A 112,580-nucleotide genomic window follows, 5' to 3' on the forward strand; every position below is an offset into this window, starting at 1 on the left:
GCGCCGATGGTACTGCACTCGGGAGGGTGTGGGAGAGTAGGTCGCCGCCGGACAATCTTTGTGTGAGGGCCGCCCTTCGGGGCGGCCCTTTCTGTTTTTGCGGGGGTGTGGGGTCGGCCGGTGGGTGTTGCGGGGCGGGGGTTCCGGTTTCTGGAGGGCCGTCCTGCGGGGCGGCCCTTTTCCGTGCCCGAGTGGCGTCCGGATCGGGATCTCTACCCGAAAGGGTCCCGCCCCGGAGGACGGGACCCGGGGACCGATCGTGTCAGGGAGTGATGAACAGCGCGTCCCCGATGGTCCGTTCCCGGCCGTCGGAGGGCCGATTGACGACCTTGTGGCCGACGACCATCGCGGTCGAGCCACCGCCGTCGAAGTTGATGGCCTGCTTGGCGCCCAGCCAGCGCATGATCTGCGCGGCCTCCACCATCGAGGCGCCGACGGAGACGCCCGGGTTGCGGCCGTCGACCGTGACCAGGATGAGCCCGCCCGCCTTGTTGACGCCGACGATCGTGCGCGGGTGGCGCCGGAGCATCATGTTGACCGAGGCGTGCCCGTCGGCCGCCGCGCTGATCCGGACCCGGCCGTTCCTGAGCAGGCCGACCCCGCCGCCCATCACGTACGTCTGGGGGGTGAGCCGTACGGCCCTTCCCGTCCGCAGGTCGATGACCTTGGTGACGAGCTTCATGGTCCAGGTCTCCCAGGCGTGCTCGTGCAGCCAGTCGGCCATGACGCCGGTGCCGTGGAGCACGTAGTGCCCGCGGGGGACGACGCCGCCGGCGGCGCGGGCCTTCACGATCCTGCCCTGGGCGTCGACGACGATCTCGGAGCCGCCGTCCGCGGCGGTCTTGGCGCCGAACTCCTCGGTGTAGAGGACGAGCTCGTCCGCGGCGGCGGCTCTGTTGACCCCCTTGACCTCGACCTTCGTCCCGTCGGAGGAGACCGCGGTGACCGCCGACCGCAGTTCGGTGATCCAGGCCTTTCTGCCGGTGATGACGAGCCCGCTCCGGCCCGGCGTCCCCTCGCTGAGGAGCTTCCCGCCCACCACCGAGACGCCCACGGGGTCGCCCTGGAGCGCCTTGGCGGTGTGGATGTTGAAGAACCCGCCGTTGACGCCCGCGATGGCCTTGTTGAGCTTGGACATCGAGGAGGTGGTCTCACGCTTGGCCACGCTGGTGCCGACACTGGTCCGGTAGGAACCCTTGAAGGCCTTCGGGTCGACCATCACCACCCGCATGTCCCACGGGCCGGTGGTCTGGTCGCCGTCGTCGCCGAGGAAATCGGTCTTGGCGCGGATCCCGGCGGCCTTGAGCTCCTTGACGACCTTGTCCGCCTTGGCCCGCTGCTTGAACGTCCACAGCCCGATCCGCACCATGTACCGCTCGACGGGGGGAGCGTCCGCGGCGGCGGGCTGCACGATCCGCAGGACGCTCGGGGTGAAACCGGCCGCCTCGGCCTCGGCGGCCTTCGCCTGGGCGGTGGTCAGCGGGCCGTTGTCGTGCCCGTTGGGCATCAGCAGGGAGACGGTCCAGCCCTGGGTGGGCGTGCCGTGCGTCACGCTGAAAAGATCGACCCCGGGGGCCACCGCGCGCTGGTTCTTGATCGGCGCCCCCGGCTCGCCGAGCGGGAACGCCGAGGAGGGGAAGGAGGCCCCCGCCTGATCGGCTTCCGCTGGAATCGCCGTGGCAGTGACCGCCACGGCCGCGAGCCCGACGATGAGACGTCGTGACATGTATATCTCTCCCCGTTGGTGACCTGACTTCGGTGCACCATGCTGCCGAGATCTACCTGTCAATGACGGTGAAATGCGGGAAAGAGCCGGAGAAAGTGATGTTTCCGGTATGAGATCACACGTATCCACGCCCTCAACGGCCGATACGGGGCGGATATCGGGGTCTCAGGAGCGCGGGACGTCCCTGCGGAAGGACTCCAGCGCCAGCAGCGCGACGTGGAGGGAGAGGCAGGTCTCGACGTCGTCCAGATCTGCGTCGAGGATGCGCTCCAGGCGCCGGAGCCGGTCGTAGAAGGCAGGACGGGACAGGTGGGCCTTCTGCGCCGCGACCGCCTTGTTGCGTCCGGAGTCCAGGTAGACGCGGAGGATCCGGGCCAGGTCGCCGCCGCGCTGGGCGTCGTGGGCCAGCAGGGGGCCGAGCTCGCGCTCGGCGAAGGTCTGCAGCCGGGCGTCGTCGCGCAGCAGGTGGAGCAGGCCGCGCAGGTGCAGGTCGGGCAGGCGGTAGAAGGCCCGCCCGTCGGGCTGCCGGACGGCGACGTCGGCGACCTGTTCGGCCTCGAGGAAGCTGCGCCGTACGTCGCGGACGGTTTCGACGACCGAGCCGGCGGCGAGCACGAAGGGGGCGGTGAAGGCGGCGCGCAGGCGGTCGGAGAGCGTGTTCAGCGTGGGCTCGGCCAGGGCGCGCGGGGGCAGGGGGAGCAGGACGCCGACGCGGTTCTGGTCCAGGGCGCCGACCAGGGCGGGGAAGCGGGCGGCGCGGCAGGCCGCGGCGGCGGCGTCGGCGAGTTCGACGAGCCTGGCGAGTTGCTCCGGGCCGTCCGGGGGGTTCTCGGGTGCTTCGGCGAGGCGGAGCACCACGCTGATCAGCTTGCGGCCGGTGAGCGGTACGCCGACCGCGCGGGCGCGGGCCGCGGCCTCGTCGGGATCGGCGTAGGCGTGGCTGAGGATGCCGGAGATGATCGTGCCGTGGGCCTGCCGTTCCAGGGACTCCTGGTGCCGCTCCAGCAGGCGGCCCAGGGCCAGCGTGGTCGCGGCGCGCTCGGCGAGCACGATGTCGCGGGGGCTCGGTTCGGCCTCGCAGAGCAGCATCAGCCTGCCCCAGTCCTGGCCCCGGGCGCCGACCATGGTGACCAGCCAGCCGGAGGCGGTGTCGTAGGAGGTGCGCTGATCGGAGGTGACGGCGCGGGAGCGGCTCTCCCAGCTGGACAGCAGCGTGCGGGTGTCCTGCCCGGCGGACTCGCAGGCGAGCACCTGGTGGGCGAGGTTCTCGAGCAGCACCGGCCGGCCGGAGAGGCGGGAGACCTGGGCGAGGATCTCCGCGGGGGAAGCGCCCTCGACGGAGAGGGCGGTGAAGACCTCGTGGAGCTGCTCCGAGGCGCGCAGCTCCTCCAACTGCCGGTCGATGATCCGGGCGTGCACCGCCTCGGTGATCTGCACGAACGGGGTCTCGCGGGCCAGTGTGACCAGCGGCAGGCCGTGCTCCTCGGCGGCGGTCACCACCGACCTGGGGAGTTCCCCGATGAACTTGCGGCCCAGCTCCACGATCAGCCCGGCCGCGCCGACGGCCGCCAGGCCGGTGATGTAACCGGTGAGCTTGTCCGGGTCGTCGGGCAGGGCGATGCCGGTGGTGAGCACCAGTTCGCCGCCGTGCAGCAGGTGGGCGATGTCGGTGACCTCGCCGACGTGGACCCAGCGCACCCGCGTGTCCAGCCGGTCGGCGCCCGCGACGACCCGGGGGTTCCCCCGGCGGACGGTGTCCAGGGCGAGCACATCGGCGATGGTGGGCAGCACGAACCGAGAATAACCGATCAATGTGTAAATATGCCTGCTTGACGTTTTACGTTATGTCCGCGACTCTCTGTCGCTCCCGGTGCGGGGGCCGGCGTCCCGTGCCAGGCGAGCCCTCAGCCCGTCGAGCAGGCAGGTGAGGCCGAAGTCGAAGCTGACCGCGCGGGTGACGGCCGCGTCGTGGTCGCGGTATCTCTCATGGCGGCTGATGAGGTCGGGGTGGTCGCGGGCCGCCCGGCGCACGGTCTCGTGCATGGCGGCCAGGAGTTCTTCGCCGTCGAGCCCGGAGCGGTCGGTCATGTCCTGCCAGGCGATCTCGGGCGCGGTCGCGCCGAGGACGTAGGAGAGCAGGGCGGCGCCCGCGTAGTCCACCTCCAGGCCGGTGAAGCCGGCCCGTTCGAAGGTGGTCGCCATGAGGGCCGCCCGGCGTATCGCGTTGGGGCCGAGCGCCGGTCTGGTGCTGATGAGGGAGACCGCCCAGGGGTGTTTGAAGAGCGCGTCGCGCAGGCCGTACGCGAAGACCGTGACGGCGTCCTCCCATCCCACGACCTCCGGGTCGGGCAGCGGGACCTCGCCGTAGACCTCGTCCATGACGAGTTCGAGCAACTCCTCCTTGTGGGCCACGTGCCAGTAGATGCTGGTGGCCCCCGCGCCGAGCTTCGCGCCCAGGCGGCGCATGCTCAGCGCGTCCACCCCCTCGGCGTCGAGCAGTTCCATCGCGGCGCGGACGATCTGCCCGCGGCTGAGCGTCGGGCTCCTGGAGGTCCTGGGCTCGCGGGTCCAGACCGAGTCGATGGGCTGCTGCACCCTTCCAGCATAAATGCACTCGCACACCGTGCGATTTCTGTCGTACAGTGTGCGAGTGAAATCGCACACTGTACGAGAAGAGCGGGATCCGCGGCGCTGGTGGATCCTCGGGGTCCTGTGCCTGAGCCTGCTGGTCCTGGTGGTGGACAACACCGTCCTGAACCTGGCGATCCCGTCCCTGATGACCGACCTCGGCGCGGGACCGGCGGACATCCAGTGGATCCTGGACGCCTACATCCTGGTCTTCGCCGGTCTGCTGCTCACCGCGGGCAGCCTCTCCGACCGGTACGGCCGCAGACGCTTCCTGATCATCGGCCTGATCCTGTTCGGCGGGGCCTCACTGGTCGCCGTGGTGGTCACCGAGCCCTGGCAGCTCATCGCGGCCCGCGCGCTGATGGGCGTCGGCGGCTCCATCCTGATGCCGAGCACGCTGTCGATCCTGATCACCGTCTTCGACGAGGACGAGCGCCGCAAGGCCATCGCGGCGTGGAGCGCGGTGGCGATGGTCGGGGTGATCGCCGGTCCCACGTTGGGCGGTTTCCTGCTGGAGCACTACTGGTGGGGGTCGATCTTCCTGCTCAACGTGCCCGTCGCGGTCGTGGCCGCCGTGGCGGCGGTCCTGCTGATGCCCGAGTCGCGCGGCCCGGCGCGGCGGCTCGACCCGGTCGGGGTGGTCCTGTCCACCACGGGCATGAGCGCGCTGGTCTTCATGGTCATCTCCCTGCCGTCCGAGGGGCTGACCGGGGGCCCGGTGCCGGCCGCCGCGGCGCTGGCCGTGCTCGCGCTCGGCGCCTTCGTGCTCTGGGAGCGCCGCTCCGACCACCCCATGCTGCCGCTGGAGCTCTTCCGCGACCGCAACTTCAGCGGGGCGTCGTTCTCGATCGTGCTGATGTCGTTCGGCACGGGCGCGCTGCTGCTGATGCTCACCCAGTACCTGCAGTTCGTGCTGGACTACGACCCGATGAAGGCGGGCCTCGCGCTGCTGCCGTACGCGGTGGCCGCGGCGCTGTTCAACGCGGTCGGCGCCGGACTGGGGCAGAAGGTCAGCAACCGGGCGCTCATCGCGGCAGGGCTGGGCGTCATGGGCCTCGGCTTCGGCGTGCTCGCCTTCCTGACCGCCGACAGCGGGTACGGCACGCTGATCACCGGCCTCATGGTCATGGGGGTCGGCGGCGGCCTCGCGGGACCGGCGGCCTACGCGACCCTGATGGGCGCGGTGCCGCCCGCCCACGCGGGGGTCGGCTCGGCGCTGAACGACACCGTCCAGCAGGTCGGCATGGCGCTGAGCGTCGCCGTGCTCGGCAGCGTGCTCGCCGGGGTCTACACCTCGTCGATGCCCGCCGGGGCGCCGGCCGCCGCGCGCGAGTCCATCGCGGGCGCCGACCTGCTGGGGGACCCGGCCCTGATGGGGAGCGCGCGGGAGGCGTTCGTCTCGGCCATGTCCTTCGGCTCCTGGGTCGGCATCGGCTTCTGCGCCGCGGCGGCGGCCCTGGCCCTGGCGGTGGTCCGTCCCGCGCCGAGGGCGGCGGCCCGGGCCGAGGCGGAGGGAGAGGAGCAAGGGGTGGGGGCGGGGTTTACACCCTGACGGGTCGAAGCCGGTTTCCCCGACATTCTGCCGGTAGGAGCGGTGGCCGCGGGCAGGGATACTCGATGCATGTCGGACCTTCTCGCGCGTCACCGGGCGGTCATGCCCAACTGGCTGGCCCTCTACTACAACGAGCCCATCGAGATCGTCGGCGGCAAGGGCAACCGGGTCGTCGACGCGTCGGGGAAGACCTACCTGGACTTCTTCGCCGGCATCCTGACCAACATGATCGGTTACGACGTGCCCGAGGTGCGCGAGGCCGTCGAGCGGCAGCTGGCCACCGGCGTGGTGCACACCTCCACCGTCTACCTGCTCCGCGGGCAGGTCGAGCTGGCGGAGAAGATCGCCCGGCTCTCCGGCATCGAGGACGCGAAGGTCTTCTTCACCAACTCCGGCACCGAGGCGAACGAGACGGCGCTGCTGCTGGCCACCTACGCGCGCAGGTCCGACCAGGTGCTCGCCATGCGGCAGAGCTACCACGGCCGCAGCTTCGGCGCGATCGGCGTGACGGGCAACCGGGCGTGGAAGAACAACTCGCTCTCGCCGCTGAACGTGCACTTCCTGCACGGCGCGGACCGGCACCTCGCCCAGTTCCGCGGCATGTCGGACGCCGACTACATCGCCGCCTGCGTCGAGGACCTGCGCCACGTGCTCGCCACCGCCGCCGGCGGCGACGTCGCCGCGCTGATCGCCGAGCCGATCCAGGGCGTGGGCGGGTTCACCATGGCGCCGGACGGGCTGTTCGCGGCCTACAAGGAGGTCCTGGACGCCGAGGGGATCCTGTTCATCTCCGATGAGGTGCAGACCGGCTGGGGCCGTACCGGCTCGGCGTTCTTCGGCATCCAGGACCACGGGGTCACACCGGACATGATGACCTTCGCCAAGGGCCTCGGCAACGGCTTCGCGGTCGGCGGCGTCGTGGCCCGCGGCGAGCTGATGGACGCCCTGCACGCGACCGGCCTGGCCACCTTCGGCGGCAACCCGATCTCCATGGCGGCGGCCAACGCGACCCTCGACTACGTGCTCGACCACGACCTGCAGGCGAACGCGGCCCGGACCGGCACGTTGATCATCGACGGCCTGCGCGAGGCCGCGCCCCGCCTGCCGATCGTCGGGGACGTGCGCGGCAAGGGCCTGATGTTCGCCGTCGAGCTGGTCGACCCGGCCACCGGCGCGCCCGCCCCGGCGCTCGCGGCCCGGTTCATGGAGGAGACCAGGAAGGCGGGCCTGCTCGCGGGCAAGGGCGGCCTGTACGGCAACGTGCTGCGCATGGCCCCGCCGCTCACCCTGACGGCGGAGGAGGCCGCCGAGGGCCTCGGGATCGTCGTCGCCGCGCTCGAGGCCGTCGGCGCGGAGGTCGCCGCGCCGTAGGCGCGCGGGCAGGACGCCGCACGCCGGTACGCGGGAGCGCCGTACCGGGCAGGCGTGCGGAAGGCATCGCGCCGCAGGGCGCGGGAGGAGGCGCGCCGCAGGGCGCGCAGGGAGCACGGGATCGTGAAGAACGTCACTCACTGGATCAACGGAACCGCCGTCGCGGGCGCCGGCCGTACGGCGGAGATCTTCGACCCGGCCAGGGGCGAGGTCGCCGGGCGGGTACGGCTCGCCTCGGCCGCCGAGGTCGACGCGGCCGTGGCCGCGGCCGCGGCCGCCTACCCCGGCTGGCGGGACACCTCGCTGGTGAAGCGGTCGCAGGTGCTGTTCCGCTTCCGCGAGCTGGTCCGCGCGCACGCGGACGAGCTCGCCGCGCTGATCAGCGCCGAGCACGGCAAGGTCCACTCCGACGCGCTGGGCGAGGTCGCCCGGGGGCTGGAGGTCGTGGAATTCGCCTGCGGCGTCCCGCACCTGCTCAAGGGCGGCTTCTCCGAGGGCGTCTCCACGCGGGTCGACTCCTACTCGATCCGCCAGCCGCTGGGCGTGGTCGCCGGGATCACCCCGTTCAACTTCCCGGCCATGGTCCCGATGTGGATGTTCCCCGTCGCGATCGCCTGCGGCAACACGTTCGTGCTCAAGCCGTCGGAGCGCGACCCGTCGGCCTCGCTGCTGCTGGCCCGGCTCTGGGCGGAGGCGGGACTGCCGGACGGGGTCTTCAACGTGGTCCAGGGGGACAAGGAGGCGGTGGACCGGCTGCTGGAGCACCCGGACGTCAAGGCCGTCTCGTTCGTCGGCTCGACCCCGGTCGCCCGCCACGTCTACGAGACCGGCACCGCCGCCGGCAAGCGGGTCCAGGCGCTCGGCGGGGCCAAGAACCACATGCTGGTCCTGCCCGACGCCGACCTCGACCTCGTCGCGGACTCCGCGGTCTCGGCGGGTTTCGGCTCGGCGGGCGAGCGCTGCATGGCGATCTCCGTCGTGCTGGCGGTGGACCCGGTCGGCGACGAGCTCGTGGAGAAGATCGTCTCCCGGGTGGAGAAGCTGACCGTCGGCCCCGGAGACGACCCCCGCTCCGAGATGGGTCCGCTGGTCACCGCCGCCCACCGCGACAAGGTGGTCTCCTACCTGGAGGTGGGCGTCGCCGAGGGCGCGGAGCTGGTGGTGGACGGCAGGCTGACGCCGGTCCTGGGCGGCGGCGCCGCGGCGGAGACCGCCGGCTTCTGGCTCGGGCCCACCGTGCTCGACCGCGTCCCGCCCGGATCCCGGGTGCACACCGAGGAGATCTTCGGCCCGGTCCTGGCGGTGGTGCGGGTCTCCTCCTACGAGGAGGGCCTCGCGCTGATCAACGGCGGCGAGTACGGCAACGGCACCGCGATCTTCACCAACGACGGCGGCGCCGCCCGGCGCTTCCAGAACGAGGTGGAGGTCGGCATGGTCGGCATCAACGTGCCGATCCCGGTGCCGATGGCGTTCTACAGCTTCGGCGGCTGGAAGGCCTCGCTCTTCGGGGACACGCACGTGCACGGCACCGAGGGCGTGCACTTCTACACCCGGGGCAAGGTCGTCACCTCGCGCTGGCTCGACCCGAGCCACGGCGGGGTCAACCTCGGCTTCCCGACCAGCGCGTAGTCCCCGGCGGTCCTCCCGGCCCGCCGACGGGGCCCCGGCCGGCCCCCGTCCCCCGTCCCCCGTCCCCGTCCCCCGTCCCCGTCTCCGTGGCCGTTTCCCCGCTCCTCGCCCCCGGGCGCGGAACGGGTGCCGGACCGTACGGCCGCCGGGCCCCGCGAGGGGCTCCGCGGCCGGTAGGCTCCGAGCAGGTCGGCAGCGGCGTTCGAGGGGGCATCGTGGGTAGGGACCGGCTCCGCCGTACGAGGCTGGCGGGGATGGCGGGCGCGGGTCTCCTGACGCTCGCGGCCTGCGCCGGCACGGGGTCGCCGGCCGTCCGGCTCGCGGCCGGTCCGGCGGCGACGCCCGCGGCCCCCGCGACGCCCGGCGTGACGGCCACCGCGACGCCCGCCGGCTCGCCCGCCGCGAGCCCCTCGTCCTCGTCCTCGTCCTCGTCCTCGGCGTCGATCGGCGAGTCGGAGGGGACCCTGCGCGTGCTGGCGCTGCAGGGCCGCGTCGAGTACGGCGGGACGAGCACGAAGGTCGACTGGGTCACCCCGTACGAGAAGCGGACCGGGTGCCGGGTCGTGGCGCTGGACAGGGTGCGGACGGGCGAGGAGATGGCCGCCAGGTTCGAGGACGGCTCCTACGACGTCGTCTCGCCCCCGCCGGAGCTGGCCGGGGCGCTGATGGCCGCCGGAAGCGTCGCGCCGGTGGACACCTCGCTGATCGAGGCGTACGACGACATCCCCGGGTGGCTGCGCGAGCTGCCCGCCCTGCGGTGGAAGGACGAGGTCTACGGCGTCCCCTACCTGTGGGGGGTCAACCGGGTCGTCCACGGCGGGTCCCGCGACGGTGCCCGTGACGGCGGCTACGACGGTCCCGGAGACCTCTACACCGCCAGTCCCGTGGCGATCAGGGACGACCCGCTGAGCATCGCCGACGCCGCGCTGGCGCTCGCCGGAGCCGGTCGGGACCTGGACGTCTCCGACCCGTTCCAGCTCACCCCCGCCCAGCTCGACGCGGCGGCCGGGCTGCTCGCCGAGAAGGACGGGCCGGACCGGGTCTACTGGAAGGACCCGGTCGAGGTGGTCCGGGCGGTCGCGGGCGGCTCCGTGCGCCTGGCCCAGGCCTGGCCGTACCACGCCGACCTCTTCGAGCGCGCGGGCAGGCCGCTGGAGACGTTCGGCAAGGCGCCGGCGACCGGCTGGGCCGACTCCTGGATGGTCTCCTCCGCCGCCGCGAGCCCGAACTGCGCCTACAAGTGGCTCGACTGGATGAGCTCGGCCGAGGCGCAGCGGTGGGCCGCCGCCTGGACCGGGCTGGCCCCGGCCAACCCCGAGGCCTGCACGGGCCGCGCCCGCCGCGTCTGCGACGTCCACGACGCCCGGGGCGGGAAGCGGCCGGAAGGGGTTTTCTTTGCCGTCCGCCCATCGCGCGATTGCGGCGGCGTGGGCGGGGAATGCACTGACTACGCCGATTGGGCGGGCCGTTGGAAGGCCCTCGTGAAGTAGACGGGGACCTCCCGGCCGGCGATTGACGAGCCGCGGGCGCTGTCCGGTCCCCCCGCCGGGCGCGCCTGCTTCAGGGGCGCTCCCGCGTGCTTCCCCCGGCACCGGGGCGCCCCGCTCCCTGCCCGGACGACACCCGCGCCGGAGCGCTCCGGACCGGGTGCCCGCCGCAGAGCGCCCGGACCGGCTGCCCCGACCGGCCGCCCGGACCGGCCGCCCGGACCGGGTGCCCGGACCGGGTGCCCGGACCGGGTGCCCGGATCACGACGGTTTTCGCGGTGATCACCATTTTCAACCGTGGATTCGGGGGGAAAACTCTGCCCCCGCTATCGACTGGTCGACCAGTCAGTGGATAGAGTCCCGCCATGAGAATCCTTCTTGTGGGGGCCGGCGGCGTCGGCTCCGCCGTCGTCCCGATCGCCGCGCGCCGAGATTTCTTCGAACACATCGTGGTGGCGGACTCTAAACAGAGCCGGGCCGCCGAGGTCGTGGCCAAGATCGGAGACCCGCGTTTCAGCGCCGTCGCGCTGGACGCCTCCGACCAGGGAGCGGTCGAGGCCGCTCTCGCCGAGCACCGCTGCGACGTGCTCTTCAACGCGGTGGACCCGCGCTTCACCATGCCGCTGTTCCGGGCCGCGCTGAACACCGGGGCGCGCTACCTGGACATGGCGATGTCGCTGTCGCGCCCCCATCCGCTCCGGCCGTACGAACTGCCGGGCGTGAAGCTGGGCGACGAGCAGTTCGCCCTCGACGGCGAGTGGCGGGCCAGGGGCTCCCTGGCGCTGGTGGGCATGGGGGTGGAGCCGGGCCTGGCCGACGTCTTCGCCCGCTACGCCGCCGACCACCTGTTCTCGAGCATCGACGAGATCGGCGTCCGCGACGGGTCCAACCTGGTGGTGGACGGCTACGACTTCGCGCCGACCTTCTCCATCTGGACGACCATCGAGGAGTGCCTCAACCCGCCGGTGGTCTGGGAGGACGGGGCCTGGCGCACCACCGAGCCGTTCAGCGAGCCGGAGGTGTTCGACTTCCCCGAGGGCATCGGCCCCGTGGAGTGCGTGAACGTCGAGCACGAGGAGGTCCTGCTCGTGCCGCGCTGGATCGACGCCCGGCGGGTGACGTTCAAGTACGGCCTCGGCGAGGAGTTCATCAGCGTGCTGAAGACCCTGCGCAAGCTCGGCCTGGACAGCGCGGACAAGATCAAGGTCGGCGGGGTCGAGGCCTCGCCGCGCGACGTGGTCGCGGCCAGGCTGCCCGACCCGGCCACCCTCGGCGACCGGATGCGCGGCAAGACCTGCGCCGGCACCTGGGTGAAGGGCGTCGGCAAGGACGGCGGGCCGCGCGAGGTCTACCTGTACCACGTGGTCGACAACGAGTGGTCCATGAGCGAGTACGGCTGCCAGGCCGTGGTCTGGCAGACGGCCGTGCACCCCGTGGTCGCGCTGGAGCTGCTGGCCACCGGCGTCTGGTCGGGCACGGGTGTGCTCGGTCCGGAGGCGTTCGACGCGGTGCCGTTCCTGGAGCTGCTCAACGCCTACGGCTCGCCGTGGGGGATGCGCGACGAGGCGAAGGTCGAGCCGATCCGCGAGCCCGCGGCGAGCCGCGAGGTGCTGCTCTCCGCCTGACCGCCCGAACGCGATCGCCCGACGGGGCGGCCTCCGGACCTCCGGAGGCCGCCCCTCGTCGTCTCCGCGGAAGCGGCTCGCGCCGGTGCCGTTCACCAGGGCCGTTCCGGCGGCGATCGTCGGTGGCCCCGCTTTATGTCACTAAATCAAGACATATGTTACGAAAAACGAACATACGTGTCGTCAATTGTTATGGCACTTGCTCTGGCTCGCCGCTCGGGCGCAGGTATGGTTTCGCTTATCCCGGACTAAATCCCTTAACCCGGTACAAACCGTGCGTTAACGGCTATTTCGGCGTGCTCGGCTATCGAGCCGCCCGACGCCCCGCGCACTCCCGCACGTTCCCCGAGGGGAGGATGATGGGCGCCTACCTGTTCAAACGGCTGGTCAGCAATGTGCTGCTGGTGGCGATCGCCGCGAGCATGGCCTACTTCCTCGCCGCGACGAGACCTGAACCCGCGCTACAAGTACGAGGGCCGTCAGCCGCCGGTGGCCGAGGCCGTCATCGACGCGACGCTGGAGCAGTACAACCTCAACGACAAGACGCCGGTCTTCCAGCGCTACGTCACCTGGGTCGCCGGAGTCGCCACGGGCGACCTGGGCAGGACCTGGGACGGCAAGCCGGTCAACGAGGAACTGGGCCGCCGGGTCGGGGTGAGCCTGCGGCTGCTGCTCGTCGGCACGATCCTCGGGGCCGCGGTCGGGGTGAGCGTCGGCGCCTACGCCGCGGTCAAGCAGTACAGGATCAGCGACCGGGTGATCGGGGTGGGCGCGTTCGTCGTCATGGCGATCCCCGTCTTCGTGCTCGCCACGCTCCTCACCGTCGCCGCGGCCGGGCTCAACGACGTCCTGGGCTTCACCCTCCTGGAGTACACCGGTGAGTACAACCCGGCGCTGAGCGGCTGGGACCAGCTCACCAACCGGCTCAACCACCTGATCCTGCCGACGATCTCCCTCACCCTCGGCCAGATCGCCTACTACAGCCGGATCCAGCGGAACATGATGCTCGACGTACTGGGCCAGGACTTCATCCGCACCGCCCGCGCCAAGGGGCTCAGCCGCAGGAACGCGCTGTTCAAGCACGCGCTGCGGACCTCGCTGGTCCCCGTCGCGACCTACTTCGCCTTCTCCTTCGGCACGATGCTGACCGGCGCGACCTTCACCGAGAAGATCTTCGGCTGGCACGGCATGGGTGCCTGGCTGGTCGACTCGATCCAGAGCCACGACGTCAACTCGGTCGCCGCGGTGAGCCTGTTCGCCGCCGTCTGCGTCCTGGTCGCCGGCTTCCTGTCGGACCTGATCGTGTCGGCCATCGACCCCCGGGTGCGGGTGAGCTAGAGATGCGCTCCAAGATCGTTCTTGCCCGCATGCTGCGGAACCGGCAGTCCCGCTACGGCCTGCTGGCTCTGGTCCTGCTCCTGCTGCTGGCCTACGTCGGCCCCCTCCTCGGCCCGCACGACTGGACCGACAAGGACTTCCTGGCCTTCATGGAGCCGCCCTCGTTCGACGAGGACGGCCACTGGTGGGGCACCACCCAGATCGGCCAGGACGTCTACGCGGTCACACTGCGCGGCATGCAGAAGTCGATCGTCATCGGCTTCCTCGTCGCGCTCTTCTCCACCGGCCTGGCCGCCCTGGTCGGCGCCACCGCCGGCTACGTCGGCGGCTGGGCGGACAAGGCCCTGATGTGGGTGACGGACCTGCTGCTCGTGCTGCCGAGCTTCCTGATCATCGCGATCGTCTCGCCCCGGCTCAAGGGCGGGTCCTGGCTCTGGTTCGTGGTCCTGCTCGCGCTCTTCTCCTGGATGATCACCTCCCGGATGGTGCGGAGCATGACGCTCTCCCTGCGGGAGCGCGAGTTCGTGGCGGCCGCGCGGTACATGGGCATCCCCGCCTGGAAGATCATCCTGCGGCACATCCTGCCGAACATCTCCTCACTTCTGATCATCGACGCCACGCTCAACGTCAGTGCGGCGATCATCGGCGAGGCGGCGCTGTCGTTCTTCGGCTTCGGCATCCAGCCGCCCGACGTCTCGCTCGGCACGCTCATCGCGGACGGCAGCGCCAAGGCCATCGGCTACCCGTGGCTCTTCGCCTTCCCGGCGGGCCTGCTCGTGCTGCTCGTCCTCAGCGTCAACCTCGTCGGCGACGGCCTGCGCGACGCCCTCGACCCGGGGAGCAACCAGTGAACGAGCCGACCACCGGGCGCGGCGCGCCCGTCCTCGAGGTCAGCGACCTCAACGTCACCTTCCGCGGCGGCATCAAGGCCGTGCGCGGCGTGAGCTACCGGCTCGACCGGGGCGAGATCCTCGGCATCGTCGGCGAGTCCGGTTCCGGCAAGTCGGTGACCTCGCTCGCCGTGATGGGCCTGCTCCCGGAGGGCGCCGAGGTCAGCGGCTCGGTGCGGCTGCACGGCCGGGAACTGATCGGTGCACCGGAGGAGGAGCTGACCCGGCTCCGCGGCAAGAGCATCGGCATGATCTTCCAGGACCCGCTCTCCGCCTTCACCCCGGTCTACACGATCGGCGACCAGATCGCCGAGGCCGTGCGCGTGCACCAGAAGGTGAGCGGGGACGTCGCCGCCAAACGGGCCGTGGAACTGCTCGACCTGGTCGGCATCCCGCACCCGCACGCGCGGGCCAAGGCGTTCCCGCACGAGTTCTCCGGGGGCATGCGCCAGCGCGCGATGATCGCCATGGCCATCGCCAACGACCCCGACGTGCTGATCTGCGACGAGCCGACCACCGCGCTCGACGTGACGATCCAGGCGCAGGTGCTGGAGGTCCTCAAGACCGCGCAGCGGGAGACCGGCGCCGCGATCGTCATGATCACCCACGATCTCGGCGTGGTCGCCGGGCTGGCCGACCGGGTGCTGGTGATGTACGCCGGAAAGCCGGTCGAGCTGGGCGCCGTGGACGATATCTACTACCGCCCGCGCATGCCGTACACGATGGGCCTGCTCGCCTCGATCCCGCGGATGGACCGCCCGACCGAGCGGCTGATCCCGATCGAGGGCAACCCGCCGTCGCCCGCGGCCCTCCCGCCGGGGTGCCCGTTCGCGCCGCGCTGCCCGCTCAAGGTCGACGCGTGCGACGACGCCGAGCCGGAACTGGAGCGGATCGGCACCGGCGGCCGCATGGCGGCGTGCATCCGCGCGCACGAGATCGACCTCAAGAACCTGGACGGCGCGGACGTCTACCCGGTGCCGGAGCCGCCGGCCGAGGCGGAGGAGTCCGGGCCGCGCGAGGCGCGGGAGACCGTGCTCCGGGTCGGCGACCTGATCCGGCACTACCCGCTGATGAAGGGCGCGGTGTTCAAGCGCCGGGTCGGCACCGTGTACGCGGTGGACGGGATCAGCTTCGACGTCCGCGAGGGCGAGACGCTGGCCCTGGTCGGCGAGTCCGGCTGCGGCAAGACGACCACGCTCCAGCAGATCATGCAGCTGTCGGCCCCGCAGGGCGGCACGGTCGTGGTGCTCGGCAAGGACAGCGCGAAGCTCGCCAGGGCCGAGCGCAGGGGACTGCGCCAGGACCTGCAGATCGTCTTCCAGGACCCGATGGCCGCGCTCGACCCGCGCATGCCGGTCGGCGACATCCTCGCCGAGCCGCTGCGCGCGCACGGCCGCAAGGACGTCCGGGCCGTCAAGAGCAGGGTGGCCGAGCTGCTCACCCTGGTGGGCCTGGCGCCCGAGCACGCCGAGCGCTACCCGCAGCACTTCTCCGGCGGCCAGCGCCAGCGCATCGGCATCGCCCGCGCCCTGGCGCTGGAGCCGAAGCTGGTCGTGCTGGACGAGCCGGTCTCGGCGCTGGACGTCTCCATCCAGGCGGGCGTGATCAACCTGCTGGAGGACCTGAAGGTCCGCCTGGGCCTGTCCTACCTGTTCGTCGCGCACGACCTGTCGGTGGTCCGGCACATCGCCGACCGCGTCGCGGTCATGTACCTCGGGAGGATCGCCGAGATCGGCGAGGTCGACGAGGTGTACGGCGCGCCGGCGCACCCCTACACGCGGGCGCTGCTCTCGGCGATCCCGCTGCCCGACCCCGAGAAGGAGCGCACGCGCACGCGCATCCTGCTCGAGGGCGACCTGCCCAGCCCGGCGGACCCGCCGTCGGGGTGCAGGTTCCGCACCCGCTGCCCGAAGCGCGCCCTGCTGGGCGAGCCGGAGGCGCGCAGATGCGCGGAGGAGGAGCCCTCCGTCGTACGGCTCGCGTCCGGCGCCGACCACGGCGCCGCCTGCCACTACCCCGAAGGCGTCGAGGCCGTCCCGGCCCCGCGTCCGTAGAGATTCCCTGGAGGAACACGTGAAGGTCGCCCACAAGGCCGCCGCCGGGGCCGCGCTCCTGGCCCTGGCCCTCACCGCCTGCGGCGGCGGTGCCGCGGACAAGCCCAAGGCCGGTTCGACCGAGGCCGCCAAGGAGGCCCAGCAGGCCGCCGCCCAGCTGCCGGGCATCTCCATCAACCCGGTCGCCTACGAGCAGGTCGCCGAGGGCGGCACCGTGACCCTGGCCACCAGCTCGTGGCAGGCGAACTGGAACTACAACCAGGTCAACGGCACCCACGACAACACCGACCAGGTGATGGAGGCGCTCATGCCGAACGCCTTCCTCTCCGACGACAAGGCCGACGTCGTCAACCACCCGGACTACGTCACCGAGTGGAAGATGGAGCTGCAGGGCGAGACCCAGGTCGTCACCTACAAGATCCACGAGAAGGCGACCTGGTCGGACGGGACGCCGATCACCTACAAGGACTTCCAGGCGCAGTGGAAGGCCCTGAACGGCGAGGACAAGAAGTACCAGGTCTCCTCGACCGACGGCTACGACCGGGTCGAGTCGGTGGAGAAGGGCGCCACCGACAAGGACGTCGTGGTGACCTTCGCCAAGCAGTACCCGGACTGGAAGGGCATGTTCGCGCCGCTCTACCCGGCCTCCACCAACGGCGACCCCGAGGTCTTCAACAAGGGCTGGGTCGGCAAGATCCCCGTCACCGCCGGCCCGTTCAAGGTCGAGTCCATCAACGAGACCACCAAGGCCGTGACCCTGGTCCGCGACGACAAGTGGTGGGGCCGCAAGGCCAAGCTCGACAAGGTGATCTTCCGCGCCATGGAGACCGGTGCGACGATCAACGCCTTCGTCAACGGCGAGCTCGACGCGGTCGAGATCGCCGCGGGCGACGCCGCCGGCCTCAAGCGGGTCAAGGAGGTGGCGAACTCCGACGTCCGCAAGGCCGCGGCCCCGAACTGGCGCCACATCACCGTCAACGGCTCCAGCGAGCTGCTGAAGGACAAGTCGGTCCGCCAGGCCGTCGCGATGGGCATCAACCGCGAGACGATCGCCGCGTCCGACCTCAAGGACATGGACTGGCCGATCCAGACGCTCGGCAACCACCTGTACATGAACACCCACAAGGGCTACGTGGACAACTCCGGCGAGGTCGGCAAGTACAACCCGGAAAAGGCCAAGCAGCTGCTGGAGGCCGCCGGCTGGAAGCAGGAGGGCGAGTACCGCAAGAAGGACGGCAAGGAGTTCGCCGTCCGCTTCACCGTCCCGGCCTCGCTGCCCGTGGCCAAGCAGGAGGGTGAGCTCACCCAGGCGATGCTGAAGGAGATCGGCGTCAAGGTCACCGTGGAGGCGGTCCCGGACGACAAGTTCTTCGACGACTACATCATCCCCGGCAACTTCGACCTGGTGCCGTTCTCCTGGCTGGGCACGCCCTTCCCGAACACCTCCCTGCCGCAGATCTACAAGACGCCGACGGGGCCGGACAACTACGGCAGCAACTTCCCGCGCACCGGCACCCCCGAGCTCGACGCCCTGATCGACCAGGCGGCCGGTGAGATGGACCCGCAGAAGGCCATCGAGCTGGGCAACCAGGCCGACAAGCTGATCTGGGACCTGGTCCACACCATCCCGCTGTACCAGCGCCCGGACATCTACGGAGCCAAGAAGAACCTGGCCAACTACGGCTCCTTCGGTTTCGCCGACCCGAAGGACTGGACGGCGGTCGGCTTCACCAAGTAGGCCCTGCACACCACCGTGCCCTTCCCCGCTCCGGCGGGGGAGGGCGCCGCCTTCTCCGGGTTCCTCCCGGGCCCGTCAGGAGAAGGCCACGCTGCGGGACAGGGGGTAGACGTTGCCCGCCCGCTGCGGGAGCAGTGCCTCCGCGCAGTCCGGGCAGGCGAACAGCACCGCTTCGCTGGGGAGGCGGCCGATCCGGACCCTGGGGCGGGGCCACCGCTTGTGGCAGGCCACGCAGGCGTCCCCCTCGCACTGGGCGGGGGTCAGGCCCTCGGGGTCGAACATAATGAGCCGTGCCGTCGCGGTCGGCCTCCAGTGCATCGCGCTTCCCGTCCTGATCACGCAGTCTCCCGTCGGAACCGTTATAACCCCGCCACCCTCAGTGATCGCTTTGCTGAGTCCCAAGCTGCGGTTAAATCGCCTCCCGGGAGGGGGTTGAGCGACGACAAAAAGGGGCACACGGCATCAAGCCGGGTGCCCCTTCTGGATCGTGATAAACGGTCAGACCTCGCAGACCGCCTTCTCCAGGATCTCCAGCGCCTCCTGGAGCAGGTGCTCGGGCATGACCAGCGGAGGCAGGAAACGCAGCACGTTGCCGTAGGTGCCCGCGGTCAGCACGAGCAGGCCCTCGGCGTGGCAGCGCCTGGCGATCTCGGCCGCGGCGGTGGGGTGCGGCTCCAGAGTGCCCGGGACGACCAGCTCGATGGCGGTCATGGCGCCCCGGCCGCGCACGTCGCCGACGATCGGGGCCCGCTCGGCGAGGGCCCGCAGACGGGGCAGCATGACCTCGCCGATCCGGCGGGCCCTGCCGACCAGGTCCTCGGCCTCGATGGTCTCCAGCACCCCGAGCGCCGCCTCGCAGGCCAGCGGGTTGCCGCCGTAGGTGCCGCCCAGGCCGCCGACGTGCACCCTGTCGAGGAGCTCGGCCCGCCCGGTGACGGCGGCCAGCGGCAGGCCGCCCGCGATTCCCTTGGCGGTGACGATGATGTCGGGGACGATGCCCTCGTCCTCGCAGGCGAACAGGTGGCCGGTGCGGGCGAAGCCGGTCTGCACCTCGTCGGCGATGAAGACGATGCCGTTCGCCCGGCAGTACTCGGCGATCCGCGGCAGGAAGCCCCTGGCCGGCTCGATGAAGCCGCCCTCGCCGGCGATCGGCTCGATCACGACCGCCGCCACGTTCCCGGCGCCGACCTGCTTGTCGATCTGGTCGATGGCCTGCGCCGCCGCCTCCTGCGCGCAGTTCTCCGCACCCGTGGGCCAGCGGAACGGGTAGGCCAGCGGCACCCGGTAGACCTCGGGGGCGAACGGTCCGAAACGGTGCTTGTACGGCATGTTCTTGGCCGTCAGGGACATCGTCAGCAGGGTCCGGCCGTGGTAGCCGTGGTCGAAGACCACGACCGCCGGGCGGCCGGTGGCGTGCCGGGCGACCTTGACCGCGTTCTCCACGGCCTCGGCGCCGCTGTTGAGCAGGAAGGTGCGCTTGGCGTGGTCACCGGGGGTGATCTCGTTGAGCTTCTCGGCGACCTGCACGTACGACTCGTACGGGGTGACCATGAAGCAGGTGTGCGTGAAGTCCGCGGCCTGCCGCTGCACCCGCTCGACCACGCGCGGCGCGGAGTTGCCGACGCTCGTCACCGCGATGCCCGAGCCGAAGTCGATCAGGGAGTTGCCGTCGGCGTCGACGACGACACCGCCGCCCGCGTGGGTCACGAAGACCGGCAGCGTCGTGCCGATGCCCGGCGGGACGGCCGACTGCTTGCGCGCGAACAGCTCGCGGGACCTCGGACCGGGGATCTCGGTGACGACGCGGCGCTCCTGGGGGAGGGACGGGCCGCCCTGGGTGACGGTGCTCATGCTGTGACGGTATGCGGGCCGGGCCGACGTGCCGATGATGCACTATGGCAAAATCACCGGGACCGATATGGCCGTGACGTACAAAAAGGGAAGGTCACCGTGGCTCCGACGCTCCGCACCGTCGTGCACCGGGCGCCGCTCGGCCTCTCCGTGCTCACCGGCCGCGACGCGCTCGACCGGCCGGTGCGCTGGGTCGCGGTCAGCGAGCTGGAGGACCCCACCCCGTTCCTGGAGGGCGGCGAGCTCGTGCTGACCACCGGCATGCGGCTGGACGCCGCGGGCGCCGGGCCGTACGTCGGGCGCCTGGTCGCCCGCGGGGTCAGCGGGCTGGGGTTCGGCGTCGGCCTGGGGCACGGGGAGATCCCCGCCGAGCTGCTGGCCGCCGCGGACCGGGCGGGGCTGCCGCTGCTGGAGGTGCCGCGCGAGACCCCGTTCGTCGCGATCGGCAAGGCGGTCAGCGACCTGCTCGCCGCCGAGCAGTACGAGGAGATCACCCGGGCCTTCGCCGCGCAGGGCCGCCTGACCCGCGCGGCGCTGCGGCCCGAGGGGGCGCGGGCCGTGGTCGACCGCCTCGCCCGCGAGCTGGGCGGCTGGGCGGTCCTGCTCGACGAGGCGGGAGCCGTACGGCACGCGGCGGGGCGGGGCGCGGCCGCCGTCGGCGGGATCCTGCCCGAGCTCGGCCGCCTGCGCGGGCGCGCGCGGGAGGGCGGGAGCCCCGCCAGCCTGGCCTTCTCCACCCCCGGGGAGCACGTCGTCGTCCAGCCGGTCGGCGCGCGCCGCACCGGGGGGTTCTTCGCGGTCGGCCTCGGCAAGCCGTTCACACCGGTCGAGCACACCGTGGTCAACGCGGCGGGTTCCCTGCTCACCCTCGCGCTGGAGCACGGCCGCGAGCACCTGGCCGCCGAACGCCGGGTCCGCGCCGCGGCGCTCCGGCTGCTGCTGGCCGGCCAGGTGGAGGCCGGCCGGGAGACGCTGGAGCGGCTGGGCGACCGGTTCCCCGACGGGCCGCTGGTGGTGCTGGCCGCCGGAGGCGACCGCGAGGCGGCGCTGGAGGCGGCGGGGGAGGAGATCGCGGTGGCCGACGGCGACCGGGTGCTGGTCCTCGTCCCCGCGGCCGGGGCGGAGGAGGCGGCCGCCGCCCTCGCCGCCCGGGCCGGCGCCTGCCCGCTCGGGGTCGGCGCGCCGGTGGGCCCGGAGGAGCTGCGGACCGGGATCGAGCAGGCCGACCGGGCGCTCGCCTCGGCCCGGGGACCGGCCGGTCCGGTCGTGCGCTTCGCCGACCTGGCGGGCCGGGGGCTGCTGGCGCTGCTGGACGCCGGTGCGGCCGCGGCGTTCTCCTCGGCGCTGCTCGCCCCGCTGCGGGAGTACGGCTCCCGCGCCGACCTGGTGGAGTCGCTCCGCGCCTACCTGGCGTGCAACGGGCACTGGGACGCGGCGGCCCAGCGGCTGGGGGTGCACCGGCACACCCTGCGCTACCGCATGCGCCGGGTCGCCGAGCTGCTCGGCCGCGACCTGGACGACCCGGCGGTCCGCGCCGAGCTGTGGGTGGCGCTGAGCGTCTAGCGGGGGCCGGCGGGCGGCGCCGGGTGTCCGGGCGGTGGGTGTCCGGGCGGTGGGTGTCCGGGCGGTGGGTGTCCGGTGTCTCGGCGTCCGGGTGTCTCGGCGTCCGGTGGCTAGAAGGCGCGCGGCAGGTCCGGCCGTCCGGTGCCGGTCACGAGGTAGCGGTAGATGATGGCCCGGGTGGCGGCGTCGAAGGCGGAGCCGTCGCGCAGGTGCCCGGCACGTTCCAAACTGATCGCCCCCTGGGCCGCGGACCAGAGCACGTCGGCGATCCTGCGGGGCTGGGTGGGGACGAGCTGGCCCGCCGAGATGCAGTCGGCGATCACCCGGTCGAAGATGTTGAGCGCCGCCCGGGCCAGGGTCCTGGCCCGCTCGCTGGGCGTGAAACCGGGGATGGCCCGCTCGAACATCAGGCTGTAGTAACCCGGCTCGGCCAGCGCGGCCTCCCGGTAGGCGGTGCCCAGCGCGGTGAGGCGCTCCAGGGAGTCGGGGTGGGCGGGCACGGCCTCCAGACGGCGCCGGAAGCGCTCGAAGCCCTCCAGGTAGAGCGCCTCGGCCAGTCCCTCCTTGCTGCCGAACATGGTGTAGATGACGGTGGTGGAGCAGCCGGCCTCGGTGGCGATGCGCCGCATCGACAGGCTCTCCGGGCCGATGGTGAGCAGCAGGTGGTTCGCCACGTCGAGGAGCTTGGCGCGGAGCTCGTCCTGTCCGGCGCGGTCACCGGAGAGGTAGGCGCCCTGGAGCCCGAGCGGGACCGAGGAGGTCAATGGGGCCACGCCTTTCCGCTCGGGGGGACTCGCATCGAATGACTTAGCCACGGGGAAGATCGTTCAAACCGCTGGCCGGACAGAAATATCGCCAATAAACCTGTTTTAAGGATGGAATCAAGATGGGTCGTTTTATCCGGATCGGCGCGTCCGCCGAGAGGCCTTGTGCGGAGTGGAGGGGCGCCGGACCCGGCGGGGTGGCATAGCGTCGGAGGCATGGACGTGCGCCCCTTCTGGCTCGCCGGCCGCCCCGCCACCGGGGACGCCGAGCTCACCGTGACCAACTCGCATGACGGCCGCGTCGTCGGCGTCTGCTCCGTGCCGACCCCGGACCAGGTCGAGGAGGCCGTCGCCGCGGCGGAGGCCGTGCGCAAGGAGGCCGCGGCCCTGCCCGTCCACGTGCGGGCCGAGGCCCTGGCCCACGTCTCGCGCCGCCTGGCCGAGCGCGCCGACGAGATCGCCCGCCTGATCACCGAGGAGAACGGCAAGCCGGTCTTCTGGGCCCGGGGCGAGGTCGGTCGCGCGGTCTCCACCTTCCGCTTCGCCGCCGAGGAGACCCGCCGCTCCGGCGGCGAGGCGATGCGCCTGGACACCGAGCCCGCCGCGGCCGGTCGCCTCGCCTACGTCTCCCGCGTCCCGCGCGGGCCGATCCTGGCGATCACGCCGTTCAACTTCCCGCTCAACCTGGTCGCCCACAAGGTCGCTCCGGCCATCGCCGTCGGCGCCCCGGTCGTCGTCAAGCCCGCCCCCGCGACGCCGCTCTCGGCGCTGCTGCTCGGTGAGATCCTCGCCGAGACGGACCTGCCCGCGGGCATGTTCTCCGTGCTCCCGGTGCCCAACGAGCGCGCCGCCGCGCTGGTCGAGGACCCGCGCCTGCCGGTGGTCTCGTTCACCGGCTCCGGCCCGGTCGGCTACGCGATCATGGAAAGCGTGCCGCGCAAGCACGTCACCCTGGAGCTCGGCGGGAACGCCGCCGCGGTCGTCCTGGCCGACGCCGACCTCGACTGGGCCGCCTCCCGGGTGGCGCTGTTCTCCAACTACCAGGCCGGGCAGAGCTGCATCGCGGTCCAGCGGGTGATCGTCGAGGAGTCCGTGCGGGACGACTTCCTGGCCCGGCTGGTCCCGGCCGTCGAGGCGCTGGTGACGGGGGACCCGGCCGACGAGAAGACCCAGGTCGGGCCGCTGGTCTCCGCCGAGGCCGCCGAGCGGGTCGAGCAGTGGGTCGCCGAGGCCGTCGCCGGCGGGGCCCGCGTGCTGACCGGGGGCACCCGCGACGGCGCCACCGTCGCGCCGACCGTCCTGGCCGACGCGCCCGCCGGGGCGAGGGTCTCCTGCGAGGAGGTCTTCGGCCCGGTGATGGTCGTGCAGAGCGTCTCCGGGCCGGACGAGGCCTTCGCCGCGGTCAACGACTCGAAGTACGGCCTGCAGGCCGGCGTGTTCACCCGGAGCCTCGACCTGGCCTTCCGGGCGAACCGGGAGCTGGAGGTCGGCGGCGTGGTCATCGGGGACGTGCCGTCCTACCGCGCCGACCAGATGCCCTACGGGGGCGTCAAGGAGTCCGGGACCGGCCGCGAGGGCGTCCGCTCGGCGATGGCCGACTACACCTACGAGAAGGTCATGGTCCTGACCGGGCTGAGCCTGTAGGCCCCCCGGGATCTTCCGGTGGGCGTACGGCCCCGCGCTCCGGAGCGCGGGGCCGCACGGGGGCGCGGCGGAGGAGCGGGTCAGGACCGCTGGGCCGTGAGGTAGAGCTCCTTGGCGGTGTCGCCGAAGTAGGGGCCGTACATCGTGCCGTGGTCGTCGCTGTACTTGAAGCTGCTCACCGAGGTGATGGTGCCGCGGCCGGTCGCGGGGTCGAAGTCGTTGAACCACGGACCGCCGCTGGACCCGGCCGTCATGTTGCAGCGCAGGCCCTGGTCGCGGGTCTGGCCGTACGGGTCCTCGCGGACCGGTCCGGCGCAGTAGATCATGTGCTCGCCGTCGTAGGGCGGGTCGACGGGGAAGCCGAAGCCGTAGGCGTGGCGGCCGCGGGCCGTGCCGAAGGCGATCTCCTGAGCGCCCACCACGTCGGCGAGGTGCCTGCCGTTCCTGGTGTTGAGCGCGACCATGGCCAGGTCGTGGCTGTCGTCCGCGCTGCGCGACCAGGGGCCCGCGACGAACATGCGGCGGGCGGTGAAGCGCCCGTGCGGCTGGCTGCCCTGGTCGTAGCCGGGCACGAAGGTCCAGTTCTCCGCCCACGCGCCGGCCCCGTCCTTGACGCAGTGCCCGGCGGTGACGACGAGGTCGCGGTTCCCGCTCCGGACCGAGCTCGCCGAGCAGACGAAGTCGACCCCGTTGAGGGTGAGGAACACGCGTCCGGTGGTGCTGCGCACCGCGCCGCCCGCGGTCCAGCGGGCCCCGCTGGTCACGGCGGTGGCGGGGGCGGCGGCCCGGCGGCGGGCGGGGGCTCCGGCGGGGGCGGCCCGGTGGCGCGCGGCGGCCGGTGCTGCGGTCGGGGCCGCGGCCGGCCCGGCCCGGCCTGGTAGCGCGCGGCCCGGCCCCGCGGCGCCGGCCGGCCGCTGCGGCGCTGAGCCGGTCGGGTCCGCGGCGCCTGCGGGGCCCGGTGCGCCGGCGGGCCGCCTGGTGAGCGCCGTGACCGGGCCCAGGGCGCCGGTGAGCGTGTCGAGGAGGCCGAGCGGGACGGCCTCCGCCATCCGGCGGGGGGTCCAGTAGCCGAGCACGCGCCGCTGCTCCGCCGCGCTGCGGGCGGCCGCGTGCTCGACGATGTCGGGGCCGCCCGTGCCCCCTCCGGTCCGGAGGGCCCTGCCGGGGGCGTGCGCGGGGGGCAGGAGGAGGGCCGCGGCCACCACGCCGACGCCGGCGAGGCCGCGTCCGTGCTCGGTGGTGGTCGCGCCGATGAGGGGGGCGCCCGTCAGCCCGATGACGAGGGGGGCGGCCGCAAGCAGGGCGAGGCTCGGGGTCATGGCCCCGAGTTTGCACTACCCCAGGTTTCCGCGTGGCTACTTTGCGTGAAGCTGCGGAGCGTCGGTGCCCTGGGCGGCCCGGTAGACGGCCTGGGCCTCCATGCCGAAGTAGGGGCCGAACATCCAGCCGCTCGCGAAGCCGTACTTGAAGCTGTTCACCGAGTTCAGGGTGCCCAGCCCGGTGGCCTCGTCGAAGTCGAGGAACCACGGTCCGCCGCTCGACCCGCCCGTCATGTCGCAGTTCAGCCCGAGGTCGCGGGACATCAGGAAGTCGTCGAACGCCCGGCCGCTGCAGTAGACCAGCTCCGAGCCGTCGTAGGGGGCGGCGGCGGGGTAGCCGAAGGCGTGCATCTGCCGCCTGCGGGCCTGGTTGAAGGCGACGCCCTGGCCGCCGACCACGTCGGTCAGGTGCCGTCCGTTCAGCGGGGCCACCACGGCGGCGGCCACGTCGTGGTCGATGTCCTCGGCGTCGTTCCACTGCGGGGTGGTGTAGAGCGTGGTGGCCACCCAGGTGCCGTGCGGCCGCTCGCCGCCGTCGTAGCCCGGCACGAAGACCCAGTTGGTGTGGAACGCGCCGCCCATCTTCACGCAGTGCCCGGCGGTGATCACCGTGCTCCTGTTCTCGCTGGTCACCGCGTTGCCGGAGCAGGAGGCGTTCCGTCCCTGGTAGGTGAAGAAGACCCGCCCGGCGGTCCCGGTGACGGCTCCGCCGCGGGTCCAGGGGGAGCCGTCGACGGCGCGGGCCGCCCGGGCCGGGGCGGTCGCCCTGCTCCTGCCGGCGGCCGCGCCCCCGTCGCCGGCCGTGCTCCCGCCGTCCGCGGCGTCCCGCCCGCCCGGGGCGGTCGGGGGAACGGTGACCGGGGCGGCCGCGGACTGCGCGGCGGCCGCGGAGCCGGTGAGCCGGACGCCCTTCTTCCGGGGGGCGAGGGCGTCGAGCGGCCGGGCCGCCTCCATCTTCGCCTCGGTCCAGTAGCGCCGCACGACGCGCTGTTCGGTCCCCGTGTCGGCGGCCTCCTTCTCCACGGGGGCGGGGGTCGCGGGCGCCGCGGCGGGGCCTCCGGCGGCGTGGGCGGCGACCGGGGGGAGCAGGGCGCCTCCGGTGACGAGGGCGAGAAGGGGGACGAGGCGTGCCGTGCGGCGCATGTGTACCTCCCGAGACCTGGATGCTGACTCGGGAAGCTAGTGCGCCGGATATCCGCATTTCTCAAGCTTTACAACTATTGATATGGCGGAATTCGGACGTAAATCACGATTCTCATCGTGTGTTTCTCCGGTCACGGATTCCGGCCGGTCCGCCGCACGCCGGACGTCCGTGAGAATGGGACGGTGCAGACAGACATCACCCGCTCCGTCGTCCTGCTCGGCTCGACCGGCTCCGTCGGGACCCAGTCCCTCGACGTCATCGCCCGCAACCCCGGCAGGTTCCGGGTGGCGGCGCTCGCCGCCGGAGGCGGCCGGATCGACCTGCTGGCCCGCCAGGCGGCCGAGTTCCGGCCCGAGGCGGTGGCCGTGGCCGACCCGGCGGCCCTGCCCGCGCTGAAGGAGGCCCTGGCCGCCCGCGGGGTGACCGCCACGGTCCTGGCCGGACCCGAGGGGGTCGCCGAGGCGGCCGCCTGGCCGTGCGACACCGTGCTCAACGGCATCACCGGCGCGCTCGGGCTGACCTCGACGCTGGCCGCGCTGGAGGCGGGCCGGACGCTCGCGCTGGCCAACAAGGAGTCGCTGATCGTCGGCGGGCCGCTGGTCAAGCGCCTGGCCAAGCCCGGGCAGCTGCTCCCGGTCGACTCCGAGCACGCCGCGCTCGCCCAGTGCCTGTGGGCGGCCGGCCCCACCGGCCCCGACGCCTCCGCCGTACGGAAGCTGATCGTCACCGCCAGCGGCGGGCCGTTCCGCGGCCGGTCCCGCGCGGAGCTCGGCGGGGTGACGCCGGAGCAGGCCCTGGCCCACCCGACCTGGTCGATGGGGCCGGTCATCACCGTGAACTCGGCCACACTCGTCAACAAGGGCCTGGAGGTCATCGAGGCCCACCTGCTCTTCGACGTCGGCTTCGACCGGATCGACGTCGTGGTCCACCCGCAGTCGGTCGTGCACTCCATGGTGGAGTTCGTCGACGGGTCGGTCATCGCCCAGGCCAGCCCGCCGGACATGCGGCTGCCCATCGCGCTCGCCCTCGGCTGGCCCGAGCGGGTCGCCGGAGCGGCCCCCGCCGTCGACTGGACCCGGGCCCACACCTGGACCTTCGAGCCGCTGGACGACGAGGCCTTCCCCGCGGTCGCGCTCGCCCGCCACGTCGGCTCCGCGGGCGGCACGGCCCCGGCCGTCTACAACGCGGCCAACGAGGTCTGCGTGGAGGCGTTCCTGGGCGGGCGGCTGCCGTTCACCGGCATCCTGGACACCGTGGCCGCGGTCGTCGCCGAGCATGCCCCGGGCGAGGCCGGTTCGGTCGAGGAGGTGCTCGCCGCCGACGGATGGGCGCGGATCCGGGCGCGGGAGCTCACCGCCACTGCCTAGACTGGAGCGGCCGTCGACTTTTCAAAAAGGCTGGGAAAATGACTTCTGTGGCTCTCGGTATCCCCTCGGTGAGGACCAAGCCGATCGCCGAGCGACGCCGTTCCCGTCAGATCATGGTCGGTTCCGTGCCGGTGGGAGGTGACGCGCCGGTCTCGGTGCAGTCGATGACCACCACGGTCACCGCCGACGTCAACGCCACCCTGCAGCAGATCGCCGCGCTGACCGCGTCGGGCTGCCAGATCGTCCGGGTCGCCGTGCCGTCCCAGGACGACGCCGAGGCGCTGCCGATCATCGCGAAGAAGTCGCAGATCCCGGTGATCGCCGACATCCACTTCCAGCCGAAGTACGTCTTCGCCGCGATCGAGGCGGGCTGCGCGGCGGTCCGGGTCAACCCGGGCAACATCAAGAAGTTCGACGACAAGGTCGGCGAGATCGCGCGCGCCGCCGCCGACCACGGGGTGCCGATCCGGATCGGCGTCAACGCCGGCTCGCTCGACCCGCGCCTGCTGCAGAAGTACGGCAAGGCGACCCCCGAGGCGCTGGTGGAGTCGGCGCTGTGGGAGTGCTCGCTCTTCGAGGAGCACGGCTTCCGGGACATCAAGATCTCGGTCAAGCACAACGACCCGGTCGTGATGATCCAGGCCTACCGGCTGCTCGCGGCCAGGTGCGACTACCCGCTCCACCTCGGCGTCACCGAGGCGGGCCCGGCGTTCCAGGGCACGATCAAGTCGGCCGTGGCGTTCGGCGCCCTGCTGGCGGAGGGCATCGGCGACACCATCCGGGTCTCGCTGTCGGCCCCGCCGGTGGAGGAGATCAAGGTCGGCATCGGGATCCTGGAGTCGCTGAACCTGCGCGAGCGCGGCCTGGAGATCGTCTCCTGCCCGTCCTGCGGCCGGGCCCAGGTCGACGTCTACACCCTGGCCGAGCAGGTCCAGGCCGGGCTGGAGGGGCTGAAGGTCCCGCTGCGCGTGGCGGTCATGGGCTGTGTCGTCAACGGCCCCGGCGAGGCCCGCGAGGCGGACCTGGGCGTGGCCTCCGGCAACGGCAAGGGCCAGATCTTCGTCAAGGGCGAGGTCATCAAGACCGTCCCCGAGTCGCAGATCGTGGAGACCCTGATCGAGGAGGCCCTGCGGCTGGCCGAGGAGATGGGCGTCGAGGTCGACCTCGACGACGACGCCCCCGGCCCCGAGGTCGTCGTGCGCTGACCCGGCGGGGTCCTGCGGGCCCGGCCGGGACGCCCTGGTCCTTCGGGGCGTCTCCGGCCCGCGTCGTGCCCGGGCCCGTCCGGGACCCCCGGTCCTTCGGTGGATCTCCGGCCCGCGTCGTGGCCGAGTCCGGCCGGACGGCCGCGGGCCGCAATCAATTGACTACGCGATGGTAAGCATCCGGCCTGGTGGCCGGTGGTGCGGCGACCCTCCGGGGGACGATCTCCCTGCCGATCGAGGAGAGGGAGTCCCAGTGAAGAGGGTCGTCGGGGTTGTCGCGGGCGTCGGGATGCTCGTCGTCGCCGTCGGGGTGCCGCCTCGGGCGATGGCGCACGTCAGGCAGGATCTCGTGTGGGGGGCCTGCGACGGGGCGGGTGCGGGACGCGGGAGCGCCCCGGCCGCCCCGGCGGTGGAGTGCGCCACGCTCAGGGTGCCGCTCGACTACCGGCAGCCGTACCGGACGATCGGCATCGCGCTGAACCGGATCAAGGGGAGGACCCCGCGGAGCGGGAACCACCTGGGCGTCCTGCTGGTCAACCCCGGAGGGCCGGGCGCCTCCGGCCGGGACCTGGCCAAGTACGTCGCGGCGGCGCTCCCCGGCGGGCTGGCGGACCGGTTCGACGTGATCGGCTTCGACCCGCGCGGGGTGGGGGAGAGCACGCCCGCGCTGCGGTGCGTGGACCCGGACAAGTACTACGCGCCGCCGCGCCCGGACCACGTCCCGAAGACCGCGCAGGAGGAGTCCGTGCTGGTCGGCCGGGCCCGTGAGTACGCCGAGGCGTGCGAGACGCGGTGGAGCTGGTTCCTGCCCCACCTGACCACGGAGAACTCCGCCCGGGACATGGACATGATCAGGGCGGCGCTGGGCGAGCCCCGGATCAGCTACCTGGGCTACTCCTACGGGACCTACCTCGGCGCGGTCTACGCGACGCTCTTCCCCCGGCGGGTCAAGCGGCTGGTCCTGGACAGCGTGGTCGACCCCCGCGGGATCTGGTACGCCTCCAACCTCAAGCAGAACGCCTACTTCGACCGGCGGCACCGCGACTTCCTGGCGTGGACGGCCCGCAACAACCGCGTCTACCGGCTGGGCGCGACGGCCAAGGCCGTCTCCTTCGCCTGGTACGCCACCCGGGAGCGGTTGCGCACCCGCCCGGCGGGCGGCGTGGTCGGCCCCAGCGAGTTCGACGACGTCTACACCGTCGGCGGTTACTCCGACGCGCTCTGGCCGGAGCTCGCCCGGGCCTTCTCCGCGTACGTCAGGCGGGGCGACACCGCGCCCCTGCTGGCCGCCTACCGCAGGCACGCCAAGAACGACGCCGCCACCGAGAACGGCTACGCCGTCTACCTCGCGACGGAGTGCGCGGACGCGCGCTGGCCCCGCGACTGGAACAGGTGGCGGGCCGACACGGCCGCGATCCACGCCAGGGCGCCCTTCCTCGCCTGGCAGAACGCCTGGTACAACGCGCCGTGCGCGTTCTGGCCCGGGCGGGGCGGAGTCCCGGTGAAGATCCGGCAGGACCGGGCCCTGCCGGGCGCGCTGCTGATCCAGTCCCGGCGCGACGCCGCCACGCCCTACCCGGGCGCGCTGGAGATGCGCCGGATCCTCACCCGCTCCCGGCTGGTGGTCGAGGGCGGCGGCGACCACGGCGTCGCGCTCTTCGAGGGCAACCGCTGCGTGGACGGGCACCTGGCCGCCTACCTGCGGGACGGGACGCTGCCCGGACGCGCCGGACGGACCAGGGCGGGGGTCGACGCGCGCTGCGCCGCCGGTCCCGGACCTCAGCCCGCGACCCGGGCCGAACGCATACCGATGACAGCGGATCTGGGCAGGTAAACACCGATCTGCGAGCCGGTCCTGTCAAACCGGGAGGTCTCGCGTAGGCTGGGCCCGTGATGCTGCGCACAACGGCGTCGCGCGTGCTCGACGACAACGATCGCGACGAGGTCCTGGCGCTTCTCGACACCGACCCCGTCGCCAATGTGTTCGTCGCCTCCAGGGTCCGGTCCGTCGGGCTCAATCCGGCCCGGCTCGGCGGGCAGATGTGGGGGTTCGGGTCGCGCGGCGGCCTGACCTCGCTCTGCTACGCCGGAGCCAACCTCGTCCCGGTGAACGCCGGTCCCGAGGCCGTGCACGCCTTCGCCGACCGGGCCCGGCGGCAGGGGCGCCGCTGCTCCTCCATCGTCGGCCCGGCCGACGCGGTCGAGCCGCTCTGGGAGCGGCTGGAGCCCTACTGGGGCCCCGCCCGCGCGGTCCGCTGGGCCCAGCCGCTGATGGCCACCGCCACGCCCGCCCCGATCCCGCCCGACCCGCTGGTGCGGCGCGTGCGGCCGGAGGAGTTCGAGACCCTGTTCCCCGCCTGCGTGGCGATGTTCACCGAGGAGGTGGGCATCTCGCCCGAGGCGGGCGACGGCGGCGCGCTCTACAGGTCGCGGGTGGCGGAGCTGATCCGGATCGGCCGCTCCTACGCCAGGATCGACGACGGCACCGTCGTCTTCAAGGCCGAGATCGGCGCGGTCACCCCCCAGGCCTGCCAGATCCAGGGGGTCTGGGTCGATCCCGCCTGGCGCGGCCGGGGGCACGCGGCGACCGGCATGGCCGCGGTGGTCGAGCAGGCCCTCGCCTGCTTCGCCCCGGTGGTCTCGCTGTACGTCAACGACTACAACGCCCCCGCCCGGTCCGCCTACCGGAAGGCGGGCTTCACGGAGGTCGGCACCTTCATGTCGGTGCTGTTCTGAGGCCTGTCCTTCGAATCATGAGAGGCCAGTCCAAGGTCGCGACCAGCAGGATCCGGCAGCGGTGGACGACCGCGCGCTCGGCGTATCGAGAGGCCAGCACGCGGTACCGCTGATGGTCGCCCACGACGACGGGCGCCCATGATCAGTCCGAACCGGTGAGATCGTAGGCGACGTCGGCCATTCCACCCACCCGCACTGATTCTGTCCGACGGTGAAGACGGCACCGCCATCTTCGGCCAGGTGCGGGTCACGGGTCCGGCGCAGGAGATATCCGCAGACCAGATGCCAGTGTTCGCGATAGAGCTGCTCGATACGGCTGTCGATGGCGTCCTCCGCGAACGGGATATCGTCTTCACACCATCACAGACGAAGCCATCCGCCCCATGGGCCACACCCGAATCCGTGCCGCCCGCACGGCGCGGCACCTCGAGATCCGGCCCATGGCCGGTGTCACCTGGATCTCGGCTGGACCCGAAGACCGTCCCGCACCCGCTTCCGCGTGGTCACCAGCGGTCGTGCGAGTCCGTCCGGCTCATCGGTCACCGACCGGGTTGGAATTCGACGAGGTGGACATGGACGGCGAACTGCTCACCCCTCTGGAAGGCCGGTCGGATGCAGGCTGATTCCGCGGAGCTGCGTGCCCGCGTCGATGACTCCCCGATGTCCCGTATGCAGTGGTCCGCGATCGTCGTGTGCGTGCTGCTCAACGTCCTGGACGGTTTCGACATCCTGGTCATGTCCTACACCTCCGCCGCGGTGTCGGACGAGTGGTCACTGTCGAGCTCACAGCTCGGCCTGCTGCTCAGCGTGGGCCTGGTCGGGATGGCACTGGGCTCGCTGCTGCTGGCCCCGATGGCCGACTGCATCGGGCGGCGGACGCTGATCCTGGCCTGCCTCGTGGTCGCCTCCGCCGGGATGCTGGGGGCGGCGCTGAGCCAGGACGCCGTCCAGCTCGGCCTGCTGCGGATGCTCACCGGCATCGGGGTGGGCGGCATCCTGGCGAGCAGCAACGTCATCGCCGCCGAGTACGCCAACGGCCGCTGGCGGGGACTGGCCGTCAGCCTGAACGTGGCCGGCTACGCCGTCGGAGCCACCGCGGGCGGGGTCATCACGATGGCGCTGCAGAGCTCGTCCGGTTGGCGAGCGGTATTCGTTTTCGGCGGCGTCGGCACGGCCCTGCTCATCGGTGCGGTGCTGTACCGGCTTCCCGAGTCCCTGGACTTCCTGCTCACCAAGCGTTCACCGGGCGCCCTGGAGCGTCTCAACGGGCTGCTCGTCGCGATGAAGCAGCCGGCGCTGGAGTCCATGCCCGACCGCCCGGACACGCCCGCCGAGCCGGCACCCCGGATCCGGCGGATCCTCACTCCACGGCTACGCCGCAACACGCTGCTGACCTGGGCGGGTTTCTTCACCGCCATGTCCGCGTTCTACTTCGTCACGAGCTGGACGCCGAAACTGCTGGTGGAGGCCGGCCTGTCGGCCGCTCAAGGCATCGCCTGGGGAGTGCTGCTCAACCTCGGCGGCGTCTTCGGCACCCTGGTGCTGGGCCTGCTGGCGACCCGCTTCGCACTCCAGCACCTGCTGGTGGGTTACACGCTCACCACGGCCGCGTTGCTCGCCCTGTTCGTCCCTGCCGTCTCGGTGTACGGGCTGCTGCTCGCGCTGGGCGCGCTGATCGGCCTGTTCGTCAACGGCTCTGTGGCCGGTCTGTACACCCTCGCCCTGTCCGTCTACCCGTCCGCGGTACGCGCGACCGGTGTGGGCTGGGGCGTCGGCATGGGCCGCATCGGGTCGCTCGTCTCCCCGCTGGTGGCCGGCGGGCTGCTCGACTCCGGCTGGGACCCGGGACGGCTCTATCTGGCGGCGGCGGTCGTGGTCACGGCTGGCGGGCTGGCCGTGCACGCCGTCCGCCTCCCGTCCTGCGTGCCGCGATGACTGCGTTCACCCTGAGCGTCGCCGTACGGATGCGCGGGAGCACCTCGCCGCTCCTGTCAGTGCAGCGGGACGTACGGCTTCCACAGGACAGCGAACGCGGCCACGGCCGCGAGGGCCGTGAGCTGCATGATCAAGATGCTGTTGTGCCGACGCCGCCGGGCGATGACCGCAGTGATGATCAGAATCGCGGCCATGACCGCGAAGGAGCTGTAGGCGACGGTAGAGCGGAAGATCATCTCCGCCTCCCGCTGCCCGGGAGCGGGGTCCCCTCCGGAGCAGAGCACGCTGGCGCCGTCGCACAGCACACCGCGGTCGCGTGCCCGGCCGATGGCGAACCCCGCGGCCAGCAGCAGAATCAAATCCATGATCAGTACGGCGATGGCGGCGACAGTGCGGCCAGGCAGGTCGTCACTTCTCATGACGGCAGAGCCTAAAGGGCGACACGGAACCGTCGTGCCCATCTGTCCGACCACGGTCAAGGGAAGATCGCTCTGCTCGCGACCCCGTGGACGGCACCACCGGTGGCCGTGGTGTCTGCGCACTCTGCGGCCGTGTTCGCCGTACTCGCCGGTCCTCCGTCGATATGCGCCATCGGCCGCTCTACCTGGTGGGATATCAGAATCATTATGGCTTGAAATTCATATCGGTATTCGACATGCCGCCGCGGCCCGTGGTCTCCTGGTCGTCCTCATGAAGATCGGAATTGAGAGCAGAGGGCTGAAATGAGGCATGTTCGTCACGGTCGATTCCGGGTCAGGCTGGGAGCCTCGGTGCTGGCGGTCTCCGCGGTGTTCGCCGCCGTCGCAGGCCTGGGCGGATCCGCGGGGGCCGACACGCGTCCCGCGTCCGCCGCGCATCCCCTCCCCGGCGTGCTCGATGTCAGCAGGCAGTTACGCGAGCTTGAGATCTCCTATCGGGGACGCATCGGGGCCTTCGCGATCGACACGGGTACCGGCAAGACCATCTCCTATCGGGGCGGTGAGCGCTTCCCCAGCCGCTCCACCTTCAAGGCCATCCTGTGCGGTGCCATCCTGGCCAAAGCCCGCACGGCCGACCCCGGCCTGCTGAACCGCACGCTGCACTGGACGGCTCAGGAGGTGGTCCGAGACTCTCCGATCACCGAACGGCCGGAGAACATCGAGAACGGCATGACCGCCGAACGCCTGTGCCACGCCGCGATCACGGTCAGCGACAACACTGCGGGGAACGTGCTGCTCAAGCAGATCGGCGGTCCTGCGGGACTGACCCGCTACTACCGCTCGCTCGGAGATCCGGCCGGGCGGCTCGACCGCTGGGAGCCGCAGCTCAATGAATGGAAGCCGGGAGAGAAGCGCGACACCGTCAAGCCCGCGTCCATGGCCCGCAGCCTGCAGAAGCTCACTGTGAGCGGCGCCCTGCACCCCCAGGACCGGCAGCGGCTGAACGGCTGGCTGCGGGCCAGCACCACTGGCACCGAGCGCATCCGCAAGGGCCTCCCGCCGAACTGGGTCGTGGGCGACAAGACCGGAGGCGCCGCCGGAGCCTACGCCCCGGGCAGCGACATCGCCGTCGCCTGGCCGCCGTCGGGCGCGCCGCTGATCATCGCCGTCTACACCAACCGCGACGACCCCGCGGCGGCCATGGACAACAGCGTGATCGCCAGAACGGCGACCCTGCTGGCCCGCGGGCTGGGCCGCGCGTGAGCCCGGACGGTGACCTCGCCGAAGTCGACCTCGGCTCTGGCTTTGACGTGCTCGAAGAGCCGCCCTCGGATGCCGTCGGAGCTCCGCCGGCGCAGCCGCTCGTACAGCGTCTTCCAGGGTCCGTAGCGGTCGGAGGCGCCCCGCCGCTCTGCTCAGGCCGCGCGGACCAGGCGGGACATCAGATGCTCCAGCTCGGCCTCGGGGTCGGCGGTGAGGCCCGCGTGGACCGGGCCGGCCTGCACGATGGTGCTGCGCGGCGCGGTCAGCCAGCGGAACCGGCTGCCGAGCGACTCCGCGGCCAGCGGGCCCGCGTCCTCGGTGCAGGAGAGTCGGTAGGCGTCGAGCGCGTGCCGTACCGCCTCGACGTCGGTGCGGGCGTCCAGGGCGCGCAGCCGCGGCTCGTCCAGCTCCACGCGGGCGCACAGGTAGCCGCGCGGCTGGCAGTACAGCAGCACGCCCGCGTTGATCAGCTCGCCGCGCTCGACGCGCGGGACGACCCGGATGACGGCGTACTCGTAGACGTCTCTCACCAGACACCGCCCAGGATGCCCCGGCCTTCAGGCCGGGGAGGAATGAGCGTCCCGTCAGGGATGGCCCGGCGGAGCCGGGACAGCCTGCTGCACGATGTGCAGCACCTGCGCGTGCAGGGATCGGTGTTCATGTTTCGCCAACTCCTTGAGCTGCGCGTGAAGGTCGTCGGGAAGCCGCAACGTGATCTGTTTCATGTCGCCAGAATACCCACCATGCACCATCTCTCCGATGGTAAATTGATGGCATGCCCCGGTACCGGCTCTCCCCGACACCCGCCCAGGAGGCGGCCCTGGCGGAGCACTGCGCGCACGCGAGGTTCGTGTGGAACCTCGCCGTCGAACAACACGCGCACTGGAAGCCGGGCCGCAAAAACGCACCGGGATTCGCCGAGCAGTGCCGCCAGCTCACCGAAGCCCGAGCGGAGTCCGCGTGGCTGCGCGCCGGGTCGATCGTCGTCCAGCAGCAGGCCCTCAAGGACTTCGCCCAGGCCATGGCGAACGTCTTCGGCGGCACCCACCGCCGCCCGACCTGGCGAAGGCGCGGCCGAAGCGAGGGCTTCCGCATCGTCGCGCTCAAGCCCGACCAGGTGCGCCGCCTGTCGCGCCACGTCGGCGAGGTCAAGGTCCCGAAAGTCGGCTGGGTGCGGTTCCGCTGGTCGCGGGCCGTGCCCGACGGGGTGAAGTCCTACCGCATCACCCGCGACGGCGCCGGGCGCTGGCACGTCGCGTTCACCGCCGTCCCGCAGCCCATTCCCGCGCCGGGCACCGGTGAGGCCGTCGGCGTGGACCGGGGTGTCGCCGTGGCGGCGGCGCTGTCCACCGGGGAGCTGCTGACCGCTCCCGGCCTGCGGGATGGCGAGAAGACCCGGCTGCTGCGGCTTCAGCGCAAACTCGCCCGCGCCCGCCGCGGCTCCCACCGGCGCGCGAAGACGAAGGCCGCCATCGCCCGGCTGAAAGCCCGCGAAACCGACCGGCGCAAAGACTGGGTGGAGAAGACCTCCACCGACCTGGCCCGCCGGTTCGACGTCATCGCCGTCGAAGACCTGAAGATCCGCAACCTGACCCGGTCGGCACGCGGCACCATCGACGCCCCCGGCGTCGGTGTCCGGCAGAAGGCCGGGCTGAACCGGTCCATCCTCGCCAGCGGGTGGGGACGGCTGGTGACCCGTCTGGAGCACAAGGCCCCCGGACGCATCGTCAAGGTCGATCCGCGGTACACGTCGCAGACCTGCAACGCCTGCGGGCATCGCGCAGCCGAATCGAGAGAGAGCCAATCTCGGTTCCGCTGCGTCGCCTGCGGGCACCGGGCCGACGCCGACGTGAACGCGGCCTGCAACATCCGGGACACCGCCGTGGGGCGCACGGTGGCTGCGCGGGGAGGCTCCGGATCGCCGGGGCCCGCGAACCGCGAACCTCAACTTGAACTCCTCTCCGTGTAGGGATCAGGTTGGAATCCCCCTCCTTCAGGAGGGGGAGGACGTCAACGGGTGCCCTTCCAGAACGTGCCGATCGAGCCGGTCTTCTGCTCCCGCCGGTCCGGCGGCGGTCCGGCGGCGGGCTCGGGCAGCCACGCCCTCGGGCCGTGCGCGCGGGCCAGCAGGTGCTCGGCGTAGGCCCGCCGTACGGCCTGCGCGTCGTCGAAACCGGGCTCGTCCTCCAGCCACTCGCCGGGCACCTCGCCCGTCACGGCGTCGAGCAGGTCCGGGGTGATCCGCTCGCTCAACTCGGCGTCGGCGGCGGCCATCTCGGTGGCGAAGGGGGCCAGGACGTGGTCGCCGGCGTCGAAGCCGCGCTGGGGGTCGGCGGTGCGCCAGTTGTGGTGGAACCACAGGGCCGCGCCGTGGTCGATCAGCCAGACGTCGCCGTGCCACAGCAGCAGGTTGGGGTTGCGCCAGCTGCGGTCGACGTTGTGGACCAGCGCGTCGAACCAGAGCAGCCGGGAGGCGAGGGCGGGGTCGGGCGGCCAGGCGAGCGGCTCGAAGCCGAGCGCGCCGGGCAGGAAGTCGACGGCGAGGTTGCGTCCGGCGCTGGCCTTGAGCAGGTCCTGGATCTCCTCGTCGGGCTCGCGGGCGCCGAGCTGCGGGTCCACGTCGATCACCTTCAGCTCGGGGGTGCGGAAGCCGAGCCGCCTGGCCAGCTCGGCGCAGAGGACCTCCGCGACGAGCACCCGGCGGCCCTGCCCGGCGCCCCGGAACTTCACCGCGTAGGTGCCGAGGTCGTCGGCCTCCATCACCCCGGGCAGCGACCCGCCCTCCCGCAGGGGCGTGACGTAGCGGGTCGCCGCGATCTCTTCCAGCACCCGGCCAGGTTATCGGCTCGCGCCGGGGCGCTCCGCCCGCCGGGCCGGGGGCCGGCGACCCGGGGGTCACCCCGCGACGGCGCGACCGGCCTCGCGCTCCAGGTTGTCGAGGAGCCGTTCCAGCACCGCGTCGTGCTGCCACCGGATGAGCACCGGCCACAGGAGCCGGAACAGGCCCGTGGTCCGGCCGGTGATCTCGTGCCGGACGAGGGTGCCGCCCTCGGCGGGGTGGAGGGTGAAGCCGTGCCCGCCGGTCATCTCCCGGGTGTCGAACCACAGGCGGCGGCGGGGCTCGACGGCGCCGACGCGGTAGCGCATCGGGCCGTGCTCGACGGGGGCGCCGGGGCGGGCGCCCTCGGGCAGGCGGAAGGGGCCCTTCTCCTGCGGCCAGAGCCGGTCGCCCTCGCCGCCGAGCCCCATGAGCAGCTCCCAGACGTGTTCGGGCGAGGCGGGGATGAGGCGTTCGTGCATGTTGTACACCATGGGACTCCTCCATACGGTTGCGTACGGTCTGACTGTACGCCCCCGTATGGAAGACTGTGCGGGTGGGTCGGCTGAATGCGGGGGACTGGGCCAGGGCGGCGCTGGAGGCGCTGGCCGAGGGTGGCCTGGCGGCGGTGGCGGTGGAGCCGGTGGCCGTACGGCTCGGCACCACGAAGGGCAGTTTCTACTGGCACTTCGCCAACCGCCGGGCGCTGGTCGAGGCGGCGCTGGCCCTCTGGGAGACCGGCACCGAGGAGATCATCGAAGGGCTGCTGGAGGTCCCCGACCCGGTGCTGCGCATGCGCACGCTGCTGGAGTTCGCCTTCGGCGACCCGGTGGACTCGAAGATCGCCTTCCAGCTCGTCAGCGCGGCCGACGACCCGCTCGCCGCCGAGACGGCCCGGCGGGTGAGCGCGCGGCGGCTGGAGTTCATGGGGGCCACGCTGGAGGAGGCCGGGCAGCCGCCGGACCTCGCCCGGGGGCGCGCCGTCGCCGGCTACAGCGTCTACCTCGGGATGGCCGCACTGCACCGGGTCGGCGCGGTGGACGAGCCGATCGGCGCCTTCATGGACCTGGCCCTGTCGGAGATGGGCCTGGCCTGAGCATCACATGAGTGTCACGGTCATGGGCACAGGGGATTGGCTTGCGCCGACTGCGGGGGATGCCTTCTCCTGAGTGGAGGAGTGGCGGCGAGGGGAGGCCCGTGTGCCGTATGCGCAGCCGCTCAGACCGGGGGATCCCGAAAGGCTGGGCACGTACGAGATCGTCGGCCGTCTGGGCGAGGGCGGACAGGGATCGGTGTACCTCGGGATGCGTCCCGACACCGCTCCCGAGCCGTACGCGGTCAAGCTGCTGCACGGCCGGATCACCGACGAGCGGGAGGCGTTCCTGCGCGAGGTGGGCCTGGCCAAGCAGGTGGCCCGGTTCTGCACCGCGCAGGTGATCGACGCGGGGCTGGCCGACGACCGCCCCTACATCGTCAGCGAGTTCGTCGACGGGCCGTCCCTGCACCGGGAGGTCGCCGTCGGCGGGCCGAGGAGGGACGGCGCGCTGGAGCGGCTGGCGATCGGCACGGCCACCGCGCTCACCGCGATCCACCGGGCGGGGATCGTCCACCGGGATCTCAAACCGCAGAACGTGCTGCTCGGTCCCGACGGGCCCCGGGTCATCGACTTCGGGCTGGCCCGGGCGCTGGACGCGGCGGCCACCCAGAGCGGGCGCGGCGCGGGCACCCCCGCCTACATGGCGCCGGAGCAGGTGGAGGGGGCCGAGATCGACCCGGCCGCCGACGTCTTCTCCTGGGGCGCGACCATGTGCTTCGCGGCCAACGCCCAGGCGCCGTTCGGGCAGGACTCGATCGCGGCCGTGCTGCACCGCATCCTCACCGCCCCGCCGGAGCTGGGCGCCCTCGACGGGTGGCTCGCCGCGCTGGTCGCCGCCTGCCTGGACAAGGACCCCCGCAACCGGCCCACGAGCCGCGAGCTCCTGCTCACGCTGCTCGGCGACGGTGACGGCGCCGATCCCGGTGACGGCGCCGGGCCCGCCGCCGGTGCCGGTGACGGTGGGGACGGTCTCGCCGCCGGTGCCGGTGACGGCGGGGGCGGCCTCGCCGCCGGCCTGGGCGGCGAGGCCGACGCCGCCCGTCCCGGCGGAGGCGGGGACGACGGGGAAGGGGGGTGGCGGACGGGAGCGCTCCCCGTGGACGGGGTCCCCGTCCGTTCCGTCCCCGCCGGGCCCGTCTCCATCCGCTCGGTCTCGGCCCGCCCGTTCCCCGCGAGCCCGTTCCCGGCGAGTGCGATCCCGGCGAGTGCGATCCCCGCTCCCTGGCGGGAGACCGGGGCCGTGCGGAGCCTCGCGGAGGAGGAACCCGCCGGGACGCGGACGCACCCCGGCAGGGCGGCCACCAGGGCGTCGGTGGCGGTCTCCGGATCGCTTCTGGTCAGCGCCGCCGTACTGGTGGGGGTGCTGGTCCCGGCCCTGAGCGGGAACGGGGGACCCGCCGGGGGAGGGTGGGCGCCGGTGCCGCCGGCGGAGTCCGGGGCGTCGGTCCTCGCCGAGCGGGCGGAGGCCGGCACGGAGTCCGGTCCGGCGGTCCCCCGCCGTGAGCACGGCACCGTGCCGGCCAGGAACGTCCCCGGCCCGGGGGGACCGGCCACGGTCCCGGCCGGAGCGGTCGCGGTGCCGGCGGTGGCGGGCCTGGAGCGTTCCGAGGCGCGCCGTGTCCTCGAACGCGCCGGGCTGGCCGCGGGGAGCGTCGTCCAGGTCGACTCCGCGGAACCGATCGGCCGGGTGCTCGGGAGCCTGCCGGAGGCGCGGACCCCGGTGGCCAGGGGCACCAGGGTCAGGCTGAGGGTCTCGGCGGGCGTGCCCGTCCCCGAGCTGGCGGGACTGCGCAGGAAGGCGGCCGGGGAGGTGCTCCGGGCGGCGGGGCTGGGTGTCGGGGCGGTGACGGCCCTCTGCTCGGACCGGCCCTCCGGGCAGGTGGTCGCGACCAGCCCGGGGGCGGGCGAGCGCGCCTCCTCGGGCGACACGGTCGCGATCACGGTGTCACGGCGCGGGGCGGAGGTGCCCTCGGTGGTCGGCTCGGCCGAGGCGGACGCGCGCAGCGCGCTCACCGGGGCGGGCTTCGCCGTACGGACGCGGGCGCGGCTGGTGGACGGGGCGCGGGCCGGGACGGTCCTGGCGCAGAGCGCGGGTCCGGGCGGGTGCGTCCGGCCGGGCGCCACGGTGGTGATCACCGTCGGGGTCGGGGCGCAGAGCGGGCCCGGTCCGGGGGAGGAGCCGACCGCCGCGCCGGACCCCGGGGAGCCGGCCGAGCCGACGAGCACGGCGGGTTCGGCGATCCCGGGATCCGCCGAGACCCCGTGAGCGGGGGGCGTTCCTGACTCGATGTGGTCATCGTCTCATTTATCCGTCACGGAGGGCATAGCGGGAGGTTCACCCCTAGGCTTTTGGTAAGCACTCCCGTACATACCGGTGCCGGGCGGTGTCCCGCGTGTACGACTGAGATCTCAATAGGGCGGTCCCGATGTCTGGGTTGCTGGGGCGACTGGGTGGATGGTGCGCACGGCGCGGCGCGGTCGTGCTGACACTCTGGATCCTGCTGGCGGCGGCGCTGACCGCGGGGTCGCTGCTGTTCCCCGGACCGGTCAACAACAACGTCGCGATCCCCGGCACGGACGCGCAGCGCGCCCACGACCTGATGCGCGACGGCTTCGGCCCCGGCTACGACCGGGGCGGCACCGTCCAGATCGTGCTCTACTCCGCCGACGGCCCGCTGGTCGACGACCGGCGCAAGCGCGCCGTGCAACGCGCCGTGGACGAGATCCGGCGGGTCCCGCACGTGACCGAGGTGCTGACGCCCTACCGGATCGGCGGCCTGGCCCCCAGCCTGCAGATCGGCCTGATCACGGTCCGCCTGGAGGGCCACGACGTCTCCCGGCTGGCCGAGACCACCAGGGCGCTGTCCGCCGCGGCCGAGCCCGTCCGGCGGCTCGGCATCGAGGCGGTGCCCGCCGACTCGGGGACGCCGGCCGACAAGGAGATCAAGACCGGCGCCAGCGAGGTCATCGGTGTCGCCTGCGCGCTGCTCGTCCTGCTGTTCGCCTTCGGCACGCTGGTCGCCGCGATGATCCCGATCTTCACCGCCCTGGTCAGCATCGCGACCGGCCTGGGCGTGATCAGCCTGCTCGGCCACCTCGTGGACGTGCCCAAGCAGGCCTCGATCATGGCGACGATGATCGGGCTCGGCGTCGGCATCGACTATGCGCTCTTCCTGCTGAGCAGGCACCGCAAGCTGCTGGACGACGGGCTGGCGGTGCACGACGCGGTCCGCCGGACGGCCGCGGGTTCGGGCGGCGCCGTGGTCTTCGCCGGCGGCACGGTGATCATCGCGCTCAGCGCGCTGCTGCTCGGCGGGTTCCCGATGCTGCAGACACTCGGCTGGATCACCGGCATCTCGGTCGTCTGCGCGGTGCTCACCTCGATCACCCTGGTCCCGGCCCTGCTGGGCCTGCTCGGTCACCGGGTCGACGCGCTGCGCCTGCCGCTGGCGGGCCGCCGCCGGTCCGCGGACGGCTCCTCGGGCTGGACGGGGCTGGGCAGGTGGGTCTCCCGGCGGCCCTGGCGTGTGCTCGCGCTCAGCGTCGCGGTGCTGGCCGCGCTCACCGCGCCGGCCCTCGCGCTCAAGCTGGGCCCGCTCGACGAGGGCTACGGCGACCGGGGCACCGACGCCCGCCGCTCCTACGAGCTCATGCAGGCCGGGTTCGGGCCGGGCGCCAACGGGCCGCTGGTCGTGGTCGCCGAACTGCGGGAGCCGGTCGCCGACCGGGAGCCCGCGCCCGCCGTACTCCGGACGCTGAAGGAGCGGGTCGGCGCGGTCGAGGGCGTGGCGCACGCGGGCGAGCCGGTGCTCAACTCCGCGGGGACCGCCGTGATGCTCCAGGCCGTCCCCGAGTTCGCGCCCAGCGACCCCCGGGCCCTGGACGTCGTCGAGGCGGTGCGCGGGCTCAGCATCGAGGGGGCGAGCGTGCACGTGGGCGGCGAGGTGGCGGGGATGGCCGACGCCGGCGCCAGGATCGCCGACCGCACCCCGATGGTCGTCGGCGTCGTGGTGCTGCTCAGCGCGCTGCTGCTGCTCCTGGCGTTCCGCTCCCCGGTGGTGGCGCTCAAGGCCGCGCTGATGAACCTGGTCTCGCTCGGCGCCGCCTTCGGCGCGCTCTCCCTGGTCTTCTCCCTCGGGCTAGGCAGCCGGCTGGTCGGCCTGGACCCGCCGGTCAGCGTGGACATGTCCTACCTGACCACGCTGTTCTTCTCGGTGCCGATCGACAGCTACATCCCGCTGATGCTGTTCGCGGTGCTGTTCGGCCTGTCGATGGACTACGAGGTGTTCCTGCTGACCGCCGTGCGGCAGGCCTACCTGAGGCACGGCGACAACCGCAGGGCCGTGGCGGAGGGACTGGGCTCGACCGGCCGGGTGATCACCTCCGCGGCGCTGATCATGGTCTCCGTGTTCGTCGCCTTCATCGCCTACCCGGACCCCATGGTCAAGATCTTCGGTGTCGGCCTGGCGGTGGCGGTGGCGGTGGACGCCACGATCATCCGGGGCTTCCTGGTCCCGGCGACCATGGTCCTGCTCGGCCGCTACAACTGGTGGTGCCCGGCCTGGCTGGACCGGATCCTGCCCGACCTCTCCATCGAGGGCCACGACGAGGAGGAGGCGGGCGAGGACCGGGAGCGGGACCTCGTCGGAGCCGCCCGCACCTGAGCGGTGCCGCGCCGGAGAGGGCGGGCGGGCGGGAGGGGAGCGCCCCGCCCGCCCGTCCCGGCGGGCCGGTCAGACCGGTACGGCCTCCCTGCGGCGGCGGCCCCGGTACCCGCCGGAGGGCGGGGCGTCGGGGAGGTCCGGTCCGGTGGGGGCGAGCAGGTCGCCGCGTTCGACCGGGAGGGCGGCCGGGATGGTCGTGCTGACGGCCGACTCGGTCCGGCGGTGGCGGCGGCCCCGCAGCGGCGCGTCCTGGACGAAGGTCGAGGACTCCGCTCTGCGGTGGCGGCGGCCTCGCAGCGGCGCGTCCTGGACGAAGGTCGAGGACTCCACCACCGGGCGTTCCCGGAGGCGGCGCCTGCCCTGGTAGGGGAGGCGGGGCCGCTCGGCGGAGACCGCCTCCTCGATGCGGGCCGCGGGAGTCGTGACCGAGGGGAACTCGGAGGTCGGGACCGGTGCGAGCCCGGCTGCCACGGTGGTCCCGGGCACGGAGGGGAGCACGGGGACCCCGCCGGTGGCGGGCGTCTCCCGGGTGGCGGAGAACTCCTGCGCGGCGAAGGACCCCCGGGTGAGCGGGGCGCCCGCGGTGAGCCTGCGGCGGCCGGGCGCGCGGCGGCGGCCTCCGGTGCGGTGGGAGCCGGCGGCGCGGCGGGACGGGCGCTCGGAGCCTCCGGTGGAGAAGGCCAGGCGCAGCCCCGACTGCTTGATCCTGGTGTGGGCGATGATCGCGGCGGCGGCGAGCAGGACCGGGGCCAGCACGGTCGGGCTCGACAGGTCGGGGACGGCGGGGGTCAGGCCGCCGGCGGCGGCGGCCGGAGCCGTGGCGATCGCCTGGGTGTCGGCGGCGGCGGGCTTGGCGTGCTTGCCCGGGGCGGTACGGCCGGCGGCGGCCGGAGCGGGGGCGGAGGCCGTGGCCGGGGCCGTGGCGGCGGCCTCGGCGGTCGTGCCGGAGGAGGCGGTCTCCTTCGGGGCCGCGGCCTTCGCGGGCGCCTTCTCCGTGCCGGTCTTCGGGGTGGTCTTCCGGGCGGCCTGCGCCTTCTGGGCGGGCTCGGCCGCGGCCTGGACGGGCTTCTCGGGTGCGGCGTCCTCGTTCCCGAAGGGGAGGGGGACCGGGGCGGGGATGACGGAGAACAGGCTGGTCTGGGGCTCCAGGAAGACGGAGTTGCCCCCTGACACGTCGGCGGAGGTGTTGACCGCCTGCTTCTCGGCGGCCTCCTTGTCCAGCCGGGCCTTGATCTTCTCCGGGTAGCCGTATCCGACGACCTTGCCGGTGTCGCGCTCCTTGCGCTTGGCGACGCCGCCGTCGATGTTGCCCTCGATGGTGTGGATGGTCCCGCCGTCCACCCGGGTGACGATCCCGACGTGGTCGATATGACTGATCTTGTTCGTGCCCGTCCAGTCGAAGAAGACGATGGCGCCGGGCTTGGGGGTGGTCCCCCAGGCGTCCTGCTCCTTGAACCACTGGGCGTGGTACACGGTGTAGGCGAACTGGCCGATCCAGTCCTCGTAACCGAGCTTCTTGGCCGCCCACGACAGGTACATGTCGCACCAGGGGGCGTTGGCGAAGTCCTCGTCGATGTCGACGGTGCTGCCGTACCAGTCGCCGAACTTGGTGTAGCCGCTGCTCTTCTCGGCGTAGCCGAGCTGGCTCTCGAGCAGCTCGATGAACTTTTCGATCTCAGGTGTCATATGGAAGTGGGGGACCCTCCGCAAGCCATGGGGGCATGGTCGCGCCGCCCCGCGACCGGGCTTACGGGAGGTCAGGTCGGACGATGGCGCGTTCACGCGCGCACCTCAGGGGAGAGGAGCGGGGTGCGTGTGGCGGCACCATTGGTCAGTGGTCTTCCGTGACGAGGGAGGCTACCCGCAGATAAGGACAGGTCAAGACCACCCCAAGCGGACATCAAGCCCTCGGGGGCACTCTAGGGGGCGGAAAGCCCGACGTCAGCGGGCTTTTGGGGATTTCTTCCAGTAAACCGGTCCAACAAAAAAATCTACGGAACCCGGGCGCGGCGAAGCCCGGGTCAACGATTCCGAATGAGATTCTGTAGAACGTGTTCTAATATGCTGCCATGACGATCGACGTCACCCCCACGGAGGACGCCGAGGCCCGCCTCGCCGCCCTGGTCGAACTCAGCCGCCGGGCCCGCGCCCTGGCCGACGCGGTCGTGCTGACGGACGTCCCGGAAAGTGAGGTCACCGCCGTCGCCGCCGAACTGGCCGCCCTCACCGAGCGGCTCGGCGCGCTGCGGCGCGAGTCCCCCCGGTCGTTCGAACTCGGTCCCGGAGGCGTCCCCAGGAACGTGGGCAACGCGGTCACCGGCTCTGCCAACCCGCACGCCCTCCCGCTGGTCGTCCGGGTCACCCCGGAGCGCACGGTCCGCGCCGAGCTGAGCTTCCGGCCGGTCCACGAGGGCCCGCCCGCCTCGGTGCACGGCGGCGTCAGCGCGATGATCCTCGACCACCTGCTGGGCGAGGCCGTGGCGGTCGCCGGTTTCCCCGGCGTGACCGGGACCCTGACCCTGCGCTACCGCAGGCCGGTGCCGTACGGCGAGCCGCTGGTCGCCACCGCGGAGCACACGAGGTCGGAAGGGCGCAAGACCTGGGCCGAGGGCCGCATCGCCCTTCCGGACGGCACCGCGCTGGCCGAGGCGAGCGGGCTGTTCGTCACGCCCGCCGGATGGCTCGGCCGGGGGGCGGCTCAGTAGCCGGCGCCGGTGAGCATGCCCCCGTCCACCGTGAACTCGCTGCCCGTGCAGTAGCTCGCCCGGTCGGAGGCCAGGAAGGCCACCACGTGCGAGACCTCGACCGGCCGGGCGAACCGCTTGATCACCATGGACCTGAAGAACGCCTCGCCGTCCACCTCGGCGGCGACCTCCGGGGTCCGGACCATGGGGGTGTCGATCGACCCGGGGTGGACGGAGTTGACCCGGATCCCGAAGCGGGCCAGCTCGCGGGCGGCGGCCTTGGTGACACCGCGCACGCCGAACTTCGAGGCGGCGTAGGCGGACATGCCCTCGGCGCCGATGAAGCCCTCGACCGAGGAGATGTTCACGATCGAGCCGCCGCCGGCGGCCTTCATCGGCTCGATCACGGACTTGACGCCCAGCCAGGTGCCCTTGAGGTTCACGTCGATGACCTGCTCGTACTCCTGGAGCGTCATGTCGGCGATCCGGCGGAACCTGAGGATCCCGGCGTTGTTGACCAGGACGTCGAGCCTGCCGTACGCCTCGACGGCGGCGCCGACCGCCCGCTCCCAGTCGGCCGGGTCCCTCACGTCCTGGGGGACGAAGAGCGCTCCGGTCTCCTCGGCGAGCGCCTTGCCCTCGTCGGCGAGCACGTCTCCGAAGACGACCCGCGCGCCCTCGTCGAGGAAGAGCCGCACGTGCGCCTCCCCCATGCCCCGCGCGCCACCCGTGACCAGGGCGACCTTGCCGTCCAGCAGACCCATTCCACGCTCCTTCTCGGGCTCGTGCCGCCTCGGGTGCCGGGCCGTGCGGCCGTCCCGCCGGGACGGCGGGCGTCCGATGGCGGGGCGCGTCACCGGTCACCAACCTAGCGCGCGCTTGGTTAACTCACAAGACACGTCCGCGGAGCGCGGGCCGGGGCCGGGCCCCGGCCCACCGGTCACCGCCTCAGGGTGCGCCGGGTGCGCCCGGCGGATCCTCCGCCGCGCCCTCGGGCGCCTCCTCCCGTGCGTCCTCCGAGACGTCCTCGGGCATGTCCCCGGGCGGCCCGGAACCCGGTCCGGCGGCCTCCGGGCACGGCGCACCGGTGACCGCCACCGTACGGCTCCGCGCGCCGCCGGGGGCCTGGGGCCGGGTCTCGGCCGTGACCCGCCACAGGACGGTCCGGCCGCAGGGCGGAGCGGTGAAGGCGTGCGGGACGACGGGGAGGTAGGCGGTGGAGCCGCTGAGCATGAGAGCGCGCACCGGGGCCTCCGCCGGCCGGTCCTCGGCGGGGCCCTCGGAGAACCGGACCGTCAGCACGACGCCTGCCGTGGTCGACGCGTGGACGCTGATCGTCGCCCCGTCCGGGTCGATCCCGGTGACGGCCAGCTCGCTGACCGCGTGCGGCGGCGCGGGCGGGGTCTGCGCGCCGCTCGGACCCGGCGCCGGGTCGCCGGGGGAGGCGGGGCCGGGCTCCGGGCTCCGGGACGGGCCGGGGGCGTCGCTCCGGGACGGGGACGGGCCGGGGGCGTCGCTCCAGGGCGGGACCGGGGGCCGGGAGGTCGCCGGAGCCGAGCGTGACGGCGCCGCGGAGGGGAGGCGCGTGGGCCGGGGGAGACCGGAGGCGGAGGGGCCCGCGGGGGCGGAGCCGGGCGCGGAGGCGCGCCGGGAGGGCGTGCTCCGGCCGCCGGCGGCGTCCCGCGACGGGGCCGGGGCGTCCGAGGCTCCGGAGCGTGCGGGGCCGCCGGTCCGTGCGGGGCCGCCGGTGCGCGCGGCGGGCTCCCGGCCGGTCACGGGCGTCTCCGGAGGCGGGGTGAAGACCTTGTCCGAGGCGAGCGGACCGGCCGGGTGGCCCGCGGCGACGAGGGCGGCGGTGACCGCGAAGGCCGCCACGCCCGCTCCCGCCAGGAACCTGGCGCGCAGCCGCGGACGCCGCGGCCCGCCCGCCCGGCCGGCCACGTCCCGGTCGGCCGGGACGCCGTTCCCCGGCACGGCCCCCGTTCCGGTGCCCGGCGCCGTCCGGGCCAGCGGGAAGGCCAGCGCGAGCAGGGTCGCCAGCTCGGCCAGACGCCGCCGTCCGCGCCGCTCCCATTCCGGGCCGTAGGCCGACAGCGCGGCCACCTCCAGCTCCGCGGCGAACGCCCGGGCCGTCGGCGGCCGGTTCCTGGGGTCACCGGCCATGCCGTGCGCGACCAGTTCCCGCACCGGAGCAGGCACCTCCTCCAACGGCGCCGGCGCGGCCGGGGGATCCGCCCGGTACGGCCGGCGCCCGGTGAGGCACTCGAAGAACACGCAGGCGGTCGCGTAGAGATCGGCCGCCGCGCCCGCCGGCTCTCCGGCCCGCCGTTCGGGCGCGGTGTAGCCCGGGACGCCGGCCGTACCGGGAGCGGCCACGCCGAAGTCCGTGAGCCTGGCGGTCCCGTCGGCCTGGACCAGCACGTTCTCCGGCCGGAGGTCGCGGTGCGGGACACCCGCCGAGTGGGCCCGGGCCAGGCCCAGCAGGGCGCCCTTGAACACGGCCAGCGCCGCCTCGGGGCTCATCGCGCCGTGGTCGCGGAGGATCCCGCGCAGCGGGACGCCGTCGACCAGCTCCATGACGACGGCCGCTTCGAGCACGTCCTCGTAGTACTCGTAGAGCCTGACGATGTTCGGGTCGTCGAGCTCGACCAGGACGCGCGCCTCCTCGCGGAAGCGCGCCGTGAACCGGCCGTCGTCCCGCAGCGCGGCGTTCAGATACTTGATGGCCACGTAGGCGCCCGTGCCGGTGTAGGTGGCCAGCACCACCCGCCCGCCGCTCCCGGTGCCGAGCTCTCGAACCTCGCGGTATCCCGGAACCATGCAGTCCCCCTCCGAGCGCCGTCACCTGTTCGACGGTCTCACCCGGGGGGCCGGTTGTCACGGTTCGCGAGCTTTGACGCAGGGCGACGTCCACATCACTCCGTGCGAGCACACTCGGCCGGTCCGCTCGTGGACGACCCCGGCCGCTGCGGCGGCCCTCCCGTGGCGTAGCATCGCGGCCGACTGCCGGTGAGGGCGCGCGCGTCCTCCGACGGACTCGGGGGAGAGGGCCGTGAGCGGATCGGGCGGGCCGGACGGCCGGGAAGGACCGGCCGGGCGCCCCTACGTGCTGCTCAGCTGCGCGATGTCCGTCGACGGCCACATCGACGACGGCGCCCCCGGGCGGCTGCTGCTCTCCGGGGACGAGGACTTCGACCGGGTCGACGAGGTCCGGGCCGGCTGCGACGCGATCATGGTCGGGGCGGGCACCGTGCGCCGGGACGATCCCCGGCTGCTGGTCCGCTCGCCGGTCCGGCGGCGGGAGCGGGAGGCGCGCGGCCTGCCGGCCTGCCCCGCCAAGGTGACGCTGACCGCGACGGGGGACCTCGACCCGGCGGGCCGGTTCTTCACCGCCGGGGACGCGGAGAAGATCGTGTACGCGGCGTCGGGGGCGGTGGACGGGCTCGCCTCCCGGCTCGGCGCGGCCGCCACCGTGGTCGACGCGGGCGATCCCGTGGATCTCCGCCGGGTCCTGCGCGACCTGGCCGGGCGCGGGGTCCGGCGGCTCATGGTGGAGGGAGGGGGTTCGGTGCACACCCGGTTCCTCCTGGAGGACCTCGCCGACGAGATCCAGCTCGCCGTCGCGCCGTTCTTCGTCGGCGACCCCGCCGCGCCGCGGTTCGTCGGCGGCGGACGCTTCCCGCAGGGCCCCCTGCGGCGGATGGACCTCGCGGAGGTCCGCGCGCTCGGCGACGTCGTCCTGCTGAGATATCTGATCCACCGGGAGTCTCCGGAGCGGGGGGACCGGTGAACGACCGCGACCGGCTCCGGCTGGCCTGCGAGCTGGCCCGGCTCTGCCCGCCCTCGCCGTCCGCCTTCTCCGTCGGCGCCGTCGTGGTCGCCGCCGACGGCACCGAGCTCGCGCGCGGCCACTCCCGGGAGGGCGGCGACCCGCACGTGCACGCCGAGGAGGCCGCGCTCGCCAAGATCCCGGTCGGTGACCCCCGGCTGCCCGGCGCCACGGTCTACAGCAGCCTGGAGCCGTGCAGCGTGCGCCGCTCCCGCCCCCGGACCTGCACCCGGCTGATCATCGACAGCGGGATCCGGCGGGTCGTGCTGGCCTGGCGGGAGCCCGTGCTCCTGGCCGACTGCCACGGCGTCGAGGAGCTCACGGCGGCGGGCGTCACCGTGGTGGAACTGCCCGAGCTGGCCGATCTCGCCCGTGAGCCCAACGCCCACCTGTGACGGAGGTCCGCCCGCCTGTGACGGAAGTCCGCCCCCCGGTGACGGAAGTCGCCGAGGAGGCGTGCACCGGCCTGCCCGAGGAGGTCTCCGCCCGGCGCGTCCGATGGCCGTCGTGGTCATTCACCGAACCGGCGTGGACGGTGCCGCCGGTGGTGCCGCGTCGGTGTCGTAGGCGCGCCGTGCCCGCTCCACGTCGTCGAGGTGAGCCGCGGCCCACTCCGCGAGATGGGCGAAGAGCGGGGCGAGGCTGCGGCCGAGGTCGCTGATCTCGTACTCGACCCGGGGCGGGACCTCGGGGTGGTAGGTGCGCACGACGAGCCCGTCGCGTTCGAGTTGCCGGAGCCGCTGGGTCAGGACCTTCGGCGTAATGGTGGTGATCCGTCGCTGCAGCTCGACGAAGCGCTGCCGTCCCTGGTGGTTCAGCGTCCACAGGATCGGGGTGGTCCACCGGCTGAAGACGATGTCCACGACCGGGGCGACGGGGCAGGCCTGCTCGGGATCAGCCGACGCCGAAGGCGCCCAAGTTGCTCGCTCGTCGTGCATGTGGACCCCTTGAGCATAGTCACTTTCCTGTAGGTACCTACTATATCGACGATGCTAGCTTCTCGGAGTCGCCGCCGAAGGGGTCGGACCGGCGGCGGCCGCCCCCGCGAAGGCGTGGGCGGCGTCGGAGAAGGAGGAACCTTTCATGATCGTGGTAACAGGGGCCACCGGCAACGTCGGCCGGGTGCTCGTGGAGGCGCTGTCCGCGGCCGGCGAGCGGGTGACCGCGGTGTCCCGGGGAACGTCGCCGGTCTCCCTGCCGGAAGGGGTGCGGTACCGGCAGGCCGACCTGGCCGAGCCGGAGACCCTGCGGCCGGTGGTGGACGGAGCCCGCGCGCTGTTCCTGCTGGTCGCGGGCGCCGGTGCGCATCTGGACCCGGGCGCGATCCTCGACGTCGCGAAAGCCGGCGGAGTCGGACGCGTGGTCCTGCTCTCCTCGCAGGCCGCCGGGACGCGCCCGCGGTCCGTCTCGCACGCACCGCTGCGCGGCATCGAGGACGCCGTCCGGCGATCCGGCACGGCGTGGACGATCCTGCGACCGGGGGGTTTCGCGTCCAACGCCTATGCGTGGGCGGAGTCGGTGCGGACCCAGGGGACGGTGGCCGCGCCGTTCGGCGACGTCGGCCTGCCGGTCGTCGATCCGGCCGACATCGGCGAGGTCGCGGCCGCCGTCCTGAGAGAGGACCGGCACGCCGGCCGGATCTACGGGCTGACGGGGCCGGCCCCGACCACGCCCCGGCAGCGGGCCGGGATCATCGGCGAGGCGCTGGGCCGGCCGGTCCGGTTCGTCGACCAGACGCGTGCGGAGGCCCGCGCGCAGATGGTGCGGTTCATGCCGGAGCCGGTGGCCGACGGGACCCTGGACATCCTCGGCGACCCCACCCCGGAAGAACGGCGGATCAGCCCGCACACGGAGCAGATCCTGGGCCGCCCGCCGCGCGGTTTCGACGAGTGGGCCCGGCGCCACGCCCACGCCTTCCGGTGAGGACGCGCCTCGCCTGGCCGGTCGCCTTCCGGCGAGGCGGGGCGCGCGTCGGCTACGCGGTCGTCTCCACCGGCGGGGCCTCCCGGGTCTCCGGCCGCTCGGAGGCCGGTGCGGGCATGCCGCGCACGCCGTACAGGCGAACGCGGCGGTCAACATCGTGAGGGCAGGGCTTGCCCTTCGTGAGGCTGCGCAAGCGGCTTAGCGAGAAGCCGCTCCCTTCAGGGAGCGGAGGAGTCACGGCCTGCTCCAGGAACTCCACGCCGTTCATCCCGGGCATCCGGTAGTCGCCAGGACCACCGCGACGTCGTCGCCGCGCAACCGCATCTCGCGGACGCTCCCGATGCCCTGCGCGGCGCTGTCGGCCCTGACGATCCGGTAGGCGTGGCCGTACCGGCGGCGCAGGTCGCGGGCCACGGAGCGCGAGACCCCCGGGTCGTCGTCGACCGTCACGATGACCGGCTTGTTCGTTCCCGCCCTCTCCCGGATGACCAGACGACTGCCTCAGAGCTGTCATGTCCGGGTTGAAGCGATCACTCGGCTCTCCCCGCCGTCTCGGAGACACCGGTCATGAAGAAGGCCCGCTCGGCCGGGCTCGCTCCGATCCCGTGGGCGTGGGCGGAACGCGGAGGCCGCGGACACCCCCGGCAGGGTGTCCGCGGCCTCCGTCCCCCGGATCGCCCGCGGGATCAGACCTGGCCGGCCTTCTCCAGCGCGGAGCAGCAGGTGTCCACGATCAGGCGGGTCACCACGTACGGGTCGACGTTCGCGTTGGGACGGCGGTCCTCGATGTAGCCCTTCTTCTCGACCTCGACCTGCCACGGGATGCGGACCGAGGCGCCGCGGTCGGAGACGCCGTAGCTGTACTTGTTCCACGGGGCGGTCTCGTGGTGGCCGGTGAGGCGGTCCTCGATGCCGTGGCCGTAGTTCCTGACGTGCTCGAGGGGCTTGTCGCCCTCGCCCAGCGCCTCGCAGGCGGTGATGATCGGGTCGAAGCCCTCGCGCATCGCCTTGGTGGAGAAGTTGGTGTGCGCGCCGGCGCCGTTCCAGTCGCCCTTCACCGGCTTGGCGTCGAGCGTGGCGGCGATGTCGAACTCCTCCGCGGTGCGGTAGAGCAGCCAGCGGGCGACCCACATGTGGTCGGAGACCTCCACCGGACCCGCCGGGCCCACCTGGAACTCCCACTGGCCGGGCATGACCTCGGCGTTGATGCCGGAGATCGCCAGACCGGCCTCCAGGCAGCGGTCGAGGTGCTTCTCGACGACCTCGCGGCCGAAGACCTCGTCGGCGCCGACGCCGCAGTAGTAGCCGCCCTGCGGGGCCGGGAAGCCGCCCAGCGGGAAGCCGAGCGGGCGGCCCTCCTTGAAGAAGGTGTACTCCTGCTCGATGCCGAACCAGGACTCCTGGTCGGCGAACCTCTCGGCGACCTCGGTGAGGGGCGCGCGGGTGTTGCTGGAGTGCGGGGTCATGTCGGGGTTGAGCACCTCGCACAGGACCAGCACGTTGTCGCCGCCGCGGATCGGGTCCGGGCAGGTGAAGACCGGCTTGAGCACGCGGTCGGAGGAGTGGCCGTCGGCCTGGTTGGTGCTGGACCCGTCGAAGCCCCAGATCGGGAGCTCTGCGCCGTCCGCGAGGACTCGCGTCTTCGAGCGGAGCTTGGCGGTCGGCTCGGTGCCGTCGATCCAGATGTATTCAGCCTTGAAGGTCATCGGCGGAGTCCTTGGGGAGGGAGTGGTCTGCTGCCCCTGAAGAGTCGCAAGTCGCGATTTCGCATCTGTTGCCCATATGTGAACGTGGTGTTACTTGGAGCCGTTCGGGCAGGCAGGGGCGCCGGAAAATCCTCACCAGCCGGTTCTGCCCCGGTGAGCTGGGATTATCCGGTGCCGCTGGCGGCCCGCCGGCTTCCGTGCTGGAGTGGATCCGTGGCACGCAACCTGATCCTCTCCGGCGGCCCCTTCCACGACTTCCCCGCGACCTCCGCCGCGCTGGCCGAGACCCTCGCCGAGGTCGGAGTGGAGTCGGACGTCACCGACGACATCACCGGCGGCCTGGCCGACGCCCCCGAGTACGACCTGATCACCGTCAACGCCCTGCGCTGCCGGATGACCCCCGGCCACCTGGCCCCGCACCGCGACCGGTGGGGGCTCGAGCTGCCCCCGCAGGCGCGTACGGCGCTGCTGGACCACCTGGAGCGCGGCGGCGGTCTGCTCTGCATGCACGCGGCGTCCATCTGCTTCGACGACTGGCAGGGCTGGCCCCGCGTGCTGGGCGGCCACTGGGAGTGGCCGAAGTCGCACCACCCGCCGCTGGGCTGGACCACGGTCCGCGTCCACGGCGACCACCCGATCGTCGAGGGCCTGCGGGACTTCGACCTGGTCGACGAGGTCTACAGCGACCTGACGATCCTGCCGGACGTCACCCCGCTCGCCTCCTCGATGGGCCAGCCCCTGCTCTGGGCCCGCCCGGTACGGCGCGGCCGCCTCGTCTACGACGCGCTGGGCCACGACACCCGCTCCTACGACAACCCGGTCCACCGCACCCTGCTCCGCCGGGCCGCCCAGTGGCTGCTCAAGCACCCCATGAGTCAGTGACCCGGGGAGGGCGGTCCCGGAAGCGGGGCCGGCCGGGCGGCCGCGGCCGGACCGGTGGAGTCCGGGGCGGTGGAGTCCGGGCCGGTGGACTCTGGGGCGGCGGTCGGCGGACCGGCGGCCCTCAGACCGGCGGGGCCCCGAAGATCCGGGCCGAGGCGGACTCCTGGGCCAGGCGGCGCATGACGTCGAGGACGCGGCCGTGCACGACGGTGCCGACGACCAGCGCCTCGACCGCCTCCTCCCGGGTGCGGTCGAGGGGGATGGTGCGGATCTCGTGCTCGGCGACGAGCCGCATGGCCGTCTCGGCGTAGGGGCGCAGGGCGTCGCCGGTGGCGGGCAGGCCGAGCCGGTCGAGGGTGAGGACGGCCTGGGCGAGCTCGTCGCGGGCGGGGGCGGCGGCGTCGACCTGCCAGCCGAGGTCGGTGATGAGGCCGTCGGCCTCGGCCCGGGCGCGCCGCCACTCCTCGTCGTCCGGATGGGCCTCGACCGGCGGGGAGATGGCGTAGTGGGCGGTGCCGAGCACGCGGTGCATGCCCATGCTCTCGTCCTCCACCGCGGCGACCACCTTGCGGATGGCCGCGATCGACAGGTGGCCGACCTCCAGCAGCGCGCGGATCAGGCGGAGCCGCCGCACGTGCCGCTCGCCGTACTCGGCGCGGGTGGCGGAGGTCTGCTCCCCGGGGGGCAGCAGGCCCTCGCGCAGGTAGTACTTGATCGTCGGGATGGGGACGCCCGAGGCGGTGCTGAGCTGCGAGATCCTCATTTGTGGATAGTACAGCTAGCCAATCGGTGCGGCGCTCTCCCCGCCGCTCCGGGCCGCGTCCCGCAGGGCCGGGCGGACGTCGATGACCTCCATCCCCGCGGCCAGCGCGGCGGCCACCCCCTCGTCGGTGTCCTCGTAGGCGACGCAGGCGTGCGGGAGCACCTCCAGCCGCCGGGCTGCGAGCAGGTAGACGTCGGGGGCGGGTTTGCCCTCGCGGACGTCGTCGCGGGTGACGACCGAGTCGAAGAACGGGAGCAGGCCGGTGGCGCGCAGGGTCTCCCGGACCCGCCCGCGCGACCCGCCGGAGGCCACCGCCATGGGCACCCGGCCCCGGTGGGCCTCGGCGACCGCGACCACCTGAGGGTGCGGCGCGACGGTGTCCACCAGCCACCGGTAGGCGTCGGCCGCGGCGGCGGACACCACCCGGTGGTCCAGTTCGGCGCCGGTCTCGGCCTCCAGTTCGGCCAGGAGGCGATCGGCGGACAGACCGGTCCGGGCGTGGTACCAGGCCGGGTCGAGCTCGACCTGCCAGGTCTCCAGGGCCGCCCGCCACGCGGTCTCGTTGGCGGCGGCGGTGTCCACGAGGGTCCCGTCGCAGTCGAAGATCAGGGCGGCGTACGGCCGCGCCGGCTGGAGTCGTTGGTCGAGCATGGCCGCCTAACGCACGTGACGTCTGGATCAGGGCAACCCTATCGGCGAACGCGGGCGGCGGCCCGGTTTCGTCCGCAGACGACCCTCGCGGGTCCCCTGTGCGACCGTCGCGGCCCGGTGCGCCGGTCCCCGGACTCCGCGTCGCGCATCGGCGGGGCGCGGGGAGGCGGGGCGACCGCCGGGGCGACGGTCGGCGGAGGGGACGTGTGACATCTCCTATAAGGTAAGCCTTCCCTAAATGTGGGAGGTTCCATGCGCTGGACGGGGCTCGCCGTCTCCTCCGCGGTGCTCGCCGCGGTGGTCGCGCTCAGCATCGCGGTCGGCGCGCAGGCGATCCCGCCCGGGGAGGTCTGGCAGCAGCTCTGGCACCCCGACGGCGGGGAGACCGCCGCGGTCGTCCACGACCTGCGCATCCCGCGGACGCTGCTGGGCGTCCTCGTCGGCGCCGCGCTGGGCCTGTCGGGGGCGCTCATGCAGGCGCTCACCCGCAACCCGCTGGCCGACCCCGGCATGCTCGGGGTCAACGCCGGGGCCTCGCTGGCCGTCGTCTGCGCCGTCCTCTTCTTCGGCATCACGGACCTGCGGATCTGGGTGTGGTTCTCCCTCCTCGGTGCGGCGCTGGTCACCGTCGCCGTCTACGCGCTCGGCGCGACCGGGCGCGGCGCCGCGAACCCGGCCCGCCTGGTGCTCGCCGGCGCGGCCGTCAGCGCCTCCCTGCTCGCCGCCATCAACGCGGCGCTCACCCTGGACGCCGGCGTGTTCAACCAGTGGCGGTTCTGGGACGTCGGGGCGCTCGCCGGGCGCGACGCGGAGGTCGTCCGGCAGGTCGCGCCGTTCGTCGCGGTCGGCGTGGTCCTCGCCCTCGCGCTCGGCCGCGGCCTCAACGCCGTGGCGCTGGGCGAGCAGACGGGACAGGGCCTCGGGGTGAACCCGGGACGCGTGCGGCTGGCCGGGGCCGCGGCGATCATGCTGCTCTGCGGGGCGGCGACCGCCGCGGCCGGGCCCATCGGCTTCATCGGGCTGATGGCCCCGCACGCCGTGCGCGTCCTCACCGGCCCCGACCACCGCTGGATCCTGGCGCACTCGGCGCTGCTCGCCCCGGCCCTGCTGCTCACCGCCGACGTCGTGGGCCGGGTCGTCGTACGGCCGGGCGAGCTGCAGAGCGGCATCGTCACCGCCTTCATCGGGGCCCCGGTCTTCATCTACCTGCTCCGCCGTCGGAGGATCGCCAGCCCGTGAGCGCCTACCGCATCTTCCACACCCCGTCGCGCCGCGTCTCGTTCCGGGTCCACCTGCGGGCGGCCGCGGTGCTCCTGGGTCTGCTGGGGGCCGCCGCCGCGGTCGGGCTGCTCGCCCTGGGGACCGGGTCGGCGATCTCGGTCGGGGACGTCCTCAGGACCCTGGCAGGCCGGGGCGACGCCATGAGCGAGATGGTGGTCTACGAACTGCGCGCCCCGCGCGTGCTGCTCGCCCTGCTGGTCGGCGCGGCGCTCGGCGTCGGCGGCGCCGTCGTGCAGAGCCTGTCCCGCAACCCGCTCGGCAGCCCGGACATCATCGGGGTGAACGCGGGCGCGGCCGTGGGGGCGGTCCTGATGCTCCTGGTCGTCGGCACCGTGACCCCGCTGGCCGTCACCGCGGGCGCGCTGGCCTGCGGCCTGGGCGCGGGGGTGCTGGTGTACGCCCTGTCCTTCAAACGGGGGGTGCAGGGCACCCGGCTGGTGCTCGTCGGCATCGGGGTGACCGCCATGCTCCACTCGGTCATCGCCTACCTGCTGACCCGGGCCGACCTGTACGAGTCGCAGGGGGCGAAGGTATGGCTCGTCGGGAGCCTGGCGGGGAGCGGCTGGGCGCAGGTGTGGCCGATGGCGGCGGTGCTGTCGGTGCTGCTCCCGGCGGCGCTGGCGCTGAGCCGCTCGCTGAGCACGATGGAGATGGGCGACGAGACCGCCTCGGCGCTCGGCCTGCCGGTGGAGCGGCTCCGCCTGGCCCTGCTGCTCGTCGCCGTGCTGCTGTCCGGGGTGGCGGTCTCCGTGGCCGGTCCCATCGTCTTCGTGGCGCTCGCCGCGCCGCAGCTCTCCCGGCGGCTGACCGGGGCCCCCGGCGCGGGGGTCGCCACCGCGGCGGCGACCGGCGCCCTGCTGCTGGCCGCCGCCGACCTGGCGGCCCAGCGGCTGCCGACGGCCGGCCAGCTGCCGGTGGGCGTCCTGACGGGCGGGCTCGGCGGCCTCTACCTGGCCTGGCTGCTCCACCGGGAGTGGCGCGCGGGCCGGTCCTGAGCGCACAGGGCTTCCGGTCCTGAGCGCACAGGGCTTCCGGTCCTGAGCGCACAGGGCTTCCGGTCCTGAGCGCACAGGGCTTCCGGTCCGAGCGCACAGGGGCCTCCGGGCGGGTTCGCCTCCTGAGGGTCGTACGGCCTCCCGGACCGCGCCCCGCGGACCCGCGCGTACGCGGCCTTCCCGCGCGCATGGGAAGGCCGCGTACGCGGGGTCTTCCCGCGTGCGCGGGATCAGGAGAAGACCGCGATCAGGCCGTCGGCGAGAGAACCGCGCCAGCAGGCGTGGTCGTGGCCGCCCTCGTACTCCCGGTAGGTCAGCTCGCAGCCCCCGGCGCACAGCGCGTCGCGCAACCGCCGGGTCGGGTCGAGCAGAGCCCACTCGTAGGTGCCCACCTCGACGTAGGCGCGGGCCGGGACCCGGCCCGCGGCGGCCAGTTCGGCGGTCAGCCACTCGCCGCCGGCTCCGCCCCGGTCGCCGAGGCCGCCGGGGTCGGGACCGGGGGACTCGTTGGGCCACCAGAACGACCCGGACTGCGCTATCGCGGCCCCGAACCGGTCCGGGCGGCGGTGGGCGGCGTACAGGGCGGTCAGCCCGCCCAGGCTCTGCCCCGCGACGACGGTCCGGACCGGCGGGTGGTCCCCGGAGGGCAGCCCGTCGGCGAGGAAGGCGACGAAGGCGTCGTCGCAGGTCAGGTCACGGATCCTGGCCGGTGGAGGACCCGCCTCCACCAGCAGCGCGGTGAGCGGCGGCACGGCCCCGGCCTCGGTCAGGTTGCCGAGGAGGACCGGCAGGTCGTCGAGCCAGCACTCGCCGTCCAGCAGGACGAGGGTGCCCTCCGGACGCCGGTCCGGCCGCAGCCGCCACACGGTGCGGCCGCCGATCGTACGGCGCTCCGGGCGGGCCGTACGGTGTCCCGGGTCGCTTCGGTGAGGCCCCGGCGTGAGCCACCGCTGGGGCGGCGCGTCCGGCAGTTCGGCGACCGAGTGCCCGTTCAGGGTCCGCGGGTTGAGCGGGTCGGCGACCGCCTGGGTCAACCCCAGGCACCAGCGCTCGATCGCCGCGCGCGGGGCGGGGGATCCGGCCGCGAGCATGGCGTCCCGGCGCCGCGCCGCCTCCCCGCCGAGCGGTCGGCCGGCTGTGCCGGGGGCGCGCGGCGCCAGCCGGTAGGAGCCGCGCCAGCCCGACCTGATCCGGTAGGTGCGGTGCCAGACGTCGGTGCCGTCGAGCCGCTCCATCAGACTCGCGCCGAGCAGGCCCGGATCGGTGAGCTTGTTGGCCATGACCAGCACGTCCTCCGCCGCACCGCGCCACAGGAACGTCACGGCGCGGTGACCGGGGTCACCGGGGATCTCCTCGACCAGGGGCGTCCCCCGTGCGGCCGCCTCCGCCCAGAACGCGTCCGGCGCCCCGGCCCGTCCCGCCCGCAGGTCCGCGGCCAGCGCGGCGACGCGCCGTCCGGTGAGGACCTCGGGCGGACTGGGGCAGGGGAGCTGGGGCGGGACGTTCCTCATCAGCCGGCGAACTGCTGCTCGATGCGGTCGACGACGTTGGACGCGCTGTAGTAGTCGATGCGGAACGAGTCCAGGCCGAGGTCGTGGACGCGCTTGTCGCCGACGGCGGGCAGGTCCTTCCAGAGCGGCTTGGCCGTCGTCTTGGCGATCTCGTCCGCGGTGTGGCTGACGAAGAACAGCGAGCTGTCCCCGAACCCCTTGACGATGTTCTCCTGCGAGACGGTCAGGATGTCCAGGCGCTGGCCGCCCTCGCGGTTGTCCGCGGCGGCCAGCGAGGAGTCGACGGTGTGCAGCCGGAAGCCGAGGGAGGACAGCAGCGCGCCCTGGGCGGAGGCCTCGGTGAAGACGGGGATGTCGGTGTTGTTGTCGCGCAGCAGCACGATGTCCTGCTCGGGAAGCTTGATCTTGCCCTTCACCTCGGCCACCCGCTGGTCGTAGGCGGAGATGACCTTCTGCGCGTTCGCCTCCAGGCCGAGCGCGCCGCCCAGCTTGGTCATGAGCTCCTGCCAGGAGAGGTCGTCGTGGCGGAAGAGCACGGTCGGCGCGACGGCCTTGAGCCGGTCGTATACCTTGGCGGTGCTGTCGGCGCCGGACGCCGAGCCGATGATGAGGTCGGGCTTGGCCGCGATGACCTTCTCGATGTCGGCCTCGAAGCCCTGGTAGGCCACCTGGACGCCGCGTTCCTTGGCGACGTCCGCCCACTGGGAGAAGAACCCGTTGGAATCGGTGATCGGCCCGGGCGGGGTGGCCTGGGAGGCGATCAGCGGGGCCTCCAGCGCGAGCAGGTGGCCGGTCAGGGTGACGCTCACCGAGACGATGCGCTTGGGCGCGGCGGGGACCTCGGTGGTCCCGAGCTCGTGCGTGACGCTGCGCGTCGCGGCCGAACCCGCGGCCGGGCTCCCGGACGCGGCGGGGCCGGCGGACGCGGAGTCACCGCCGGCACCGGAACTGCAGGCGGTCAGGCCCAGGACGGCCGTGACCGCGGCTGCCGCGGACACGGCCCAGCGGCGGCGGATCGAAGTCCTCATGTGCACCTCAGGGGAGTCGGTAAGGCTTGTGCAAAGGATATTAGGACAGGCTTACCTAAATTGATCGGCCGGGGTCCGTGTACGGCCATGGGAGAGCGCGTGCCGGACGGGCCGCCGAAGACCCCGTCGCGGGATGCCGGCGGCCCGGCGGCGGGGGAGGCCCGGCCGGCGGGGTCAGGCCGAGGGGAGGTCCAAGGCCTCGCACCGGCTCAGGTCGAGGGGAGGTTCTTCAGGGCCTCGCGCCGGCTCAGGCCGGTGATCCCCTTGTGGGCGACGTAGCGCACGACCTCGCGCGGGTCGGTCTTGGCGTACTCGCGCAGGGCCCAGCCGATCGCCTTGCGGGCGAAGAAGTCGGTGTCCGACAGGCTCGGCTCGATGCAGGCGTAGAGCAGGCCGGTGTCGGTGGCGGCCCTGAACCTGTTCTGGCAGATGATCGACGTGCGGCGCTTCCAGAGGTCGTCGCTGTGCGCCCATTCGAGCATCAGCGGGCGCATCGTGTCGGGGAACTCCCGCAGCAGGGGGCCGATCCGGTGGACGGCCACCTCGTCGACGAAGTCCCACCAGGCCCCGATGACGATCATCTCCTCGTAGATCGGGAGGGTGTACAGGGTCCGGCCCCAGCGGGGCGGGGACCCGGTGAGGGCGATCGCCGCGTAGCGCTCCTCGCGGTACTCCGCCTCGCGCCACAGGGTCAGCGCCGCCCGGCGCCACTCGGGCGCGGCCTCGAACGGGTGCTCGGCGAAGACCCTCCGCAGCGCCGTACGGCGCGGCACGGCCTGCACGCCGAGGAACGGCATGGCGGACTTCATGTAGGCCTGCATGGCGGAGGCCTTGGCGGGGTCGGCGGCCTCCGCGAGCGCCAGCCGCACGGCCTTCTGCAGTGCTTCCGCGCTCATCCCCGCTGGCTCGTCCGCTCTCCGGTGGCCAGGCCGTCGAACAGGACGGTGACGTAGTGCTCGGCGATGCCGTCGGTGTCGAGGCGTCCGCCCGGGCGGAACCAGCGGACGGCGACCCAGATGCTGTCGCGGATCATGCGGTAGGTGAGCTTGGGGTCCACGTCCGGGCGGAACTGGCCGACGGCCTGCCCGCGCTTGATCTGCCCGACCCACATGCGCTCGACCTCGTCCTCGGCCCTGACCAGGTAGTCGAAGCGGTCGCCGGGCAGGGAGCGCAGGTAGTTCCAGTCGTTCTGCATGACGGTGATCGCCGCGCGGTGCGGCTCGAGGGTGCTGAAGCCGATCCGCACCATCTCCGACAGGATCGAGCGGGGGTCGCCACCTTGCTCCAGGGCGGCCCGGTAGCGTCCGATGAGGTCGTCGAGGAAGGTGCTGAGCACCTCGTCGACGATCGTCTCCTTGGAGTCGAAGTGGTGGTAGAGGCTCCCGGAAAGGATGCCCGCCTCCTCCGCGATCTCGCGGACGGTGGTCGCCTGGAAGCCCTTGCGCGCGAAGAGGTCCGCGGCGAGCCTGACGAGGTGGTCGCGGCGCTCCGAGGCGGAGCCGGCCGAGGCCGCGCGCTTCGTCGTGCGCTGGCGCTTGACCGGGGTGGTGGTCGCGCCTCCGGAGTTCTTTCGCGTGTTCACACCTCCCATTATGAGCCCTTGCGCAATCGCTTGTTCGTGTGAACGCCCGGGCTCGTCCCGGGCGGCGGGGCCTGCGAATCGGACATACTTCGTAAAGGCCATCCTGGCTGACAAGATGGTCGGAGCGGGCTGTGTAATGTCCCTTCTGGTGCTTCGATCCTGACTTGGAGGGTGTTCCCGTGAGCGCTTCGGTGGCGTACGTGACCTACGCGGACCCGGAGGGGTTCGACGACGAGAAGGAGATCGCCCTCGCCGCGTGGGCGGAGGCGGGGATCTCGGGGACGGTCGTGCGCTGGGACGACCCGGCCGCCGACTGGGCGGCCTTCGACCTCGTGGTGGTCCGCTCGGCCTGGGACTACGTGGACCGGCGCGCGGAGTTCCTGGCCTGGGCGCGCCGGGTCGAGACGGTGACCCGGCTGGCCAACCCGGCGGCGGTGCTGGAGCGCAACACCGACAAGACCTACCTGAGGGACCTGGCGGCGCCGGTCATCCCCACCTCCTGGGTCGCGCCGGGCGAGAGCGCGGACCTGCCGGTCCTCGCCGAGTACGTGGTCAAGCCCGCGATCTCGGCGGGCGCCCGCGACACGATCAGGACCGCCGACCGGGACAAGGCGGCGGCCCACGCGGCCCGCCTGGCGGCCGAGGGGCGGACCGCGATGGTCCAGCCCTACCTGGACATGGTCGAGGCCGAGGGGGAGACCTCCCTGATCTACTTCGGCGGCCGGTTCAGCCACGCCGTGCGGCGCAACCCGATGCTGGCCGGCGGCGCCGCCGCGCCGGACGCCGACAACGCCCGGGCGGAGCTCCGCACCCCCGAGCCCGACCAGTTCGCCCTCGCCGAGCGGGTGCTGGCGGAGGCGGCCGGGTCCCCCGGGGTGCTCTACGCCCGGGTGGACCTGGTCCGGCTCCCGGGCGGGGACCCGGCCCTCATCGAGGTGGAGCTCGCCGAGCCGTACCTCTTCCTGCGCTACGCCCCCGGCGCCGCCGGCAACCTGGCCCACGCCGTCGCCGAGGCGCTCTGACCGGCGGGCCGGGCGCCGGAAAACCCGTGGACGCGCCGCCCGCCCGGAGGGAAGGCTGGACCTCCATGTCGCGCGGCGGATGGGACGGTGGAGGATGACCGGGGAGCACGGAGGGGCCGCGGCCGGCGAGCCGCCACCACGTCCACCTCTCGCCCGACCGCGAGACCGCGACCCGGGTCGGGGCGCGCCGGGGCCGGCCGGTCGTGCTGGCCGTCGACGCGGCGGCGATGCGCGCGGCCGGGCACGAGTTCCGCCTCAGCGCCAACGGCGTCTGGCTGGCCGACCGCGTCCCGCCGTCCTTCATCCGCCTCCCGGGCTGATCCGGGCGCCCCGGCCGGCGGGCGGCGCCGGGATGCGGTACTCGGTGCGGTTCAGGTAGGGCCGCCCCGGTTGCGCCGCAGGGCTGTCACACGAGCTGTCGCTTCTACGCCGTCACGGGGTCAGCGTCCGAAGGAAAACATGCTTGACCGACGCGATCACCTGCTCGATCGGGAAGGGATCCTCGGCCGTCACCCACTCCAGCAGGATGGACTCCATCGCGCCGTTGAGGCCGCGCGCGGCCATACCGGGATCGACCGTGTCGGGCAGGTCGAGGTCCGCCCCGGCGACCTGGAAGAACGCCGCCGCGTTCATCTGCACGGTCTCCGCCAGGTAGGCCGTGCTCGCCTTGGCCCGCTCGACGTACATGATCTGGGCCCGGCGCGGATCGTCGGTGATGAAGCGGATGTAGGCCTCGATCCCGGCCTCCAGGACTCCTTCCAGGGTCCTCGGTGCCTGCGCGGCGGCTTGGGAGGCCACCTGCACGCTCTGCTCCACGCACCGGTGGTAGATGACCTCCAGCAGTTCCTCGCGAGTGGCGAAGCACTCATAGAACGCGCGGTTGGAGATCCGCGCGATCATGCACAGTTTCTCGATCGTGGTGCTGGTGAAACCAAGCGTGCCGTACAGGGCGAAGCCCGCGTCGATCAGTCGCTCCCGGCGGTCGGCCAGCCGCTCCTCGGGTGTCATTCCCTGGTAGATCCTGTCACTCATGCAAGTCCTCGCTGCGGGGGAGGACCTGCCGGCCTCATGTCTCACTTCCACCTCATCATTTCTGTTTACCGATCTCCGGCATTATGGGTGAAAGATCCATTTCTTGGTAATATCGTCCGTTTGTTGTCCGACGCGATATACGCCGCCCAGCCGCTGCAGACCCGCGCACCTCAGCGCCTGCCGACGGACCTCCGGTCATCCGGCTGCCGTGGTCCTGACAGGTGAGACCTGCGAGGGCGCGACACCTGCGTTGAGCCCTCACAAGGCCGGCCGGTGATCAGCGCCAGGCCACCGGCAGCCGGGTGGGACCGGCGACGGCGTGGCCGATCTTACGGGGGATGTCGGCGGCGTCCACCGCCAGGCGCAACGTGGGCAGCTCGCGCAGCAGCAGCGCGATCGCAGTGACGACCTCGGCGTGGCCGAGGTGGCGGCCGATGCAGTGGTGGATGCCATAGCCGAACGACAGGTGCCGCTCGACGGCGGTGCCGGCGCGGGTGAATCGGGTGAAGTCCATCGTCTTGGGGTCGGTGAACGCGCGCGGGTCGTAGTTCGCGGCGTCGGTGGACGGGATGACGATCTCTCCTTCCTTCAGGCGGGCACCGCTGGGAAGGGTGATGTCGGCGGTGACGTAGCGGGGCATGGCGTCGGCCGCCGCGGTGGTGAACATCCGCTCGAGCTCGGTGACCGCGCCGACGACCTCGTCGGGGTGGTCGACGAGGTAACGGTAGGCGCTGTCGTAGCCGCCGTAGGGATGGGTGAGCAGCACCTGGATGAACGTGCCGATGCTGGAGGCGGAGGTCTCCCAGCCGCCGACGATGAGCGCGATCGGCAACATGATCAAGTGCTGTTCGGGCAGGTGCGCGCCGTCGACGGCGATCCTCGACAGCAGGTCGCCATCGGGCTCGCTGCGGCGCCGGGCCAGCAGGGTGGTCAGGTAGCCGAACATGGCCAGGCCGGAGGCTTGGGCTTCCTCCGGTGACAGGCTGGTGTGGGACAAGAACGCCGCGCTCCAGCGGTGGAAATCGGCGCGGTCGGCTTCGGGCAGGCCCAGCAGGTCGCAGATCAGCTCGAGGACGAACGGCATCGCGAAGTCGGCCAGCAGATCGGCGGGCGCACCACCGTCGATCATGGTCTGCAGCTGGGCGGCCGCGCAGCGCTCGATCTCGGCCCGACGGGCCTCGACGGCCCGGGGCGTGAAGTGATCGATGACCAGACCGCGCACGGCCGCGTGCGCGGCGCCGTCCAGGCCGAGAAGGGTGCCCTCCAGGCCGACGACGTCGTCTACGGGCAGGGCCTTCTCGCGGGAGAAGACCGGGTCGCGCAGCACCTTCATGACGTCGTCGTAGCGGGTGACGAGCTTGGCGGGGGTTCCGTTGGAACGGGTGACGTCGACCACTCCGGTGTCGGTCTCGTCCCGGATCCGTTCATACTCCGGGTTGAGGTACAGGCCGGGCCGGTTGACCCCCTCGGAGTCCCGGTCGAGCGGGTGCTGGCGGATCGGGCAGGCCGAGGCGGCCGGATTCGTGACGGCGGTCATCGGTGGCGATGATCCCTTCTTGAGGTGAGGAGAGGTGCGGCGCGCGGGCCGCCCCCGTACGGAGGCGGCCCTGGATGCCGAGGAAGAGGACCTGAGACCACAAAGTTACGCCGAAATGATCAATGCATCAGAGCGGGGCAGTCAACATCGGCACGCCATCCCGGCGCCGGCGACGGTCCGGGCGGGGTTGCACGCCGAGGACGACCCCGGGGCGCTCCGAGCCGAGCTGGTCCAGATGGCCGTCGCCGTCAAGTGGGTCCAGGCGCTCGACCGCCGGACGGGACCTCGCGCCCCGTGAACGATCCGGCGCCGTCCGCGGGTGGGGCGGTACGGCGTGCGTTCCGCCGTGGGGCGCACGCCGTGCGTGTGGGGCGAGGCCCGAGCGGCCTCAGCCGTGAGTGGTCATGCCGCCGTCGACGGGGATCACCACGCCGGTGAGGTAGGCGCCGGCCCGGGACGAGAGGTAGATCGCGGTCCCGGCCACGTCCTCGGGGGCGCCGATCCGGCCCATCGGCACGCTGGAGGCGATCGCCTGGCGCATGTCGGGGTCGTCGAGGGCGAAGGCCATCATCTTGGACTCGAAGGGGCCGGGCGCGATCGCGTTGACCGTGATCGAGTCGCGCACGAGCCGGTGGGCCAGATGGCGGGTGAGCATGTGCACGGCCGCCTTGGTCGTGGAGTAGGCGTAGGTCTCCAGCGCGGGCACCCGGATGCCGTCGACCGAGCCGATGTTGATCACTCTGGCCGGGTCCTCGGCGGAGGCCGCGGCGCGCAGCAGCGGCAGGAAGCGCTGGGTCAGGTAGAACACGCCCTTGACGTTGACGCCCCAGAGCTTGTCGAAGGCGTGCTCGGGGTAGTCCTCCAGCGGCGCGCCCCAGGTGGCGCCGGCGTTGTTGACCAGCACGTCCAGCCGGTCCTCGCGCGCGGAGACCGCCTCCACCAGCGCGGTGACACCGTCGGGGGTGGACAGGTCGGCCGGTACGGCGACGCATCCGATCTCGGCCGCGGTCTTCTCCACCTCGGCGGCCTTGCGGGAGGAGATGTAGACCGTGGCCCCCGCCTCAGTGAAACCCTCCGCGATCATCCGGCCGATGCCCCGGGAACCGCCCGTGACCACGACCGTCTTACCTTGCACCGAGAACAGACTCATGTTCTGAAAGCATGCCGTACGCTCGCCGTTCCGTCCATACCGACTGGTCGGTTCCGGTGTGGTCCCCTCCGGGCCGGAGGGCGCGGGCGGCGGTCAGAGGCCCAGGAGGCGGCCGTTGCGGAACAGGTCCACGAAGAGCTGATGGTCGGCTCTGGCCTGGGCGCCGTAGGCGTGGGCGAAGCCGACGAGCATCCTGGTGAAGCCGTCCCCGTCACCGCCGATCACGGACGTGATCGCGTCCTCGGTGGAGAAGTCGACCACGTCGTGGCTGGACTCGTCGTCGGCCACCGAGTGCATGCGCGCCACGGCCCGGCCCAGGTCGCCGATGACGGAGGCGAGCTCGTCCGGCTCGTTGACGTCACCCCAGTCGAGGTCGGCGGAGTATGGGGAGACCTCGGCGACCAGCTGGCCGACCCCGTCCAGCGTGGTGTAGCCGAGCCACGGGTCGGCGTAGGCCTGCAGGGCCCGCTGCGACTCGGCGGTGCGGTGTCCCTGGTGCAGGAAGTGGCCGTGCACCCTCTCGTCGGCGATGTGCCGGGCCACGGCCGGGACCTGCGCCTGCTTCATGTAGAGGATGACGTCGTTCTCCAGGGCCTCGGTGTGGCCCTCCAGCAGCAGGTTGTAGGACGGGAGCCCGGCCGAGCCGATGCCGACGCCGGTGCGCAGCGCGAAGTCCTTGATCCGGTGCTCGACCTCGGAGACGGCCGGGAGCGTGGTCAGGTAGTCGGCGAAGGCGGCCTCGACCGCGCGCCGGGTCTCCTCGCCGACCGGGAAGCGGTCCTCCATGAAGGCGAAGCGGCGGTCGTAGTTCTCGACCGTGGTCTCCCGGTCGAGCAGGGCCACCCGGGTGTTGAGCCGGGCGGTCTGCAGCACCCGGTGGAGCACCCCGGTGGTGGTCGCCAGCGTCAGCGAGCCGATCGCGTCGTCGCCGCCGTGCGAGATGCCCTCCAGCTCGGCCAGGTAGGCGCGGGCGAATCCGGCGACCAGCTCGGAGATCGTCTCGTCGGAGAGCGCCTTGGCGTAGCCGATGAGCGCGACGCTGGCCGCGAACCGCTTGAGGTCCCAGACGTAGGGGCCGACATAGGCCTCGTCGAAGTCGTTGACGTTGAAGACCAGGACGCCGGAGGCGTTCATGTAGGTGCCGAAGTTCTCCGCGTGCAGGTCGCCGTGGATCCACACCCGCCCGGTGCGGGCGTCCAGGAACGCCCCGTCGGCGAAGGCGCCGGTCATGTCCGCGTAGAACAGGCAGGCGCTGCCGCGGTAGAACGCGAAGGGCGAGGCGGCCATCTTGCGGAACTTGCGCCGGAAGGCGGCGGGGTCACGCCGGATGGAGTCGCCGAACTCGGTGACGAGGACGTCGAGGATGTGGGCCGAGCGCCCCGCGGTGGTCATGGCGGGCACGGTACGTCCGGGGACGAGTCCTCCGCCAGACGCGGGAGGTTGCATCTTTGGAACGTATCAACGGCATGCCGGGGGAGCGCGGCCGGGGCCCGGCGGGCGGGGGCCTTCTCTTCCCCCGTCCGCCGGACGTGCGGTGGCCGCTCCCCCGGGCGGCGCGCGGCCGTCTGCGGCGGCGGTGCGCGGACGGCCGCGGACGCGGTCAGAACGGCGTGAGCGTGATCCCGGCGGAGCGGGGCGAGCCGTCGTGGACGAGGGACTCGAAGTTGCCGACGTCGTCGAAGGCGAAGCCGTACGCCTTGCCGTCGACGGTGTGGGCGTGCAGCTTGCGGGAGTAGTGGTCGGTGACGGTCCGCTTGTAGAACCGGCTCGCGTCAGTGGTGGGCTGGGTGTGGACGTAGCCCAGCGTGGAGCGGTGGAGTCCGGCGCAGAGCGTGCGCGCGATCGGCCCGACGACGGGATCGTTGGGCGCCTGGAGCCTGCCGTCGCAGCCGAAGACGTCCTTGGTCGAGGGCCGGGCGAAGGAGGCCACCCGGTTGCCCGAGGCGTCGGTGAAGTTCAGCACGCCGGAGGCGTCCGTGCGGCCGAGGAACTTCCTGGCGGGCTGGTCGGCGAACGGCACGACGGTCAGCGTGGTGTTCCGGTAGGTCGCCCAGGCCTCGCGGATGTAGCCGTCCATGTACGTGGGACTGAACACGCCGGTGTCGATGCCCTTGTGCGGGGAGACGACCCGCAGCCGCGTGCCGTCGGCGCGCCGGTGGATCAGCTTGGCCCAGTCGCCGGGCTGGTTCCGCATCGCGTCGAGGATGCGCTCGCGGCCGTTGGGGACCAGGTCGCCGGTGCGCCTGCGGGTGCCGTCGCCGGCGGTCACCTCGACCGCCTGCGGGACGCTGAACATGTCCACCATCGAGGTGTTGAGCCACAGGCCGCTGCCGTTGTAGGTGAACTCGGTCCAGTCGAACAGGATGTCGCGGTTGGGATCGCCCGCCGCCCACGGCGCGGGCTGGACCAGGCCGTCCGGCGTCAGGAAGAACTTGAGCTTCGTGCCGAAGGAGACGTAGACCCGGCCGGACAGGTCGAGAGGGAGCTTGATCGATTTGGTGGAGCCTCCGGCCGGGCCGGGGATCGCGACGTCCGGGGCGGGGCTGGGCGGGTTCGCGCCGGCGGGCCACGGGGTGAACGCGCCGGCGGCGTCCACGTAGCCGAGCCTGCCCGTTCTGAGGTTCGTGCCGAGCACGTAGACGTAGGTCTGCTCACCTCGTCCGGAGCGGTTCGTGACGGTCAGCGGGAGCAGGGCCGGCGGTGCGGTCCGGGTCTCCGCGGCGGCCGCGGTCTCCACCGTCCGCACGGCGGCCGTCGACGCCGACACGTGACCGGGCGCCGCGGACAGGAGGACGGGCACGCCCGCCGCGACCGCGGCGGTCCTGCGGAGGGTTCTTCTTCCGGTACGCATAGGCGACTCCTCGTTCGTCCCCTGGTGAGATGGCTGGATGCCCCCGTGATCGTGGCGCCCGGCGGGACCGGCGCCCGCCCCGGCGGGCACGAAGCCGCCGCAGGTGCGGCGGGTGCCCCGGACTCCTGCGGCGTACGGCGGGCCGTCTCCTGCCCCGAGAGCGCTCTCGGAGCAGAGGATCGCCTGAACCGATCCTTTGCGACCAATCGGAGAGCGCTCTCAGCATCGGGTGCCGGGCGGTGCATGTCAATAGAAGATAACGGTCTGTCGGATTATGTGAAAAATGGAACGCGATAATCGGGCGCAGGACTCCGTCGCGGCTCCTCGCCGGAGTCGGCTCCGCGCGTTATCGTCAGGGCGTCAACACGCAGAGTGATCGATCTCTGTGTCGTCTCACCACCCGGAGCGGGACCGCGGGACGGGAGGCCGGGAAGAGCCCGGCTCCGCGCCGAGGCGTGTCCGGCAGGGCGGTGCTCTCGGGGGAGGGGGCGCGGCCGATGGGGATCGGAAGTCGGACCGCGGCCGTTGCGGTCGTGCTGGTGAACACGGCGGTCGTGCTCGGAGACGGCACGGTCGCGGCCGCGCGGGCCCGGCCCGCCGCGGTCCAGGACTCCGGGCGCTCCGGGGCCCAGGACTCCGGGCGCTCCGGGGCCCAGGACTCCGGGCCGTCCGGGGCCCGCGACCACAGGTCCTCCGCGGCCCGCTTCTCCAGGCCGTCCGAGGCCCGCGGCTTCGCGGACGAGTTCTCCGGTCCCGAGGGCGGCGAGCCGGATCCGTCCAGGTGGGAGCAGCTGACCGGGTGTCTGTGGGGATACCGGGCCGAGCGGCAGTGCTACACCTCCGGCGGGCGCAACGTGCGGCTCGACGGGGACGGGCACCTCGTGATCAACGCCCGGCGCGAGACCTACACCGGTGACCACGGCGTACGGCGCAAGTACACCTCGGCGCGCCTCGTCTCCAGGGTCGCGAGCGGGAGCGGGAGCGTGCAGGTGAGGGCGAAGGTCTCCGGCTGGCAGCGCGGCGCGTGGCCGGCGATCTGGCTGCACGCCGACCCCCTGCGCAGGCAGCGGCACTACGGCGAGATCGACCTGATGGAGAACGGCCTCAACGGCGCGCGGTGGAAGCCGGAGTACCACGTCCACACCGACCGCTTCAGCGGTGGCGGCGCGTACGACGTCGACGCCACCCGGTGGCACGTCTACAAGGTCACCTGGACCACGGGCCCGTCCGGCCGGGCCCGGTTCTACGTCGACGGCCGGTTCGTGCGCTCCTTCCCCTACCGGGTGCCGGCCAGGTCGTCCGTGCGGCTGATCCTCAACGTCGCGGTCGGCTCGCAGGCGGGACGGCCCGCCGCGAACCTCGACAGCACCCTGACCGTGGACTACGTGCGGACGGGCGGCCGGGCGGCCCCGCGCTGAGTCCCCGGCGGTTCAACAGGCCCCGGCGCCGTGCCCGGACGGGTCGCGGGCGGGGGAGGGCGGGAGCAGCGCGAGGAAGCGGTCCACCGCCCGCCGCGCCCGCTCCTCGAGGTCGGCAGGGGGCGCTTCGCCCAGCAGGACCCGGATCTGGGTGTCCGAGACGACGAGCCCGTACAGCAGCCGGAAGGCCTCCTCCGGGTCGCAGGCTGCGATCTCCCCCCGCGCGGCCAGCTCCGCGAGATGGCCCGCGACGAGCGGGCCGGTGGTGTGCCGCCCCTCGGCGAGCAGCACCCCGGCGAGTTCCGGGGCCGCGACCGCGGCCCGGTTGATCGCGACCGAGGCCTCCCCGAGCAGCAGCCGGAGCAACCGGACGGCGAACACCGTCAGCGTCTCCCGGGCCGGCCGGTCCAGGGCCAGCGCCTCGGCGACCGCGGCGTTCGCCTGCTCCGACTGGCGGCGCACCAGGGCCGCGAAGAGCCCGCGCTTGTCGCCGAACCAGCTGTAGAGCGTCTCCTTGGACGCGCCGGCCCGCCGGGCCACCGCCAGCATCGTGGTGCCGGTGTATCCGCGTTCGACCAGTTCGGCGAAGGCGGCGTCCAGCACGGCCGCCCGCCTGGCCTCGTTCTCGCCCTCGCGGGGCCGGCCCCGTCGTCCCTGCATGCCCGCCGCCCTTCCCGGTGTCCGTTGACAAGTGTACCTATCGGTACGATTATTAATCGAACTTATCGGTACGATTAATGAGGGCGCATGGCTTCCATCCCCGTTCCTTCCTCCTCCCCGACGGGCGTTCCGGCGGCTCCCCCGACGAGCGCGGGCGTCGCGGTGGCGCGCGCGGCCCTGGTCGTCGCGTTGCTCTCCATGGGCGCCATCGCGGGCTTCTTCTACGCCTACGAGGTCTCGGTCACCCGCGGTCTGGCCGGGGTCGGCGAGGACACCTACGTGCTCAGCATGCAGGCGATCAACGCGACGGTCCGCAACATCCCGTTCGCGCTCTCCTTCTTCGGGGCGCCGGTGTTCGCCGCGGTCGCCTTCGCCGCCGCGCTGGCCGTCGCGGGACGGCGGTCGGCCTCGGTATGGCTGGTGGCGGCGGCCTTCGCGGTCTACCTGGCCGGGGGTCTGGGCGTGACCCTGCTGGTGAACGTGCCGCTGAACGAGGACCTCGCCACGGTCGCCGCGACGGTCCCGGACCTGGCCGCCGTGCGCGCGCGGTACGAGTCGGAGTGGAACGCCTGGAACACCGTCCGCACCCTCGCCTCGGGCACCGCCTTCGCCCTGCTGGCCGCCGCGGCGGTCCTGCTTCCCCGCGCGCGCTGAGCGGGGCCGGGTCAGGACCGGGACGCGGAGCCGGCCGTCCTCCGGCGGCTCCGGAGCAGCATGGCCGCGGCGGCCGCCAGCGCGCCGAGGCAGGCCAGGGCGATGTCCTTGTGCGCGTCCCAGGCGTCGCCCTGCTGGCCGTTGTAGACCTCGGCGATCTCCGGGGACATGGTGACGGCTATCGCCCATTCGAGGAGCTCGTAGAGCGCGCTCGTCGACAGGACGAGCTCGACGCCCGCCGCGACGGCCACGGAAGGACGCAGGCCCCACCGCTCCCGGAGATAGCGGGCCAGCACCGGGGCGGCGCACAGGCCGTACGAGAGGTGCACCAGGCGGTCGAAGTGGTTGCGCTCCCAGCCGAAGACGTCCGACAGCCGCACCCCGGTCAGCGCCGCGCTCCACTCGTCGTAGGGGACGTGGGAGTACATCCAGCGCGCGGCCACCGAGTGCAGGGCGAGGAAGGCGAGCACCGCGGCCAGCGAGGCCGGGGGAAGGGCGTAGTGCCTGCGGAGCGGGATCAGCGCCAGCAGTGCCACCGCGGTCAGCGAGTGGTGGAACGCCTGCTCGACGGGGTACGGCGGAGCGATCCAGGTGAGGGCCGTGACGACCGTGAACGCCGCGGCGAGCCACCGCGTACCGGCGCATCCTGGCTCCGGTGCCCGTCCCGCAGGGGCCTCAACCCGCCCCGTCCGGGCCTCAACCCGCCCCGTCCGGGCCTCAACCCGCCCCGTCCGGGCCTCAACCCGCCCCGTCCGGGCCTCGGCGCGTCCCGTCCGGGCCCCCGTCCGGGCCCCCGGGCGGCGCCGGCGGACATCGGCGGGCCGGGCGGGCGGGCTCTCCCCCTCGGCCTCCGCCGCTTCGCCGGGTGGCGGGCTCCCGCCTCCGGTCTCCGTCGCTTCGCCGGGTGTGGATGCCATGACCGAATGATCCCGGTCCATCGTGGAAACCGGAAGACGGACGCCCGCCGCGTCCGGGGCTCAGCCCCTGGGCAGGCCCAGGGTGCGCTCGGCGATGATGTTGCGCTGGATCTCGCTGGAGCCGGCGTAGATGGTGTCCGCGCGGCTGAACAGGTAGAGCCGCTGCAGGTCGTTCAGCTCGTACGGCGGGCCGTCGGCGACCAGCCCCGCCCTGCCCTGCACGGCCTGCGCCAGCTCGCCCAGCCTCCGGTGCCACTCCGACCAGTAGAGCTTGGCGATCGAGGCCTCCGGCCCCGGCGTCCCGGCCGACAGGGAGGTCATCGTGCGCAGCGCGTTCAGGCGCATGATGCGCAGCTCCAGCCACGACCGGACCAGCCGGTCGCGCAGCACCGGGTCCCCGGCCGCGCCGGTGCGCCGGGCGGTCTCCACGACGCGGTCGAACTCCCGCTGGAAGCCGAGCTGCTGGCCGAGCGTCGAGGCCCCGCGCTCGTAGCCCAGGGTGGCCATCGCGACCCGCCAGCCCTCACCGGGGGCGCCCAGGATGTTGCCCGCGGCCGTGCGGGCCCCGTCGAAGAAGACCTCGTTGAACTCGCTGGTGCCGGTCAGCTGGACGATGGGCCGGACCTCGACCCCGGGCTGGTCCATCGGGACCAGCAGGTAGGACAGGCCCGTGTGCCGCCGCGAACCGGGCTCGGTCCGGGCCAGGACGAAGCACCAGTCGGCGACGTGGGCCAGCGAGGTCCAGGTCTTCTGGCCGGTGAGGACCCACTCGCCGCCCTCCTGTCGCGCCCGGGTCCGCACGCCGGCCAGGTCCGAGCCCGCCTCGGGCTCGGAGTAGCCCTGGCACCACAGCTCGCGGCCGCGCCGGATCGGGGGCAGGAAGCGCCGCTTCTGCTCCTCGGTGCCGAAGTCGATGATCGTGGGGCCGATGAGGCCCTCGCCGATGTGCCCGACCCGGGCCGGGGCGTCCGCCTGCGCGTACTCCTCGTGGAAGGCGACCTGGTCGGCCAGGGGCGCGTCCCGCCCGCCGTACCTCCCCGGCCAGCCCAGGCAGGTCCACCCGGCCTCGCCGAGCCGCCGCTCCCAGGCCAGCCGCACCTCGTGGCCCTCGTGCTCGCGGCCCGGCCCGCCCAGCCCGCGGGCGTGGGCGAACTCGCCCTCCAGCTGCTCCCGCAGCCAGGCGCGGATCTCCTCGCGGAAGCCCGTCACGGTCGTCTCGCCTCCTCCGCCCGGTCCGGCCGGCCCTCCGCGGGAGAGGGCCGCCGGTCCGCGCTCGCCTGCCCGGCAACCTAGGGGAGGGCGGGCGGGGAGGCGCGGCGCCGTCCCGGTCTCCGGGAGAGCGGTCCGTGACGGGGAGGCGGCCGTCCGCGGGCGGGGAGCGGTCGCGGCGTGGGAGCGGCCGGGTCACGTCCGCCGGGCGGGCTGCGGCGCGGGCAGGCGGGGCGGACGGGCGGGGCGGAGCGCGGGCGGGCCGCAGCCCGCAGACGGGAAGACGCGCCCTGGCGGGCGTGGGGGACCCGCCAGGACGCGCTTCTCCCCGGTGCGGTGGCGCGAGGACCCCGGCGAGGGATGGGGTCCTCACGCGGTCAGCCGCTCAGGGAGTCGGGGGGGTGGAGCCTTTCAATGGATTTGTACCAACGATTGGATGATGCGGCTCCTGGGAGGCTAGGTCAAGGGGCGGTTCCCCACTAGAACCAAATCGTCTAGTTTTGTTGGCACAAAGGGGACTAAATGGCTCGGTCAACGCTGTATCAGCAGGTGGCCTCCGAACTCCGGAGGACCATCTACTCCGGTGCGCTCAAGCCGGGTGATCAGCTGCCGACCGAGGCCGAACTCATGCTCGCCCACCAGGTGAGCCGCAACACCGTGCGGCTCGCCCTCGGCGAGCTGGTCAACGAGGGGCTGGTCACCCGGACGCCCCGCCGGGGCACCGTGGTCAGGGAGCGCCGCCCTCTGCTGATGCATCCCCAGCGCGAGCTCCAGCCGCAGCCCGGGGAGACCCGGGAGGCCTTCGCCTGGGCCGTCTCCCAGGAGGGGCGCGAGCCGAGCCAGGAGATCGAGGTGTCGATCGTGAACCCGGCCGAGGAGATCGCCAGCCGGCTGGAGCTGCCCGACGACGGGCTCGCCGTGGTCCGCCGCAGGCTGCGGTTCGTGGACGCGCAGCCGTACAACACCAACGACTCCTACTTCCCGCTCTGGCTGGTCTCCGGATCCGAGATCGCCCGTCCCGGCGACATCTCGCGGGGGGCCAACCGGGTGCTGGAGGAGCTCGGCCACGCCCAGGTGAGGGTCGTGGACGACATCTGGGCGCGAATGCCCACCAGCTCGGAGACCGACCGGCTCCGGCTCCAGTCGGGCACACCGGTCGTCGTCTACGTCCGGGTCGGATACGACGAGGAGGACGTCCCCGTGCGGGTCGCGGTCTCGGTGCTCCCCGCCGACAAGCACCTGATCCGGTACGAGCTGAAAAGCCGTTGACCTCCCCCTGGCCGCCCTGATGGGACGGCCTCCGCCCTGCCCGTACGGCAGGCGGCCCCCGGGCGCGGCCCGTCGTGCGGGCGGGCGCGCCCCCTTCCCCGAGTCCGCCTCGGACCCCTAGCGCGGGGGCTCCCTGGCCCGGCGCGGATGCCGTGCGTCACCGGACGGACACCTTCCGTGTCATCTCACACACCCAGCGCAACGAAGGGATCGACCATGCACTCCAGCACCATCACCTCCGTCACCCCCGCCCCCGTCTCCGCGCGGCGCCCCGCCCCGCGCCGGGCGGACGCCGCGGACCTGCCGGGGGTGCTCGCGCTCCTGGCGCGGACCGCCGCCTGGCTGGACGGGCGGGGCGTGCGGCAGTGGCCCGCCGGCGGGTTCCCGGCCGAGCGCATCGCCCCGCTGATCGAGAGAGGGGACATGTACCTGCTTGACGGGGAGGACGGGCCGATCGCCACCGTGGCGCTGGACGGCCACGCCGACCCCGAGTTCTGGACCGCCCAGGACGATCCCGGCTCGGCGCTCTACGTCCACAAGCTCGCCGTGGCGCGCGGCCACTCCGGCCGGGGGCTGGGCGAGGCGCTGCTCGACTGGGCGGGCCTGCGCGCGGTGGCGGCGGGCCGGCGCTGGCTCCGGCTCGACTGCGCCAAGGAGAACCGGCGGCTGCAGGACTACTACCGGCGGCAGCGCTTCGCCCACCTGCGCACGGTCGACCTGCCGCACCGCGCCTCGGGCGCGCTGTTCCAGCGGCCCGGCGGCCTGCGCGGCGCCGCTCCGGCCCTTCCGGGAGCCGCCGCCGGGACCGGCGCGGGGGTCCGCTTCGAGGCCGCCGGGACCGGTGCGAGGGTCCGCTCCGAGGTCGACGAGGTCGCCGCCCGCCGGGGCCGGGTCATGCTGGAGCATCCGTGAACCGCGGCGATCCTCGGACAAAGCCATCCGATAGCCTCACTTCATGACCGGATCCCTGCTTGAGGTGATCGCGCTCGACGTGCGCGACGCCGTCGCCGCCGAAGAGGGCGGCGCCGACCGCTTGGAGATCGTCGCCGACATGGCGTCGGGCGGGCTCACCCCGGCGGTGGACACGGTCGCGGCGATCGCCAAGGAGTGCAGGCTGCCGCAGATGGTCATGCTGCGGGGCGAGGCCTCGTTCCTGGCCTCGCCCGAGCGGCTGGAGGGTCTGCGGCGCGACGCCCGGGCCCTCTCCGAGGCGGGTGCGGCCGGGTTCGTGTTCGGCTTCCTCGACTCCACCGGCGCGGTCGACCTGGCCGCCACCGAGGCGCTGATCCACGCGGTGGCCCCGCTGCCCTGGACCTTCCACCGGGCGGTGGACCACGCGGCCGACGTCCAGGCGGGCTGGCGGGCCGTACGGCTGCTGCCCAACCTCGCCACCGTGCTCACCGCGGGCGCGCCCGGCGGGGTGAGGGACGGCATGTCCGTCCTGCGGACCCGCTGCGAGGCCGGCGACGGCCCGCTCATCCTGGCCGGCGGCGGCCTGCGTCCCGGTCACGTCCCGGCCCTGCTGGAGTACGGCGTGCGCGCCTTCCACGTCGGGAGCGCGGTGCGCGCGTCGTGGTCGGACCCGGTCGAGGCGCATCTGGTCCGCCGCTGGCGCGAACTGGTCGACTGACCGCCGGGGCCGGCGCCTCCGCCGGGGCTCCCGGTCCCGGTGGCTCCCGGTCCCGGTGGCTCCCGGTCCCGGTGGCTCCCGGTCCCGGGAGGCGCGCCCGGCGGGTCAGGGCCCTCCCAGGACCAGCTCCGCGCGGCGCAGGGCGGCGCCCATCGCCTGGACCGTCGCGGGTTCGTCCATCACGCCGCCCTCGGCCGCCTTCCGCTCCTGGAAGGCCCGGACCCGGTGGGCGAACTCGGCGTGGTGGCGCAGGTGGAAGTCGTAGACGGCGGCGTAGCGGCTGACCAGGTGCGAGGGGTGCATGTCCCACCCCTGGTAGAAGCCGTGGCGCAGAGAATGCCCGACCAGCTCGGCGTGGCGCGACCACAGGGCGTGCACGTCGCGGGTGCCGCCGGAGGCGGGGGAGGCGGCGAGGGAGCCGTCCGACAGCTCCACGCCGGTCCCGGCGAACGCCGTCTGCATGACGTGCCGGGCGTGGTCGCAGGCCGGGTGGTCCAGCCGCTGCTCGTGCGGGGGGAGCGCGCAGCTCGCGGTGTAGTCGAAGACGCCGAAGTGCGCGGCCGAGAGCCTGCCGCCGAGCGAGGCGGCCAGCTCGGGGCCGAGGAACCGGAGCGTCTGGGCGGCCTCGACCTGGATCTCGAACCGCAGGGACCCGGCGTCCAGGCCGAGCCCCCGCTCCAGCGCCTCCAGGCAGTCGGCGAACTGGTGCAGGTAGTCCTCCATGAGGACCTTGGGGAAGGTGACGACGAACCCCTCCGGCAGCCGGCCGGTCCGTTCCACGATCCCGGTCAGGAACCCGTCCAGCGTCCGCAGGCTCCGGCCGGGGTCGCCGTCGGCGAACGACTTGACCCGCAGCCCCCACCGGCGCGGGAGCGTCCCCGCCGCGTGCAGGGCGGCGACGGCCGAGGCGGCGCGGGCGGCGTCGCGGTCCTCCTCGGCGGGGCGGACGCCGTACCCGTCCTCGAAGTCCACGCGCAGGTCCTCCACCGGTTCGGTGGCCAGCTTCGCGGCGATCCTCGGGTGCAGCTGCGCGGCGGCCTCCTCCGGCACGCCGAAGACCCGGGCGAGGGGCCCGGGACCGGGCAGGTGCCGGGTGAGCAGCTCCAGCGCGTCCCGCCCCCACTGCGTCACCGTCCCCGGACCGAACCGGTCGGCCGGGACGTAGACGGTGTGCACGGGCTGCCAGCGGGGCGCCGCCCGGGGGAAACGCGCCGACTGCTCCCGGTGGGCCTGCTCGAAGCCGGGGATCAGGGCCAGGGGATCGGCGAGCGTGACGCGCACGGTGGTGCTCCTTGCCGTCGGGGCGGACCGGCCCGCAGAGGCGGGTCATCCGAACCCTAGGACGCGCCCGGGGCCTGCCGGAACCCGTCCGGGCCTGCCGGAACCCGTCCGGGCCTGCCGGAACCCGTCCGGGCCTGCCGGAACCCGTCCGGGCCTGCCGGAAATCGTTCGGGCCTGCCGGACCTGCGGCTCTCACCCCGAGCCGGGCCGCTCCATGCCGGGCCGTCCGGCACCGGGCCGTCCTCCGCCGGGCTGTGCCGTACCGGTCGCCCCCTCCTCCGACCGGACGTCGGCGTCGCGGTGGCGGCGCCGCTCGCCCAGGGGCGCGCTGGAGGTGGCGCAGACGCGGTTGCGGCCCTTGTGCTTGGCCGTGTAGAGGTTCGCGTCGGCCAGGGCGATGAGCTCGGCCTGGGTGCTGTGGGGCTGGGAGGCGGTGACGCCGATGCTCACGGTGACGGGCAGGTCCCCGGTGAGCCCCTGCCAGGGGCGGCACGCGATGGCGGCCCGCAGCTCCTCCAGCCGGGCGACGGCCGCGGCGGGGCTGATCCCGCTCAGCACGACCAGGAACTCCTCGCCGCCCATCCGCGCGGCGAAGCCCAGGCCGGCGCAGGCGGGGTCCGGTACGGCGTCGAGCATCTTGGCGACCGCGACCAGGACCTGGTCGCCCACGTCGTGGGAGCAGGTGTCGTTGACCTGCTTGAAGTGGTCGAGGTCGACGAGCGCGACCGTCACCGCGTCGCCGGTCAGGGCGGCGGCGGCGAGGAGCTCGGGCAGGTGCTCGTCGACGTAGCGGCGGTTGCGCAGCCCGGTGAGCGGGTCGCGGCGGGCCTGCTCGCGGAAGAGCTCGGCCTCCTGGCGCGCCTCGCTGGCCTCGAACATGACCTGCCGGGTGCGGGCCCGGGCCTCCTGCTGCTGGGAGACCAGGTCCTTCTCGGCCGCGTGGTAGGCCTTGTACGCCTCGAACGCGCGGCGGTAGTCGCCGGTGGCGGCGTACAGCTCGGCCTGCTCCTGCCGCAGCGGGACGAGGATCCTGAGGTAGCCGTGCTCCTCGCAGATCGACCGGCTGCGGTCCAGGTTCGCCTGGGCGTCCTTCAGGGTGCCCAGGTGGCGCTGGGCGATGGCCAGGGTGAGCAGGATCTCGGGGAGCGCGGCCGCCTGCTTCAGCTCCTGGTCCTCGTACATCCGGATGCCCGTCTCGGCGGCCATGACGGCTTCCGCGTGGTGGCCGAGCGGGATCTGGAGCCGGGCGATGGTGTCCAGGTGGGAGACGTCGAGCTCGTAGTCGTGGGTGGAGCTGACCGCCAGCATGCGCTCGACGGACTCCCAGGCGAGGTCGTACCGGCCGGCCTCGTACTCGGCGTAGGCGAGGTTGTTGAGGACCGTGACGTGCCGTTCCGCGTCGATCGTGGCGGCGAGGCGCTCGGCCTGCCGGTAGCGCTCGCGGGAGGCCTCGGTGGAACCGGTCTCGTCGAGCGCGTCCGCCAGCCGCATCAGGTGGGCCAGCCGGATGCGGGGGTGCGTGCTCTCCTCCAGGGCCTCCACGGAGCTCACCGTGTGCTCAAGCGAGGCCGCCGGATCGCCCAGGTCGCGGTAGGCCCGCGCCATCAGCAGGTGGGTGCGGGCCAGCAGCGGGCGGCACTCGTTGTCGACCGCCCACCGGTTGACCTGCCACATCACCGGTATCACCGAGGTCAGCTCGCCCCAGCGGGTCTGCACGTCGACCTGGACCAGCTTCGCGCGCAGGGCCAGCACGACGTCGCCGAGCCCTTCGGCCGCCCGCTCCAGCTCCACCGCGCGGTCGAACGCCGTCTCGATGTTGTAGCCGCTGGTGATCTCCAGCGCCTCCAGCTCCGCCGACAGCTCCTCCGCCGTGAGCGTTCCGGCCGCCTCGCCGGGCCCGGCGGGTGCAGCGGGCGCGGCAGGTGCGGAGGAGGCGTCCGGTACGGCGGCCCCGGCACCGGAACCGGAATGGACCGGGTCCGTGACGGGAGCCTTCGGCGCCGGCTTCGGGGCAGGGTCGGTCAACGGTCCGTTCACGGAGCCCTCATCGGTAGCCGAATCGGATTCTGTAGAGGTTCGGCCCGATATCGGGTAGATCATTTCTTTGCCGGAACGCGTGACCTCATCGGGCCTGAGATCTCATCGGGACGCGTGACCTCATGGGGGCGCGTGACCTCATCGGGACGCGAGGCCCTCGGCGCCCGCAGCGCCCTCCAGGCCCGCCGGGCGTCCCGTCCCGTCCGGGACCTTGTCCTCGCGCGGTCCCCGGCCCTCCAGCACGGCGGCCATCGCGGCGGCGCCGGCCAGCTTCACCCGCTCGCCGCGGCCGAGGGACCGGGCCAGGGCGGCCTCGGCGGCCTCGATGGCCCGCCACCCGTCGTAGGTCACGGGCAGGAGCCCGCGCCGGGCCAGGAGCGGGTCCAGGTCCGCGTGGCGTACCGGCGCGCGGCCGGAGAGGTCGGCCAGCAGGGTGCGGACGGTCTCGGCGGCGTCGGACTTGTTGGTGCCGATCACGCCGCTGGGCCCGCGCTTGAGCCAGCCCGCGACGTACTCGCGGTCGCCCGCCCGCCCCGCCTCGTTCGGCACGGTCATGGTGGCCTCGGAGAACGGGACGCCCGGCAGCGGGACGCTGCGGTAGCCGACCGAGCGCAGGACCATGCCGACGGGGAGGACCTCGAACTCGCCGGTGCCGACGACGCGGCCGTCGGCCAGGCGGGTCCGCTCCAGCTTCAGGGCCTCCACCCGGTCGCGCCCCAGGATCTCCACCGGCCGCATCCAGAAGCGCACGTCCAGGCGGCGGGGGCGGCCCGCCGGGGTGCGGGCCGCCCAGGACTGCAGCACCTCGACGTTCCCCCGGACCTGCCGCGGCAGGCCCTCCACCGAGGCCGCCGCCTCCTCCGGCCGCACGCGCACGTCGGCGTTGGCCAGCTCGCCGAGCTCCCGCAGCTCCTTGAGGGTGAACTTGGCGTGCTCCGGCCCCCGGCGGCCGATCATGTGGACGGCCTTCACCCGGCTGGCGGCCAGCCGGGACAGGACCTCCTCCGGCACGTCGGTGGCACGCAGCTCCTCGGCGGTCTTGGCCAGGATCCGCACGACGTCCACCGCCACGTTGCCCACGCCGATCACCGCGACCTCGGGGCTGTCCAGCAGGAAGCGGTCGGCGGTCACGTCCGGGTGCCCGCAGTACCAGTTCACGAAGTCGGTGGCCGCCACGCTGCCGGGCAGGTCCTCGCCGGGGACGCCCATCCGCCGGTCCACCATCGCGCCCGTGCAGTAGACCACGGCGTCGTAGCAGGCCAGCAGGTCGTCGCGGCTCACGTCCCGGCCGAACTCGATCCCGCCGAGGAAGCGCACCCCGGGCAGCTCCAGCACCCGGCGCAGGTAGCCGGCTATCGACTTGATCGAGGTGTGGTCGGGGGCCACGCCGTACCGCACCAGCCCGTAGGGGGTGGGCAGCCGCTCCAGCACGTCCACCTCCACGGGGCCGGTGGCCTGCCTCGTCAGCGCCTCGGCGGTGTAGATCCCGGCGGGGCCGGATCCGACGACCGCGACTCGCAGTGACACGTCGCCTCCCAGGGGTTGTGCCGGTGGCCGCGCATCGGCAGGGGCGCGCTTCCTCCAACGTACTCCTGCGACCGCCCGGACGGGATGCATCCGGCGGCATCCGCCCCGGAGCGGCCGGCGGCGCCTCCGGCCGGGGGCGGCCCGCCGCGGGGCCCCGGCCCGGGAGCCGGGGGACCCCGGCCGGGAGGGTACGGGGCGCGGGCCCGGAGAACCGGGGACCCCGGCCGGGAGGGCGCGAGGGTCTCCGGTCCGGAGAGGGGAAAGGGAAGGGATGGTTACCGTGCGGAGCCCGTGAGGAGGAGGCGAAGGAGCGGCAAAGCGCGGCCGGGTGCGGGCCCGGGACTGGCACGCTCCGACGCATGAGGGGACCGGGCGGGGGCGGGCGCTCCGCGAGTGCGCCGGACGAGAGCCAACCGGTGGGCGCCCACCGGTTCGAGGCGTTCGGCCGGGTGATGGCGGCGCTCGGCGGCGAGGCCGAGCTGATGGAGTCGTGCCGCGATCTGACCTGGTGGCGGGGGGCCGACGACAGCTGGCACATCGAGTGGCGCGAGGGGCCCTACGCCGCCGAGGTGGCGGAGACGCTGGCCGAGCGGGTCCGGGAGCCCGGCGCCCCGGCGGACCCCGTCGGGCGGGCCACCCCGCTGTCCGCCGTGCTCGACGTGGTCGGCGTCCGCTTCGTGCTGCGGGCCGTCGACCCGCTCGGCCGGGACCGCCCCCACTCCCGCCTCGGCCCCTGGCGGCTGGCCGAGGTCCTCGACACGACGCGCCGCGGCCCCTCCCCCCAGCCCTGGGAGCAGCTCCTCGGCGGTTGACCGGGTCACAGTCCGGCGGCCGCGGCGAGGCGGGCCCGGTGGGCCTGCGGCGGGCCGAAGAGCTGGGCGTCGGCGGCGGCGCGCTTGAGGTGGCGGTGGGCCGGATGCTCCCAGGTGACGCCGGTGCCCCCGTGGATCTGGATGTTCTCGCCCGCGGCGGCCAGGTAGGCCTCGGTGCAGTAGGAGCCCGCGATCGCGGCGGCGACCGGGAACTCGGAGGGCAGGGCGCGGACGGCGGCCAGCGCGGCCGAACGTGCGGACTCGACGAGCAGGAGCAGGTCGGCGAGCTTGTGCTTGACGGCCTGGAAGGAACCGATGGGGCGGCCGAACTGGTGGCGCCGGAGGGCGTGCTCCACGGCGGCCTCCAGACAGGCGGCGGCGCCGCCGACCTGCTCGGCCGCCAGGCAGGCGACGCCCGCGTCCCGGACCCGGTCGCGGACCGCGCCGTCGCCGGCGGGCCGTACGGGGACGGCGTCGAAGGAGAGGGCGACGAGCGGGCGGGTCTGGTCGAGCGTCGTCAGCGGCGTGCGGGACGAGGGCGCGGCCTCGACCAGTTCGTCGCCGGCGAAGGCCAGGACCACCTCGCCGTCCAGCGCGCAGGGCGCGGTGCCGGTGAGCCGTCCCCGGGACAGGACCAGGTCGGCGTCGCCGGGCAGCAGGACGGTGGCGGTGCGGGAGCCGTCCGCTATGGCGGGCAGCAGCCGGGCCATCGCCTCGGGATCGGCGGCGGCCCTGAGCGCCTCGACGGCGAGCACGGCGGTGGCCAGGTAGGGGTGGGGGGAGAGGACGCGGCCGAGTTCCTCGCAGACGACCGCCTGCTCGGCCGGGCCGCACCCCGCCCCGCCGTACTCCTCGGGCACGGCCAGTCCCGCCACGCCGAGTTCCCGGGCGAAGCGTCCCCACGGGGCCCCGGGACGCCCGGCGAGGAAGGAGCGGACGGCGTCGCGGAGGTCGGCCTGGTCCTCGGTGAGGCCCGTGCCGGGGGGCCCGGCGGGCTCGGCGGGCTCGGCGTCCTCGGTCGGCCCGGCGGGGACCGCGGACGCCGGGGGCGCCGCGGACACGGCGGCCGCCGGGATGGGAGCGGTGTCGTCAGGGTGCACACGCGCAGCATAAGCAAGCGACCGGTTGTTTAGTAGGGCTTGAACGTTTTTGTGCGTTCTTGCAGGTCATATATGCTGCGCATGCCCAAGGGCCGGGGCGGATCGGGGGATCAGCGGTTTTGGCCGGACAGAACGACACGTTCGATTTCATGGCGGGGGACCGCCGGGAGCGGGCGATCCTCTGGCACATGATGCTCTCGCTCGTCGGAGGGCTGCTGCTCGGCGCCTTCGGTGAGATGCTCGCCCACGGGCCGGACCCGCTGGTCGCGGCCTACGACCCCTACGCCTACCTCGCCCTCGCCCTCGCCGCCGGCAGGACGGCCGCGGGGTTCGGCTGGGCGGTGCTGGCCGGGGTGCTCGCCGCGCTCGGGCCGGTCGTCCCGATCCTGGCCGCCGCGGCCTTCCCGTCGGGCTACCACCCCTTCCACGTCGGGGCCGACGGCACGGTGCCCGGCGTCACGCTCCTCGCCCTCGCCGTCTGCGCCCTGCTGGCCTACGCGACCAGGCGGGACGGCCCGCGGGGAGACCTCGCCGCGGCGCTGCCCGCCGGCGTCCTGATGATCGAGACCGTCGAGGCGGCGCAGTCCGGCTCGTGGAGCGTCCAGATCGCCGCGCTCCTGCTGCTCGCCGCGGTCCTCTCGCTGCGCCGGGGAGCCGGGGCGGTGCGCTCCGCGCTGGCGGGCGCGGTCCTGGCGACCGCCCACCTGTTCTTCGTCGCCGGTCCGTGACGGGCGGCAGGCTCTAATGGCAGGCGTCCGCCCCGCCGGGCTCGATACGCTGTAGGACACCGATTCCCTGCCATCTAGGAGTAGCCGTGCTGCTGCGCATGTCGTCGCTGTTTCTTCGAACGCTGAGGGACGACCCGGCAGACGCGGAAGTCCCGAGCCACAAGCTGCTCGTCCGCGCCGGCTACGTCCGCCGGGTCGCCCCCGGCGTCTACTCCTGGCTGCCACTCGGCAAGATGGTCCTGGAGAACGTCACCCGCGTCGTGCGCGAGGAGATGGACCGGATGGGCGGCCAGGAGGTGCTCTTCCCGGCCCTCCTGCCCAGGGAGTACTACGAGGCCACCGGCCGCTGGACGGAGTACGGCGACACGCTCTTCCGGCTCAAGGACCGCAAGGGCGCCGACTACCTGCTCGGCCCCACCCACGAGGAGATGTTCACCGACATGGTCAAGGGGGAGTACTCCTCCTACAAGGACTACCCGGTGACGCTCTACCAGATCCAGACGAAGTACCGCGACGAGGCCCGCCCCCGCGCCGGCATCCTGCGCGGGCGCGAGTTCGTCATGAAGGACTCCTACTCCTTCGACCTCGACGACGACGGCCTCAAGCGCTCCTACGAACGGCACCGCGAGACCTACATCCGCACCTTCGACCGGCTCGGCATCACCTACAAGATCTGCTTCGCCACCTCGGGGGCGATGGGCGGCTCGGCCTCGGAGGAGTTCCTGGCCCCGGCCGAGACCGGCGAGGACACCTTCGTCGCCTGCCACCACTGCGGCTACGCGGCCAACGCCGAGGCGGTCACCGCCCCCGCCCCCGCCGCGCCCGCCGGTGAGCGGCCGGCCCTGCGGGTGCTGGACACGCCGAACACCCCCACCATCGAGTCGCTGGTGGCCCACCTCAACGAGCACCACGGCCTGGACGTCACCGCCGCCGACACGCTCAAGAACGTCGTGGTCAAGGTGACCACCCCCGGCTCGGACAAGACCGAGGTCCTGGTCGTCGGCGTCCCCGGCGACCGCGAGGTCGACTTCAAGCGGCTGGAGGCGGCCCTGGCCCCCGGCGAGCCCGCCATCTTCGAGGCCGAGGACTTCCACCGGCACCCCGGCCTGGTGCGCGGCTACATCGGCCCGCAGGTCCTCAAGGACCTCGGCATCCGCTACCTCGTCGACCCCCGCGTGGTCGACGGCAGCGCCTGGGTGACCGGCGCCAACGAGCCGAACAAGCACGCCGTGGGCGTGGTCGCGGGCCGCGACTTCACCGCCGACGGCACCATCGAGGCCGCCGAGGTCCGCGCCGGGGACGCCTGCCCGTCCTGCGGCTCGGAGCTGTCCATCGACCGCGGCATCGAGATCGGCCACATCTTTCAGCTCGGCCGCAAGTACGCCGACGCCGCCAGGCTCGACGCCCTGGGCCCCGACGGCAAGCCGGTCCGCGTCACCATGGGCTCGTACGGCATCGGCGTCTCCCGCGCGGTGGCGGTGCTCGTCGAGCAGCGGCACGACGAGCTCGGGCTCCTGTGGCCCCGCGAGGTCGCCCCCGCCGACGTCCACATCGTGGGCACCGGCAAGGAGAACCAGGTCGAGGTCGCCACCCGGCTCGCAGAGGAGCTCCACGCGCGGGGCCTGCGCGTGCTGGTGGACGACCGCGCCGGGGTCTCGCCGGGCGTGAAGTTCAAGGACGCCGAGCTGCTCGGCATGCCGACCATCGTGGTGATCGGCCGCGGCCTGGCCCAGGGCGTCGCGGAGCTGCGCGACCGGGCCACCGGCGTCAAGGAGGAGATCCCGATCGCCGAGGCCGCCGACCGCGTCGAGGCCGCCTGCCGGGTCTGAGGCCCCGCCGGGCCCCGCCGGCGCGGGGCCCGGCCCAGGACCGGCGGGCGCGGCCTGGCCCGCACGATGCGTACGGCCGGCGTCGCGGGCCCGGGGGCGCCTCCGGGCCCGGCCGGCGGCTGCGCCCCGCTGCCCGCCGTCACACTCCGGCGGAGCGGCGCCGCGGCGCCGCCACCGGCCGCCGCCGCGAAAGCCCTCTTTTTCCGATCATCGAAGTGATAGCTTTTACCGACGATCGGCACCCGTGGGGCATATGGGGTGGGGTTGCGTGAAAGGGTTCGACCTCCATTTCGACGCGCTGGAAGAATGCGCGAACAGGGCTAAAAGCGTCGCGAACCAGTTCAGGAGCACAGCCGACGAGCGGCCCGCCGACATCGGCTCCTCCTGCTTCGGGAAGCTCGGGGACGCGTCCGGCAGGCTCGCCGAGGCCGTCCGCAAGCTCGAGGGCAAGATCGAGTCGGAGACCCGGCACGCCCAGCGAAACCTCGACAAGGTCGAGGCGGCGCTGCACACCGTCATCGCCAACGTCCGCAGGGCCGACGGGCCGGACGTCCCGGTGGAGAGCGTGTGACGGGCGGCGGGGAGGGGGAGTTCGGCGCCCTCCTGCGCATCGTCGACGAGCTGACCGGCGACCAGTCCGAGATCTCCGGGACCGCGAAGCGCTGGCGGGCGCTGGCGACCGGCGTCGGCACGCACACCGGCGCCCTCAAGCGCGCGGCCGGCACCGTGGACGACGCCTGGAACGGCGGCGCCGCCGAGAGCTTCACCGGGTACATGGCCCGCTATCCACGGGCCGGCACGGATTTCGGCGGCGCGTTGAGGAGCTGCGCCGCCACGCTGGAGAACGCGGGGAGCGCGCTGGAGGCCGCCAGGGACGAGGTCCGGGCGATCTACGAGGAGAAGCGGGCCTGGCTGGCCGGGCAACGCGAGCAGACCGGCGGCGCCGTACCGGCGGAGATCGTCGACTCCCAGGTGGCCGATGCCCTGAGGCGGGCCGAAGGCTCGCGGCGGCGGGCCGTCGAGGCCGTCGAGGCGGCCGCCGGCGCGATCGGCGGGCACCTCGGCACCGCGTTCTTCACCGCCATCCCCGCCCCGGGGGACCAGGACTTCGTCCCCCGCAACAACCCCGCGATGCGCTGGGTGCCCGACCCGGACTTCCGGCAGGGGAGATCGACGCAACTGGCCGGATACGACGGCTCCGCACCGGTGAACGGCGGAGGCGGCGGCTCAGGGCGGTACGGCACGGGATCCGGGTACGGACCGGGCGGAGGGGGCGAATCCGGCGGGACCGGCTATCAGGGGGGGAGCCCGGGGGGCCCGGCCACGGTCCCCAACCTGGGTGCGAACCCCCGCGCCAAGGCGATCGTGGCGTATGCGCTCGACCAGCTCGGCGACCGCTACGTCTGGGGCGCGACCGGGCCGAACACCTTCGACTGCTCCGGCCTGACGCTCCGGTCGTACCAGGCCGCCGGGATCGGCATCCCCCGGGTCGCCGCGGACCAGTGGGTGCACGGGCCGCGGGTGCCCGACGGCGAGGTGCAGGCCGGAGACCTGATCTTCTTCGACAGCACCGGGGACGGCAAGGCCGACCACGTGGGCATCGTGCTCGACCCCGAGCGGCAGACCATGATCCACGCGCCCAACTCGCGCTCGGTGGTGCGCGTCGAGAGCTACGGCGACTATTCGACGCCCCGCCTGGGGTTCACCCGGCCGGGAGCGGGCTGAGCGCACCCGGCGGGGCGGAGCCTGGTGACGGCGGCCTCTAGTGACGGCGGGGCGGGTGGCCGCCGATCGTCTTGCCGAGGTGGAACCCGCCCGGCAGGGTGACTCCCACGTACTTGCGGCCGTCGGGCGTCCGGGAGACGTGGAACCGGCGGCCGCCGAAGCTGTGCCCGACCCCGTGCCGGGACAGGTTGAGGCGGAACGGCCCCAGCTTGATCGACTTGTGGTAGTTCCAGCCCATGTCTCTCCCCGTCTCCTCCGGAAACCCTGGATGCCTGCAGTGGGAACAACGCCGGAGGCCCGCCCGGGGTTCCGGCTCAGCGGCGGGACGACCCGCTGAGGGTCTTGCGCCAGTGCAGGCCGCCGGGCAGGTTGACGCTCAGCGTGCGGCGGCCGTCGGCCGTCCGGGTCACCCGGAACGCGCGGTTGCCCCAGCTGTGGCCGACCCCGCTCCGGGAGAGGTTGAGACGGAACGGACCGAACTTCATCGACTTCCTGAATCCCCAGCCCATCGCTTTCCTCCTTGGTGGATCCGTGAAGGTCGGCTACCCGTCACAGGCGCTGCAAACCTGTGCAAAACGGGCTGGGGCGCCCCTGGAGGCCGTCAGGAGGTGCGAACGCCGTCCTCCTCGGGTCCCGGAGTCGCGGCGGTTGAGGACGACGGTGACGGCGTCGAGGGCGCCGGAGGCACCGTGCCGGGCGGCATGCCGGGGAAGGCCTCGATCTCCGGGCGCAGCCCGTAGGAGCGTTTGACGCACTCCTGCATGGCCAGCGCCGCCATGCGGCGCAGCACCGCGTCGTCGTCGGCGGCCAGCTCCAGATAGGCGGTGGTCACCCCCTGCTCGACCAGCACCGCCAGCTCCACGGCCTGGGCGGCGCTGGACGGGGTGACCGGGAGGGCGTAGGCCGCGTCGGCCTCGGCGGGGACGCCGCCGCGCTCGGTGATCAGGGTCCGGAGCCGGTCGCGGCGGACGCGGTGGGCCCTGAACGCCGCCGCCGCGGTGGCGCGCAGCTCGCCCGTGGTCCTGGCGGCGATGACCCCGTAGGCGTAGACGGCCGCGTGCTCGGCGGCCAGGGCCGTGGAGAGCCCGCCGGTCCCGGCGCTCACAGGGACCTCGGCAGGGCCACCGCGTGCGCGGCCTCGCAGGCGCCGATGCACGCGATCAGCTGCGCGAGCGCGGGGGAGACCCCCTCGGTCTGCCGGGGGCGGAGCGCGGCGGCCGTCCGCTCCAGCTCGCGCAGCTTCCGCAGGGACGGTCTCGGGCCCGGCGAAGGGGACCCGGAGGCGGACGGGGAGGCGGACGGGGACGCCGGGGCGGCGGGCTCCGGAACGTTCCCGGCGGGCAGTCTGCGGCGCAGCTCCGCCAGGTGGGCCTCGTGCCGCCGCCGGAAGGGGGCGAGCCTGCGCGAGGGCAGCGCGGCGTACAGCGCGACGGTCCGCTCCTTCTCCTCGATCAGCTGCCTGAGCAGCACGGTCTCCGGGTCGGGCGGCGGTGCGGGGGCGGGCCCGGGCTCCTCGCCGGCGCATCCCGCGAGCGTCACGGCGGCCGTCCCGAGGGCACCGCTCCGCAGCAGCGCGCGCCGGGTGAGGGAACGCACGGACGACCTCCGGTCTCGGGTGGGGTGCTGACGCCTCTAGCATCGTACGGGCTCGCAACCGCGGTCACCCCGTGTCCCGGACGGCTCCGCCACACCGAGTGACGCTCTTTCCGCGCCCCGGTGTGGATAGGCTGGGGAATCACATGGGCGAGGTGCGCCCGGACGAGATCGTGACAATAGGAGGTCGACATGGGCAGCGTCACATCCCGCGACCGCCTGATGAAGCTTCTGGGGCCCGTCGTCGAAGCCGAAGGGTTCGACCTGGAGGACGTCACGGTCACGCCGGCGGGCAAGCGCCGGCTGCTCCGCGTCGTCGTCGACCGCGACGGCGGCGTGAGCCTGGACGGTGTGGCGGAGGTCAGCCACGCCGTCTCCGCGGCGCTGGACGCCGACGACGCGATGGGCTCCGCCCCCTACGTGCTGGAAGTCTCCTCTCCCGGAGTCGACCGCCCGCTCACCGAGCCGCGCCACTGGCGCCGGGCGGCGGGCCGGCTGGTCAAGGCCGACCTGCGGGACGGCACCTGCGTGGAGGGCCGGATCGTCGCGACCGACGAGACCGGTGTGGAGCTGGACGTCGAGGGCGTGCGGCACCGCGCCGACTATCAGGACCTGGCCCGAGGACGGGTGCAGGTGGAATTCCGCCGGCTCGATGAGAGCGACGACGCCGAAGACGACGGCGAAGACGGCGACGAGGGCTAAGGGGGAGCCTCGTGGACATCGACATGAGCGTCCTGCGCAGCCTGGAGCGGGAGAAGGACATCTCCTTCGACCTGGTCGTCAAGGCGATCGAGGACGCGCTGCTGATCGCGTATTTCCGGACCGAGGGCGCGGCCGCCAAGGCCCGCGCCGAGCTGGACCGGAGCACCGGTCACGTGGCCATCTACGCCGCGGAGATCGGCGAGAACGGGGAGGTGCTCCGCGAGTACGACGACACCCCGGGCAACTTCAGCCGCATCGCCGCGACCACCGCCAAGCAGGTCATCCTGCAGCAGCTCCGGGACGCCGAGGACGAGATCAACTTCGGCGAGTTCGCCAGCCGTGAGGGCGAGCTCGTGGCCGGGGTGATCCAGCAGGGCAAGGACCCGCGGGTCGTCCTGGTGGACCTGGGCAAGCTCGAGGCGGTGCTCCCGCACAACGAGCAGGTCCCCGGTGAGGAGTACGTCCACGGAGAGCGGATCCGCTGCTACGTGGTGCAGGTCAAGAAGGGGCACAAGGGCCCGTCGGTGACGTTGTCGCGGACCCACCCCGGCCTGGTGAAGAAGCTCTTCGCGCTGGAGGTCCCGGAGATCGCCGACGGCACCGTCGAGATCGCGGCGATCGCCCGGGAGGCGGGCCACCGTACCAAGATCGCGGTTCGCTCCCGCCGGCCGGGCGTCAACGCCAAGGGCGCCTGCATCGGCCCGATGGGCTCACGGGTGCGCAACGTGATGACCGAGCTGCACGGTGAGAAGATCGACATCATCGACTGGTCGGAGGATCCGGCGGAGTTCGTCGGGAATGCCCTGTCGCCCGCCCGTGTTTCCCATGTCGAGGTGATCGACGCCGCCGGCCGTGCCGCGCGGGTGACCGTGCCGGACTACCAGCTCTCCCTCGCCATCGGCAAGGAGGGGCAGAACGCCCGGCTGGCCAACCGCCTGACCGGTTGGCGCATCGACATCCGGCCGGACACCCATGTGGAGGGTGCGGCCGGTTCCGCAGATGCATCCACACGGTAAGCTGGAATATGGTGGCCAGGCCGCCCCACTGAGAACTTGTGTGGGTTGCCGGGTTCGCACGGTTTCCTCCGAGCTGCTCCGCCTGGTGGCGGTCGAGGGCGTTATAGTCCCCGACCTGCGACGACGGCTCCCGGGGCGTGGTGCTTCACTGCATCCCACCCCGAGATGCCTCGAGCTCGCCGAGCGCAGACGAGCGTTTCCGCGCGCTTTCCGCGTCACGGAAACGCTCGACCTGTCGCTCGTGCGAAGCCACGTGGAAGAGCTGCAGGCTGAAAGGATCGGGTGAAATGGTTGCCAACTGTCATGTAGGACGCCGAGTTGATGGGCTGGTCAGATAGCTATGAGCGCCTGATGAGCATGCGGCGATGAGTACGTCTACGTAACGACGGTCCGGCGGCACAGCCTCCCGGGCCGAGTAAGGGAGTGCAGTGGCGAAGGTCCGGGTATACGAGCTCGCCAAGGAGTTCGGTGTGGAGAGCAAGGTCGTCATGGCCAAGCTCCAGGAGATGGGCGAGTTCGTTCGTTCGGCGTCCTCGACCATCGAAGCACCGGTGGTCCGCAGGCTCACGGAAGCTTTGGGCGTGCCCGCGAAGGGTTCGTCCGACAAGGGTGCCGGAAGGGCGCCCAGGCCGCCTCAGGCGGCCCCCCGGCCGGCCGAGGGCCAGGCCGGCGGCGCTGCGGCGCCCACCGCGGTTCCCAGGCCGGGACCGGCTCCCAAGCCGGGTCCGCGGCCGGCCCCGCGTCCTGCGGCCCCCGCGCCGCAGGCCCCGCAGCCCCAGGTCCAGCAGCAGCAGCCTCAGATCCAGCAGCAGCCGCCGGTGCAGCAGCAGCCGTCGCCGGTCCAGCCGCCGCGTTTCGAGGCGCCTCCGGCCCCGCGTCCCGCGGGTCCCGGTGGTCCCGGTGCCAAGCCGGGTCCGCGTCCGGGCCCGCGCCCGGCGCCGCGTCCCGAGGCGGCCGGCCCGCAGGCCCGTCCCGCCGGCGGTCCCGGTGCCCCTTCGGGCCCGCGTCCCGCCGCCGGGGCTCCCGGTGGTCCCGGTGCCAAGCCGGGTCCGCGTCCGGGCCCGCGCGGTCCGCGGCCGGGCAACAACCCGTTCTCCTCGAACGCCAGCGGCATGGGCCAGACCCGTCCGCCGCGTCCGGGCGGCCCCGGCGGTCCCGGTGACCGCGGTCCCCGTCCCGGCGGCGGTCCCCGTGAGGACCGCGGCCCGCGCGACGGTGCGGCTCCGCGTCCTCCGGGCGCCCGTCCCGGCCCGCCCGGTGCGGCCGGTCCCCGTCCGGGGCCCGGCGCGGGCGGTCCGCGTCCGGGCGGCGGTGCCGGCGCGGCCGGTCCGCGCCCCGGCGGCGGCGCGGGTGCCGGTGGTCCCCGTCCCGGCGGTCCGCGTCCCAGCCCGATGATGATGCCCCAGGGCCGTCCGGCGGGTCCGGGCGGTGGCGGCGGCGGCGGTCGTCCCGGCGGCGGTGCCGGTCGTCCCGGCGGCGGTGCCGGTCGTCCCGGCGGCGGTGCCGGTCGCCCCGGTGGCGGCGGCGGTTTCGCCGGTCGTCCCGGCGGCGGTGCCGGTCGTCCCGGCACCGGAACCGGTGCTCCCGGTGGCGGCGGCGGTTTCGCCGGTCGTCCCGGTGGCGGCGGCCGTGGCCGCGGCGGCGGTACGGCGGGCGCCTTCGGCCGTCCGGGCGGACGCCCGGCCCGCGGCCGCAAGTCCAAGCGCCAGAGGCGCCAGGAGTTCGACAACATGCAGGCGCCGGCGATCGGCGGCGTGCAGGCTCCCCGCGGCGGCGGTCAGACGATTCGCCTGTCGCGCGGCGCGTCCCTGGCGGACTTCGCGGACAAGATCGGTGCGAACCCCGCGTCGCTGGTGCAGATCATGCTGCACCTCGGTGAGATGGTGACCGCGACTCAGTCGGTCAACGAGGAGACGCTGCAGCTCCTCGCCGCCGAGCTGGACTACAACCTGCTCGTCGTGAGCCCGGAGGAGGAGGACCGCGAGCTTCTCGAGTCCTTCGACATCGAGTTCGGCGAGGACGAGGGCGACGACGCCGACCTGGTCGCCCGTCCGCCGGTCGTGACCGTCATGGGTCACGTCGACCACGGTAAGACCAGGCTGCTCGACGCCATCCGCAAGACCAACGTGGTGGCGCGCGAGGCCGGCGGCATCACCCAGCACATCGGTGCCTACCAGATCGCCACCGACCACGAGGGCGAGCAGCGGCGGATCACCTTCATCGACACCCCGGGTCACGAGGCGTTCACCGCCATGCGTGCCCGCGGTGCCAAGGTCACCGACATCGCCATCCTGGTGGTCGCGGCCGACGACGGTGTGAAGCCGCAGACCATCGAGGCGCTGAACCACGCCCAGGCGGCCGACGTGCCGATCGTGGTCGCGGTCAACAAGATCGACAAGGAGGGTGCGGACCCGAGCAAGGTGCGCGCCCAGCTCACCGAGTACGGCCTCGTCGCCGAGGAGTACGGCGGCACCACGATGTTCGTGGACATCTCCGCCAAGAACGACATCGGCATCGAGAGCCTGCTCGAGGCGGTCCTGCTCACCGCGGACGCCGAGCTCGACCTGCGGGCGAACCCGACGATGGACGCCCAGGGCGTCGCCATCGAGGCCCATCTCGACAAGGGCCGCGGTCCGGTCGCGACCGTGCTGGTCCAGCGCGGCACGCTCCGCGTCGGCGACTCGATCGTCTGCGGCGAGGCCTTCGGCCGCGTCCGGGCGATGCTGGACGACAACGGCGAGTCGATCGAAGAGGCCGACCCGTCGCGTCCGGTGCTGGTCCTCGGTCTGACCGCGGTGCCCGGTGCCGGTGACAACTTCATCGTGGTCACCGACGACCGGATGGCGCGCCAGATCGCCCAGCAGCGCGCGGCGCGCAAGCGCATCGCGGACATGGCCAGGTCCGGCCGCCGCCGCACCCTCGAAGAGCTCTTCAGCGAGATGGAGAAGGGCCAGGTCGACGAGCTCAAGCTCATCATCAAGGGTGACGTCTCCGGTTCGGTCGAGGCCCTCGAGGACGCCCTGCTCAAGATCGACGTCGGCGAGGAGGTGCGCCTGCGGGTGCTCCACCGCGCGGTCGGCGCCATCACCGAGTACGACGTCAACCTGGCCGTGGCCGACGACAACGCCGTCATCATCGGCTTCAACGTGCGCCCCGAGGTCCGGGCGCGCGACCTGGCCGAGCGCGAGGGCGTCGACATCCGCTACTACTCGGTCATCTACCAGGCGATCGAGGAGATCGAGGCGGCCCTCAAGGGCATGCTCAAGCCCGAGTTCGAAGAGGTCCAGATGGGCACCGCCGAAGTCCGCGAGGTCTTCAAGGTGCCGAAGATCGGCAACATCGCCGGCGCGCTGGTCCGTTCGGGCACGATCGTCCGCAACAGCAAGGCGCGGATCATCCGTGGCGGTGTCGTGATCTCCGACAACCTCACGGTCTCCTCGCTGCGACGGTTCAAGGACGACGCGACCGAGGTCCGCGACGGCTTCGAGTGCGGTATCGGTGTCGGCTACAGCGACATCAAGATCGACGACGTCATCGAGACGTTCGAGATGCGGGAGAAGCCGCGCGCCTGACGCCTCGCCCCCTCCCCGCGCCGGTGCGCACCGCCGCACCGGCGCGGGGCCGGGAGTGGGCATGCGCGGTGAACCTGACATGTACGTAGGTGCCCTGACATTGGACATCCTGCTCGGCGACGTTCACTCGCTGAAGCAGAAGCGCTCCGTGGTGCGTCCCATCATCGCCGAGGTGCAGAAGAAGTTCCCGGCCGTGGCGGTCGCTGAGACCGGTCACCTGGACCTGCACCGCCGTACGGAGATCGGGATCGCGGTCGTCTCCGCCACCGCCGCCAACTGCGGCGCCGTGCTGGACGACTGCGAGCGCCTGGTCGCCGGCCGCCCGGAGATCGAGCTGCTGTCCGCGCGGCAGCGGCTCTACAACGAGGACGAGGACTAGCAGACGCAGAGGACCGGCCGCGAAGACGCCTTCGCGCCCGGTCGTCTCTGTGAGAAGGGGGAGCGACGATGGACGCCGCACGCGCGCGCAAGATCGCTGACCGTATCCAGCAGGTGGTGGCGGAGATGCTGGAGCGCCGGATCAAGGACCCGCGACTCGGCTTCGTGACCGTGACCGACGCCCGGATCACCGCGGACCTCGGCGAGGCCACGGTGTTCTACACGGTGTTCGGATCCGAGGCCGAGCGGGCCGATTCCGCGGCGGCGCTGGAGAGCGCCAAGGGGCTCATCCGCTCGGAGGTGGGCCGCCAGACCGGCCTGCGCCACACGCCGACGCTGACGTTCACCCACGACCCGCTCCCGGACAGCGCCCGCCACCTGGACGACCTCTTCGCCGAGGCCAGGGCCAGGGACGAGGAGATCGCCAGAAAGCGGGAGAAGGCCCGGCACGCCGGTGAGGCCGACCCCTACCGGCGGCCCAGGGACGAGGGCGACGAGGCCCTCGAAGACGATGAGGACGCCGAGGACGCCGAGGACGGGCAGTCCGGCGGGAGCGCGGGCGGAGCCCCGGACCGCGCCGGACGCCCGGCGACGTGACGCCTGGCGAGACGGCGGCGGGCGACGTGGCGACCGGCGTGACCCGCGCGGAGGCGGTCCGCGGCGGCGCGGCGGCCGGCGGGTCCGGCGGCGGACGCGGCGGGCCGGTGCCGGACGCGGCGGCCTGGGACCGGGCCGCCGAGCTGATCTCGGCCGCCGGCGAGGTCGCGCTGGCCTGCCACGTGTCGCCGGACGGCGACGCGCTCGGCTCGATGCTGGCGGCCGGCGCGGCGCTGCGCGCGGCGGGCAAGCGGGTGACGGCCTCCTTCGGCGACCGCCGCTTCGCGGTGCCCCGGCTGCTGCGCTTCCTGCCCGGCCAGGACCTCCTGGTCGAGCCCGACCGCTACCCCGAGGCCCCGGAGCTGATGGTCACCTTCGACGTCTCCACCGTGGACCGGCTGGGCACGCTGGCGGAGAGCGCGGGCAGGGCCGCGGAGCTGATCGTGGTGGACCACCACCCGTCCAACCCCGGCTTCGGCACGCTCAACCTGATCGACCCCGCCGCCGCGTCCACCACCGCGCTCGTCGAGCGGCTGCTCCACCGGCTCGGCCTGCCGATCGACGAGGCGATCGCCACCTGCCTGTACGTCGGCCTGGTCACCGACACCGGCTCCTTCCGGCACTCCTCGACCACTCCGGCGGCCCACGACATGGCCGCCAGGCTGGTGGCGGCCGGACTGGACACCGAGGAGATCGCCCGCAGGCTGTGGGACGGCTCGCCGTTCGGCTACCTGAAGGTGCTGGGCGCCGCCCTCGGCCGGGTGAGGCTGGAGCCGGAAGTGGGCGGGGGCCTGGTGTGGACGTTCGTCACCCGGGCCGACCGGGCCCCGTACGGCCTGCCGTACGACGAGGTGGAGGGGATCATCGACGTGGTGCGGCGCACCGGCGAGGCGGAGGTGGCCGTGGTCCTCAAGGAGGACGACGACGGCGCCTGGCAGGTCTCCACCCGTTCCCGGGGCGGGGTGGACGTCGCCCGCGTCTGCTCCGCGCTGGGCGGCGGCGGGCACGCCAGGGCCGCGGGCTTCACCTCGCGCCTGCCCGTCGCGGAGACCATGGCCGGTCTCCGCGCGCTGCTGTAGCGGCGTCCTCCGCAAGCCCGTGAAGACGTCCCCGCCCAGAGGACGCGCCGCCGACCTCCCCCCGCTCCCGGGACGGAGGTCTCCACAATCGAGGAGATTCGATGAGCACGGCTCGCGCCAAGCGAACCCCGCCGCCGAGCGGGCTGATCATCGTGGACAAGCCCGCCGACTGGACCTCGCACGACGTGGTCGGCAAGCTCCGCGGCATCGCGGGCACCCGCAGGGTCGGCCACGCCGGCACCCTGGACCCGATGGCCACCGGCGTGCTGGTCGTGGGCGTGGAGAAGGCGACCCGCCTTCTCGGCCACCTGGCGCTGACCGAGAAGGGCTACGACGGCACCATCAGGCTGGGCCAGTCGACCAACACCGACGACGCCGAGGGCGAGGTCATCGCGACGGCGTCGGCCGCGGGCGTGGCGGAGGAGGACGTCCGCAAGGGGATCGCGGCGCTGACCGGCCGGATCATGCAGGTCCCGCCGCAGGTGAGCGCCATCAAGGTGAACGGGCAGCGGGCCTACAAGATGGCCAGGGCGGGGGAGGAGGTCGAGCTCGCGGCGCGCCCGGTGACGGTGTCCGGGTTCGAGGTGGCCGCCGTCCGGCGGGAGGGCGACCTGCTCGACGTCGACGTCTCGGTGACCTGCTCCAGCGGCACCTACATCCGGGCCCTGGCCCGCGACCTCGGCGCGGCCCTGGGCACCGGCGGCCACCTGACCCGCCTGCGCCGCACCCGGGTCGGCCCGTACGACCTGTCGATGGCGCACACGATCGAGGAGCTCGGCCGGGAGTGCCTGATCCTGCCGATGGCCGACGCCGTCGCGGCGGCCTTCCCCCGGCGCGACGTGACCGCGGAGGAGGCGGGCACGGTCGCGCACGGCGGGCGGCTGCCCGCGGCGGGACTGGGACCGGGACCGATCGGGGTGTTCGGGCCGGACGGCGCCCTCGTCGCGCTGGTCGAGGAGCACGGCAGGGTCGCCAAGTCCCTGGCCGTCTTCGCGGGCTGACCCGGATCGGGCCGGTCCCTGGCCGTCTTCGCGGGCCGACCGGGATCGGGCCGGTCCCTGGCCGGTCCCGCCGGAGCGGCGGGACGCGGAGCGGGCGGGGATCCCCCGCGCCGTAGGGCCTCCCCGATGCGGTGGGAACGCCCGGCGCATGGCACGCTTGAGAAGTCGATCCGTCACCGGATACTCAGGGCGGAGGACCTGTCCCTCGGGCCAGGGCGCAACCCCCGATCCCCGGCGGTCCACGCAGGGGAGACGTCGAGAAGGAAGAGGCTGCGGTGCGAAGCTGGCACGGACTGGACGATGTTCCCGACGACTGGGGCAGGTCCGTCATCACGATCGGCGTCTTCGACGGGGTGCACACCGGCCACCAGCAGATGGTGGCCCGCGCCGTGGCGATGGCCGGGCGGCTCGGGCTCCCCTCGGTGGTCGTGACCTTCGACCCGCACCCGGACGAGGTGGTCCGCCCCGGCACGCATCCGCCCCGGCTGACGACGGCCAGGCACCGCACCGAGCTGCTCGGCGCGCTCGGGGTGGACGCGGTCTGCGTGCTCCCCTTCACCCTGGAGTTCTCCCGGATGAGCCCGGACGAGTTCGTGCAGACCGTGCTGGTCGACCGGCTGCACGCGGCGGGGGTCGTGGTGGGGGAGAACTTCCGCTTCGGCCACAAGGCCTCCGGCGACGTCGAGACGCTGCGGACGCTCGGCGAGAAGTACGACTTCGAGGCCGAAGGCGTCCCTCTGGTCAGCGACGGCGAGACCATCTCCTCGACCAGGATCCGCGAGCGGCTCGCCGCGGGGGACGTGGAGGCGGTCACCGCGGCGCTGGGCCGCCCGCACCGGGTGGAGGGCGTGGTGGTCCGGGGATACCAGCGCGGCCGTCAGCTCGGCTTCCCCACCGCCAACGTCGAGTCGCCCGAGTTCACCGCGATCCCGCCGGATGGGGTCTACGCGGGCTGGCTCCAGGGCATCGCGGTGGGCAACCTGCCCGCCGCCTACGACGGTGAGCGCTGGCCCGCGGCGATCTCCGTGGGCACCAATCCGACGTTCGAGGGAGTGGCCCGCACCGTCGAGGCCTACGCGCTCGACCGCGACGACCTGGAGCTGTACGGCGCGCACGTGGCGGTGGAGTTCGGCCGCCGGCTCCGCGACAACCAGAGGTTCGACTCGATCGAGGCGTTGATCGAGCAGATGCACGCCGACGTCGACGAGGCCCGCCGCTTCACCTCCTGAGCGGTCCCGCGGCCCCGTCCCGGCCCCGCCCGCGGGCGCGTCGCCCGCGCCGCGGCGGGGCGCCCGGTGCCGCGGGACGTGCGAGCGGGTCACCGCCGATGGTAGCCTGGCATGTCAGCTCTGTAACCGGTGGTGTCGTAACCCCCGGTCTCTGATCCCGCCACGGCGACTGTAGGCACGCACGGTCGCTCGGGCTCTCGAAATCGCGCGTGCCCGTAGACGTTCAAGGAGAGATGTGTCGCTCGACACCGACGCCAAGAAGCAGATCATCAGTGAGTACGCCAAGAGCGAGACCGACACCGGTTCGCCCGAGGTGCAGATCGCGCTGCTCAGCAAGCGCATCAGCGAGCTCACCGAGCACATGAAGCGCAACAAGCACGACTTCCACAGCCAGCGCGGTCTGCTGCTGCTGGTCGGCCGTCGCCGCCGTCTGCTCAAGTACCTGCAGAGCAAGGACATCCAGCGTTACCGCTCGCTCATCGAGCGGCTCGGCCTGCGCCGATAGCATGAAGGGGGAGCGGCGCCTGCGCCGCTCCCCCGCCTCATGGCCCCGTCCCCGGCGCGTCGCGTCGCGTGAACGCCGGTTCCATGGGCAGACTTAGCAACCCGAGCAAACTGAATAGCCGAGAAAGTGCCCCGCGTCCGAGAGCAAGTGCGCCCCACGGCGTCGAAGGGCCGGTCCTCGGTAGTGGCCCCCGGTCATCGCGGCTCATGCCGCACGCGAACCGGGCGCTTCGATCGAAGACCGGCGCTGCACCTACGGGGCGGCGAAAAGAGGCCCAGGCGCGACACGCGTGCCTGGGGGACGCGGGCGACCGACCACAAGGAGGTCCCCCGTGGAGGGTGTCCACAGCAGCGAAGCCGTCATCGACAACGGCTCTTTCGGCACGCGTACCGTCCGGTTCGAGACCGGCCGCCTCGCGCGCCAGGCGGCGGGCTCCGCCGTCGTCTACCTGGACGACGAGACGATGGTCCTGTCCGCGACCACCGCGTCCAAGAACCCCAAGGAGAACCTCGACTTCTTCCCCCTCACGGTGGACGTCGAGGAGCGCATGTACGCCGCGGGACGCATCCCCGGCTCGTTCTTCCGGCGTGAGGGCCGCCCGTCCGAGGACGCCATCCTCACCTGCCGCCTGATCGACCGGCCGCTGCGCCCGTCCTTCGTCAAGGGCCTGCGCAACGAGATCCAGGTCGTCGCCACCATCATGGCGCTGCACCCGGAGCACCTCTACGACGTGGTCGCGATCAACGCCGCCTCTCTGTCCACGCAGCTCGCCGGCCTGCCGTTCTCCGGTCCGATCGGCGGCGTGCGCGTTGCGCTGATCGAGGGCCAGTGGGTGGCGTTCCCGACCAACACGGAGCTGGAGAGCGCCACCTTCGACATGGTGGTCGCCGGCCGGGTCCTGGACGACGGCGACGTCGCGATCATGATGGTCGAGGCCGAGTCCACCCGCGGCACGCTCAGGCTCATCGCCGAGGGCGCCGTCGCGCCCACCGAGGAGACCGTGGCGCAGGGCCTGGAGGCCTCCAAGCCGTTTATCAAGGTCCTGTGCGACGCGCAGGCCAAGATCGCCAAGGTCGCCGCCAAGGAGACCCGCGAGTACCCCCTCTTCCTCGACTACCAGGACGACGTCCTGGAGGCCGTGACCGCCGCGGTCAAGAGCGAGCTCGCCGCCGCGCTGACCATCGCCGGCAAGCAGGAGCGCGAGGCCGAGCTCGACCGGCTCAAGGCCCTGGCCGCCGAGAAGGTCGCCCCGGACTTCGAGGGCCGCGAGAAGGAGGTCGGCGCCGCCTTCCGGTCGCTGACCAAGTCGCTCATGCGCGAGCGGGTCATCTCCGAGGGCGTCCGCATCGACGGCCGCGGCGCGAAGGACATCCGGCAGCTCAACGCCGAGGTCCACGTCGTGCCCCGGGTGCACGGCTCGGCCCTGTTCGAGCGCGGCGAGACCCAGATCCTGGGCATCACCACGCTGAACATGCTCCGCATGGAGCAGATGATCGACACGCTCAACCCCGAGCGCACCAAGCGCTACATGCACAACTACAACTTCCCGCCGTACTCCACCGGTGAGACCGGCCGGGTGGGCTCGCCCAAGCGCCGGGAGATCGGCCACGGCGCGCTCGCCGAGCGGGCGCTCCTGCCGGTGCTGCCGACCCGCGAGGAGTTCCCCTACGCGATCCGCCAGGTGTCCGAGGCCCTCGGCTCCAACGGGTCCACCTCGATGGGCTCGGTCTGCGCCAGCACGATGTCCCTCCTGGACGCGGGCGTCCCGCTGAAGGGCATCGTCGCGGGCATCGCGATGGGCCTGATCAACGAGGGCGACCAGTACGTCACGCTGACCGACATCCTCGGCGCCGAGGACGCCATGGGCGACATGGACTTCAAGGTCGCCGGCACCAAGGACGTCATCACCGCCCTGCAGCTCGACACCAAGCTCGACGGCATCCCCGCCTCGGTCCTGGCCGCCGCGCTGAAGCAGGCCAAGGGCGCCCGCCTGGCCATCATCGACGTGATGCAGGAGGCCATCGACTCCCCGGCGGAGATGAACGTCACGGCCCCGCGCATCATCACGATCAAGGTCCCGGTCGACAAGATCGGTGAGGTCATCGGCCCGAAGGGCAAGATGATCAATCAGATCCAGGACGACACCGGCGCCGAGATCACGATCGAGGACGACGGCACCATCTACATCGGCGCCACCGACGGCACCTCCGCCGAGGCGGCGCGGTCGGCGATCAACGCCATCGCCAACCCGCACATGCCGGAGGTCGGCGAGCGCTACCTGGGCACGGTCGTCAAGATCGCCGCCTTCGGCGCGTTCATCTCCCTCATGCCGGGCAAGGACGGCCTGCTGCACGTCTCCCAGATCCGCAAGCTGCACGGCGGCAAGCGCATCGAGAACGTCGAGGACGTCATGAACGTGGGTGAGAAGATCCAGGTGGAGATCGCCGAGATCGACTCCCGCGGCAAGCTCTCCCTCGTCCCCGTCGAGGTCGTCGAGAAGGAGGCCGAGGCCCGCACTCCCGACGGGGGAGAGGCCGGCACGCCCGAGTCGGGTGACACGGACGCGGCCCCCGCCGCCCCCGCCGCGGAGCGGCCCGCCGCCTCCGCGCCCGCGGAGGACAAGCCCCGCCGCACCCGCACCCGCACCCGTACGAGCAGCGGCGGAGGCCGCGGGGAAGAAGACCGCAACTCGTGATCACCACCACTCTGCACCCCGGATCCGGAGGTGCCGGGGTCGTGCGGCGCACCGTCCTCCCCGGTGGGCTCCGGGTGGTGACCGAGACCATGCCGACCGTGCGTTCCGTCGCGGTCGGCATGTGGGTCGGCATCGGATCGAGGGACGAGGACCCCGAGCACATGGGGGCCTCCCACTTCCTGGAACACCTGCTGTTCAAGGGGACGCCCACGCGGGACGCGCTGGAGATCTCCGCGGCGATCGAGGGCATCGGCGGTGAGATCAACGCCTTCACCGCCAAGGAGTACACCTGCTACTACGCGCGGGTCCTCGACGAGGACCTGCGGGTGGCGATCGACGTGCTCGCCGACGTGGTGACCTCCTCGCTGATCACCGCCGACGACGTCGAGGCCGAGCGCGGCGTGATCCTGGAGGAGATCGCCATGCACGACGACGACCCGTCGGACGTGGTGCACGAGCAGTTCTCCGCCGAGATGTACGGTGACACGCCCATCGGACGGCCGATCCTCGGCACGGTCGAGTCGATCAACGCGATCGGCCGGGACCGGATCGACGAGTACTACCGGGACCGGTACCTCCCCTCGCGGACCGTGGTGTCGGTGGCGGGCAACGTCACCCACGAGCAGGTCGTGGAGCTGGTCGCCGCCGCCTACGAGCGGGCGGGGGCGCTGGGCGGCGACGCCGAGCCGGTCCCGCCGCGCGTGTCCGGTGAGACCGTCCCGGCCCGCTCCGGCGTCCGGGTGCTGCACCGCCCGACGGAGCAGGCCAACCTGGTCCTCGGCACGACCGGCCTGACCCGCACCGACGAGCGGCGCTTCGCGCTCGGCGTGCTCAACGCGGCGCTCGGCGGCGGCATGTCGTCCCGGCTGTTCCAGGAGATCCGCGAGAAGCGCGGCCTGGCCTACTCGGCGTACAGCTACACCTCGCAGTACGCCGACACCGGCCAGTTCGGCGTCTACGTCGGCTGCCTGCCGTCCAAGACGGACGAGGTGCTGAAGATCTGCCGGGAGGAGCTCCTGCGCGTGGTCGCCGACGGCTTCTCCGAGGAGGAGATCGCCCGCGGCAAGGGCCAGATGCGCGGTGGTCTCGTGCTCGGCCTGGAGGACACCGGCTCCCGGATGTCCCGGATCGGCAAGGGCGAGCTCGTCTACGACGAGCTGCTCTCCGTCGACGAGGTGCTGGCGAGGATCGAGGCCGTGACCCCGGAGGAGATCTCCGAGGTCGCCGCCGACGTCCTCACCCGCCCCCGGACCCTCGCGGTCATCGGGCCCTACGAGGACAAGGACTTCGGCTGGGCCGTCTCGGCCTAGCCGGATCCACCCGGCGCAATCCGCGCGGACGGCCCCGGCACCCGATGCCGGGGCCGTCCGTCGTTCCGCGGCGGTATACCCTTGGGGCCGTGATCAGGGTCGGAGTTCTGGGCGCCCGCGGGCGCGTCGGTGTCGAAGTGTGCAGGGCCGTCGAGGCGGCGGACGACCTGGAGCTGGTCGCGGCCATCGGCAGGGGCGATCCGATCGAGGCCCTGGAGGGCGCCGAGGTCGTGGTCGACTTCACCCACCCCGACACGGTCATGGACAACATGCGCTGGTGCATCGAGCACGGCGTCCACCCGGTGGTCGGCACCACCGGGTTCGACGCCGGCCGGCTGGCGCAGGTCCGCGGCTGGCTGGAGGCCAATCCCGGCGTCAACGCGCTGATCGCGCCGAACTTCGGCATCGCCGCCGTGCTGATGATGCACTTCGCGCAGCAGGCCGCCCGCTACTTCGACTCCGTCGAGATCGTCGAGCTGCACCACCCCAACAAGGCGGACGCGCCCTCGGGCACCGCCCGCCGTACGGCCGAGCTGGTCGCCGAGGCGCGGCGCAAGGCGGGGATGGCCCCGATGCCCGACGCGACCAGCTCCGAGCTGGACGGCGCCCGGGGCGCCGACGTGGACGGCGTCCACGTGCACGCCGTACGGCTGGCGGGCCTGATCGCCCACCAGGAGGTGCTGCTGGGCGGGGACGGAGAGATCCTCACCATCCGGCACGACACCATGAACCGGGCGTCCTTCACCCCCGGAGTGCTGCTCGGCGTGCGCCGGGTCCGGGAGATCCCGGGCCTGACCGTGGGGCTGGAGCACCTGCTCGACCTGTGAGGGATCCCACGGCCGGAACTCCGGTCGTGGGGCCGTTCGTCGTACCCGGTATGACGCGACCTTCGCTCCTCTGCCCGCTCTGCGGCAACTCGGAGTTCCAGCAGGCAGAGGGGCTGTTGGACAGCCGGTGGGGGATGACCACCCGCCGGTTGATCCTGATGATCTGCACACGCTGCCGCTATATCCTCCACTTCTATGACAAGGACTCCATCTTCGACCTCAGCTGAGATCCGCTGGGCGACGGCGGACGAGCTGCCGGGGCTGGCGGCCGTGGAGATCGCGGCCGACGGGGTGTTCGCCCAGGTCGGCATCACCTTCCCGGCCGGGACGACGATGGTCGAGGAGACCGACGATCCGTCCCGGGTGCTGGTGGCCGGTGACCCGCCGGTCGGGTTCGCCATGTTCGGCCGGGTCGACGGCAACGTCCACCTCGACCAGCTCGCGGTCCACCCCGACCACGGGCGGCAGGGCGTCGGCGGCCGCCTGGTGGAGGCCGTCTGCGCCCACGCGGCGTCGGTCGGTTCGGGGGCCGTCACCCTCACCACGTTCCGGGACGTCCCGTGGAACGGGCCGTGGTACGGCCGCCGCGGTTTCACCGTCCTGGACCCGGCCGAGTGGGGACCCGAGATGGCCGCCCTGGTGGAACACGAGCGGGAGCTGGGCATCGAGCTCGCTCCCCGGGTCGTGATGCGCCGCGCCCTGTAGGCGGGGCCGCGCCGCGCCGCGGTGCGACCGGGCGGCCGATCACGGTCGCCCGGCCCGGATCTGCCTGGCCGTCACGGCTCGCGGATCTCCTTCCGGCTCATATCGGCCGCCGGACACGCCGCCCGGCTCTCACCGGACGCAGTGCCAGATCGCCGGTCGGACGTCGGTGGTTCCCGGTACGGGGTGGGTGGCGGCGATCGTGTCGTCGTCCGCCAGGACGGTCACTTCGTCGTCGGGGCCGGGGAAGGTGAAATCGAGCGTCCCGAGCCGCCAGATGTGGTCGAAGAAGTCGTGGTTCGCGCGCTCGTCGGAGTCGGCCCTGGCCAGGCCGTTGCGGTTGATCTGCCCGGCGGAGCTGGTGTCGGCCAGGACGTGGACGGTGCCGTCCTGGTCCCACAGCACGCCGTCGGTGTGGTAGAGGCCCGCGGAGTCCCGGTGCGTGGTGTCGCCCACCACCCGCCCGTTGGAGATCGCGCGCACGATCGTGCGCGTCGCCCCCGGCACCTTGGGCAGATAGGTGACCACACCGTCGCGCCACAGGCCCACCGCGTACGTCCCCTGCTTGCCGTTGAAGTTGAGCAGGATCGTGCCGTCGTCGTCGATGCCCGCGAGGACGGCGTCCTTGGGGAGGGTCAGCGGCAGTATCTCGAACGCGTCCGGGCGGTCACCGGGCCAGCGCACGAAGCTGGTCCGGGCGGCGCCGTTGTCCGCGGTCACCGAGATCTGGCCGAAGACGTCGCCGTCGTCCTCGATGGCCATGGGGTAGGAGTCGAAGGTGCCGGGCGGCTTCGGCAGGGGCTCCATCCTGCCGTTGCGGGTACGCCAGCCCTCTCCTGCGGGCACGATCCAGCCGCTGGAGTTGTAGCCGATGACGGTCCCGGCCCGGTTCTGGCCCCTCACCCTGGTGCGGGCGGTCCCCGTCCCGTAGTCGATGAACGTCCCGTTCTTCCACGTCAGGACCCGGTGCTTTCCGCTGGCGCCCCAGGCCGTGCCGGAGTAGGAGCCCTGGTGGTCCGTTGTCCAGACCATCCCCGACGTCGTTCCGGCGGGCAGGGGCAGCTGCGCGCTCACCTTCCAGGCGCAGCCCGCGGCGGTCGCCGAAGCCGCCGCGGCAGGGGCGTGCAGGATGCCGGCCAGCAGTACCGCGGACAGTGCCGTACCTCGCAGAGTTCTGGATCTCATGACGACCTTTCCCACGTCGTGGCGGGCACGATCGTGCCCTCTGCCACTTTTGGGCACATGCCGCGACTCCTCCACCCCGGTGACACCCCAGGGGATTCGCGGCCGTGGACCCGCGACCGGAACGGGCCCGGCGGCCGAGGGCGAGGGCGAGGGCGAGGGCGAGGTTGCGTGAAGAGGTTGCGTGAAGAGGTTGCGTGAAGCGGTTGCGTGAAGCCGCCTCGCGGAGGGAGGCCTCCGCCGCGGGCAGGGCGCTCAGAGGGCCGGGGTGCTCAGAGCGTCAGAAGGCTCAGAGGGCCGGGGTGCTCAGAGCGTCAGAAGGCTCAGAGGGCCGGGGTGCTCAGAGCGTCAGAAGGCTCAGAGGGCCGGGGTGCTCAGAGCGTCAGAAGGCTCAGAGGGCCGGGGGCTCAGAGTGCCAGGCCGACGGTGAACAGCACGCCGAAGACCAGCTGGAAGCGGCCGGTCTGCTGGAGGGTCGCGATCAGCGCCGGACCGGCGGCGCCCTCGCGGACCGCCCTGACCGGGCCGATCGCCAGCGGGGCGGCGAGCACGCCCAGCGCGGCGAACGGGTGCCAGGGGGCCAGCGCCGGCGCGATGACGAGCGGCAGGACCAGGCAGAGGGCGTAGAGCGTGCGGGTGCGGGTGTCGCCCAGGACGACCGCCATCGTGCGCTTGCCCGCAGGGCCGTCGGTGACGATGTCGCGCAGGTTGTTGACCACCAGCATGGCGCAGGACAGCAGCCCGACGGGGACCGCGGCGGCCAGGGCGGGCCAGGGCAGCCGCTCCAGCTGGACGAACGTGGTGCCCGCCACGGCCACCAGGCCGAAGAAGACGAAGACCGAGATCTCGCCGAGTGCGCGGTAGCCGTACGGGCGGGAGCCGCCGGTGTAGAACCAGGCCGCCGCGATCGACGCCGCGCCGACCAGCAGCAGCCACCACGCGCCGGTGGCCACGACCAGCACCAGCCCGGCCGCGGCGGCGGCCAGGAAGCAGCCCAGCGCGGCCGCCAGGACCTGGCGCGGGGACGCGGCACGCGAACCGACCAGGCGCATCGGGCCGACCCGCTCGTCGTCGGTGCCGCGCACGCCGTCGCTGTAGTCGTTGGCGTAGTTCACGCCGACCTGGAGGGCGAGGGCCACGAACAGGGCCAGCAGGGCGCGCCACCACACCGCCCCGCCGTACCCGATGGCGACGCCGGTGCCGACGGCGACGGGGACGACGGCGGCGGGGAGGGTGCGCGGACGGGCTCCGGCGATCCACTGGCTCGGCGTGGCCATGGCGGTGGCGGGTTTCCTCTCGGACGCGTCGAACGGCCGTGCGGGCCGCTGGCTGGGATGTCGGGGGCCGTGCGGGCCGTCAGCTGATGTCGGTGGCCATGCGGACCATCCGCACCGGGCGGCCCATGTCCAGGACCCGCTCGGCGCCGTCCTCGCCCCAGCCGGCCGACTCCAGGAATCCGAGCAGGGCGTGGTTGTCGACGAACACCCAGGTCACGACGGTGCGGTAGCCGTCCTCGCGCAGGTGGTCGACCGTGGCGTTGAGCAGGCGGCTGCCGTGGCCGCGCCGGACGTGGTCGGGGTCCACCAGGAAGGAGAGCATCTCGGCCGTGACGGTGGGGTCGAGGTCGGGGTCCTCGGCCGGGGCGTGGGAGGCCAGGCCCACCACGCGCTCCGCGCCCTGCATCGCCGCCATGGCCTCGATCCCGCCGGGGCCGAGCGCGGGGAACGCGTCGGTGTCGAGGACGACCTGCTCCACCGCGACCAGGACGCGGTGCAGGGAGGTCGGCGGGGTGACGATCGCCTCGTCCCACTGCCGGCGCCACATCTGCTCGGCGGCCGGGCCGGTCATCTGCTCCAGCGGCCCCTCGGGCAGGAACTCCCTGTAGCCGTATCGCCAGGCGCGGATCTGGGTCTTCGTCACCGCGTCGACATCATCGTGCCGAGCCGCCCGCACGCCTACGTCTGCCATCTCGGCCCGCTCCTTATCTGCCGTACGCCACCAGGACGCGCTGCCTCGCAGGTCTCGTGCCACGCGAGCGGGCATCAGGCGGGTGGACCCGGGAGACAGGCAGTTACACCGTATCGGGGAATCTGGCTCACAGATGACGCGAACCTGTCCCCGTCTGGCGGCGTGCCCGATATGCCCTGGTCTTGGTGCGGTTTCCGCACACCTTCATCGAACACCATGATCGGGAGCGGTTCTTGGAGGAGTCGACGAACGCCCACTGGCAGGTGCTCTCGGTGCACACCTTGAGCCTCGGCCAGAGCCCTTCGACGCGGATCTCCACCACCGCCGCCGCGATCCTCGCGAGCCCGGCCAGGACTCCGGTCCCGACCGGCTCCAACACGGGCCCGCCGGAGGTCAGGACGACCGCGACCGGTAGCCGGTCGAACGACCGGGGGAGTGGGGAGCCGCGGTCCGGGGCGCGGCCTTCGCGGTCCCCGCTGTGCTTCCCGCTGTGCTCTCCGTTGTGCTCTCCGCCGGGACCTTCGCCGCCGTCCGGTCTGACATCTGGACCGTCGCCGGGATCCGGGGCGTCGCCGGAGGCGGGACCGGGTGCGCGGTCAGGACCGTGGTCGGCGCCGGGGGCGTGGTTGGCGCGCAACGCCGCGCGCAGGGTCTCACGGAGGTCGACGGCGGCGGCCAGCTCCTCGTCGCCCGCGGAATCGCCGGCCCCGGCCAGGCCGCGTCTGGCGAGCCAGGCGACGAGCGCCGCCGGGGAGGAGAGCGCGTCGGTGTCGCTCTCGACGTCGTAGCTGTTGACGAACTCGCACACCAGGACGGCGGGCTCGGACATGGACGGATCACCTCTTCGTCACCACTGTATGGCAGTAGGTGGTTCTACTCGCCTCCGACGCCTCCGGAAGCCCCACACCTCCGGAAGGCGGCGGCGGTGCGTCCGATGGGTCCATGAGCCGTACGGCGCTGCCCGAGGCCGCAAGGAGGCCCAAGCCGTACGGCGCTGCTTCAGGGACCGCGGGGAGGCCCGGGACCGGATCATGGGGCCGCCCGCTCCACCGCCAGGGCCAGCCGCCGGACCCCCTCGGCCAGTTCGGAGAGGTGGGCCGCGGCCGTGTGGGTGAGGCGGAGCCGGGGTCCCGGCGGCTCGGCGGGGTAGTGGACGCGTCCCGGGCCGACCAGGACCCCTTCCCTCCGGGCCGCCTCCACCACGGCGTCCTCGTCGAGGTCCTGCGGGAGCCGTACCCACAGGTGCAGGCCGCCCCGGGGCACGAGGTGGGGCTCGGCGGCGGGCAGCCGGGCGGCGAGGGCCGCGAGGAGCGCGTCCCGGCGAGCGGCCAGCTCACCGGTGAGGGCGGACAGGTGGCGGGGCCAGGCAGGGGAGCCGACGAACTCCAGCACCGTCTCCTGCAGCGGCCTGGCCACGAAGAAGGAGTCCACCACCTGACTCGCCCGGAGCCGGTGGGCGGCCGGGCCCCGGGCGATGACCCCGGCCACGCGCACGCTCGGGGACAGGACCTTCGTCAGGGAGTTGACGTGGACCACGGTGCCGTGGGTGTCGAGCGCCACCAGCGGCGGGGGGACGGGCGCGGTCGTGAAGTAGCGGGCGTAGTCGTCCTCCACCACGAACGCGCCCGCGGCCCGGGCCACCGCCAGGACCTGCTCGCGGCGCTCCAGGCCGAGCGTCGCACCGGTCGGGTTGTGCAGGGTCGGCTGGCAGCAGAAGACCCGCGCGCCGGTGACGGCGAACGCCTCGGCCAGGAGCTCGGGCCGCACCCCGTCGCGGTCCGTCGGCACGGCGGTCGCCCGCAGCCCGGCGGCCCGCGCGGCGGCGAGCGCGCCGGGGTAGGCGGGGGTCTCGACGAGCACCGGGGAGCCGGGGGCGGCCAAGGCGCGGAAGGCGTGGGCGAGGGCCGACTGCCCGCCGCCGACCACGAGGACGTCGGAGGGGGTGACGTCCCCTCCGGCCTCCTGGGCGAACCACCGGCGCAGCTCCGCCAGCCCGGAGACCGGCGGGACCGCCCAGGCGTCGGGGCGGCGCAGGGCGCGGGCGGCGGCGGCGCCGAGCGCCCTGGACGGGCAGAGCACGGGATTGAGGTAGCCGCCGGTCATCGGGACGGTCCCCTCGGGCGGCGGCGTGAGCAGCCCGACCACCCGGGTGTCGTCCACCACCCGGTCGCCCAGGGCGACCGTCTGCCAGGAGAGGTCGGCGGGCTCGCTCTTCGCGCGGGCGGACCGGGGCGCGACGTAGGTGCCGCTGCCCGGCCGGGTCACCACCCGTCCCTCGGCCGCCAGCCGGCTGAGGGCCCGCGAGACGGTCACCGGGCTGACGCCGTGACGGCGCATCAGCTCCCGGCTCGACGGCAGTCTGTCCCCCGGCCGGAGCCGCTCCGTCTCCTCGCGGAGGATGGCGGCCAATCGGAGGATACTGCTATCGTCATTCATGAATAGTAAGAGTAGCGCTATCGTCTCAGAGCGGATAGCGGATGAGGCAGGCCCCTCCGCCCCGGGCGTTCCGGGTGCTCCGGGGGGAGCCTGGCAGGGGACGCTGCTGGCCGGGCTCGGGGTGCTCGCGTTCTCCGGCTCGTTCCCCGCGACGGTGTTCGCGATGGAGGGCTTCGACCCCTACCTGGTGGCGATCGGCCGGGCCGTGGTCGGAGCCGTGGCGGCGCTGGCGTTCCTCCTGGCGGCCCGGGTGCCGCTGCTGCCGCCCCGCTCCCAGCTGAGGTCCTACTTGGTCATCGTGGCCGGCGTGGTCTTCGGCTTCCCGCTCCTCAGCGGGCTCGCGCTCGACGCCGGGACGAGCGCGGGGCACGCCGCCGTGGTCATCGGGCTGCTGCCCGCCGCCACGGCCGCCTGCGCCGTACTGCGGGCCGGGGAACGGCCCCGGCCGCTGTTCTGGCTCGCCTGCGGCCTGGGAGCGGTCTCGATCACGGCCTTCAGCCTCAGCCGGGGCGGCGGCCGCGTCAGCGGGGCCGACCTGCTCCTGGTCGGGGCGCTGCTGGCGGCCGCCGCCGGCTACACCGAGGGCGCGCGGCTGACCCGCGAGACCCCCGGCTGGCAGGTGATCTCCCGCGCCCTGGTGGTCGCCGCGCCGCTCACCGTCCCCGCGACCGCCGTCCTGGCGATGACCACCGAGGTCCGGCCGGGGGCCCTCCCGCTGGCCGGGTTCGCCTACGCCGGG

Annotated in this window: 101 protein-coding genes and 2 pseudogenes (1 of these 103 running past the window's edge); 57 read left to right on the forward strand and 46 right to left on the reverse strand. The window is 73.1% G+C overall.

Annotation, left to right across the window (positions count from 1 at the left end; genetic code table 11):
* Nucleotides 1-262 precede the first annotated feature (262 nt).
* From IEZ06_RS11740 to IEZ06_RS11750, 3 genes are all read right to left on the reverse strand, one after another.
* Nucleotides 263-1,726, reverse strand: coding sequence for a phosphodiester glycosidase family protein (locus tag IEZ06_RS11740; RefSeq protein ID WP_189236725.1), 1,464 nt, complete (start codon nucleotides 1,724-1,726; stop codon nucleotides 263-265).
* Between the two features lie 165 nt (nucleotides 1,727-1,891).
* Nucleotides 1,892-3,517 carry a PucR family transcriptional regulator gene (locus IEZ06_RS11745; RefSeq protein ID WP_189236726.1) on the reverse strand — a complete coding sequence of 542 codons (1,626 nt, stop codon included), beginning with the start codon at nucleotides 3,515-3,517 and terminating at the stop codon, nucleotides 1,892-1,894.
* A gap of 51 nt (nucleotides 3,518-3,568) precedes the next feature.
* Nucleotides 3,569-4,321: a TetR/AcrR family transcriptional regulator C-terminal domain-containing protein gene (locus IEZ06_RS11750; protein ID WP_229797983.1), complete on the reverse strand. Its 753-nt coding sequence runs from the start codon at nucleotides 4,319-4,321 to the stop codon at nucleotides 3,569-3,571.
* A 55-nt stretch (nucleotides 4,322-4,376) separates the two neighbouring features.
* On the opposite strand from IEZ06_RS11750, the gene IEZ06_RS11755 reads away from it, so the two are divergent.
* From IEZ06_RS11755 to IEZ06_RS11795, 9 genes and pseudogenes are all read left to right on the forward strand, one after another.
* Complete coding sequence (locus tag IEZ06_RS11755) at nucleotides 4,377-5,906, forward strand: MFS transporter (protein WP_189236728.1); 1,530 nt, start codon at nucleotides 4,377-4,379, stop codon at nucleotides 5,904-5,906.
* Nucleotides 5,907-5,975: 69 nt separating this feature from the next.
* The gene (locus IEZ06_RS11760) at nucleotides 5,976-7,277 is read left to right on the forward strand and encodes an aspartate aminotransferase family protein (protein ID WP_189236729.1); all 1,302 of its coding nucleotides are present in this window, start codon (nucleotides 5,976-5,978) and stop codon (nucleotides 7,275-7,277) included.
* Nucleotides 7,278-7,397: 120 nt separating this feature from the next.
* Entirely contained in the window at nucleotides 7,398-8,906 is a 1,509-nt protein-coding gene (locus IEZ06_RS11765; protein ID WP_275414866.1) for a CoA-acylating methylmalonate-semialdehyde dehydrogenase, read from the forward strand.
* 215 nt (nucleotides 8,907-9,121) lie between these two features.
* Nucleotides 9,122-10,396: an extracellular solute-binding protein gene (locus IEZ06_RS11770; protein WP_189236731.1), complete on the forward strand. Its 1,275-nt coding sequence runs from the start codon at nucleotides 9,122-9,124 to the stop codon at nucleotides 10,394-10,396.
* Nucleotides 10,397-10,758: 362 nt separating this feature from the next.
* Nucleotides 10,759-12,018 (forward strand): saccharopine dehydrogenase family protein, encoded by a 1,260-nt coding sequence (locus tag IEZ06_RS11775; RefSeq protein ID WP_189236732.1) that lies wholly within the window; start codon nucleotides 10,759-10,761, stop codon nucleotides 12,016-12,018.
* Nucleotides 12,019-12,377: 359 nt separating this feature from the next.
* Nucleotides 12,378-13,356 (forward strand): annotated as a pseudogene (locus tag IEZ06_RS11780) (ABC transporter permease).
* A gap of 2 nt (nucleotides 13,357-13,358) precedes the next feature.
* The gene (locus tag IEZ06_RS11785; RefSeq protein WP_189236733.1) at nucleotides 13,359-14,207 is read left to right on the forward strand and encodes an ABC transporter permease; all 849 of its coding nucleotides are present in this window, start codon (nucleotides 13,359-13,361) and stop codon (nucleotides 14,205-14,207) included.
* Nucleotides 14,204-16,300, forward strand: coding sequence for an ABC transporter ATP-binding protein (locus IEZ06_RS11790; RefSeq protein ID WP_189236734.1), 2,097 nt, complete (start codon nucleotides 14,204-14,206; stop codon nucleotides 16,298-16,300). The genes IEZ06_RS11785 and IEZ06_RS11790 overlap by 4 nt, the downstream gene beginning before the upstream one ends.
* Nucleotides 16,301-16,319: 19 nt before the next feature.
* On the forward strand, nucleotides 16,320-18,038 hold the full coding sequence (locus IEZ06_RS11795; RefSeq protein ID WP_189236735.1) for an ABC transporter family substrate-binding protein: 1,719 nt from the start codon (nucleotides 16,320-16,322) through the stop codon (nucleotides 18,036-18,038).
* Nucleotides 18,039-18,113: 75 nt separating this feature from the next.
* On the opposite strand, the gene IEZ06_RS11800 is transcribed toward IEZ06_RS11795, so the two are convergent.
* Together IEZ06_RS11800 and gabT are read right to left on the reverse strand one after the other, a co-directional pair.
* The gene (locus IEZ06_RS11800; protein WP_307811679.1) at nucleotides 18,114-18,377 is read right to left on the reverse strand and encodes a hypothetical protein; all 264 of its coding nucleotides are present in this window, start codon (nucleotides 18,375-18,377) and stop codon (nucleotides 18,114-18,116) included.
* A gap of 159 nt (nucleotides 18,378-18,536) precedes the next feature.
* On the reverse strand, nucleotides 18,537-19,889 hold the full coding sequence (gene gabT / locus IEZ06_RS11805; RefSeq protein WP_189236736.1) for a 4-aminobutyrate--2-oxoglutarate transaminase: 1,353 nt from the start codon (nucleotides 19,887-19,889) through the stop codon (nucleotides 18,537-18,539).
* Between the two features lie 99 nt (nucleotides 19,890-19,988).
* On the opposite strand from gabT, the gene IEZ06_RS11810 reads away from it, so the two are divergent.
* Nucleotides 19,989-21,452, forward strand: coding sequence for a PucR family transcriptional regulator (locus IEZ06_RS11810; protein WP_189236737.1), 1,464 nt, complete (start codon nucleotides 19,989-19,991; stop codon nucleotides 21,450-21,452).
* A gap of 110 nt (nucleotides 21,453-21,562) precedes the next feature.
* Here the strand turns inward: IEZ06_RS11810 and IEZ06_RS11815 are convergent, their stop codons facing one another.
* Nucleotides 21,563-22,216: a TetR/AcrR family transcriptional regulator gene (locus IEZ06_RS11815; protein ID WP_189236738.1), complete on the reverse strand. Its 654-nt coding sequence runs from the start codon at nucleotides 22,214-22,216 to the stop codon at nucleotides 21,563-21,565.
* 216 nt (nucleotides 22,217-22,432) lie between these two features.
* Between IEZ06_RS11815 and IEZ06_RS11820 the strand changes: the two genes are divergently transcribed.
* A complete protein-coding gene (locus tag IEZ06_RS11820; protein WP_189236739.1) occupies nucleotides 22,433-23,860 on the forward strand; it encodes an aldehyde dehydrogenase family protein in 1,428 nt (475 codons plus the stop codon).
* Between the two features lie 80 nt (nucleotides 23,861-23,940).
* Here the strand turns inward: IEZ06_RS11820 and IEZ06_RS37160 are convergent, their stop codons facing one another.
* Nucleotides 23,941-25,179, reverse strand: a complete 1,239-nt coding sequence (locus tag IEZ06_RS37160; protein WP_268245593.1) for a trypsin-like serine peptidase — start codon at nucleotides 25,177-25,179, stop codon at nucleotides 23,941-23,943.
* 36 nt (nucleotides 25,180-25,215) lie between these two features.
* Complete coding sequence (locus tag IEZ06_RS11830) at nucleotides 25,216-26,322, reverse strand: trypsin-like serine peptidase (RefSeq protein WP_189236740.1); 1,107 nt, start codon at nucleotides 26,320-26,322, stop codon at nucleotides 25,216-25,218.
* Between the two features lie 183 nt (nucleotides 26,323-26,505).
* On the opposite strand from IEZ06_RS11830, the gene dxr reads away from it, so the two are divergent.
* From dxr to IEZ06_RS11855, 5 genes are all read left to right on the forward strand, one after another.
* Nucleotides 26,506-27,690: a 1-deoxy-D-xylulose-5-phosphate reductoisomerase gene (gene dxr / locus IEZ06_RS11835; protein ID WP_189236741.1), complete on the forward strand. Its 1,185-nt coding sequence runs from the start codon at nucleotides 26,506-26,508 to the stop codon at nucleotides 27,688-27,690.
* A gap of 38 nt (nucleotides 27,691-27,728) precedes the next feature.
* Nucleotides 27,729-28,895: a flavodoxin-dependent (E)-4-hydroxy-3-methylbut-2-enyl-diphosphate synthase gene (ispG, locus tag IEZ06_RS11840; RefSeq protein ID WP_189236742.1), complete on the forward strand. Its 1,167-nt coding sequence runs from the start codon at nucleotides 27,729-27,731 to the stop codon at nucleotides 28,893-28,895.
* Nucleotides 28,896-29,148: 253 nt separating this feature from the next.
* Nucleotides 29,149-30,729: an alpha/beta hydrolase gene (locus tag IEZ06_RS11845; protein ID WP_203871897.1), complete on the forward strand. Its 1,581-nt coding sequence runs from the start codon at nucleotides 29,149-29,151 to the stop codon at nucleotides 30,727-30,729.
* A gap of 59 nt (nucleotides 30,730-30,788) precedes the next feature.
* A complete protein-coding gene (locus IEZ06_RS11850) occupies nucleotides 30,789-31,631 on the forward strand; it encodes a GNAT family N-acetyltransferase (protein ID WP_189236878.1) in 843 nt (280 codons plus the stop codon).
* A gap of 660 nt (nucleotides 31,632-32,291) precedes the next feature.
* Nucleotides 32,292-33,566 (forward strand): MFS transporter, encoded by a 1,275-nt coding sequence (locus tag IEZ06_RS11855; RefSeq protein WP_203871896.1) that lies wholly within the window; start codon nucleotides 32,292-32,294, stop codon nucleotides 33,564-33,566.
* 56 nt (nucleotides 33,567-33,622) lie between these two features.
* Here IEZ06_RS11855 and IEZ06_RS11860 read toward each other — a convergent pair whose 3' ends face one another.
* Nucleotides 33,623-33,985 carry a hypothetical protein gene (locus IEZ06_RS11860; protein WP_189236744.1) on the reverse strand — a complete coding sequence of 121 codons (363 nt, stop codon included), beginning with the start codon at nucleotides 33,983-33,985 and terminating at the stop codon, nucleotides 33,623-33,625.
* Between the two features lie 351 nt (nucleotides 33,986-34,336).
* Here IEZ06_RS11860 and bla point away from each other — a divergent pair, with 351 nt between their 5' ends.
* Nucleotides 34,337-35,248 (forward strand): class A beta-lactamase, encoded by a 912-nt coding sequence (bla, locus tag IEZ06_RS11865; protein WP_229797985.1) that lies wholly within the window; start codon nucleotides 34,337-34,339, stop codon nucleotides 35,246-35,248.
* Between the two features lie 152 nt (nucleotides 35,249-35,400).
* Here bla and IEZ06_RS11870 read toward each other — a convergent pair whose 3' ends face one another.
* The gene (locus IEZ06_RS11870) at nucleotides 35,401-35,781 is read right to left on the reverse strand and encodes a DUF3037 domain-containing protein (protein WP_189236879.1); all 381 of its coding nucleotides are present in this window, start codon (nucleotides 35,779-35,781) and stop codon (nucleotides 35,401-35,403) included.
* Between the two features lie 51 nt (nucleotides 35,782-35,832).
* Nucleotides 35,833-35,973: a FitA-like ribbon-helix-helix domain-containing protein gene (locus tag IEZ06_RS11875; RefSeq protein WP_189236746.1), complete on the reverse strand. Its 141-nt coding sequence runs from the start codon at nucleotides 35,971-35,973 to the stop codon at nucleotides 35,833-35,835.
* Nucleotides 35,974-36,023: 50 nt separating this feature from the next.
* Between IEZ06_RS11875 and IEZ06_RS11880 the strand changes: the two genes are divergently transcribed.
* Complete coding sequence (locus IEZ06_RS11880) at nucleotides 36,024-37,217, forward strand: RNA-guided endonuclease InsQ/TnpB family protein (protein ID WP_189236747.1); 1,194 nt, start codon at nucleotides 36,024-36,026, stop codon at nucleotides 37,215-37,217.
* 41 nt (nucleotides 37,218-37,258) lie between these two features.
* Here the strand turns inward: IEZ06_RS11880 and IEZ06_RS11885 are convergent, their stop codons facing one another.
* Together IEZ06_RS11885 and IEZ06_RS11890 are read right to left on the reverse strand one after the other, a co-directional pair.
* Nucleotides 37,259-38,077: a HipA family kinase gene (locus IEZ06_RS11885; RefSeq protein ID WP_189236748.1), complete on the reverse strand. Its 819-nt coding sequence runs from the start codon at nucleotides 38,075-38,077 to the stop codon at nucleotides 37,259-37,261.
* Nucleotides 38,078-38,143: 66 nt separating this feature from the next.
* A complete protein-coding gene (locus IEZ06_RS11890) occupies nucleotides 38,144-38,560 on the reverse strand; it encodes an SRPBCC family protein (RefSeq protein WP_189236749.1) in 417 nt (138 codons plus the stop codon).
* Nucleotides 38,561-38,622: 62 nt separating this feature from the next.
* Between IEZ06_RS11890 and IEZ06_RS11895 the strand changes: the two genes are divergently transcribed.
* From IEZ06_RS11895 to IEZ06_RS11905, 3 genes are all read left to right on the forward strand, one after another.
* Nucleotides 38,623-39,162 (forward strand): TetR/AcrR family transcriptional regulator, encoded by a 540-nt coding sequence (locus IEZ06_RS11895; protein WP_268245594.1) that lies wholly within the window; start codon nucleotides 38,623-38,625, stop codon nucleotides 39,160-39,162.
* A gap of 103 nt (nucleotides 39,163-39,265) precedes the next feature.
* A complete protein-coding gene (locus IEZ06_RS37165; RefSeq protein WP_189236750.1) occupies nucleotides 39,266-41,428 on the forward strand; it encodes a serine/threonine-protein kinase in 2,163 nt (720 codons plus the stop codon).
* 214 nt (nucleotides 41,429-41,642) lie between these two features.
* Nucleotides 41,643-43,826, forward strand: coding sequence for an MMPL family transporter (locus IEZ06_RS11905; protein ID WP_229797987.1), 2,184 nt, complete (start codon nucleotides 41,643-41,645; stop codon nucleotides 43,824-43,826).
* A gap of 69 nt (nucleotides 43,827-43,895) precedes the next feature.
* Here IEZ06_RS11905 and IEZ06_RS11910 read toward each other — a convergent pair whose 3' ends face one another.
* Nucleotides 43,896-45,512: a CHAP domain-containing protein gene (locus tag IEZ06_RS11910; RefSeq protein WP_189236752.1), complete on the reverse strand. Its 1,617-nt coding sequence runs from the start codon at nucleotides 45,510-45,512 to the stop codon at nucleotides 43,896-43,898.
* 383 nt (nucleotides 45,513-45,895) lie between these two features.
* Here IEZ06_RS11910 and IEZ06_RS11915 point away from each other — a divergent pair, with 383 nt between their 5' ends.
* Nucleotides 45,896-46,531: a PaaI family thioesterase gene (locus IEZ06_RS11915; protein WP_189236753.1), complete on the forward strand. Its 636-nt coding sequence runs from the start codon at nucleotides 45,896-45,898 to the stop codon at nucleotides 46,529-46,531.
* Here IEZ06_RS11915 and IEZ06_RS11920 read toward each other — a convergent pair.
* Entirely contained in the window at nucleotides 46,525-47,274 is a 750-nt protein-coding gene (locus IEZ06_RS11920) for a glucose 1-dehydrogenase (protein ID WP_189236754.1), read from the reverse strand. The genes IEZ06_RS11915 and IEZ06_RS11920 overlap by 7 nt on opposite strands.
* A gap of 184 nt (nucleotides 47,275-47,458) precedes the next feature.
* Entirely contained in the window at nucleotides 47,459-49,330 is a 1,872-nt protein-coding gene (locus tag IEZ06_RS11925; protein ID WP_189236755.1) for a serine/threonine-protein kinase, read from the reverse strand.
* A gap of 304 nt (nucleotides 49,331-49,634) precedes the next feature.
* Between IEZ06_RS11925 and IEZ06_RS36240 the strand changes: the two genes are divergently transcribed.
* Nucleotides 49,635-50,300, forward strand: coding sequence for a RibD family protein (locus tag IEZ06_RS36240; RefSeq protein ID WP_203871898.1), 666 nt, complete (start codon nucleotides 49,635-49,637; stop codon nucleotides 50,298-50,300).
* Nucleotides 50,297-50,734, forward strand: coding sequence for a cytidine/deoxycytidylate deaminase family protein (locus IEZ06_RS36245; protein ID WP_203871895.1), 438 nt, complete (start codon nucleotides 50,297-50,299; stop codon nucleotides 50,732-50,734). The genes IEZ06_RS36240 and IEZ06_RS36245 overlap by 4 nt, the downstream gene beginning before the upstream one ends.
* 120 nt (nucleotides 50,735-50,854) lie before the next feature.
* Here the strand turns inward: IEZ06_RS36245 and IEZ06_RS11935 are convergent, their stop codons facing one another.
* A complete protein-coding gene (locus IEZ06_RS11935) occupies nucleotides 50,855-51,277 on the reverse strand; it encodes a winged helix-turn-helix transcriptional regulator (RefSeq protein WP_189236756.1) in 423 nt (140 codons plus the stop codon).
* Nucleotides 51,278-51,422: 145 nt separating this feature from the next.
* On the opposite strand from IEZ06_RS11935, the gene IEZ06_RS11940 reads away from it, so the two are divergent.
* Nucleotides 51,423-52,262 (forward strand): NAD(P)H-binding protein, encoded by an 840-nt coding sequence (locus IEZ06_RS11940; protein ID WP_189236757.1) that lies wholly within the window; start codon nucleotides 51,423-51,425, stop codon nucleotides 52,260-52,262.
* Nucleotides 52,263-52,526: 264 nt separating this feature from the next.
* On the opposite strand, the gene IEZ06_RS11945 is transcribed toward IEZ06_RS11940, so the two are convergent.
* Both IEZ06_RS11945 and glnII read right to left on the reverse strand, forming a co-directional pair.
* Nucleotides 52,527-52,712 (reverse strand): response regulator, encoded by a 186-nt coding sequence (locus tag IEZ06_RS11945; RefSeq protein ID WP_229797989.1) that lies wholly within the window; start codon nucleotides 52,710-52,712, stop codon nucleotides 52,527-52,529.
* Nucleotides 52,713-52,948: 236 nt separating this feature from the next.
* The gene (gene glnII, locus IEZ06_RS11950) at nucleotides 52,949-53,968 is read right to left on the reverse strand and encodes a glutamine synthetase (protein ID WP_189236758.1); all 1,020 of its coding nucleotides are present in this window, start codon (nucleotides 53,966-53,968) and stop codon (nucleotides 52,949-52,951) included.
* A gap of 213 nt (nucleotides 53,969-54,181) precedes the next feature.
* Here glnII and IEZ06_RS11955 point away from each other — a divergent pair, with 213 nt between their 5' ends.
* Entirely contained in the window at nucleotides 54,182-54,850 is a 669-nt protein-coding gene (locus tag IEZ06_RS11955; protein WP_189236759.1) for a ThuA domain-containing protein, read from the forward strand.
* Nucleotides 54,851-54,971: 121 nt separating this feature from the next.
* Here the strand turns inward: IEZ06_RS11955 and IEZ06_RS11960 are convergent, their stop codons facing one another.
* A complete protein-coding gene (locus IEZ06_RS11960) occupies nucleotides 54,972-55,613 on the reverse strand; it encodes a MerR family transcriptional regulator (RefSeq protein WP_189236760.1) in 642 nt (213 codons plus the stop codon).
* A gap of 15 nt (nucleotides 55,614-55,628) precedes the next feature.
* Complete coding sequence (locus IEZ06_RS11965; protein ID WP_068897018.1) at nucleotides 55,629-56,264, reverse strand: HAD family hydrolase; 636 nt, start codon at nucleotides 56,262-56,264, stop codon at nucleotides 55,629-55,631.
* Between the two features lie 252 nt (nucleotides 56,265-56,516).
* On the opposite strand from IEZ06_RS11965, the gene IEZ06_RS11970 reads away from it, so the two are divergent.
* Both IEZ06_RS11970 and IEZ06_RS11975 read left to right on the forward strand, forming a co-directional pair.
* Complete coding sequence (locus tag IEZ06_RS11970) at nucleotides 56,517-57,503, forward strand: FecCD family ABC transporter permease (RefSeq protein ID WP_189236761.1); 987 nt, start codon at nucleotides 56,517-56,519, stop codon at nucleotides 57,501-57,503.
* Nucleotides 57,500-58,540, forward strand: a complete 1,041-nt coding sequence (locus tag IEZ06_RS11975) for a FecCD family ABC transporter permease (RefSeq protein ID WP_189236762.1) — start codon at nucleotides 57,500-57,502, stop codon at nucleotides 58,538-58,540. The genes IEZ06_RS11970 and IEZ06_RS11975 overlap by 4 nt, the downstream gene beginning before the upstream one ends.
* Before the next feature lie 230 nt (nucleotides 58,541-58,770).
* Here the strand turns inward: IEZ06_RS11975 and fes are convergent, their stop codons facing one another.
* From fes to IEZ06_RS11995, 4 genes are all read right to left on the reverse strand, one after another.
* Complete coding sequence (fes, locus tag IEZ06_RS11980) at nucleotides 58,771-60,051, reverse strand: enterochelin esterase (protein WP_189236763.1); 1,281 nt, start codon at nucleotides 60,049-60,051, stop codon at nucleotides 58,771-58,773.
* Nucleotides 60,051-61,079: a Fe2+-enterobactin ABC transporter substrate-binding protein gene (gene fepB / locus IEZ06_RS11985; protein WP_189236764.1), complete on the reverse strand. Its 1,029-nt coding sequence runs from the start codon at nucleotides 61,077-61,079 to the stop codon at nucleotides 60,051-60,053. Before fepB ends, fes begins: the two co-directional genes overlap by 1 nt.
* A 209-nt stretch (nucleotides 61,080-61,288) precedes the next feature.
* On the reverse strand, nucleotides 61,289-61,975 hold the full coding sequence (locus IEZ06_RS11990) for a DNA alkylation repair protein (RefSeq protein WP_189236765.1): 687 nt from the start codon (nucleotides 61,973-61,975) through the stop codon (nucleotides 61,289-61,291).
* On the reverse strand, nucleotides 61,972-62,661 hold the full coding sequence (locus tag IEZ06_RS11995) for a TetR/AcrR family transcriptional regulator (protein ID WP_189236766.1): 690 nt from the start codon (nucleotides 62,659-62,661) through the stop codon (nucleotides 61,972-61,974). Before IEZ06_RS11995 ends, IEZ06_RS11990 begins: the two co-directional genes overlap by 4 nt.
* Before the next feature lie 179 nt (nucleotides 62,662-62,840).
* Here IEZ06_RS11995 and IEZ06_RS12000 point away from each other — a divergent pair, with 179 nt between their 5' ends.
* Together IEZ06_RS12000 and IEZ06_RS12005 are read left to right on the forward strand one after the other, a co-directional pair.
* A complete protein-coding gene (locus tag IEZ06_RS12000; protein ID WP_189236767.1) occupies nucleotides 62,841-63,683 on the forward strand; it encodes an ATP-grasp domain-containing protein in 843 nt (280 codons plus the stop codon).
* A 125-nt stretch (nucleotides 63,684-63,808) separates the two neighbouring features.
* Nucleotides 63,809-64,003: pseudogene (locus IEZ06_RS12005) on the forward strand (RNA 2'-phosphotransferase); the annotation flags it as partial.
* Nucleotides 64,004-64,115: 112 nt separating this feature from the next.
* On the opposite strand, the gene IEZ06_RS12010 reads toward IEZ06_RS12005, so the two are convergent.
* Nucleotides 64,116-64,715, reverse strand: coding sequence for a TetR/AcrR family transcriptional regulator (locus tag IEZ06_RS12010; protein WP_189236768.1), 600 nt, complete (start codon nucleotides 64,713-64,715; stop codon nucleotides 64,116-64,118).
* A gap of 277 nt (nucleotides 64,716-64,992) precedes the next feature.
* Entirely contained in the window at nucleotides 64,993-66,252 is a 1,260-nt protein-coding gene (locus IEZ06_RS12015; protein ID WP_189236769.1) for a cytochrome P450, read from the reverse strand.
* A 115-nt stretch (nucleotides 66,253-66,367) separates the two neighbouring features.
* Here IEZ06_RS12015 and IEZ06_RS12020 point away from each other — a divergent pair, with 115 nt between their 5' ends.
* Entirely contained in the window at nucleotides 66,368-66,550 is a 183-nt protein-coding gene (locus IEZ06_RS12020) for a hypothetical protein (protein WP_189236899.1), read from the forward strand.
* Between the two features lie 90 nt (nucleotides 66,551-66,640).
* Here IEZ06_RS12020 and IEZ06_RS12025 read toward each other — a convergent pair whose 3' ends face one another.
* From IEZ06_RS12025 to IEZ06_RS12035, 3 genes are all read right to left on the reverse strand, one after another.
* On the reverse strand, nucleotides 66,641-67,402 hold the full coding sequence (locus IEZ06_RS12025) for an SDR family oxidoreductase (RefSeq protein WP_189236770.1): 762 nt from the start codon (nucleotides 67,400-67,402) through the stop codon (nucleotides 66,641-66,643).
* Nucleotides 67,403-67,495: 93 nt separating this feature from the next.
* Nucleotides 67,496-68,794, reverse strand: coding sequence for a DUF2252 domain-containing protein (locus IEZ06_RS12030; protein ID WP_189236771.1), 1,299 nt, complete (start codon nucleotides 68,792-68,794; stop codon nucleotides 67,496-67,498).
* 208 nt (nucleotides 68,795-69,002) lie between these two features.
* A complete protein-coding gene (locus IEZ06_RS12035; protein ID WP_189236772.1) occupies nucleotides 69,003-70,253 on the reverse strand; it encodes a beta-1,3-glucanase family protein in 1,251 nt (416 codons plus the stop codon).
* Nucleotides 70,254-70,750: 497 nt separating this feature from the next.
* On the opposite strand from IEZ06_RS12035, the gene IEZ06_RS12040 reads away from it, so the two are divergent.
* On the forward strand, nucleotides 70,751-71,671 hold the full coding sequence (locus IEZ06_RS12040) for a glycoside hydrolase family 16 protein (RefSeq protein WP_189236773.1): 921 nt from the start codon (nucleotides 70,751-70,753) through the stop codon (nucleotides 71,669-71,671).
* A gap of 12 nt (nucleotides 71,672-71,683) precedes the next feature.
* Here IEZ06_RS12040 and IEZ06_RS12045 read toward each other — a convergent pair whose 3' ends face one another.
* Nucleotides 71,684-72,331 carry a TetR/AcrR family transcriptional regulator gene (locus tag IEZ06_RS12045; protein ID WP_229797991.1) on the reverse strand — a complete coding sequence of 216 codons (648 nt, stop codon included), beginning with the start codon at nucleotides 72,329-72,331 and terminating at the stop codon, nucleotides 71,684-71,686.
* 87 nt (nucleotides 72,332-72,418) lie between these two features.
* On the opposite strand from IEZ06_RS12045, the gene IEZ06_RS12050 reads away from it, so the two are divergent.
* A complete protein-coding gene (locus IEZ06_RS12050; RefSeq protein WP_189236774.1) occupies nucleotides 72,419-72,985 on the forward strand; it encodes an anthrone oxygenase family protein in 567 nt (188 codons plus the stop codon).
* An 11-nt stretch (nucleotides 72,986-72,996) separates the two neighbouring features.
* Here the strand turns inward: IEZ06_RS12050 and IEZ06_RS37890 are convergent, their stop codons facing one another.
* Entirely contained in the window at nucleotides 72,997-73,923 is a 927-nt protein-coding gene (locus tag IEZ06_RS37890; protein WP_505851851.1) for a DUF2238 domain-containing protein, read from the reverse strand.
* A gap of 39 nt (nucleotides 73,924-73,962) precedes the next feature.
* Nucleotides 73,963-75,111: an acyl-CoA dehydrogenase family protein gene (locus IEZ06_RS12060; protein ID WP_189236775.1), complete on the reverse strand. Its 1,149-nt coding sequence runs from the start codon at nucleotides 75,109-75,111 to the stop codon at nucleotides 73,963-73,965.
* A gap of 522 nt (nucleotides 75,112-75,633) precedes the next feature.
* Here IEZ06_RS12060 and IEZ06_RS12065 point away from each other — a divergent pair.
* The 3 genes from IEZ06_RS12065 (at nucleotide 75,634) to IEZ06_RS12075 (ending at nucleotide 78,010) form a co-directional block, all read left to right on the forward strand.
* Entirely contained in the window at nucleotides 75,634-76,380 is a 747-nt protein-coding gene (locus IEZ06_RS12065) for a GntR family transcriptional regulator (protein WP_189236776.1), read from the forward strand.
* A 216-nt stretch (nucleotides 76,381-76,596) separates the two neighbouring features.
* Nucleotides 76,597-77,292, forward strand: a complete 696-nt coding sequence (locus IEZ06_RS12070; protein ID WP_189236777.1) for a GNAT family N-acetyltransferase — start codon at nucleotides 76,597-76,599, stop codon at nucleotides 77,290-77,292.
* A gap of 43 nt (nucleotides 77,293-77,335) precedes the next feature.
* Nucleotides 77,336-78,010 (forward strand): copper homeostasis protein CutC, encoded by a 675-nt coding sequence (locus tag IEZ06_RS12075; protein ID WP_189236778.1) that lies wholly within the window; start codon nucleotides 77,336-77,338, stop codon nucleotides 78,008-78,010.
* Nucleotides 78,011-78,115: 105 nt separating this feature from the next.
* Here IEZ06_RS12075 and IEZ06_RS12080 read toward each other — a convergent pair whose 3' ends face one another.
* The 3 genes from IEZ06_RS12080 to IEZ06_RS12090 all read right to left on the reverse strand — a co-directional run bounded on the left by IEZ06_RS12080 (nucleotide 78,116) and on the right by IEZ06_RS12090 (nucleotide 82,855).
* Nucleotides 78,116-79,291, reverse strand: a complete 1,176-nt coding sequence (locus IEZ06_RS12080) for a DUF6986 family protein (RefSeq protein WP_189236779.1) — start codon at nucleotides 79,289-79,291, stop codon at nucleotides 78,116-78,118.
* Nucleotides 79,292-79,483: 192 nt separating this feature from the next.
* A complete protein-coding gene (locus IEZ06_RS12085; protein WP_189236780.1) occupies nucleotides 79,484-81,328 on the reverse strand; it encodes a tetratricopeptide repeat-containing diguanylate cyclase in 1,845 nt (614 codons plus the stop codon).
* Nucleotides 81,329-81,466: 138 nt separating this feature from the next.
* On the reverse strand, nucleotides 81,467-82,855 hold the full coding sequence (locus IEZ06_RS12090) for an FAD-dependent oxidoreductase (protein ID WP_229797995.1): 1,389 nt from the start codon (nucleotides 82,853-82,855) through the stop codon (nucleotides 81,467-81,469).
* A gap of 359 nt (nucleotides 82,856-83,214) precedes the next feature.
* Between IEZ06_RS12090 and IEZ06_RS12095 the strand changes: the two genes are divergently transcribed.
* Complete coding sequence (locus tag IEZ06_RS12095) at nucleotides 83,215-83,667, forward strand: hypothetical protein (RefSeq protein ID WP_229797997.1); 453 nt, start codon at nucleotides 83,215-83,217, stop codon at nucleotides 83,665-83,667.
* Nucleotides 83,668-83,672: 5 nt separating this feature from the next.
* Here IEZ06_RS12095 and IEZ06_RS12100 read toward each other — a convergent pair whose 3' ends face one another.
* Complete coding sequence (locus IEZ06_RS12100; RefSeq protein WP_229797999.1) at nucleotides 83,673-84,767, reverse strand: acyl-CoA dehydrogenase family protein; 1,095 nt, start codon at nucleotides 84,765-84,767, stop codon at nucleotides 83,673-83,675.
* 149 nt (nucleotides 84,768-84,916) lie between these two features.
* Between IEZ06_RS12100 and IEZ06_RS12105 the strand changes: the two genes are divergently transcribed.
* From IEZ06_RS12105 to IEZ06_RS12120, 4 genes are all read left to right on the forward strand, one after another.
* A complete protein-coding gene (locus tag IEZ06_RS12105) occupies nucleotides 84,917-85,495 on the forward strand; it encodes a hypothetical protein (protein ID WP_189236782.1) in 579 nt (192 codons plus the stop codon).
* Nucleotides 85,496-85,581: 86 nt separating this feature from the next.
* Nucleotides 85,582-87,324, forward strand: coding sequence for a proline--tRNA ligase (locus tag IEZ06_RS12110; RefSeq protein WP_189236783.1), 1,743 nt, complete (start codon nucleotides 85,582-85,584; stop codon nucleotides 87,322-87,324).
* Nucleotides 87,325-87,592: 268 nt separating this feature from the next.
* Nucleotides 87,593-87,895: a hypothetical protein gene (locus tag IEZ06_RS12115; protein ID WP_189236784.1), complete on the forward strand. Its 303-nt coding sequence runs from the start codon at nucleotides 87,593-87,595 to the stop codon at nucleotides 87,893-87,895.
* Nucleotides 87,892-89,049, forward strand: a complete 1,158-nt coding sequence (locus tag IEZ06_RS12120; RefSeq protein ID WP_189236785.1) for a bifunctional WXG100 family type VII secretion target/C40 family peptidase — start codon at nucleotides 87,892-87,894, stop codon at nucleotides 89,047-89,049. Before IEZ06_RS12115 ends, IEZ06_RS12120 begins: the two co-directional genes overlap by 4 nt.
* A 37-nt stretch (nucleotides 89,050-89,086) precedes the next feature.
* Here IEZ06_RS12120 and IEZ06_RS12125 read toward each other — a convergent pair whose 3' ends face one another.
* The 4 genes from IEZ06_RS12125 to IEZ06_RS12140 form a co-directional block, all read right to left on the reverse strand.
* Nucleotides 89,087-89,287 carry a DUF4236 domain-containing protein gene (locus tag IEZ06_RS12125; protein WP_189236786.1) on the reverse strand — a complete coding sequence of 67 codons (201 nt, stop codon included), beginning with the start codon at nucleotides 89,285-89,287 and terminating at the stop codon, nucleotides 89,087-89,089.
* A gap of 76 nt (nucleotides 89,288-89,363) precedes the next feature.
* Entirely contained in the window at nucleotides 89,364-89,558 is a 195-nt protein-coding gene (locus IEZ06_RS12130; RefSeq protein ID WP_068896999.1) for a DUF4236 domain-containing protein, read from the reverse strand.
* A 92-nt stretch (nucleotides 89,559-89,650) separates the two neighbouring features.
* On the reverse strand, nucleotides 89,651-90,154 hold the full coding sequence (locus IEZ06_RS12135) for a ferritin-like domain-containing protein (protein ID WP_189236787.1): 504 nt from the start codon (nucleotides 90,152-90,154) through the stop codon (nucleotides 89,651-89,653).
* Nucleotides 90,151-90,645 carry a hypothetical protein gene (locus IEZ06_RS12140; RefSeq protein WP_189236788.1) on the reverse strand — a complete coding sequence of 165 codons (495 nt, stop codon included), beginning with the start codon at nucleotides 90,643-90,645 and terminating at the stop codon, nucleotides 90,151-90,153. Before IEZ06_RS12140 ends, IEZ06_RS12135 begins: the two co-directional genes overlap by 4 nt.
* 189 nt (nucleotides 90,646-90,834) lie before the next feature.
* Between IEZ06_RS12140 and rimP the strand changes: the two genes are divergently transcribed.
* From rimP to IEZ06_RS12210, 15 genes are all read left to right on the forward strand, one after another.
* Nucleotides 90,835-91,344 (forward strand): ribosome maturation factor RimP, encoded by a 510-nt coding sequence (gene rimP, locus IEZ06_RS12145; RefSeq protein WP_189236789.1) that lies wholly within the window; start codon nucleotides 90,835-90,837, stop codon nucleotides 91,342-91,344.
* Between the two features lie 11 nt (nucleotides 91,345-91,355).
* A complete protein-coding gene (gene nusA / locus IEZ06_RS12150) occupies nucleotides 91,356-92,360 on the forward strand; it encodes a transcription termination factor NusA (RefSeq protein WP_189236790.1) in 1,005 nt (334 codons plus the stop codon).
* The gene (locus IEZ06_RS12155) at nucleotides 92,344-92,646 is read left to right on the forward strand and encodes a YlxR family protein (RefSeq protein WP_189236791.1); all 303 of its coding nucleotides are present in this window, start codon (nucleotides 92,344-92,346) and stop codon (nucleotides 92,644-92,646) included. Before nusA ends, IEZ06_RS12155 begins: the two co-directional genes overlap by 17 nt.
* Before the next feature lie 142 nt (nucleotides 92,647-92,788).
* Complete coding sequence (gene infB / locus IEZ06_RS12160) at nucleotides 92,789-95,932, forward strand: translation initiation factor IF-2 (RefSeq protein WP_189236792.1); 3,144 nt, start codon at nucleotides 92,789-92,791, stop codon at nucleotides 95,930-95,932.
* Between the two features lie 79 nt (nucleotides 95,933-96,011).
* Nucleotides 96,012-96,311 carry a DUF503 domain-containing protein gene (locus tag IEZ06_RS12165; RefSeq protein ID WP_068897117.1) on the forward strand — a complete coding sequence of 100 codons (300 nt, stop codon included), beginning with the start codon at nucleotides 96,012-96,014 and terminating at the stop codon, nucleotides 96,309-96,311.
* Between the two features lie 68 nt (nucleotides 96,312-96,379).
* Nucleotides 96,380-96,907, forward strand: a complete 528-nt coding sequence (gene rbfA / locus IEZ06_RS12170; protein ID WP_189236793.1) for a 30S ribosome-binding factor RbfA — start codon at nucleotides 96,380-96,382, stop codon at nucleotides 96,905-96,907.
* Complete coding sequence (locus IEZ06_RS12175) at nucleotides 96,904-97,986, forward strand: DHH family phosphoesterase (RefSeq protein WP_229798002.1); 1,083 nt, start codon at nucleotides 96,904-96,906, stop codon at nucleotides 97,984-97,986. The genes rbfA and IEZ06_RS12175 overlap by 4 nt, the downstream gene beginning before the upstream one ends.
* 101 nt (nucleotides 97,987-98,087) lie before the next feature.
* The gene (gene truB, locus IEZ06_RS12180; RefSeq protein WP_189236794.1) at nucleotides 98,088-98,987 is read left to right on the forward strand and encodes a tRNA pseudouridine(55) synthase TruB; all 900 of its coding nucleotides are present in this window, start codon (nucleotides 98,088-98,090) and stop codon (nucleotides 98,985-98,987) included.
* Between the two features lie 275 nt (nucleotides 98,988-99,262).
* Nucleotides 99,263-100,216 carry a bifunctional riboflavin kinase/FAD synthetase gene (locus IEZ06_RS12185; protein WP_189236795.1) on the forward strand — a complete coding sequence of 318 codons (954 nt, stop codon included), beginning with the start codon at nucleotides 99,263-99,265 and terminating at the stop codon, nucleotides 100,214-100,216.
* Between the two features lie 235 nt (nucleotides 100,217-100,451).
* On the forward strand, nucleotides 100,452-100,721 hold the full coding sequence (gene rpsO, locus IEZ06_RS12190) for a 30S ribosomal protein S15 (RefSeq protein ID WP_068896989.1): 270 nt from the start codon (nucleotides 100,452-100,454) through the stop codon (nucleotides 100,719-100,721).
* Nucleotides 100,722-101,052: 331 nt separating this feature from the next.
* Nucleotides 101,053-103,416, forward strand: coding sequence for a polyribonucleotide nucleotidyltransferase (locus IEZ06_RS12195; protein WP_189236796.1), 2,364 nt, complete (start codon nucleotides 101,053-101,055; stop codon nucleotides 103,414-103,416).
* Nucleotides 103,416-104,726 carry a M16 family metallopeptidase gene (locus IEZ06_RS12200; protein WP_189236886.1) on the forward strand — a complete coding sequence of 437 codons (1,311 nt, stop codon included), beginning with the start codon at nucleotides 103,416-103,418 and terminating at the stop codon, nucleotides 104,724-104,726. Before IEZ06_RS12195 ends, IEZ06_RS12200 begins: the two co-directional genes overlap by 1 nt.
* Nucleotides 104,727-104,815: 89 nt before the next feature.
* A complete protein-coding gene (gene dapB, locus IEZ06_RS12205; RefSeq protein WP_229798004.1) occupies nucleotides 104,816-105,553 on the forward strand; it encodes a 4-hydroxy-tetrahydrodipicolinate reductase in 738 nt (245 codons plus the stop codon).
* A 134-nt stretch (nucleotides 105,554-105,687) separates the two neighbouring features.
* The gene (locus IEZ06_RS37895) at nucleotides 105,688-105,780 is read left to right on the forward strand and encodes a hypothetical protein (RefSeq protein WP_505851852.1); all 93 of its coding nucleotides are present in this window, start codon (nucleotides 105,688-105,690) and stop codon (nucleotides 105,778-105,780) included.
* Nucleotides 105,749-106,258, forward strand: coding sequence for a GNAT family N-acetyltransferase (locus IEZ06_RS12210; protein WP_189236798.1), 510 nt, complete (start codon nucleotides 105,749-105,751; stop codon nucleotides 106,256-106,258). Before IEZ06_RS37895 ends, IEZ06_RS12210 begins: the two co-directional genes overlap by 32 nt.
* A 129-nt stretch (nucleotides 106,259-106,387) precedes the next feature.
* Here the strand turns inward: IEZ06_RS12210 and IEZ06_RS12215 are convergent, their stop codons facing one another.
* The 5 genes from IEZ06_RS12215 to IEZ06_RS12240 form a co-directional block, all read right to left on the reverse strand.
* Nucleotides 106,388-107,440, reverse strand: a complete 1,053-nt coding sequence (locus IEZ06_RS12215) for a hypothetical protein (protein ID WP_189236799.1) — start codon at nucleotides 107,438-107,440, stop codon at nucleotides 106,388-106,390.
* A gap of 404 nt (nucleotides 107,441-107,844) precedes the next feature.
* A complete protein-coding gene (locus IEZ06_RS12220) occupies nucleotides 107,845-108,714 on the reverse strand; it encodes a 1,4-dihydroxy-2-naphthoate polyprenyltransferase (RefSeq protein WP_189236800.1) in 870 nt (289 codons plus the stop codon).
* A gap of 79 nt (nucleotides 108,715-108,793) precedes the next feature.
* On the reverse strand, nucleotides 108,794-109,405 hold the full coding sequence (locus tag IEZ06_RS12225; protein ID WP_189236801.1) for a GNAT family N-acetyltransferase: 612 nt from the start codon (nucleotides 109,403-109,405) through the stop codon (nucleotides 108,794-108,796).
* Between the two features lie 127 nt (nucleotides 109,406-109,532).
* On the reverse strand, nucleotides 109,533-110,234 hold the full coding sequence (locus IEZ06_RS36250; RefSeq protein ID WP_229798006.1) for a CGNR zinc finger domain-containing protein: 702 nt from the start codon (nucleotides 110,232-110,234) through the stop codon (nucleotides 109,533-109,535).
* A gap of 200 nt (nucleotides 110,235-110,434) precedes the next feature.
* A complete protein-coding gene (locus tag IEZ06_RS12240; protein WP_373293849.1) occupies nucleotides 110,435-111,823 on the reverse strand; it encodes an aminotransferase-like domain-containing protein in 1,389 nt (462 codons plus the stop codon).
* A gap of 16 nt (nucleotides 111,824-111,839) precedes the next feature.
* Between IEZ06_RS12240 and IEZ06_RS12245 the strand changes: the two genes are divergently transcribed.
* Nucleotides 111,840-112,580, forward strand: partial view of a DMT family transporter gene (locus IEZ06_RS12245; protein WP_189236803.1) — the 5' portion only. The gene runs 210 nt beyond the window's last position; 741 of the gene's 951 nt are visible here — the first part of the coding sequence; the start codon lies at nucleotides 111,840-111,842; its stop codon lies off the right edge, out of view.

Origin of the sequence: Planomonospora antibiotica, assembly GCF_014647955.1 — a bacterium.
Classification (GTDB): domain Bacteria; phylum Actinomycetota; class Actinomycetes; order Streptosporangiales; family Streptosporangiaceae; genus Planomonospora; species Planomonospora parontospora.

Coding starts and splice junctions, on each gene's coding strand:
- IEZ06_RS11970 (WP_189236761.1), top strand. CDS start 56,517: ATGCGCTGGACGGGGCTCGCCGTCTCCTCCGCGGTGCTCGCCGCGGTG.
- fes (WP_189236763.1), bottom strand. CDS start 60,051: ATGAGGAACGTCCCGCCCCAGCTCCCCTGCCCCAGTCCGCCCGAGGTC.
- IEZ06_RS12125 (WP_189236786.1), bottom strand. CDS start 89,287: ATGGGCTGGAACTACCACAAGTCGATCAAGCTGGGGCCGTTCCGCCTC.
- IEZ06_RS12210 (WP_189236798.1), top strand. CDS start 105,749: ATGACAAGGACTCCATCTTCGACCTCAGCTGAGATCCGCTGGGCGACG.
- IEZ06_RS11830 (WP_189236740.1), bottom strand. CDS start 26,322: ATGCGCCGCACGGCACGCCTCGTCCCCCTTCTCGCCCTCGTCACCGGA.
- IEZ06_RS12220 (WP_189236800.1), bottom strand. CDS start 108,714: ATGGCCACGCCGAGCCAGTGGATCGCCGGAGCCCGTCCGCGCACCCTC.
- IEZ06_RS11910 (WP_189236752.1), bottom strand. CDS start 45,512: ATGACACCTGAGATCGAAAAGTTCATCGAGCTGCTCGAGAGCCAGCTC.
- IEZ06_RS11915 (WP_189236753.1), top strand. CDS start 45,896: ATGACGATCGACGTCACCCCCACGGAGGACGCCGAGGCCCGCCTCGCC.
- IEZ06_RS12215 (WP_189236799.1), bottom strand. CDS start 107,440: ATGAGATCCAGAACTCTGCGAGGTACGGCACTGTCCGCGGTACTGCTG.
- IEZ06_RS11855 (WP_203871896.1), top strand. CDS start 32,292: ATGTCCCGTATGCAGTGGTCCGCGATCGTCGTGTGCGTGCTGCTCAAC.
- IEZ06_RS12105 (WP_189236782.1), top strand. CDS start 84,917: ATGGCGGGGGACCGCCGGGAGCGGGCGATCCTCTGGCACATGATGCTC.
- IEZ06_RS12075 (WP_189236778.1), top strand. CDS start 77,336: ATGACCGGATCCCTGCTTGAGGTGATCGCGCTCGACGTGCGCGACGCC.
- IEZ06_RS37160 (WP_268245593.1), bottom strand. CDS start 25,179: ATGACCCCGAGCCTCGCCCTGCTTGCGGCCGCCCCCCTCGTCATCGGG.
- IEZ06_RS11940 (WP_189236757.1), top strand. CDS start 51,423: ATGATCGTGGTAACAGGGGCCACCGGCAACGTCGGCCGGGTGCTCGTG.
- IEZ06_RS37890 (WP_505851851.1), bottom strand. CDS start 73,923: ATGGACCGGGATCATTCGGTCATGGCATCCACACCCGGCGAAGCGACG.
- IEZ06_RS11890 (WP_189236749.1), bottom strand. CDS start 38,560: ATGGTGTACAACATGCACGAACGCCTCATCCCCGCCTCGCCCGAACAC.
- IEZ06_RS37895 (WP_505851852.1), top strand. CDS start 105,688: ATGACCACCCGCCGGTTGATCCTGATGATCTGCACACGCTGCCGCTAT.
- IEZ06_RS11965 (WP_068897018.1), bottom strand. CDS start 56,264: ATGCTCGACCAACGACTCCAGCCGGCGCGGCCGTACGCCGCCCTGATC.
- fepB (WP_189236764.1), bottom strand. CDS start 61,079: ATGAGGACTTCGATCCGCCGCCGCTGGGCCGTGTCCGCGGCAGCCGCG.
- rbfA (WP_189236793.1), top strand. CDS start 96,380: ATGGACGCCGCACGCGCGCGCAAGATCGCTGACCGTATCCAGCAGGTG.
- IEZ06_RS11850 (WP_189236878.1), top strand. CDS start 30,789: ATGCTGCGCACAACGGCGTCGCGCGTGCTCGACGACAACGATCGCGAC.
- IEZ06_RS12045 (WP_229797991.1), bottom strand. CDS start 72,331: ATGCAGGGACGACGGGGCCGGCCCCGCGAGGGCGAGAACGAGGCCAGG.
- gabT (WP_189236736.1), bottom strand. CDS start 19,889: ATGAGCACCGTCACCCAGGGCGGCCCGTCCCTCCCCCAGGAGCGCCGC.
- IEZ06_RS12035 (WP_189236772.1), bottom strand. CDS start 70,253: ATGCGTACCGGAAGAAGAACCCTCCGCAGGACCGCCGCGGTCGCGGCG.
- IEZ06_RS12040 (WP_189236773.1), top strand. CDS start 70,751: ATGGGGATCGGAAGTCGGACCGCGGCCGTTGCGGTCGTGCTGGTGAAC.
- IEZ06_RS11785 (WP_189236733.1), top strand. CDS start 13,359: ATGCGCTCCAAGATCGTTCTTGCCCGCATGCTGCGGAACCGGCAGTCC.
- IEZ06_RS11760 (WP_189236729.1), top strand. CDS start 5,976: ATGTCGGACCTTCTCGCGCGTCACCGGGCGGTCATGCCCAACTGGCTG.
- IEZ06_RS12095 (WP_229797997.1), top strand. CDS start 83,215: ATGAGGGGACCGGGCGGGGGCGGGCGCTCCGCGAGTGCGCCGGACGAG.
- IEZ06_RS12030 (WP_189236771.1), bottom strand. CDS start 68,794: ATGACCACCGCGGGGCGCTCGGCCCACATCCTCGACGTCCTCGTCACC.
- IEZ06_RS36250 (WP_229798006.1), bottom strand. CDS start 110,234: ATGTCCGAGCCCGCCGTCCTGGTGTGCGAGTTCGTCAACAGCTACGAC.
- IEZ06_RS11935 (WP_189236756.1), bottom strand. CDS start 51,277: ATGCACGACGAGCGAGCAACTTGGGCGCCTTCGGCGTCGGCTGATCCC.
- IEZ06_RS12020 (WP_189236899.1), top strand. CDS start 66,368: ATGATCAATGCATCAGAGCGGGGCAGTCAACATCGGCACGCCATCCCG.
- IEZ06_RS11990 (WP_189236765.1), bottom strand. CDS start 61,975: ATGAGCGCGGAAGCACTGCAGAAGGCCGTGCGGCTGGCGCTCGCGGAG.
- glnII (WP_189236758.1), bottom strand. CDS start 53,968: ATGACCTTCAAGGCTGAATACATCTGGATCGACGGCACCGAGCCGACC.
- IEZ06_RS11925 (WP_189236755.1), bottom strand. CDS start 49,330: ATGGTTCCGGGATACCGCGAGGTTCGAGAGCTCGGCACCGGGAGCGGC.
- rimP (WP_189236789.1), top strand. CDS start 90,835: ATGGGCAGCGTCACATCCCGCGACCGCCTGATGAAGCTTCTGGGGCCC.
- IEZ06_RS12225 (WP_189236801.1), bottom strand. CDS start 109,405: ATGGCAGACGTAGGCGTGCGGGCGGCTCGGCACGATGATGTCGACGCG.
- IEZ06_RS11860 (WP_189236744.1), bottom strand. CDS start 33,985: ATGAGAAGTGACGACCTGCCTGGCCGCACTGTCGCCGCCATCGCCGTA.
- IEZ06_RS11775 (WP_189236732.1), top strand. CDS start 10,759: ATGAGAATCCTTCTTGTGGGGGCCGGCGGCGTCGGCTCCGCCGTCGTC.
- IEZ06_RS12050 (WP_189236774.1), top strand. CDS start 72,419: ATGGCTTCCATCCCCGTTCCTTCCTCCTCCCCGACGGGCGTTCCGGCG.
- IEZ06_RS12155 (WP_189236791.1), top strand. CDS start 92,344: ATGCATCCACACGGTAAGCTGGAATATGGTGGCCAGGCCGCCCCACTG.
- IEZ06_RS12165 (WP_068897117.1), top strand. CDS start 96,012: ATGTACGTAGGTGCCCTGACATTGGACATCCTGCTCGGCGACGTTCAC.
- IEZ06_RS11875 (WP_189236746.1), bottom strand. CDS start 35,973: ATGAAACAGATCACGTTGCGGCTTCCCGACGACCTTCACGCGCAGCTC.
- truB (WP_189236794.1), top strand. CDS start 98,088: ATGAGCACGGCTCGCGCCAAGCGAACCCCGCCGCCGAGCGGGCTGATC.
- IEZ06_RS36240 (WP_203871898.1), top strand. CDS start 49,635: ATGTCCGTCGACGGCCACATCGACGACGGCGCCCCCGGGCGGCTGCTG.
- IEZ06_RS11820 (WP_189236739.1), top strand. CDS start 22,433: ATGGACGTGCGCCCCTTCTGGCTCGCCGGCCGCCCCGCCACCGGGGAC.
- IEZ06_RS12025 (WP_189236770.1), bottom strand. CDS start 67,402: ATGAGTCTGTTCTCGGTGCAAGGTAAGACGGTCGTGGTCACGGGCGGT.
- IEZ06_RS11880 (WP_189236747.1), top strand. CDS start 36,024: ATGCCCCGGTACCGGCTCTCCCCGACACCCGCCCAGGAGGCGGCCCTG.
- IEZ06_RS11960 (WP_189236760.1), bottom strand. CDS start 55,613: ATGAGGATCTCGCAGCTCAGCACCGCCTCGGGCGTCCCCATCCCGACG.
- IEZ06_RS11740 (WP_189236725.1), bottom strand. CDS start 1,726: ATGTCACGACGTCTCATCGTCGGGCTCGCGGCCGTGGCGGTCACTGCC.
- IEZ06_RS12065 (WP_189236776.1), top strand. CDS start 75,634: ATGGCTCGGTCAACGCTGTATCAGCAGGTGGCCTCCGAACTCCGGAGG.
- IEZ06_RS12130 (WP_068896999.1), bottom strand. CDS start 89,558: ATGGGCTGGGGATTCAGGAAGTCGATGAAGTTCGGTCCGTTCCGTCTC.
- IEZ06_RS11920 (WP_189236754.1), bottom strand. CDS start 47,274: ATGGGTCTGCTGGACGGCAAGGTCGCCCTGGTCACGGGTGGCGCGCGG.
- ispG (WP_189236742.1), top strand. CDS start 27,729: ATGACTTCTGTGGCTCTCGGTATCCCCTCGGTGAGGACCAAGCCGATC.
- IEZ06_RS12070 (WP_189236777.1), top strand. CDS start 76,597: ATGCACTCCAGCACCATCACCTCCGTCACCCCCGCCCCCGTCTCCGCG.
- IEZ06_RS12015 (WP_189236769.1), bottom strand. CDS start 66,252: ATGACCGCCGTCACGAATCCGGCCGCCTCGGCCTGCCCGATCCGCCAG.
- IEZ06_RS12010 (WP_189236768.1), bottom strand. CDS start 64,715: ATGAGTGACAGGATCTACCAGGGAATGACACCCGAGGAGCGGCTGGCC.